The 115,343-nt window shown below is 35.7% G+C and carries 107 protein-coding genes and 1 pseudogene (1 of these 108 running past the window's edge); 27 read left to right on the top strand and 81 right to left on the bottom strand.

Annotated elements, in window-relative coordinates; all coding sequences use genetic code 11:
- Both QE109_RS11590 and QE109_RS11585 read left to right on the top strand, forming a co-directional pair.
- Positions 1–884, top strand: the 3' portion of a protein-coding gene (locus QE109_RS11590) for a helix-turn-helix domain-containing protein (protein WP_281094688.1). It extends 466 nt beyond the left edge of the window; 884 of the gene's 1,350 nt are visible here — the last part of the coding sequence; its start codon lies beyond the left edge, outside the window; its stop codon occupies positions 882–884.
- 91 nt (positions 885–975) lie between these two features.
- Positions 976–1,545 (top strand): hypothetical protein, encoded by a 570-nt coding sequence (locus tag QE109_RS11585; protein ID WP_281094687.1) that lies wholly within the window; start codon positions 976–978, stop codon positions 1,543–1,545.
- Here QE109_RS11585 and QE109_RS11580 read toward each other — a convergent pair.
- Positions 1,526–3,220, bottom strand: coding sequence for a M20/M25/M40 family metallo-hydrolase (locus QE109_RS11580; protein WP_281094686.1), 1,695 nt, complete (start codon positions 3,218–3,220; stop codon positions 1,526–1,528). The genes QE109_RS11585 and QE109_RS11580 overlap by 20 nt on opposite strands.
- Positions 3,221–3,320: 100 nt before the next feature.
- Between QE109_RS11580 and QE109_RS11575 the strand changes: the two genes are divergently transcribed.
- Positions 3,321–3,617 carry a hypothetical protein gene (locus QE109_RS11575; protein ID WP_281094685.1) on the top strand — a complete coding sequence of 99 codons (297 nt, stop codon included), beginning with the start codon at positions 3,321–3,323 and terminating at the stop codon, positions 3,615–3,617.
- 742 nt (positions 3,618–4,359) lie between these two features.
- Complete coding sequence (locus tag QE109_RS11570) at positions 4,360–5,349, top strand: arsenic resistance protein (protein ID WP_281094684.1); 990 nt, start codon at positions 4,360–4,362, stop codon at positions 5,347–5,349.
- Between the two features lie 60 nt (positions 5,350–5,409).
- Here QE109_RS11570 and QE109_RS11565 read toward each other — a convergent pair whose 3' ends face one another.
- The 11 genes from QE109_RS11565 to QE109_RS11515 form a co-directional block, all read right to left on the bottom strand.
- On the bottom strand, positions 5,410–6,045 hold the full coding sequence (locus QE109_RS11565; RefSeq protein WP_281094683.1) for a helix-turn-helix domain-containing protein: 636 nt from the start codon (positions 6,043–6,045) through the stop codon (positions 5,410–5,412).
- A gap of 24 nt (positions 6,046–6,069) precedes the next feature.
- Positions 6,070–6,984 carry a GGDEF domain-containing protein gene (locus QE109_RS11560; RefSeq protein ID WP_281094682.1) on the bottom strand — a complete coding sequence of 305 codons (915 nt, stop codon included), beginning with the start codon at positions 6,982–6,984 and terminating at the stop codon, positions 6,070–6,072.
- Positions 6,985–7,270: 286 nt separating this feature from the next.
- Positions 7,271–7,423 (bottom strand): hypothetical protein, encoded by a 153-nt coding sequence (locus QE109_RS11555; RefSeq protein ID WP_281094681.1) that lies wholly within the window; start codon positions 7,421–7,423, stop codon positions 7,271–7,273.
- Between the two features lie 35 nt (positions 7,424–7,458).
- Entirely contained in the window at positions 7,459–7,947 is a 489-nt protein-coding gene (locus QE109_RS11550) for a CD3072 family TudS-related putative desulfidase (protein WP_281094680.1), read from the bottom strand.
- Complete coding sequence (locus QE109_RS11545) at positions 7,931–8,503, bottom strand: CD3073 family putative ECF transporter S component (RefSeq protein WP_281094679.1); 573 nt, start codon at positions 8,501–8,503, stop codon at positions 7,931–7,933. Before QE109_RS11545 ends, QE109_RS11550 begins: the two co-directional genes overlap by 17 nt.
- 102 nt (positions 8,504–8,605) lie before the next feature.
- The gene (locus QE109_RS11540; protein WP_281094678.1) at positions 8,606–9,310 is read right to left on the bottom strand and encodes an ABC transporter ATP-binding protein; all 705 of its coding nucleotides are present in this window, start codon (positions 9,308–9,310) and stop codon (positions 8,606–8,608) included.
- A gap of 8 nt (positions 9,311–9,318) precedes the next feature.
- Positions 9,319–10,077, bottom strand: a complete 759-nt coding sequence (locus QE109_RS11535; protein WP_281094677.1) for an ABC transporter ATP-binding protein — start codon at positions 10,075–10,077, stop codon at positions 9,319–9,321.
- Positions 10,055–11,074 carry a branched-chain amino acid ABC transporter permease gene (locus QE109_RS11530; protein ID WP_281094676.1) on the bottom strand — a complete coding sequence of 340 codons (1,020 nt, stop codon included), beginning with the start codon at positions 11,072–11,074 and terminating at the stop codon, positions 10,055–10,057. Before QE109_RS11530 ends, QE109_RS11535 begins: the two co-directional genes overlap by 23 nt.
- 2 nt (positions 11,075–11,076) lie before the next feature.
- Positions 11,077–11,952 carry a branched-chain amino acid ABC transporter permease gene (locus tag QE109_RS11525; RefSeq protein WP_281094760.1) on the bottom strand — a complete coding sequence of 292 codons (876 nt, stop codon included), beginning with the start codon at positions 11,950–11,952 and terminating at the stop codon, positions 11,077–11,079.
- Between the two features lie 97 nt (positions 11,953–12,049).
- Positions 12,050–13,183 (bottom strand): ABC transporter substrate-binding protein, encoded by a 1,134-nt coding sequence (locus QE109_RS11520; RefSeq protein WP_281094675.1) that lies wholly within the window; start codon positions 13,181–13,183, stop codon positions 12,050–12,052.
- Positions 13,184–13,570: 387 nt separating this feature from the next.
- Entirely contained in the window at positions 13,571–14,191 is a 621-nt protein-coding gene (locus tag QE109_RS11515) for a DUF2628 domain-containing protein (protein WP_281094674.1), read from the bottom strand.
- Between the two features lie 169 nt (positions 14,192–14,360).
- On the opposite strand from QE109_RS11515, the gene QE109_RS11510 reads away from it, so the two are divergent.
- On the top strand, positions 14,361–15,092 hold the full coding sequence (locus tag QE109_RS11510) for an HAD family hydrolase (protein WP_281094673.1): 732 nt from the start codon (positions 14,361–14,363) through the stop codon (positions 15,090–15,092).
- A gap of 1 nt (position 15,093) precedes the next feature.
- On the opposite strand, the gene QE109_RS11505 is transcribed toward QE109_RS11510, so the two are convergent.
- The 5 genes from QE109_RS11505 to QE109_RS11485 all read right to left on the bottom strand — a co-directional run bounded on the left by QE109_RS11505 (position 15,094) and on the right by QE109_RS11485 (position 20,303).
- Positions 15,094–15,795: a pirin family protein gene (locus QE109_RS11505; protein ID WP_281094672.1), complete on the bottom strand. Its 702-nt coding sequence runs from the start codon at positions 15,793–15,795 to the stop codon at positions 15,094–15,096.
- Between the two features lie 117 nt (positions 15,796–15,912).
- The gene (locus tag QE109_RS11500; protein WP_281094671.1) at positions 15,913–16,521 is read right to left on the bottom strand and encodes a flavodoxin family protein; all 609 of its coding nucleotides are present in this window, start codon (positions 16,519–16,521) and stop codon (positions 15,913–15,915) included.
- Between the two features lie 29 nt (positions 16,522–16,550).
- Positions 16,551–17,438: a FecR domain-containing protein gene (locus QE109_RS11495; RefSeq protein ID WP_281094670.1), complete on the bottom strand. Its 888-nt coding sequence runs from the start codon at positions 17,436–17,438 to the stop codon at positions 16,551–16,553.
- 148 nt (positions 17,439–17,586) lie between these two features.
- A complete protein-coding gene (locus QE109_RS11490; RefSeq protein ID WP_281094669.1) occupies positions 17,587–18,780 on the bottom strand; it encodes a methyl-accepting chemotaxis protein in 1,194 nt (397 codons plus the stop codon).
- A 155-nt stretch (positions 18,781–18,935) separates the two neighbouring features.
- The gene (locus tag QE109_RS11485) at positions 18,936–20,303 is read right to left on the bottom strand and encodes an MATE family efflux transporter (protein WP_281094668.1); all 1,368 of its coding nucleotides are present in this window, start codon (positions 20,301–20,303) and stop codon (positions 18,936–18,938) included.
- Between the two features lie 198 nt (positions 20,304–20,501).
- On the opposite strand from QE109_RS11485, the gene QE109_RS11480 reads away from it, so the two are divergent.
- Together QE109_RS11480 and rpsD are read left to right on the top strand one after the other, a co-directional pair.
- Positions 20,502–21,239 carry an NADPH-dependent oxidoreductase gene (locus tag QE109_RS11480; protein ID WP_281094667.1) on the top strand — a complete coding sequence of 246 codons (738 nt, stop codon included), beginning with the start codon at positions 20,502–20,504 and terminating at the stop codon, positions 21,237–21,239.
- Positions 21,240–21,339: 100 nt separating this feature from the next.
- Positions 21,340–21,939, top strand: coding sequence for a 30S ribosomal protein S4 (gene rpsD, locus QE109_RS11475; RefSeq protein ID WP_281094666.1), 600 nt, complete (start codon positions 21,340–21,342; stop codon positions 21,937–21,939).
- A gap of 67 nt (positions 21,940–22,006) precedes the next feature.
- Here rpsD and QE109_RS11470 read toward each other — a convergent pair whose 3' ends face one another.
- The 14 genes from QE109_RS11470 to QE109_RS11405 all read right to left on the bottom strand — a co-directional run bounded on the left by QE109_RS11470 (position 22,007) and on the right by QE109_RS11405 (position 34,856).
- Positions 22,007–23,155 (bottom strand): baeRF3 domain-containing protein, encoded by a 1,149-nt coding sequence (locus QE109_RS11470; RefSeq protein ID WP_281094665.1) that lies wholly within the window; start codon positions 23,153–23,155, stop codon positions 22,007–22,009.
- Positions 23,156–23,235: 80 nt separating this feature from the next.
- A complete protein-coding gene (locus tag QE109_RS11465) occupies positions 23,236–24,345 on the bottom strand; it encodes a mechanosensitive ion channel family protein (RefSeq protein ID WP_281094664.1) in 1,110 nt (369 codons plus the stop codon).
- A 199-nt stretch (positions 24,346–24,544) separates the two neighbouring features.
- A complete protein-coding gene (locus QE109_RS11460) occupies positions 24,545–24,889 on the bottom strand; it encodes a DUF1292 domain-containing protein (RefSeq protein ID WP_281094663.1) in 345 nt (114 codons plus the stop codon).
- A gap of 134 nt (positions 24,890–25,023) precedes the next feature.
- On the bottom strand, positions 25,024–25,236 hold the full coding sequence (locus QE109_RS11455; protein WP_281094662.1) for a hypothetical protein: 213 nt from the start codon (positions 25,234–25,236) through the stop codon (positions 25,024–25,026).
- Positions 25,237–25,238: 2 nt separating this feature from the next.
- Positions 25,239–26,531 carry a hypothetical protein gene (locus tag QE109_RS11450; RefSeq protein WP_281094661.1) on the bottom strand — a complete coding sequence of 431 codons (1,293 nt, stop codon included), beginning with the start codon at positions 26,529–26,531 and terminating at the stop codon, positions 25,239–25,241.
- A gap of 15 nt (positions 26,532–26,546) precedes the next feature.
- Entirely contained in the window at positions 26,547–27,647 is a 1,101-nt protein-coding gene (locus QE109_RS11445) for a radical SAM protein (protein ID WP_281094660.1), read from the bottom strand.
- A 10-nt stretch (positions 27,648–27,657) separates the two neighbouring features.
- Positions 27,658–28,578 (bottom strand): hypothetical protein, encoded by a 921-nt coding sequence (locus QE109_RS11440; protein WP_281094659.1) that lies wholly within the window; start codon positions 28,576–28,578, stop codon positions 27,658–27,660.
- A gap of 147 nt (positions 28,579–28,725) precedes the next feature.
- On the bottom strand, positions 28,726–29,409 hold the full coding sequence (locus QE109_RS11435) for a hypothetical protein (protein WP_281094658.1): 684 nt from the start codon (positions 29,407–29,409) through the stop codon (positions 28,726–28,728).
- Complete coding sequence (locus QE109_RS11430) at positions 29,410–30,420, bottom strand: permease prefix domain 1-containing protein (protein ID WP_281094657.1); 1,011 nt, start codon at positions 30,418–30,420, stop codon at positions 29,410–29,412. It lies immediately after the preceding gene.
- Between the two features lie 13 nt (positions 30,421–30,433).
- Positions 30,434–30,748, bottom strand: a complete 315-nt coding sequence (locus QE109_RS11425) for a PadR family transcriptional regulator (protein WP_281094656.1) — start codon at positions 30,746–30,748, stop codon at positions 30,434–30,436.
- Positions 30,749–30,892: 144 nt separating this feature from the next.
- Positions 30,893–32,902 carry a diguanylate cyclase gene (locus tag QE109_RS11420; RefSeq protein WP_281094655.1) on the bottom strand — a complete coding sequence of 670 codons (2,010 nt, stop codon included), beginning with the start codon at positions 32,900–32,902 and terminating at the stop codon, positions 30,893–30,895.
- A gap of 199 nt (positions 32,903–33,101) precedes the next feature.
- Positions 33,102–33,413 (bottom strand): cupin domain-containing protein, encoded by a 312-nt coding sequence (locus QE109_RS11415; RefSeq protein ID WP_281094654.1) that lies wholly within the window; start codon positions 33,411–33,413, stop codon positions 33,102–33,104.
- Between the two features lie 157 nt (positions 33,414–33,570).
- A complete protein-coding gene (locus QE109_RS11410; RefSeq protein WP_281094653.1) occupies positions 33,571–34,434 on the bottom strand; it encodes an SDR family oxidoreductase in 864 nt (287 codons plus the stop codon).
- On the bottom strand, positions 34,431–34,856 hold the full coding sequence (locus QE109_RS11405) for a MarR family winged helix-turn-helix transcriptional regulator (protein WP_281094652.1): 426 nt from the start codon (positions 34,854–34,856) through the stop codon (positions 34,431–34,433). The genes QE109_RS11410 and QE109_RS11405 overlap by 4 nt, the downstream gene beginning before the upstream one ends.
- 179 nt (positions 34,857–35,035) lie before the next feature.
- Here QE109_RS11405 and QE109_RS11400 point away from each other — a divergent pair, with 179 nt between their 5' ends.
- Together QE109_RS11400 and QE109_RS11395 are read left to right on the top strand one after the other, a co-directional pair.
- On the top strand, positions 35,036–35,623 hold the full coding sequence (locus QE109_RS11400; RefSeq protein ID WP_281094651.1) for a TetR/AcrR family transcriptional regulator: 588 nt from the start codon (positions 35,036–35,038) through the stop codon (positions 35,621–35,623).
- Positions 35,624–35,647: 24 nt separating this feature from the next.
- Positions 35,648–36,535, top strand: a complete 888-nt coding sequence (locus QE109_RS11395; RefSeq protein WP_281094650.1) for a hypothetical protein — start codon at positions 35,648–35,650, stop codon at positions 36,533–36,535.
- 66 nt (positions 36,536–36,601) lie between these two features.
- On the opposite strand, the gene QE109_RS11390 is transcribed toward QE109_RS11395, so the two are convergent.
- The 8 genes from QE109_RS11390 to QE109_RS11355 form a co-directional block, all read right to left on the bottom strand.
- Positions 36,602–37,471, bottom strand: a complete 870-nt coding sequence (locus tag QE109_RS11390) for a radical SAM/SPASM domain-containing protein (RefSeq protein ID WP_281094649.1) — start codon at positions 37,469–37,471, stop codon at positions 36,602–36,604.
- A gap of 119 nt (positions 37,472–37,590) precedes the next feature.
- On the bottom strand, positions 37,591–37,782 hold the full coding sequence (locus tag QE109_RS11385; protein ID WP_281094648.1) for a hypothetical protein: 192 nt from the start codon (positions 37,780–37,782) through the stop codon (positions 37,591–37,593).
- Positions 37,783–37,854: 72 nt separating this feature from the next.
- Positions 37,855–38,286, bottom strand: coding sequence for a zinc ribbon domain-containing protein (locus QE109_RS11380; RefSeq protein ID WP_281094647.1), 432 nt, complete (start codon positions 38,284–38,286; stop codon positions 37,855–37,857).
- Positions 38,287–38,443: 157 nt separating this feature from the next.
- The gene (locus tag QE109_RS11375) at positions 38,444–38,812 is read right to left on the bottom strand and encodes a hypothetical protein (protein WP_281094646.1); all 369 of its coding nucleotides are present in this window, start codon (positions 38,810–38,812) and stop codon (positions 38,444–38,446) included.
- A 66-nt stretch (positions 38,813–38,878) separates the two neighbouring features.
- Positions 38,879–39,757 carry a DUF6597 domain-containing transcriptional factor gene (locus tag QE109_RS11370; protein ID WP_281094645.1) on the bottom strand — a complete coding sequence of 293 codons (879 nt, stop codon included), beginning with the start codon at positions 39,755–39,757 and terminating at the stop codon, positions 38,879–38,881.
- Entirely contained in the window at positions 39,754–40,320 is a 567-nt protein-coding gene (locus QE109_RS11365) for a carboxymuconolactone decarboxylase family protein (RefSeq protein ID WP_281094644.1), read from the bottom strand. Before QE109_RS11365 ends, QE109_RS11370 begins: the two co-directional genes overlap by 4 nt.
- Positions 40,321–40,481: 161 nt before the next feature.
- Positions 40,482–41,471, bottom strand: coding sequence for a tryptophan--tRNA ligase (trpS, locus tag QE109_RS11360; protein ID WP_281094643.1), 990 nt, complete (start codon positions 41,469–41,471; stop codon positions 40,482–40,484).
- Between the two features lie 296 nt (positions 41,472–41,767).
- Positions 41,768–44,632, bottom strand: a complete 2,865-nt coding sequence (locus QE109_RS11355) for an EAL domain-containing protein (protein ID WP_281094642.1) — start codon at positions 44,630–44,632, stop codon at positions 41,768–41,770.
- A gap of 252 nt (positions 44,633–44,884) precedes the next feature.
- Between QE109_RS11355 and QE109_RS11350 the strand changes: the two genes are divergently transcribed.
- Positions 44,885–45,163: a CD3324 family protein gene (locus QE109_RS11350; protein WP_281094641.1), complete on the top strand. Its 279-nt coding sequence runs from the start codon at positions 44,885–44,887 to the stop codon at positions 45,161–45,163.
- A gap of 221 nt (positions 45,164–45,384) precedes the next feature.
- Here QE109_RS11350 and QE109_RS11345 read toward each other — a convergent pair whose 3' ends face one another.
- Entirely contained in the window at positions 45,385–45,927 is a 543-nt protein-coding gene (locus QE109_RS11345; protein ID WP_281094640.1) for an exonuclease domain-containing protein, read from the bottom strand.
- A gap of 44 nt (positions 45,928–45,971) precedes the next feature.
- Positions 45,972–47,447 carry a methyl-accepting chemotaxis protein gene (locus QE109_RS11340; RefSeq protein ID WP_281094639.1) on the bottom strand — a complete coding sequence of 492 codons (1,476 nt, stop codon included), beginning with the start codon at positions 47,445–47,447 and terminating at the stop codon, positions 45,972–45,974.
- A gap of 175 nt (positions 47,448–47,622) precedes the next feature.
- On the opposite strand from QE109_RS11340, the gene QE109_RS11335 reads away from it, so the two are divergent.
- On the top strand, positions 47,623–47,778 hold the full coding sequence (locus QE109_RS11335) for a hypothetical protein (RefSeq protein ID WP_281094638.1): 156 nt from the start codon (positions 47,623–47,625) through the stop codon (positions 47,776–47,778).
- Between the two features lie 48 nt (positions 47,779–47,826).
- On the opposite strand, the gene QE109_RS11330 is transcribed toward QE109_RS11335, so the two are convergent.
- The 6 genes from QE109_RS11330 to QE109_RS11305 form a co-directional block, all read right to left on the bottom strand.
- The gene (locus tag QE109_RS11330; protein WP_281094759.1) at positions 47,827–48,723 is read right to left on the bottom strand and encodes an IS3 family transposase; all 897 of its coding nucleotides are present in this window, start codon (positions 48,721–48,723) and stop codon (positions 47,827–47,829) included.
- Positions 48,705–49,409 (bottom strand): transposase, encoded by a 705-nt coding sequence (locus QE109_RS11325; RefSeq protein WP_281094637.1) that lies wholly within the window; start codon positions 49,407–49,409, stop codon positions 48,705–48,707. The genes QE109_RS11330 and QE109_RS11325 overlap by 19 nt, the downstream gene beginning before the upstream one ends.
- Positions 49,410–49,500: 91 nt before the next feature.
- Positions 49,501–51,729 carry a beta-propeller domain-containing protein gene (locus QE109_RS11320; protein WP_281094636.1) on the bottom strand — a complete coding sequence of 743 codons (2,229 nt, stop codon included), beginning with the start codon at positions 51,727–51,729 and terminating at the stop codon, positions 49,501–49,503.
- A gap of 101 nt (positions 51,730–51,830) precedes the next feature.
- The gene (locus QE109_RS11315) at positions 51,831–52,355 is read right to left on the bottom strand and encodes a hypothetical protein (protein WP_281094635.1); all 525 of its coding nucleotides are present in this window, start codon (positions 52,353–52,355) and stop codon (positions 51,831–51,833) included.
- A gap of 106 nt (positions 52,356–52,461) precedes the next feature.
- Positions 52,462–52,968 (bottom strand): flavin reductase family protein, encoded by a 507-nt coding sequence (locus QE109_RS11310; RefSeq protein WP_281094634.1) that lies wholly within the window; start codon positions 52,966–52,968, stop codon positions 52,462–52,464.
- Positions 52,969–53,081: 113 nt separating this feature from the next.
- Entirely contained in the window at positions 53,082–53,750 is a 669-nt protein-coding gene (locus QE109_RS11305) for a DUF3159 domain-containing protein (RefSeq protein WP_281094633.1), read from the bottom strand.
- Positions 53,751–53,938: 188 nt separating this feature from the next.
- On the opposite strand from QE109_RS11305, the gene QE109_RS11300 reads away from it, so the two are divergent.
- Positions 53,939–54,412, top strand: a complete 474-nt coding sequence (locus QE109_RS11300; protein ID WP_281094632.1) for a DUF1801 domain-containing protein — start codon at positions 53,939–53,941, stop codon at positions 54,410–54,412.
- Positions 54,413–54,444: 32 nt separating this feature from the next.
- On the opposite strand, the gene recQ is transcribed toward QE109_RS11300, so the two are convergent.
- From recQ to QE109_RS11275, 5 genes are all read right to left on the bottom strand, one after another.
- Complete coding sequence (recQ, locus tag QE109_RS11295; protein ID WP_281094631.1) at positions 54,445–56,259, bottom strand: DNA helicase RecQ; 1,815 nt, start codon at positions 56,257–56,259, stop codon at positions 54,445–54,447.
- The gene (locus tag QE109_RS11290; protein WP_281094629.1) at positions 56,260–57,291 is read right to left on the bottom strand and encodes a threonine aldolase family protein; all 1,032 of its coding nucleotides are present in this window, start codon (positions 57,289–57,291) and stop codon (positions 56,260–56,262) included.
- 279 nt (positions 57,292–57,570) lie between these two features.
- Positions 57,571–58,977 (bottom strand): NAD(P)H-dependent oxidoreductase, encoded by a 1,407-nt coding sequence (locus tag QE109_RS11285; protein ID WP_281094627.1) that lies wholly within the window; start codon positions 58,975–58,977, stop codon positions 57,571–57,573.
- On the bottom strand, positions 58,974–59,516 hold the full coding sequence (locus QE109_RS11280) for a PadR family transcriptional regulator (protein WP_281094625.1): 543 nt from the start codon (positions 59,514–59,516) through the stop codon (positions 58,974–58,976). Before QE109_RS11280 ends, QE109_RS11285 begins: the two co-directional genes overlap by 4 nt.
- A gap of 245 nt (positions 59,517–59,761) precedes the next feature.
- Positions 59,762–60,550: a Uma2 family endonuclease gene (locus QE109_RS11275; RefSeq protein WP_281094624.1), complete on the bottom strand. Its 789-nt coding sequence runs from the start codon at positions 60,548–60,550 to the stop codon at positions 59,762–59,764.
- Between the two features lie 288 nt (positions 60,551–60,838).
- Here QE109_RS11275 and QE109_RS11270 point away from each other — a divergent pair, with 288 nt between their 5' ends.
- Positions 60,839–61,084 (top strand): hypothetical protein, encoded by a 246-nt coding sequence (locus QE109_RS11270; protein ID WP_281094623.1) that lies wholly within the window; start codon positions 60,839–60,841, stop codon positions 61,082–61,084.
- Between the two features lie 678 nt (positions 61,085–61,762).
- On the opposite strand, the pseudogene QE109_RS11265 reads toward QE109_RS11270, so the two are convergent.
- The 4 genes and pseudogenes from QE109_RS11265 to QE109_RS11250 all read right to left on the bottom strand — a co-directional run.
- Positions 61,763–61,864: pseudogene (locus QE109_RS11265) on the bottom strand (DEAD/DEAH box helicase family protein); the annotation flags it as partial.
- Between the two features lie 210 nt (positions 61,865–62,074).
- Positions 62,075–63,343 carry an ATP-binding protein gene (locus QE109_RS11260; protein WP_281094621.1) on the bottom strand — a complete coding sequence of 423 codons (1,269 nt, stop codon included), beginning with the start codon at positions 63,341–63,343 and terminating at the stop codon, positions 62,075–62,077.
- A gap of 156 nt (positions 63,344–63,499) precedes the next feature.
- The gene (locus QE109_RS17760; protein ID WP_425365120.1) at positions 63,500–64,000 is read right to left on the bottom strand and encodes a hypothetical protein; all 501 of its coding nucleotides are present in this window, start codon (positions 63,998–64,000) and stop codon (positions 63,500–63,502) included.
- Between the two features lie 144 nt (positions 64,001–64,144).
- Positions 64,145–65,431: an RNA-binding domain-containing protein gene (locus QE109_RS11250; RefSeq protein ID WP_281094620.1), complete on the bottom strand. Its 1,287-nt coding sequence runs from the start codon at positions 65,429–65,431 to the stop codon at positions 64,145–64,147.
- Between the two features lie 1,176 nt (positions 65,432–66,607).
- Here QE109_RS11250 and QE109_RS11245 point away from each other — a divergent pair.
- A complete protein-coding gene (locus QE109_RS11245) occupies positions 66,608–67,936 on the top strand; it encodes an S-layer homology domain-containing protein (RefSeq protein ID WP_281094618.1) in 1,329 nt (442 codons plus the stop codon).
- A gap of 197 nt (positions 67,937–68,133) precedes the next feature.
- Here the strand turns inward: QE109_RS11245 and QE109_RS11240 are convergent, their stop codons facing one another.
- The 11 genes from QE109_RS11240 to QE109_RS11190 all read right to left on the bottom strand — a co-directional run bounded on the left by QE109_RS11240 (position 68,134) and on the right by QE109_RS11190 (position 84,408).
- Complete coding sequence (locus QE109_RS11240) at positions 68,134–69,543, bottom strand: S-layer homology domain-containing protein (protein WP_281094616.1); 1,410 nt, start codon at positions 69,541–69,543, stop codon at positions 68,134–68,136.
- 99 nt (positions 69,544–69,642) lie between these two features.
- A complete protein-coding gene (locus QE109_RS11235; RefSeq protein WP_281094615.1) occupies positions 69,643–70,287 on the bottom strand; it encodes a hypothetical protein in 645 nt (214 codons plus the stop codon).
- Positions 70,288–70,364: 77 nt separating this feature from the next.
- Positions 70,365–70,970: a PIN domain-containing protein gene (locus QE109_RS11230; protein WP_281094613.1), complete on the bottom strand. Its 606-nt coding sequence runs from the start codon at positions 70,968–70,970 to the stop codon at positions 70,365–70,367.
- Positions 70,971–71,016: 46 nt separating this feature from the next.
- Complete coding sequence (locus QE109_RS11225; protein WP_281094611.1) at positions 71,017–74,136, bottom strand: DEAD/DEAH box helicase; 3,120 nt, start codon at positions 74,134–74,136, stop codon at positions 71,017–71,019.
- Positions 74,137–74,168: 32 nt separating this feature from the next.
- Positions 74,169–74,954, bottom strand: coding sequence for a DUF4359 domain-containing protein (locus QE109_RS11220; RefSeq protein ID WP_281094610.1), 786 nt, complete (start codon positions 74,952–74,954; stop codon positions 74,169–74,171).
- A 14-nt stretch (positions 74,955–74,968) separates the two neighbouring features.
- Positions 74,969–75,646 (bottom strand): nuclease-related domain-containing protein, encoded by a 678-nt coding sequence (locus tag QE109_RS11215; RefSeq protein ID WP_281094609.1) that lies wholly within the window; start codon positions 75,644–75,646, stop codon positions 74,969–74,971.
- A 136-nt stretch (positions 75,647–75,782) separates the two neighbouring features.
- Positions 75,783–76,205 carry a hypothetical protein gene (locus QE109_RS11210; protein ID WP_281094608.1) on the bottom strand — a complete coding sequence of 141 codons (423 nt, stop codon included), beginning with the start codon at positions 76,203–76,205 and terminating at the stop codon, positions 75,783–75,785.
- Positions 76,206–76,714: 509 nt separating this feature from the next.
- On the bottom strand, positions 76,715–80,611 hold the full coding sequence (locus QE109_RS11205) for a UvrD-helicase domain-containing protein (protein WP_281094607.1): 3,897 nt from the start codon (positions 80,609–80,611) through the stop codon (positions 76,715–76,717).
- 195 nt (positions 80,612–80,806) lie between these two features.
- Positions 80,807–81,256, bottom strand: a complete 450-nt coding sequence (locus QE109_RS11200; protein WP_281094606.1) for a hypothetical protein — start codon at positions 81,254–81,256, stop codon at positions 80,807–80,809.
- A 273-nt stretch (positions 81,257–81,529) separates the two neighbouring features.
- A complete protein-coding gene (locus QE109_RS11195) occupies positions 81,530–83,356 on the bottom strand; it encodes a DUF262 domain-containing protein (RefSeq protein WP_281094605.1) in 1,827 nt (608 codons plus the stop codon).
- A 185-nt stretch (positions 83,357–83,541) separates the two neighbouring features.
- The gene (locus QE109_RS11190; protein ID WP_281094603.1) at positions 83,542–84,408 is read right to left on the bottom strand and encodes a phosphorothioated DNA-binding restriction endonuclease; all 867 of its coding nucleotides are present in this window, start codon (positions 84,406–84,408) and stop codon (positions 83,542–83,544) included.
- A 503-nt stretch (positions 84,409–84,911) separates the two neighbouring features.
- On the opposite strand from QE109_RS11190, the gene QE109_RS11185 reads away from it, so the two are divergent.
- The 3 genes from QE109_RS11185 to QE109_RS11175 are packed head-to-tail and all read left to right on the top strand — an operon-like array spanning position 84,912 to position 87,786.
- Positions 84,912–85,517 (top strand): TetR/AcrR family transcriptional regulator, encoded by a 606-nt coding sequence (locus tag QE109_RS11185; protein WP_281094601.1) that lies wholly within the window; start codon positions 84,912–84,914, stop codon positions 85,515–85,517.
- A 5-nt stretch (positions 85,518–85,522) separates the two neighbouring features.
- A complete protein-coding gene (locus QE109_RS11180) occupies positions 85,523–86,449 on the top strand; it encodes an alpha/beta hydrolase (protein ID WP_281094599.1) in 927 nt (308 codons plus the stop codon).
- A 41-nt stretch (positions 86,450–86,490) separates the two neighbouring features.
- Entirely contained in the window at positions 86,491–87,786 is a 1,296-nt protein-coding gene (locus tag QE109_RS11175) for a YecA family protein (RefSeq protein WP_281094597.1), read from the top strand.
- 122 nt (positions 87,787–87,908) lie between these two features.
- Here the strand turns inward: QE109_RS11175 and QE109_RS11170 are convergent, their stop codons facing one another.
- A complete protein-coding gene (locus QE109_RS11170) occupies positions 87,909–88,136 on the bottom strand; it encodes a hypothetical protein (protein ID WP_281094595.1) in 228 nt (75 codons plus the stop codon).
- Between the two features lie 306 nt (positions 88,137–88,442).
- On the opposite strand from QE109_RS11170, the gene QE109_RS11165 reads away from it, so the two are divergent.
- Both QE109_RS11165 and QE109_RS11160 read left to right on the top strand, forming a co-directional pair.
- Complete coding sequence (locus tag QE109_RS11165) at positions 88,443–91,403, top strand: chemotaxis protein CheB (protein ID WP_281094594.1); 2,961 nt, start codon at positions 88,443–88,445, stop codon at positions 91,401–91,403.
- A 60-nt stretch (positions 91,404–91,463) separates the two neighbouring features.
- The gene (locus QE109_RS11160; RefSeq protein WP_281094593.1) at positions 91,464–93,407 is read left to right on the top strand and encodes a sensor domain-containing diguanylate cyclase/phosphohydrolase; all 1,944 of its coding nucleotides are present in this window, start codon (positions 91,464–91,466) and stop codon (positions 93,405–93,407) included.
- Positions 93,408–93,523: 116 nt separating this feature from the next.
- Here QE109_RS11160 and nagB read toward each other — a convergent pair whose 3' ends face one another.
- The 6 genes from nagB to QE109_RS11130 form a co-directional block, all read right to left on the bottom strand.
- Positions 93,524–94,294: a glucosamine-6-phosphate deaminase gene (gene nagB / locus QE109_RS11155; protein WP_281094591.1), complete on the bottom strand. Its 771-nt coding sequence runs from the start codon at positions 94,292–94,294 to the stop codon at positions 93,524–93,526.
- 9 nt (positions 94,295–94,303) lie between these two features.
- Entirely contained in the window at positions 94,304–95,470 is a 1,167-nt protein-coding gene (gene nagA / locus QE109_RS11150) for an N-acetylglucosamine-6-phosphate deacetylase (RefSeq protein WP_281094589.1), read from the bottom strand.
- Positions 95,471–95,497: 27 nt separating this feature from the next.
- Positions 95,498–95,947, bottom strand: a complete 450-nt coding sequence (locus tag QE109_RS11145) for a YhcH/YjgK/YiaL family protein (RefSeq protein WP_281094588.1) — start codon at positions 95,945–95,947, stop codon at positions 95,498–95,500.
- A 30-nt stretch (positions 95,948–95,977) separates the two neighbouring features.
- Positions 95,978–96,817, bottom strand: coding sequence for a MurR/RpiR family transcriptional regulator (locus QE109_RS11140; RefSeq protein ID WP_281094587.1), 840 nt, complete (start codon positions 96,815–96,817; stop codon positions 95,978–95,980).
- Positions 96,814–97,518 (bottom strand): N-acetylmannosamine-6-phosphate 2-epimerase, encoded by a 705-nt coding sequence (locus QE109_RS11135; RefSeq protein WP_281094586.1) that lies wholly within the window; start codon positions 97,516–97,518, stop codon positions 96,814–96,816. Before QE109_RS11135 ends, QE109_RS11140 begins: the two co-directional genes overlap by 4 nt.
- Positions 97,519–97,807: 289 nt before the next feature.
- A complete protein-coding gene (locus QE109_RS11130) occupies positions 97,808–98,293 on the bottom strand; it encodes a DUF1475 family protein (protein WP_281094584.1) in 486 nt (161 codons plus the stop codon).
- A gap of 252 nt (positions 98,294–98,545) precedes the next feature.
- On the opposite strand from QE109_RS11130, the gene QE109_RS11125 reads away from it, so the two are divergent.
- Positions 98,546–99,442, top strand: a complete 897-nt coding sequence (locus QE109_RS11125) for an OmpH family outer membrane protein (protein ID WP_281094582.1) — start codon at positions 98,546–98,548, stop codon at positions 99,440–99,442.
- Complete coding sequence (locus QE109_RS11120) at positions 99,435–100,082, top strand: response regulator transcription factor (protein ID WP_281094579.1); 648 nt, start codon at positions 99,435–99,437, stop codon at positions 100,080–100,082. Before QE109_RS11125 ends, QE109_RS11120 begins: the two co-directional genes overlap by 8 nt.
- Here QE109_RS11120 and QE109_RS11115 read toward each other — a convergent pair.
- The gene (locus QE109_RS11115; protein WP_281094578.1) at positions 100,079–101,785 is read right to left on the bottom strand and encodes a sensor histidine kinase; all 1,707 of its coding nucleotides are present in this window, start codon (positions 101,783–101,785) and stop codon (positions 100,079–100,081) included. The genes QE109_RS11120 and QE109_RS11115 overlap by 4 nt on opposite strands.
- Positions 101,786–101,927: 142 nt before the next feature.
- Between QE109_RS11115 and QE109_RS11110 the strand changes: the two genes are divergently transcribed.
- Positions 101,928–102,323 carry a hypothetical protein gene (locus QE109_RS11110; protein WP_281094577.1) on the top strand — a complete coding sequence of 132 codons (396 nt, stop codon included), beginning with the start codon at positions 101,928–101,930 and terminating at the stop codon, positions 102,321–102,323.
- Positions 102,324–102,553: 230 nt separating this feature from the next.
- Here QE109_RS11110 and QE109_RS11105 read toward each other — a convergent pair whose 3' ends face one another.
- Both QE109_RS11105 and QE109_RS11100 read right to left on the bottom strand, forming a co-directional pair.
- A complete protein-coding gene (locus QE109_RS11105) occupies positions 102,554–104,440 on the bottom strand; it encodes a methyl-accepting chemotaxis protein (RefSeq protein WP_281094576.1) in 1,887 nt (628 codons plus the stop codon).
- A gap of 303 nt (positions 104,441–104,743) precedes the next feature.
- Entirely contained in the window at positions 104,744–106,747 is a 2,004-nt protein-coding gene (locus QE109_RS11100) for a methyl-accepting chemotaxis protein (protein WP_281094575.1), read from the bottom strand.
- A 308-nt stretch (positions 106,748–107,055) separates the two neighbouring features.
- On the opposite strand from QE109_RS11100, the gene QE109_RS11095 reads away from it, so the two are divergent.
- Genes QE109_RS11095 through QE109_RS11085 form a run of 3 tightly spaced genes read left to right on the top strand, consistent with a single transcriptional unit; the run spans position 107,056 to position 109,608 of the window.
- Positions 107,056–108,024 carry an ABC transporter ATP-binding protein gene (locus QE109_RS11095; protein WP_281094574.1) on the top strand — a complete coding sequence of 323 codons (969 nt, stop codon included), beginning with the start codon at positions 107,056–107,058 and terminating at the stop codon, positions 108,022–108,024.
- Complete coding sequence (locus tag QE109_RS11090) at positions 108,021–108,824, top strand: ABC transporter permease (RefSeq protein ID WP_281094573.1); 804 nt, start codon at positions 108,021–108,023, stop codon at positions 108,822–108,824. Before QE109_RS11095 ends, QE109_RS11090 begins: the two co-directional genes overlap by 4 nt.
- A 1-nt stretch (position 108,825) precedes the next feature.
- Complete coding sequence (locus tag QE109_RS11085) at positions 108,826–109,608, top strand: ABC transporter permease (RefSeq protein WP_281094572.1); 783 nt, start codon at positions 108,826–108,828, stop codon at positions 109,606–109,608.
- Between the two features lie 20 nt (positions 109,609–109,628).
- On the opposite strand, the gene QE109_RS11080 is transcribed toward QE109_RS11085, so the two are convergent.
- Together QE109_RS11080 and QE109_RS11075 are read right to left on the bottom strand one after the other, a co-directional pair.
- On the bottom strand, positions 109,629–109,853 hold the full coding sequence (locus QE109_RS11080) for a helix-turn-helix domain-containing protein (RefSeq protein ID WP_281094571.1): 225 nt from the start codon (positions 109,851–109,853) through the stop codon (positions 109,629–109,631).
- Positions 109,854–109,861: 8 nt separating this feature from the next.
- Complete coding sequence (locus QE109_RS11075) at positions 109,862–110,338, bottom strand: DUF2975 domain-containing protein (RefSeq protein ID WP_281094570.1); 477 nt, start codon at positions 110,336–110,338, stop codon at positions 109,862–109,864.
- 266 nt (positions 110,339–110,604) lie between these two features.
- Here QE109_RS11075 and QE109_RS11070 point away from each other — a divergent pair, with 266 nt between their 5' ends.
- The gene (locus QE109_RS11070; RefSeq protein ID WP_281094569.1) at positions 110,605–111,765 is read left to right on the top strand and encodes an FAD-binding protein; all 1,161 of its coding nucleotides are present in this window, start codon (positions 110,605–110,607) and stop codon (positions 111,763–111,765) included.
- Position 111,766: 1 nt separating this feature from the next.
- On the opposite strand, the gene QE109_RS11065 is transcribed toward QE109_RS11070, so the two are convergent.
- Positions 111,767–113,005: a pyridoxal-phosphate dependent enzyme gene (locus tag QE109_RS11065; RefSeq protein ID WP_281094568.1), complete on the bottom strand. Its 1,239-nt coding sequence runs from the start codon at positions 113,003–113,005 to the stop codon at positions 111,767–111,769.
- 272 nt (positions 113,006–113,277) lie between these two features.
- Here QE109_RS11065 and QE109_RS11060 point away from each other — a divergent pair, with 272 nt between their 5' ends.
- Positions 113,278–114,372 (top strand): GGDEF domain-containing protein, encoded by a 1,095-nt coding sequence (locus QE109_RS11060; protein ID WP_281094567.1) that lies wholly within the window; start codon positions 113,278–113,280, stop codon positions 114,370–114,372.
- A 122-nt stretch (positions 114,373–114,494) separates the two neighbouring features.
- On the opposite strand, the gene nfsA is transcribed toward QE109_RS11060, so the two are convergent.
- On the bottom strand, positions 114,495–115,253 hold the full coding sequence (gene nfsA, locus QE109_RS11055; protein WP_281094566.1) for an oxygen-insensitive NADPH nitroreductase: 759 nt from the start codon (positions 115,251–115,253) through the stop codon (positions 114,495–114,497).
- Positions 115,254–115,343 lie beyond the last annotated feature (90 nt).

Genomic DNA, 115,343 nt, shown 5'->3' with positions numbered 1-115,343 from the left:
TTGAAGTTGCACACCAAGTCTTTGACACTTTAGGTTGCCAATTTTTAGCGGTTATCTCAGATGTAAACAAACTCCTAAACCTTTATAAACTCGGAGAATATCGCCGTGTCATTGAAGAGTCTGAGCGGGCTCAGCGTCGCACTTCAAAGTTCAATGTGCGTCAGGAAAAAGAAGATATACTTTCTGTGTATGATTTGCCCATTGGGATGGCAATGCTTGAACTTAAAAAATACGATCTTGCAATGACACACCTTGAAGTTTGCAAAAGTAGCATCGATTCACTTAAAATGTTCCATTTACATGGATTAATCGAATGGATGATTCTCAAAGTCTACTTGAACAAAAAATCCTTTGAGGCTTTAAATCAAGAAATAAAGCATGGAAGAACAACTTTCTCTTCTTTATCATCACCATTGATTGAAGGGATTTTTGACTACTACTCACTACTTTATGCATACGATGCTGGAGAAAAAATCGATCCTGTAATTATCGAAAGATTATCACTACTATTAGAACATCAAAAACACTCATTAAACTTCATCCTCGTTGAAATGATGTTACAACTTCAATATAGAGACATCGTCACTTTTTTCACGCGTAGAGAATTAGAACAACTCGAAAAAAACGTCATTTTGTATCAGTTTGAGCCTTTAAAACCTCTCATTTCACAGGTGTTTAACAAGCTCTCCTTAGAGCTTTCTGACCGTGAACTAGAGATACTTGAACTTGTTGCTTCTGGTAAAACAAATGATGAAATTGGTAAAATCTTATTTATAAGTACTGGGACTGTTAAATGGCATCTCAATAATATTTATTCAAAACTTGAAGTTAAAAATCGCATACAAGCACTTGAGAAGATAAAACTTCTTGGTACATTTTCTTAAAATACCTAACTTAAGTTAGGTGTTTTTTTTTTACAAAAAAGTTATCCTAACTTTAGTATTATGGTAACCTATCCACAAAAAGGAGTTTCAATTGAATTTAGCAATTATATGTTTTCTAGGGACTGACCTAGATTTAGAACTACGAAATTATACTACATTATTTATGCGAGGATTTGACATTGGTATCACTAATCACCCTATCGCCTTTATGCATGAGCAAACATTTCTTGCATGTCATAAGACAGAATATTATGACTTAGTCCATATGGTCTTTGAAGAAATTAGCATTTCTCGTGTAATATTACTAATCGAAGAATTAAAAAATAAACATGCAATTTATAATACAGTAAAATTTAGTTTTACTTGTCTCAGCAATAACGAAATCAACACTTCAATGTCACACAAAGAACTAATTGTTCAACTTACCAAAGCAGCTAAAAAACAATTCAATGGCTGCATCATACAGCACTGCATCACGAAAACCTTGACTTCTAGAAAACAATGTAACGCAGTTGAAGATGATGGCTTATATTTTGGAAGGCATTCTAAGCTCAAAAGGATTTTAAATCAAACAAAAACAAAAAAACAGGTGTACGCATTAGATACACCTGTTGGAATCAAAATATTAGATCATGTCAAATTTAATCCTGTAGACACTTAGTAATCAAAGCCTGAATAAGATGTGGCATACGTGTATAAACATCTTTTGTATATACCCTTTCAGTGATTTTATGCAAATCCTTTCCCCATGGGCCAATGTTCACCACAGGCATATTTAGCTCTGAAAGTGCTCTAAATGGAATTTTATAGATGACATCCCATCCTGGACTATTAGACTTAATCATTGAAATATCAGTATCATTACCAGACCATGTCGCATAAGATAAGTCTGATATCCCCATAAAGTATCCTTGAGATTCGAATGTCAAATTATAATCCCTTTCAGCAATCTCGTTGATAAATTGTTCAATTGAAAATGGTAATTTTTTTTCAATATTTTCATTATTGACGTGTGGATAATATGGACCTGAAAGTGCGATTACAATTGCTGGACCTTCTAAATCTATGGCATCTTGAACGTGTTCAATTAATCGCGTAGTTGCTTCTGGTAACGTAATAGCATTTGAGATCAAGAGTTCATTCACGTCCTCTTGAAAGGATAAATACTCCTTTAAAAAACCATCTCCCTTTTGATCAAGTGCCATTTGATAAAGCTTTTCAAAGGTATATACTTTGGGTTTAAATGTTATCTTGTCCGGTGTTACACCCGTTAATACACAGTAATTTTCATATGCATCTTCAAAATGAATCAAAGTGTCCCTTAATGATCGATTGGCAAGTGAAACTAACTTATCCACGATCATTTTAGGTGAGCGTGTAAATGTCAACCAGTTGAAATATCCGGTAGCTGCTTCAGGTATAGAAGCATCATACGCTTTTTTTCTATCTTTAAGGTTTACCCATACTGGAGGCGGTGTCGCTTCTTGACCTATCAAATCACAGAGTTCAATATTGAGTTCTGTCTTTTTTTGCAAATCAGATAGAACAAGTGAGGGACTAAAGCCATTAAAGGGATCACCAATATGACTCTTGACACCTTTTACAAAAAGTACAGGCATAATTTTTCCAACAGATCCTTCATAAAAAATAGCTTTTCCCTTAGTTTGATTAAAATATGGCTCACTATTAATGGTCAACATATACTCAAGTAGATGTTTTTCTCGCAATTCTTTCATCAATTTGACAGCACTTAACATGCCTCTTGATAACGTTTCTTCATCGGGAACGCTTAACAAAAGTATGTTGCCTTCAAAATCCTCTAGTTCAGAAAAATGTGCACTTAGTACCAGTTGAATTGCAGCACCGGACTTCATATCTGCAACACCTCTACCAAATATCCATTCTCCTGAGAGAAGGTCAACTCTCGCCTGTTCGGGAATCGCTCTATTGGCCAAAGCTTCTGCCAACTCATCAGGTCTTAATGCAACACCTTTTAGTTTTCCATATTCTTCTATATCTATCGCATCATGATGGTGCATCAACACGATGGTTTTATGACCAGACCCTTTTACCAAAGACCAAATGACGTTTCTGTGGTAGGGATCGTCATCTACAGGGTACGCACCACATAAATCACTATGTTCGTTAAAATATGGTTGCTCTTTGATCCAATTTAAAATTTGTTCTTCTATATAAGTTTCTCGCTCAGTGTTTGTGTCACTTTGAGTTGCAACTAGTCTTAAAAACAGTGTTCTGATGCTCTCTTCAAACATAACTTCTCCAATCTCATCTAAAGATTTTAGTTCTCTTATATTATCAGTATATAGTTGATTCACACGATTGTCTAATTAGTGTTTCAAAGTTCAATTAATTTTACTCTTACTTTATTTTTGTGTTAAAATATGAGTTGAATTAAACTTAAAGGAGAAATGACTTATGATGGACATGTTTATTAAATCAATTCAATTAGACGAATCAAACCGTATTGTTGTTACTATCCAAGACCACTTTGCTGAATATCTTTCAAAAGAAGAATCAAAGAAGATGCTTAAAGATATGGCACTAAAAGTACTTGAGGCAGATTTTGTTAAACTAGAAGTAGCTAAATCAAGCTTTAGAATCACAGTAATAGAAGGCGCTGAAGCTGCCGCTAAAGAGAAAGTAGAACAAGAAATCGTTAAAGGCATTGAAATGGCGATGTCGTTTATGTCGCAAATGAATAAACAAGAATAAATAAAAGAAATCCCAATCATTATAAAATGACTGGGATTTTTTTTAAAAGGATAAATATACCCTATCACTTCTTCTGCTTCTCGAACGGTTGTAACAGATACTACTGGTTCTTCAATTATTTTATTTGCTTCATCTAAACCAGTGGGGTGATTCTTTATCATTTTGAGCGTCGTGTTTACTGAATTTACAGTTGTCTTCTTGCTTACACCAACACTTGTTCTGCTTGAAACCTTATTGATAACTACTTCTGAACCGTTTTAAGAGCTATGCGGTAGTAACAAAAAAATCACAGGTATGAGTACCACAAAGCAATGTGCTGTATTTATCTTATATTGTGGTGCTTATAAGTTCAAGCAAGGTCTGTTTGTTTAATTTTTTCCTTCATATCACAACCCCAAATGATAAAAGAATATATACCACTAAAAAGCAGACTAAAGTTACAGCTAGAGCAAATTTCAAAACAAACTGCTTAGAGACACTTGAGGTAAGCATGATTACATTTTTTAGGTCCAGCATTGGTCTAAAGACTAAAAAACCCATAATTGCCCCTGAGGGAACCTAATCTTTGAAAATGCTTAAAGATATGGCTGAATAATTACCCGAAACATATTATGAAAACACGAATCTGACTTTTCTTTCACTTAGTTTGGTGACTAAAGCACACTTTTTATAATTGACATATGCCCGAAATGGTTTTATGATTACCCTACAGACATTATTCAATTATGAAAGGAATATTAACATGAAATCAATATTGTATTTGCCTGCTAAAAATCTGATTATAAGTATACCTGTCGTACTTATACTTGGTTTTTTTGTTGGATCAACTTTAGACACTATGTTTTTAAAGGATTATATCCTTTTCTTCACCTTCTTTATGATCTATCCAACGATGATTGGTTTTAAGATAAAAGAAGCTGTAGATTTATCACACTTAAATGTCGTTATAGGGTCTGCACTTTTAAATTTCATCATCATTCCCCTCTTCGCATTCTTTTTTGGTAAGATCTTTTTATCAAACAGTCCTCAACTCTTTGCTGGTATTATCATGATTTCTCTTTTCCCGACGAGTGGCATGACAATTTCATGGACATTACTAAATAAAGGGAACGTTGCAGCAGCTATAAAAATAACTGCGCTGAGTTTAATCATAGGATCATTTTTAGCACCACTCTATCTTTATATTGCAGTAGGCACAATGATTGAGGTTAATATTATTGATACCTTTGTCACTGTTTCTCAAATCGTGATTTTACCATTAGTATTAGGAAATATAACCTACCGGTTGCTCTTGAAAAAATTTACAACAACTTATTTCAACACGAATATTAAACCGATTTTCCCAGCAATAAGTGTCTGGTCCATGATGTTTATTATATTTTCAAGTATTAGCATGAAAGCAAAAAGTATCATCAACAATCCAGAATTATTAGTCAATTCAATCCTCATTTTAATTATCTTTTATCTGATTAATTTTGCGTTAAGTACGATGATTGGCAGATATTTCTATAATAAGGAAGATGGATACGCTTTGGTTTATGGAACTGTTATGAGAAACTTATCTATCGCACTAGGTCTAGCGATTGCCTCATTTGGAACAGACACAGCACTGATTATCACACTTGCTTTTATTTTACAAGTACAAGGTGCTGCATGGTATGGTAAACTTTCTTCAAAATACAATTGGCTTCAGCGTAAAGTAAATGTCACACAACTTGAACAAAATTCTTAAAAAAAGGCAATTACAGATCTAGAATTCTAGATTTGCAATTGCCTTTTTATATAAAACGCCTTATTTTTCAACGATAATGGAAAGCAGTTTAGGTTGATCACATAATGAAACAAGTTCACTCATCACAAATATATCTTTTGTCTGTCCTGTACTCAATTTATGGATAAATTCAAATGTGTGTTTTTCATTATTGCATACGCTATTCATGTTCTCCCTAATTTCAGCTTCCGATTGTATATTTAAATCAAATACCGTTTTGTTAAGTAAATGATGTTTACTATATCCATAAAAACTCAAAGCGGATTCATTTGCATCCATAATTTCAGCTGATTTTGGATCAATTAGTAGCATTGACTTTGAGCTGTTCTCAAAGTATCTTTGAAAAGAAATATATTCTTCTTGTTTATCTTTAGCATTGGCTTCAAGTATCATTTCTAAAGCATTAAACATCTTTGGTGAGCTCACTATTTCTTTAATCCATTTTTCAGGTATTCTTTTTGCCTTTAAAAAAACTGTTGCTGGCTTAAGTTTAAAAAGTTCAGCTATATCCAATAGCAAACGTTCACTTGGATTTTGCTCAATATTGGCTTCGAGTTTGCTAATATAAGGATGTCCTACATTTAAAATTTTCGCAAGTTCTCTCTGTGTATATTCTTTCGTTCGCATCCTTTTTAAAAAGTCGCCGAATGTTTCCATACTTTCCTCTTTTATTTCATTATTTCAGTTGATACCATCTAGTTTATAAAGTTCACATCTATTTCTACCGTTTTCTTTAGCAAGATATAGCGCTTCATCTGCAAAATGGATGAACTGTAACCCCTTATCCAAATCATCTTTCTTGATCTCACTATTGGTATAAATACCGAAACTTGCTGTAACTTTAATGGCATATTCATCACTACAAAATACATGACTTTCAACATTTTCTCGAATCTTCTCAATGCGCTTAATCAAATTTTCTTTGTCAATTGCAAACAAAAATATTAAAAATTCTTCTCCACCAAATCTTACAATCCAATCATCATAATCTCTAATGGCTAGCATCAATAAATCAGAAAATTCTTTTATAACTTGATCACCTACTACATGTCCATAATTATCATTTACATCTTTAAAGTGATCTATATCTCCCATTATAACACTAATCGAAAGTTTGTTAGCATAAGCTTTTGCAATTTCAAAAGGCATTCTCTCATCTAAAAATCGACGATTGTATAAGCCTGTTAATGGATCAGTGATAATTTCTTTATTAAGCTTTACAATTTTATCAATAATTAAATCTTCACTTAATCCGTCAATGTTATCTAGTAAATGGTCATTTGAAACATCTCGAATCAACTCCAATACCCGATTATTCTCCTTCTCCGGTACTGCTGTCACCATAAATAACTTTCCACATGAATATTCAAACTTCATGGTCACTTTGTTTTCGTTTAGTGCTCTCATAGAAATGCAATTTTTACATACTTCATTACTTTGCCAAAACGAATAACAATGCGTGTCAGATTCGTTTATTTTAAAATCCGTGATTTGATCATCATCACTTTTAACAATTGGATTAACATATCTGATTACATCATATATTTTTTCTATAAGCTCAACATTTAATTCACGACTGTCCTTATGTCTATCCATTTGCACACTCCAGTTTGTAGTTACTTCATAAAACCAATGCTTATATTGTACACTTTTAAGTTGTGTATGTACACAACATAAAAAATCCTATAGAACACGATCGAAGTGTGTTCCATAGGATTTTTGAGAATTTCTCTTTCTATTTCATTTTTTATGAAGCAATTAACTTATTTTTTCTAGTTCCTCTTTCACAACAATCATATTTCTTGAAATTTGTTCAAGTGAAGATTTTACATCAACGATCATATGATCAATATCTGACATGACATTATTAATTGCACCTTCACTAGAAGAAGTCTCTTCCTGCTTGACCAATCTGGGTAGAAGATTCAGTCAAACTTTCTGAAGCTTCTGAAGCGTCAGTCATGTTTTTAAAGATACTTAAAGTTGAATGCCTTATAAACGAAGCCGTTATCTTTGGTGCAGTTGCTACGTTCAATAAAATACTATCAATGGTTATAGATATAAAATTCTCTATAATTGTTCAAGCCAGTATTTCATATTCAAATGAAAGAGCTGGGTCTCTTCATCATTTTCACCATATAATTCTGGTATATCCAATTTGGGAATACATTCGAGTTCTGGAAAAATGTTAAGTGCCATCATGAAATGACCAACTTCTCCAAACTGGCTACATGTAGGACTTTGATCTATACCAATCATTCCTGCAATATTAACCTTACCCTCTTGTAATAGCTTTATATAGTCAATTTCTCTTGTAGCAAGTCTATCACAAAGTGCAATATACTCAGGTGTGGCATACTCTTCTTTTGACATTGGTAGGCGCTCGAGTCCTAAGAACAAAGTTTCTGGACAAGGTAATTGAACGATGCCATAGCCCCTATCAGTAATCAGCTTTACAATTTCATCAAAAGCACCTTTTGCTCTTGCTAATGGGTTAACTACTGAATTTTGATTGAGAATACAGTGACTAACTAAAATTACTTTATTCGCTCTTAACACGTGTCAAAGCTCCTTTGAGGTATTCTTTTGGTAAACGTGTGATGATTACATATGCAATGATACAGCTTGCTACTTTATCTACTAAATTACCCACTATCCTCGGTAAAAATGCAGAAGTGAATATTGATTCACCAGAAGCAAGAAGCCATGCTACAAAGAAATCTGTAGAACTTCCTGTTAACCCACCATAGATCCAGATCGCAATAGGTGTACCAATAAGTGGTGCTACTATTGCCAGTACTAAACCCGTGATGATAGAAGTGATTAGATTAAATCCAAACTTCATTGCAACAAGTCCAACAATGATACCTATGGTCATGTTCACAAGTGCAAAAGGAATATCTACGGGATTGGTTGTAATCCCAATGATTACATTTGTAAGTAGTCCTACTGCACCACCCCAAATCGGTCCAAAAACAGCTGCTGCAAGTATCGTACCCATCGTATCAAGAAATAGCAATGGAATTTTTAAGATACCCACTAACGTACCAAATACAATATTGATCACGATACATACTGTGGAAAACATCATAACTTTTGAATAATTATTTTTCATATAATTGCACCTCTTCTTAGAATATAATTATTATACTCTACTTTTTAACAAATAGATAATACAAAATACATGAAAAAACATAAGGGTCCAAATTCATCCCAATCAACCCCCTAAATAGGCTTTTTTTACACTATCATCTTCTAAGAGTTCAATAGCATTACCTGATTTGATAATTTTACCTGTTTCAAGAACATAAGCACGATCTGCCACTTGTAGTGCTTGGTTAGCATTTTGTTCTACAAGTAAAATGGTTGTACCTTGTTTTTTAATGGTCTGAACAATATTGAAAATCTCTTTTACGAGTAATGGTGCAAGTCCCATAGAAGGTTCGTCTAGTAATAGAAGCTTTGGCTTTGACATCAGAGCTCTTCCAATTGCAAGCATCTGCTGCTCACCACCACTAAGTGTACCAGAAGGCTGATTCATTCGCTCTTTTAATCTTGGAAAGTAAGTGAATATCTGATCATAATCAGCTTTCATAGATGATTTATCTTTTCTAATATAAGCCCCCATTTCAAGGTTTTCTTTAACCGTCATCTGAGCAAAAACACGTCTACCTTCAGGGACATGTGCCATCCCTAGATAAACAAGTTGATGAGGTAAAAGTTTGCTTAGTGGTTCACCTTCAAAGAGGACTACACCTCTAGTAGGTTCTAAAATTTTAGAAATAGTCTTTAAGATTGTTGTTTTACCAGCACCGTTAGCGCCTATCAAGGTAACAACCTCTCCTTGCTTTACAGTGAAGCTAACATCTTTTATGGCATGAATTTTATCATAGTATACATCTATATTTTCAACCTTTAACAAGCACTCACCTACTCTCCTAAATAGACGCGAATGACGTCTTTGTTATTTTTAGTTTCTTCAGCTGTACCTTCAGCTATGACACGTCCATAATCTAATACAACGATTTTCTCACAAATACCCATTACCAAACTCATATCGTGTTCAATAAGTAAGATCGCGATATTGAAGTTTTTTCTGATTAAACTGATCGTTTCCATCAGTTCTTGTGTTTCATGGGGATTCATACCAGCAGCAGGCTCATCGAGCATGAGGATTTTAGGTTTCGTTGCTAGAGCCCTTGCTATTTCAAGTTTTCTTTGTTTGCCATATGGTAGATTTTTAGCAAGTGTTTCTGCATAATCTCTCATATCAAATAAATCTAAAAACTCGAGACATGATTCTTGCGCAATTTTTTCATATTTCCAATAAGAAGGGAGCCGCAAGATACTCGAAAGGGTAGAATAATGCAGATCGTGATGATATGCGATTTTTATGTTGTCCAGAACGGTAAGTTCCTTAAACAAACGTATATTCTGAAAGGTTCTTGAAGCCCCCATCTTAACAATTTCATACGGTTTCTTACCCACAATACTTTTACCATCAAGCACAATATCCCCACCAGATGGTAGATAAACGCCTGTTAACATGTTAAATATTGTAGTCTTTCCAGCACCATTTGGTCCAATAAGTCCCACAAGCTCGTTGTCGTTAACTTGAAGGTTGAACTGATCAACAGCTTTTAAGCCACCAAACTGGATGCTTATGTTACTCGCCTCTAGTAGAGCCATCGACAGCCTCCTTCTTTTCCCTATTCATTAATGCTTTTCTTAACTTTAGAGTCCTATCATAGATACCTTGCCATTTAAACTCACCTGTTCCGAAAAGTCCTTGTGGTCTAAACAGCATCATCAAAATAAGCATAAAGGAGTAAAGAAGCATCCTAAATTCAGCAAATCCTCTTAGTGCTTCAGGTAAAATGGTCAGTATAGTTGCAGCAACTATGGTTCCAGTTAAACTACCCATGCCACCTAATACAACAATTACTAGAATCTCAACAGATCTCATAAAATTGAACGTATTTGGATCTAGAAAAGCGATATAATGTGCATATAGACCACCACCTACGCCAGCAAAAGCAGCTGCAATTGCAAATCCAAGTACCTTATAATATGTGGTTCTTACACCTACAGCTTCAGCTGCAACTTCATCTTCACGAATAGACTTTATTGCGCGTCCTTGTTTGGAGTGTGTTAATCTGTATAGCACTAATATAACCACCACTGCAATCCAATAGGCATATTTAAAGGATGCAATACGAGGTATACCGGTCAAACCTTGTGCGCCTCCTGTGATTTCTATGTTATTGATGATGACACGAATGACTTCGCCAAACCCCAAAGTGATGATCGCTAAATAATCACCTCGTAGTCTAAGCGCTGGAATTCCTATGATTATACCTACAACCCCCGCACTTACACCGCCTACAAAAAGGCTCACTAATAGTAATGGCAAATCGGAAATTATACTTTTCAGCACGATCGAAGTTAGTGCAGAAGCATAGGCACCAACTGCCATAAATCCTGCATGACCTAATGTCAATTGACCTAAAAACCCTGTGACCAAGTTTAGACTACTCGCCAAGATAATGTTAATCAAAATAAAAATAATAATCCCTTGATAGTATTTACTAAGGATGCCACCTGACATCATTAGAGATAAAATAACGAAAATGATCGATACAACTGCAAAGTTGACCATATAATTTTTAAACATCTTTTTAGTCATCTCTACACCTTCTCTTTCTGGTTCTTACCTAAAATTCCCGTTGGTTTGACAAGTAATACGATAATCAACAGTCCAAATACAATAGCATCTGACCACTGAGTCGATAGATATGCTTTGGTAAAAGTTTCTATCATCCCGATCACAAATCCCCCAAGTACAGCCCCAGGTATTAAACCAATTCCACCGAAAACAGCAGCTACAAACGCCTTCAATCCTGGCAAAACACCTAAAGTAGGAAAAACTTGTGTATACATAACTGCATACAGAACGCCTCCTAAAGCCCCAAGTGCCGATCCAATTGCAAAGGTCATAGAGATTGTTCTGTTTACATTGATGCCCATAAGAATCGAGGCTTCTTTGTCCTCTGAAACCGCGCGCATTGCTTTGCCAGGTTTTGTTCTCTTAACAAACAGATCTAATGCAATCATGAAAATAATCGATAAAAACAAAGTTGTAAGTGTTACCGTTCCCACTTGAAGAGGACCGATCGTTATAGGACTTTTGTTGATTAATTCAGGCATTATTTTAGGATCTGCCTTAAATAGCACTAGCGCTAGATTTTGTAAGAAAAAACTTACGCCAATTGCTGTTATTAAAACTGATATTCTTGGTGCCTTTCTAAGTGGTCTATAAGCAATAATCTCTACCACAACACCAATTACTGCTGAAAGTACCATAGCAATTACCAGTACAAATACAAACGGTAAATTGGTATTAACTGCAAGTAGAAAAGCAATGTATGCTCCAGCCATCATTATTTCACCATGTGCGAAATTTATAAGCTTTATAATCCCATATACCATCGTATAACCTAAAGCTATAAGTGCATATATACTGCCGACTGATAAACCATTTATTAGTTGTTGCAGGAATAAAATCAAACAGCTCCCCCCAATTCTCTCTATAGTATGAATAAGCATCCCTGTTATGCATAGATGAAAGATGATGGCCGTTATAGCCATCATCATAGTCCTTTTACTGTCCTGAAACTTTAGCTGCTAATTTGTGCTCTCCATTTACTATTTGAATAATTGAGATACTTTTTACTGGATCACCATTTGCATCAAATGTGATATGTCCAGTTACATAATCACTATTCGTTTTTGCAAGGGCGTCAATAATTTTTGTCGCATCATTACTACCAGCCGTTTTAATTGCTTGTGCCATGATATAAGTAGAATCGTAGCCAAGTGCTGCTAACGCACTTGGAGATTTACTGTATTCTGCTTCATAAGCTTTGATAAAGTCTTGAACAACTTTTGTTTCATCTGTTTTTGCGTAGTGATTCGCAAAATAATGCCCCTCAGCTACATCTTTATAATCAACTTCGATGCCATCCCAGCCATCACCACCGATAGCAACAACATCAATCCCAAGCTCTTTAATCTGTGAAAGAATGACACCAACTTTTGCTACATAATCAGGTAAAAAAATGACATCTGGATCTTTTGCTGCAATTTTAGTTAATACTGCTTTAAAATCTGCATCTTTCGTTGTATAACCTTCAAAGTCTGTTACTGTTCCTAGTGCTTTAAATTTTTCGTTAAATGCTACTGCCAACCCATCTGAGTATGCATCCTCAATATTATAAAGAACTGCCGCTGTTTTAGCACTTAGTTGTTCTGAAGCAAATACTGCTGCTGTAGCACCTTGGTAAGGGTCAGTATAGCATGCTCTGAAGACATTGGGTGCACTAAGAGTTACATCACTATGTGTCGCTGTTGGTGTAAGTACTGGCATATTATCTCCTATTGCAATTTCTTTAATCGCAAGTGTTTCGCCACTAAAAGTTCCACCTACAAGGCCAACGATACCATCTTGATCTCTCAATCTGTTATAAGCATTTACAGCTTCAGTCTTATCACCTTTACTGTCATAATCTACGATCTGTATGTCACTACCGTTGATACCGCCAGCTGCATTGATCTCTTTCGCGGCAAGTTTTGCACCTTCTGCAACTGCTGTTCCATACATACTGTAATCTCCAGTCATCGGTCCAATAACCCCTAACTTGATAATTCCGTCAGCCTCGGACTTCGAACAACCTGAAAGTGCCAAGGTCAATAACATTACAAGTGCCATAATTAATGCCATTCTTTTTTTCATCATAATAGTCCCCTCTCAATTTGATGTTCACGCCTATATCGCATCTTTAATCACACGCTGTCTTTCTATGGCGGACATCATTCTTTTTTTAAATATGTTTCTTATTGTATTTTATATTTTCAGAATAATCAATTAATTTTTTTCGTTTTTTGACAGATAAATTTATTTATATGTATTCATTTGAAAATAAACGCTTGTTTTACAACTTTTATGAGAGAGCGCCAAAATTATTTGATATCCATTATTTATATTAAAACAAATACAATAAAATATTTTATTTATTACATTTTTTTAACAAATGTATCGTTAGAGTTAAAAATCTCTAAAATAAAAAGAGAGCATGTCCGCATACGGCAGACAAACTCTCTGAATAATCATATTTATATAGATTTAATAGTAAATATTGAACAATATAGATGTTGTAAAATTGATGGCAATAAAAATAAGCACTGCCACTGTACTAGTTCCACCTTTTTTTTGATAAAAGCTTTGTCGTTCATCATAAGGTAGTTCTTTTACTTGTTCAACTTGGTCTTCAACATATCTTCTGTAATAGTAATTTCCACTAAAACCAATGTAGATTGATATACCGAGCCCTATCAGATCACCAACTCCACCCATAAAGTTAAGTAAAGTAAAAACAACAAACAAAACTGCAGCATGAACATAAAGTTTTCTGTATGCAAACCACATGGAGCTTACAAAGAAAGCGGGCCAGTTCCATGTATAATCTGATTCAGTAAAATTTTGAACTTCAAACTTTTTCAGATAAAAATCATAATTTGGACCAATAAACGCTGCCATTTCGCTCTCTTGATCGGATTGTCTTTGATGTCTTTTATAATCACCATAAATCAGGCTTGGTTTAAACTGTAGCCGCTCTCCACAATTTGGACAAAAAGTATCATTTTCTTTAACCTGATGCCCACAGTATTCACATGAGGGTGTAACTTCTTCACTATTTATGACTTCACTATGTACATCGTCGTTATTTTCATTATGTTCTAGCATCTATACCTCCGTAATTTTCATTATGTTTCAAAAAATACTATTATCTAAATAATATCATATTCACTATGCTCATAACATTAAAATAGTATTATATTCTCTATAATAATGGTTACTCGCTTTATATCAATGGTATAATAGTTAAAAATTATATTTACTATAGGAGTGTATTATGTATAAAGCAGTTATATTCGACTTATATGGCACGTTACTTGATATTCATACTGATGAGAAAGACATTTCTTTTTGGAGAAAACTTACTTATCAATTCGCCTCACATGGTGCAGTGTATTCCACAGAAGAAATACATACAAATTATGATCAGCTTGTTCATGAGGCTTTAGAAAAATCACGCAAGAAAGGAGTTGATTTCCCTGACTTTGATGTCCTAAAAGTTTTTAAAAAACTTTATAAAATAAAGGGCATTTCACCATCAACTCACATACTAAAAGAAACTGCTAGAATTTTTAGATTTTTATCACTTGATTATGTAACCCCTTATGATGGGGCTGTTGAGCTTTTAAAACTCATCCAATCACTAGATTTAAAAATTATATTGTTATCAAATGCACAAGCTTCATTTACAACATTTGAACTAAAAGCTACAGGATTATACCCTTATTTTGATGCAATTTATCTCTCTTCAGACTATCTACTTTCAAAACCTAGTGTGCATTTCTTTGATAAAATGTTACAAAAAGAGGAACTAAATGCTCATGAGTGCTTATTTATAGGAAATGATCATACCACTGATATTTTAGGTGCAACAGCAGTAGGCATGGATAGTATATATCTAAAGACCAACTGTTCTCCTCAAGAGGTTCCTGAAACACTCACAAGTAAATGGCGTATTGATTCAGGAAATTTAGCTGAAGTATATGATATTATCAACAACTTAATCTAACTTATTTTGACTTTTCCATCTCAATGTCTAAAATATGTGACTTTTGAACCGCTTTAATCGTTAAATTTTCTTCTATGCTTTCTAATGCATCTCTTGTTAAAAGATGATGTGAATTGACTAACGCATCTCCCTCAATTAAAACAAGGTATGCTTGTCGCTTATTTCCGACTTGAAAATCAACAATGTTTTCAGCACTAACTTCGATAGCATAGATGTTAGCATCTTGATTGATCTGAATTGGCGCATCTCCCTCTTTACTTGAAACAAATTTAAACCATTTGTCTACTCTAAGGTGCCAGTCAAACTGATAATCACCATATTGAGGAGCATAGCCTTTTTTATCGGGTACAATCCAGATCTGTAAAAAACGTGAAGTTGATTCACCAAGGTTATGTTCGCTATGCATGACTCCTGTCCCTGCGCTCATATACTGTACTGCACCTGGTGATAAGCTCCTCTTATTTTCCATGTTATCACCATGTGTCAAGTTTCCCTCTACAACATAAGATATAATTTCCATATCTCTATGAGGATGCATCTCAAAACCTGTCTTAGCATTGACTAGATCATCATTAATAACGCGTAGCACTCCAAAATTCATGTTGTCAGGGTTGTAATAATCCGCAAAAGAAAAATGAAATATACTTCTTAACCATCCAAGATTACTTTTTCCCATATTTTTATGTTCTATTTTTCTCGTCATTATCTTTATATCCTTTCAATATTTATAACACCACTTTATCACTAATTAGTGATAAAGTCAAACTTAAAAGTGCCTCGTATTTTATCTAAAAAAAGAGGACTGCTTCAGCAGTCCTCTTTAACAATTTACCGTTTGATTAAGTTTAATAGTTTTCGCTATTTTTTTACCCGCTTCAAAAGCTTCATCTATTGAATCTATTTGTTTTACAATTTCACCTTTTTTAAACACATGTAAAATCTTAAGACTTTTTACAATACGATATCCTACAGCTTGCAAAGATTTATCCATAACGAGTGATGTAACCCCCATGTCTTCGATATCATTTTGCTCACATACAGCGATGGTCACAGCATATTTTGTACCTGTCTTTTCAAATTTATTAATCCATACTGATCGATCTAATGCATCAAATGTATCATAACAATATAACCGTTCTATAAATTTCTTTGTAATTGATGTAATATTATAAAAATAAGTTGGTGATCCCAGTATGATACCATCAGCTTCTTCTAAACTATCATATAATTTTTGCATATCATCTTTTATCACACAGCGAAACGAGTTTTTACAACCTTCACACCCAGTACACCCTTGGAAATCAAGAGCTGATAGTTGAACTAACTCAACACTAGCACCTTCAAATTCAGCGCCATCTAAAGCTTTTTTTACAAGTATTGAAGTATTACCTTCTATTCTGGGACTTCCAACTAAACCAATAATTTTCATTAGCATCTCCAATCCTAAACAAAATATAATTACTTATTTCTTTTGCCAAGAATAATATATACGGTACCAACAGCAACGATAAGAACTGCAAAGAGTTTGAAAATAGAAATCATGTCATAGTTTGAATTTTTGTTTTCTTCAGCTGCAATAGTTGTGTTTTCTTGTATTTGATCTTCTGTTGACTTTGAGTATCTATTCTTTAGATCCGCATCAACCTTATTTCTAATCTCAGATGTCCATTCTAACAGTTCACTATCTACAGAAAATGATTGAATCGATTCACTACCAGATTCTTGAACCACAACCTCTTCACTGTGCTTTAACGAGACTTTACTTTTATTTGGATCTGTCACTTCTGCGTTTCCTGCTAAAACTAAAACACGGGAAGTTGTTTCTTTACTCTCGAAGATCACTATGGCATGATCAACGCTTACATTTGCTTGTGATAGAATAAACTCAAGGTTTGGTTGATCATAGTCCGCTTCAAAGTTCGCTAAAACCTTACCATAAATTACTTTTAGTTGATGTTTTTGCTCATTAAAATCAAAAAAAAGCTCAGTTTGAGATTGCATACGTATGGTTAATTGATTAGGTAAAGTAACTGTACACTCTGTATCTTTCCCAACAAATATAACGTCACCTTCATAAAGGGTATCACCTGACCAAGCATTCTCCCATGCTGTTGGTTGATCACCTCTTCGAATGAGAACTTTACCAACAGTATCACTTACTCTATACCCAGAATCAATATATTTCCCATCCGAATTGATCGTTACAGTAAATTTATCACTTGATGGCTCATAGTCGTTATTATTAACTACTTGTGCAAAGTTCAAAGTACTTAATCCTAAATTGCACTGAATTACTATAAGAAATATAAAACCAATTAATACTAATTTTTTAAATATACTTTTCAAAACTTTTCCTCCTAAAAACAATCTTAACTTATATTCAATCATTACTTAAATATAATCTTAACATAATTTGTCATAGTTTATTTGAGATTATGTAAAATAAAACCCTATATAATAGCATTATTCAGCGCTCTATTATATAGGGTACTTTTTATTTCAATAAAGATTCTGCTGAGACTTTAATTTCGGATTCAAAACGATCCAAATCGTTTGATTGTTGCTTTAACTTCATATTGATTACATTTCCAAAAGATGCCTTATCTTCAACTGAAGCTGTAATTGAATCAACTGCTAATCTAATTTCATTTGTATTAGACGCCTGTTTGTTGATTTCTGATTTGACACCTTGGATTTCTGAATTAACACCTTGAATGTCCGATAAAATACGCTCTATGTTTGTTGTTGCATTTTCTATGCCTTCTTTGTTTTTATCTGTCTTCTTTACAGTCTCGTTGACACGTTCTACGACACCTTTAATCTCGTTTTGGATGTTCTTCATCATATCAGCGATTTCAATAGAAGATACTTTAGATTGTACTGCAAGTTTTCCAACTTCATCTGCAACTACAGCAAAACCTCTTCCGTGTTCACCAGCTCTCGCAGCTTCAATACTCGCATTTAATGCAAGTAAATTTGTTTGTTCAGCTATGTTATTGATAAGAGAAACTGTTTTATTTGCATTTTCTATAGAGATAAATAGGTGCTCAATTTGTTCTTTTACCATTAAAATATCTTCAACAGTAGCTGCTAATGATGTGTTGATATTCTTAACCGAAGAAATTCCCTCTTTAGCCTCTACAATTACATTTTGACTTGAACTTGCTACCAAGTCTACTCTAGCGTTGATGTTTGATGACAACTCTGTTATTTCTAGTACAGATGCGTTAACTTCCTCCACCACACTTGATAGTTCTTGCATGTCTAAAGACATATGATTAATGTCATCGCTAATCAAAGATATTCCCTCATTTGAGACTGTAATTTTACCCATAATCTCATCTAAAGCATCTTTAATACGTTGTTCTTTTTCAAGGGTTTCAGCTACACCTACCGCACCGATACATTTACCATTTTTGTCTCTAATTGGGTAAGTAACAGCTCTGAAAGGTACGCCGTACACTTCTTTAGGCACAACAGCACTAATAATTTGATTGTTCGAGATTGTAGCTCTAAGTGGATCACCATCAGGGATTGGCATACCTTTTATCGCCTTAACATCGATTGCTTTACCAGGAACGTATGCTATAAATTTATCTAGATCTGTTACTGAAGCCATAATGTCTTTTTGCATAATTTCTTTCAAGTAAGGTAGAAATTCAACGAATAGTTTATGTTCTTTTTTCATCTAAACTTTTCCTCCAAAATAGACTAAGAATACTGATTCAATATTCCTAGTCTATTCTACATAGACTTTATACATAGTTCAACATATATTTGCAATATTACAACTTTTTTCACATTGTGCATAATCGTCTATCCATACAGCTGCATACTTGAAAACTATATTTTTTTGTGTTGCCACTTTCCCCTTCCAAACCATATGATAACAATCAAAGCCTCTACAACAACAGAGATCCCGATTGCTAACCAAACACCATTTGAATCCATATGGAATCCAGTCGTCAATAGATAGGCAAGTGGAATTTTCACACACCAATTACCCACTAGAGATGCAACCATCGGCGGGAAAGTATCCCCTGCTCCAGAAAATGCCGCCCCCATTACCGTGTTAAAAGTTGCAAAAAGAACTCCTGTATAAGTTATTCTTAGATAATTCACACCGATACGTACGACTTCTGGATCATCAACAAAGAAACGCATAAAAACGTCTGGGAAAAAATAAAAGGGAATGGCAAATACAACCATATTGATTGCTGCAAGCATAATGCCTTGTTTGATCAATGCTTTTGCATGATCCACATCACCTCGACCCAGACTTTGACCTACCATCACTGACATCGCTGTTCCAAGCCCTGCCAAGAATATAAACACAAAGTTAAACATCCTTCCACCGACACCAAAAGCAGCACCTGCAGCAACACCTTGTGCCAATACCAAACGGTACATAATCAATCCAGTGAAAGGCCTCGTAATCATTTGCATCACTGCAAATCCACCAATTTTGATAATTCGCATAGCGGTATCTAATTTTAACGATAAGTTACTGATCACTTCTTTAAAATCAGAATCAAATACATTTTTAAAGGTCAGCCTTGTCATCAATATAAACGCTAAGACTTCAGACATAACAGTTGCTATTGCAGCACCTTCTATCCCTTGATGAAGCAAATTGATAAAAACATAGTCGAGAAGTATATTGGTGATATTGGCTATCACAAAAATTTTAACAGGATTACGTGTATCTCCTGTCGCTTGAACAATTGAACGAGAAGTTGCATTATAAAAGAAAAAAGGCAGTCCAATCAACCCGATCCCTACATATGATTTCGCCATTTGAAGTACAGATACATCTGCATCACCAAAAATCCATAATAACTGATCTAAAGTTGTTAGGCTCACCACAGTTGCCACAGTTCCTATGATCAAAGAAAGCACTAGCCCATTTGAAGAAATCTTACGAATCGTTTCCTTGTCATTTGCTCCGGTATACCGAGCAACTAAAGCTACAACACCAGCTGAAACGAGTATAGGAAGTACTTGAATCACACCAAGTAATGAAGTTCCAGTTCCAGCGGCTGCAGCTTCCACACTCCCTAATCTGGCTATAAACCACATATCAGTTATCACAAGAACAGTGTGAAGTGCTTGTCCAATCATCACAGGCCATGCAAGCGTCCATATAAGTTTTATGACTTTTCCCTCAAAACCTAAAAAAAGTCCAACTTTTTTGCTTTGTTTCGGTTTCATATTTCTGCATCCTCTCAAGTGTTATTTATGCTTAAATTCGCTACTCAATAAAAAAACTCCTCTATTTGTATGCACTTCATTAGATTAAGTTATCTTAAGATTTAATCCATTCGTTCACAAATTGCATACAATTAATCTGATTTTTCTTCATATGAATCAGTTATAATCCTTTTATTAACTATTTTAAAGGAGATTGCTATGAATCAAACAATTGAAACTTACCTTAACCACCGCTCGATTAGAAATTATATGGATAAAGAGATTCCTACCGATATATTGGATGCTATTATCGCAAGTGCTCAGGCTGCACCAACTTCTATTAACGGTCAACAACTCAGTGTCATTGTTGTCAAAAACCCCGAAACAAAAAAAGCATTATCAGTTGAAGCCGGAGATCAAGTTTGGATTGATCAAGCACCTGTGTTTTTAGTTTTTGTTGCAGATTATCATAAAGCTAAACTTGCAGCTGACAAAAATTCATTACCATTAATCATCACACAAGATATCGAATCACTTATGGTAGCAAGTGTAGATGTTGGCATAGCTATGAGCAACGCAATTGGAGCTGCTGAAAGTTTAGGACTTGGAATCGTTCCAATTGGTGGCGTTAGAAGAAACCCTCAAGCAATAATTGATTTATTGGGACTACCTGAATATGTATTTCCTGTTGTTGGTTTAGTTGTTGGATACCCTGCTGAAACATCAGATAAAAAGCCGAGACTCCCACTTGATACTTTTGTACATCATGAAAAATATAATCCTGAGTTAAAGCCACAAATCGATGCTTATGACGATACTGTTTCTAAATATATGCTAGAAAGAACTAATGGTGAATCAGATAGAAACTGGTCTTCATCTGTTTCAGGATTATATCAAAGTGTTTACTATCCTAAAGTTAGCCCTGTTTCAAAATCACAAGGCTTTCAAGGGAAATAAATAACTATTCATCCTCTACTTGACAATCATTATCAACAGTGATATTATTTAATACTGTTATTGATAATAATTATCATTTGTAGAAATTGGAGGTGAAAATTTGGCAAGAATGCGTGAGCCAAGATTTAAACAATGTAGACGATTAAACTTAAATGTAACTGGCCATCCAAAAGCGATGAAAAGACAAGGTAATGGACAGGCGAGAGATGCGAAGAAACTATCACCTTACGGGGTTCAATTATTAGAAAAGCAACGCCTTAGAGGTTACTATGAAGTAATGGAAAAACAATTTAGACGTTATGTTAAGAATGCTAAAAGTAGCAACGAACTAACTGGCGAGAAACTCATTAAGGATTTAGAATGTAGACTAGATAATATGGTTTATCGTATGAACTTCGGTAGTTCAATTAGACAAGCAAGACAGATGGTCGTACATGGTCATATCTTAGTCAATGGTAAAAAAGTTGATATTCCATCATACGCAATTTCAGAAGGTGATGTGATTACGCTTAGGGAAAGATCAAGAGATGTCATCACCTTTAAAGAAAATCTATCAGAAGCCGCTAATCATACACTGCCTTATATAACTTATAGTCCTGATCTATTTTCTGCTTCACTTGCTCGTTATCCAAATCGCGATGAAATTCCTATTCAGATTGATGATCACTTAGTCGTAGAATTCTATGCAAAACAGATGTAAATAAGATATAAATTAAAAGGAGATGCTGCTAATCTAAATTCTTAGATTTGCAACATCTCCTTTATTCTTAATATCTTAATATTGCTGCGTACGGTTTTCCTTCTGGGATATCTTCTGCACCAACGATAAACACATCTCCACCAGTTAAAAATGTACAAGTTGCTGCAAAATCAATTAAGTCTATCGAGCTACTCGTATCTACATCGTGAAGCTCTACAGCATTTTTTTCAGATACAAATTCACCCCATTGCTGTATACCTGTAGAAATAATAAGCTGTTTTACCCTGCCATTGTATGCAGCTGGCACAATTTTTTCAATATCATTAGACGCTTGATCTGTACCTGAAAGTTCCATATAAAGCGCACTAGCCTGCTTTTGTTTTTCCTCAAAGTATGGCTCTACTATGTTCCAAACTTCATCACGTATTTCTTTTGTACTTAATTTCTCTGGGTTGCCAATAAGCCCTTCTTCAAGTAATCCTTGGTAGTCATTTGCTTCCTTGTATATTGAGAGCAAATAATCTACACCAGCTAAGATTAGTGGTGCTTTACATTCTTTTAGAAAATCTACAACGCTAGCGTTAATTTGTCTAAAATACCTAAGAATATCATTTTTATGGTCCACATCTTGTCCGTGGAACATCGCAGAACGTACATTACCACCAGTCCCTCCAGCTGTTCCTGTATGGAACTGAAGTTGTTTTTCCTGTTCGTCATATTTGAGTGCTTCTGATATGTTAGCTGGCATATCCTCTAGCTTAATCTCAGTTGCTCCGAACTGACTGCATTCTATCAAACGTACTTCATGTTGGCTTAGTGCGAGAACATAGAATTGACCATTGTTATTAAAGAGTGACAATAACGGTTTAACATGAAACCTTTTAGAGACAACTGTTAGTTTCTCAAATTTAATTGGCAATTGATAATAGTAGAATTCGCCTTTAGTAATAAACATAGCAAGTCCATCGTTTTGATAACTCCAGAACATATTGTCATCCAAAAGTTTTTCAATAGGTGCTAGTAACTTAGGAATTTCTTTTTCAAGCATAGACGTTTTCTTTAGTTTCTCTTCTGATTCTTTGATTAGATTCTTTAGCTGTATTTTGTTTTTCTCTATCTCAGTTCCAACCTTTTCTGTAGGGAGAAAGATTGAAACACAAGGTTGCTCATTAAATTGCATCAGATTTTTTAGCTCAGTCCTATTTAATATTTTCATGCAGATACCTCCTTTAATAGCATAATATTGCCTATATCTAAGTACCTACCCTATGAAATGAGAAATAAACGGTCTCTCAACTATTCACCTGGTTGATCCACTTTAGTGTTTTGATCCTCTGGTATATTTTTGTCTACTACTGTGGTTTTAGGTTCATTGTTTTCGATATATAATGTTCGTGTTGGAAATGCAAATTCAAGTTCCATCGCATCAAAACGCTCTCTTATGTCAAAATTGATGGCCTGATGTACATCCATGTACTTGTTATAATCACCTGATAAAACATAATAAACAATTTCATACTTCAAACTAGAATCTCCGTATGATAAGAAGTGTGCTCGGTCAAATCTTGTCATCTCTTTCGAATCTATGATTTCCTTTAGCACTTCTGGTATTTGCTTCAGTTTTTCGAGCGATGTATCATAGGTGACGCCTATTGAAAATACAACACGTCTTTCTTCCATCGTCTTATAATTTCGAATCCTAGCTGATGTGAGGTCTTTATTTGAAAACACCAACTCTTCACCACCAAGACTTTTCAGTCTAGTGGTTCTGATTCCAATATGTTTAACTTCTCCAAGGTAATCTCCTGTAGTTATAAAGTCTCCAATTTGAAATGGTCTGTCCAAAAATATAGTGAAGTAGCTAAAAATATCTTCGATAATGGCCTGTGCTGCAAAAGCCACTGCGATACCACCTACACCTAGTCCTGCTACTAATGCACTCACATCAGGAACAATATTGCTTATAATGATGAGAAAAGCAATAATCCAGATAACAGCCTTCACCATCTTAGAGAGCCAAGTCATGGCCATATTTTGACTTGAGTCAATATCAGTACGCTCACGATATCTGCTGAACATAAACTCTACAAATGCAATAACAAGCTTTGCCACAATATAGACAATGGCCGATAAAACACCAATCATTATGATCCGATGAACATACGGACTAATCATCAATGTATTGACGCTCATATAAAATGCCAACACATATAAAAATCTAGGCAAGTATTTTTTTACAATAGGTATAAGCTTTAGCTGTGCTGTTACCGATCTACTAGCAGCCCATTTAAAAATATGTTTAAAAATAACTGCTTTTAAAAATTGAATGATGAGAAAACTCATCAAAAAAATGCCTACAAACCACAGATAGTTTTCAATGGTATTGTTAAAGTATGATAGATTCATAAATTTTAAAATAAGTATCACTCCTTCCAGTTTGTACATATAGTATATCGTACTATTTCATTTTTTTTAGTTATAATCGTGCAAAATTAAAACTTTGTTTACACAATGCACGGAAAAAAGCCTCTAAAATGAACATATATGACATCTTAAAGGCCTTACTACTTCTAACAATATACAGTTTATTATTCGTGTTTATATTTTATGCTTCTTCTTCCTCATCGTCTTCTGCGCCAACTAAAGTGTTGAAAACTTCAGCGATTTTGTCATATTCATCATCATCTTTGATTTCAGTTAATTCTACTGAACCATCTTCATCATCAACAAATCCATAAAGCATTGCAATTTCTTCTTCTGGGTGTAATAAAGCAATATACTCTTTACCTTCCACTTCAAAGATCTCGATAATTGGACAAACTAACTCTTCGCCATTTTCAAGTTCAAGTGTTAGTGTATGCACGTGATGATCGTGATCGTGGTCATGATCGTGTCCACAGCCACATGCGTTATCTTCTACATTTACATCATTATTTTTTAAATCAGACATTTCGTCACCTCATTGAGTTATTTCCTTGATTATACATGGATATAAAAGAGGTGTCGATACAAAATTCGTTAATTAATCTTAAACTTTTTGTATCCTTGTGTCCTTTAATTATGAATAGCTATACAATTCTGTTATCAATCTTTAAACATATCAATTAGCGTCATTGCCATATTAAATTTTCTTTTAAGATTGCGATAATCTGTGTAAGCCTCAAGCGTCGTATCTTTTAGTTTTCCAATTGCTTCTATATTGCCAATGGACAACTTTTGTTTTTCTTCAATGGAAGCTTTTATTTGTAACGCTTGTAATATGCTTTCTTTGTGTGCTTCTGGGATAATTTTATTCATCGTTATTTTCCCCCTTTGAATGCATCATCTATGGCCGAGACATTCGCCTTTTGCTCAGCAACCATGTTGTCAATTTGGGCTTTCGTATAAGAAGTTTCATTTCCACTTGGATCCGTGATGGTCAATGTTGAGTCTTTCGTTATTTTAAGTTTACTGCCATCAGTTGCTGTATATTCTACATTACCTTCTTTATCAATTACACCTGTTACTTTCGGTCCATTTGCATCTCCACTTTCCCAAGTAGCCGAACCATCATCATTTGGAATGTAATTTTCGTAATTTCCTTCTTTATCAGTAGCTTCAACACGACCATCCTTGTCTATAGATAGAGTTCCCTGGTCATCAACAACCCTTGCGCTTCCTTTTCCAGTTGCATCAACGTCGATAAAATTCCCGTTTGAATCTTTGTACTTAAGTCCCTTATCTGGGTTGAAATCTAATGTATACGTAACACCAGTCTCGGGATTCTTGCCCTCACTCTTTATTGCACCATTTTCATCAATCTGAAGGTAGCCGTTTTCGTCTTTAACCATTGCACCTACTAGTCCACCATCTTCATCAATTTCTATCTTAGTGCCTTTATCATTTTGCATCACAAGTCCTGAGTTCAAGTTTCCCGTTACTTCTAACTTCTCGCCACTCGGACTAACATAAGTTCCCTTTACTTCATCATTTTCATCCACTTTTATATCTGTCCCACGTTCATCAGACATTCCAACAAATCGCCCCTCTGGGTTATAGACTTTCGAAGTTGTTTTTCCTGGTTCTCTTACCATGAAAGAACCATCGGGATTGACTTGAATCATCTCACCCTGTGGATTTAGCTCTTTAACAGTGCCATCAGGGTATTCCACACGAGATGTTCCATCTGGATATTCAGCATAAGAAGTTCCATCTGTATAGTGTTCAACTTTTGTGCCATCTGGCATCGTCAATATTTGATGCCCATCAGGTTCTATCACACCAGTTGTACCATCGGGGGCAGATACATATACCGTATCATCAGGCATCTTTGTTCCTTTGGTGCCATCAGGATGCGTCTTAGTTACTGACCCATCACGATTTTTTTGAATAATTGTACCGGATGGGTCACTTGGATCTGTCGATTCATACGGTTCATAGTCGTATTCATCACCACTTGTTTCTTCATTGTCACTATCTTTATTTAAGTCGCTATTCCCCATTGTTACAGCTATAAACGGAATCGCCAGCCCGATAGCTGCTATACTGTCAACAATTACAGTGCCAAATGATTCACTAGATGAGTTGGTAACATGATCTACACTTATCTTCATAACCATACCTCCAAATCAGAGTGCGTTTTTGTCTAAGACATCGCAAATAACAATTGATTTCATAATTGGGCATCCACCCAAACATAATTCTTTATCTACGCAGTTTCTACAACTATTTTCATCCGAATTTCCTGCATATGTTTTAAAACTATCTCTGAAGTTGTCAAAAGATGTACTATTAAATGCTTCTTCAACTGAATACTTATCTAAACGAATAGCAAATTTTTGGTCTCCATCAAAAGAACAAGGGAGTAATTTGAAATCTGGTGTAACATAAGCAGAGAACCTTCCGCCTTCGCAAGTATCATATGAATCTTTTAAAATTCTTGGTGCAAAATGTATTAAAGCAGGGGCTGTACAAGTATCAAACCCCGCGATATTACAATTTTCTTCTTTATTGAACAAATTATAAAAATACTTTACCTTCGGATCATAGATCGATAATACATTTTCTACAGATCCATTCCCAACTGGCTTATGAAGTAAAAATATGACGCGATTAATACCACTTGGTATCTTTTTATTTTCAATCCAATCGATTGCTTCATCAATCGTATCATTTGATAAAACATAATGGATGTTGGTCTTGATACCATGTGCCAGAAGAGCATGGATCGTCCGTGTCGTATAAAAGCTGCGATAATAGCTCACCGCTACCGCACCGCAGTATTTTTTTACCTCAGGTAAAATACTGAAATCTAGTCCATAGCCCGAAGTCGTAAAATTGGGTACTATATTATTTTCTCGTGCATACCGAATCATGTTTATAAAATCAGGGTGCTGGTCCGGATCACCTCTACCACCAAGTGCGATCTGAAATGTTTTTCCACTACTTTCATCTATTAACTTTTTAAAGTTATCATAACTCATATGAGGTTCTTTTATATGGCTTCCTGACTGATAACACTGTACCCCAGATTGTGCACATTTTCCGCTAATACCATGGAGACAATGCCCCATAATCCCTACGTCAAGTAGATGTGGGTAGCTACCACGAAATGCTTCAACTTCAGTTTGCAACTTATTATCGTCTAATACTGAAGTCCTAACATACACACCTGTAATTGGATTAAATGAAACCCTATATTTATACTGTTCATCTTCGTAATTAATCAAATTTCACCTCTTAGACTGTGGCTTTATTTACAGGTATAAATAACATTACTATTGCTACTAAGATTCCTAGCAACCCTAGAATATATCCGCCATACATAAATTTCAGAAAAATAAGTGGTGCATCTAATAAAAGTCCCAAGACAAAACCTGACAATATCAAATATACACCGTCATCTGATAAACCTTGTTTGATACCGATTAATTTACCTAAGTCATTAGAACCTAATTTAATAAACTTAAAAATTCCTGTTTTGTTTGCTTCACCAAGTAAATAGCTAATCGAAAAAGCGATTATCATCACGATAAAATATTTGTCGATTTTGTTCCGTGCACCAGAAAACCTTGAATAACTGGCAAAATTATTTGCTATGATTAATCCCATTCCAGCACCGGATAAAAGTATAGGATATGCCCGACTTCCTAAAGTAGACATTGCTTTGCTTAGTTGCGGCACAGTATTTTTCATACATGAAAAAGTTGATCTGAATCCTCGTTTTCTCATCTGCTTAAAAAGTTTTCTGCCAAAAGTAAACACAATCACCCAAAAAATCGTTTTAGGAACAATATCATTGTATGTTGCTGTTAAAAAAACCACCAAAGAAATGAGTTGCCTAAAGGGTTGAAGATAACTCGGCAGAAAATAAGGTTTCACAGTCCAAAAAATCAAATTTATGGCCAATATAACCCCCCCATAAATTGACAAAATTTTTGCTTTCTTTGGAATCATTTTTATACCATCCTTAAGTTCCCCTACAATCCAGTGGATTAAATGTTCGGGTTCTTTTTTTTGACTCTGATCAGCTACGTCCTTTGTCATGTTAACAGTTCCCCATTGTGCGTTAACATTTAGTATTTGTGCATAATCTGTTGAATTGATTTTAGCACCATTAAACACATCCTCGTTTAAGCCCCTTCTTCGCTCAATGTTCAAATGAATACCCCCTTCGGATTATCTAATAATTAAATTATAACAACCTTCAATTTATATGTACCCCAAATAAAACATTTGTCATTGACAGTTTATTTTTTTCATAAAAAAACTAGCCTAATCACCGTCAAGAAAACGATGTGGCTAGTTTTATAATTCTATTTGCTTTGTCAATTGAGTATGATTTATAAGCTTTTCAATGATATGGTGCTCCTTATCTGCTAAACTCAACCTGACAAAATGATCACCAGTATTGAGCTCAAGTACTGCACCACCTTTTACACATTCAATAAATTGATATTTTTTTATTTTTTCAAGTTCAATTTCATTTGAATGACTTAAAAACAATGTATCTTTTGTAAAAAAAACTGCAGTATCTAGCATCTTTATCAAAATAACCATTATGGGGATCGCCAGAGAAATATGGACTATACTAAGAATTGTTAAAACTAGTACACTGCTAATCCACTCAGTGTATAACATCACACATACATACAGTATAAGTGCAACATATATAGTCATAAGAACCAGATAACCATACTTGTCCTTGCGTACTAACCCTGAATAATTCTCTGCATAGCAAACTATTGTTTCATTGCCATATAGGGCTTCAACTTCATTTAGTCGAATTTTTTGTGCCCTCATAGCTTTATTCCAAAAGAATCTGGTAAGAGCTAGCCCGGCAATAAGGCATCCAACAACAATTAACCGACTTGTCAAAGTTTTTATCTCAAAGAGGATGACGCTGATAAAGAACAATATATTTATAAGTAAAAAAATCTTTATGGTTTTTTTGTTTTTCAAATATATTCCACGGTGCATAGAAAAATTCATTTACATACGCTCCTTAATAATTGCCTGCAATTGCCTATATTGATTGGCATTTACATCGATATTTTTTTTAATCGTGACACCACTTGTCATATACTTTTTGTTAACGTTTTTATTAGGCACCCTTGAGATATGTTCTATGATTAATTTATAGTGGTCCTCACTAGATGCCATATAATCTTTGGTCCAAGATATACGATCTATTGCTGTCCAAGAAATTAGCTTATTTTTTACTACGATGCCTTCTTCAAGGACAACATATTTGGGAATTCTATATTTTTCACTATGGAACATCAACCACACTGAAAAAGTGAGTACGGATAAAAAAACAAAAGCATAGACTGGATTATTTCCTTCGGAAGCAAATATCACTACAAAAATTAGAATCACAGGTATAAAAAATATCACTAAGAAAAAGTATTCCCAAGGGAATCTCTTCTTATAAGACCATAATATAAGTAGTGGTTCTTTGGATATCTTAAGTTTACTAAGTGGAATACCATTTAACCCAGCGCTAGCTGATAAGTTACCATTAATGATGATAAATGGCAAATAGAAAATGTAATAAATGATAAACCAATCTGGTCCACTTGAACTTGATGATGAACCAGATGTATCTGAAAATACAGCTTTAAACCCACCAGATAGTTCAACCGTAACAACTATTGTCAACAAGATAATCAAGACACCCAGCCATTTTAAACCAACTCTTAAAAATTTTCTTCTCTTCATTCCTTCATAGTCAGTAAAGCTATAGCCAATCTCAGAAGGATCACCCATTTGAAATAAAGCTTTCTTAATAGCAGTTTCTTTACTATGACCAGCATCCATATAATCTTCTGCTAAACTAAAGATATGATCAATTAGTTCATCTTTAATTGCATGTCCTTCTTCTTCAGTATAGACCTGATCCAGCACTTTTTGGATAAACATCGAAACATTTTCATGTGTAGTAATATCCTTAACGGTGAGTCGATCGTTTGCTAACTCTATATTCGCTGTACATTCCGACATATAACTCTCCTGTTTATTCCATGATTAATTTCATTGCTAAAGCAAACTCATCCCATTCACTTTTCTTTTCTTCAAGGTTCAGCTTGCCTTTTTCAGTGATCTTGTAGTATTTGCGCTTTCTGCCTTCAAGATCATCCCAATAAGATTCAATATGCTCTTTTTTTTCAAGTGCATGTAAAATCGGATACAAAGTGCCCTCTTTAAGTGTAAACGAACCATTTGACATTATTTCAAAATTTTTGATCATCCCATAACCATAGGTTGCTTGACGGTCTAACATCTTAAGGATCATCATCTCTGTTGTGCCTTTTATAAGTTCTTTGTTCATATTTACCTCCATTTTTAGATGGATAATGTTTCAATACCTTGTACATCGATGCCTTGTTATGCTATGCATCGTATATCTATGTATTATGTTAAACGATTATCATACTAAAATCAAGCAGTATTTTTTTATTAATTTATCGTTTTTTTAACTTCCAGAAACCACTTGCAAAAAGACAGTCACAATCTCAGGATCAAATTGTGTACCAGAGCATCTTTTAATTTCCTTAATAGTTTCCTCTTTAGACATGGGGGCTTTATACGGACTACCATTAAGCATAACCTCATAAGCATCTGCAATTGTTGTTATACGCGATAGAAAAGGAATTGATTCTCCCTTTAGATTTTGAGGGTAACCTTTACCATCCCATCTTTCATGGTGAGAAAGTATTTCATGAGCGACATGTGAAAAATCTTCAGTTGCTTGTGCAATTCTATAACCAATTTCAGAATGTTTTTTTATAATCTCCCATTCTTCTAAAGATAAAGCGTTCTCTTTTTTAAGTATTTCTGCAGGGATGTTGATTTTGCCTATATCATGAAGTTTAACCACTAATTCCAGTCTGGCTAAGTCATCTTCAGACAAACCCATGTGTAGCCCCATTTTTTTAGCAATCTCTTGCATATTTTTAGTGTGACTTTCAGGTTCAGAACTTTTTACCTGCATGGTTTTATTAAGTGCATTTAAAATTGCAATTTTTGCACTTCTACCTTCCGTTAACTTTTGTCTGTACATTTTTTCCTCAGCGAGCTTCAAAATATTATCAATTTCTTCATTGTGACTCACTTTACACGCTACACCTATTGCCATTGAAACAGGAACGCCTTCGCACAAAAACCGCGCACTGCTACTTGTAATTTCCTCAGCAATTTTTGTTGCTTCATCATAAGTGGTCCGTGGCATCAAGATGACAAATTCATCACCACCCCAGCGCACAACTAAATCTTCTGCACGACATACCTGCTTAAACACCTCGGCAGCATACATCAAAAAACGATCTCCAACAGCATGACCAAAAGTATCATTTAACAATTTTAAGCCATTGAGATCCGCCATAATTATACTTAAAGGGACTTGTTGTCGAAATTCAAAATTTCTAATTTCCTCTTCATACCAATAACGATTGTATAGTCCCGTTAAATGGTCATGAAAACTAATATATTGAGTCTGTACTTCAGCATTTTTACGCTTTGTAATGTCTTTACAAGTTACTACTGCACCTATCACTTCTCCACTTTCAAAAACTGAATCAGCTTGAATAAGAAGTATCTTTTTATCATCAGGTATTGAGTTGATAATTCGCTCACCATTCCACACACTTCCATGTAGAACCTCTAGGATAATGTCATCAAGTTGATGATAAAGCCCTAATCCAGTATCTTCATCTATCTCCATAATTTTTGAAAATGCATCGTTGAAATTGGTTAGTTTTCCCACTGGACTAAAGATTGCTATAGCGTCGCTCGTGGACTCAAATGCTTTTTCTATTTGTAACAATTCATTCCTTTGGCTGAGAACAAGAGCTTCAAGCTGTTTATTTTGGTTTTTAATTTCCTTTTCCTGCATAAACCTCAAACGCCCCATACGCTCTAGCTGATAATTACCTAAGGCACCAATTACATTTGCCCCTGCAAAAAATGAAGTCACTAAGATCGTATCAAAATTAAGTCTCCCATGGACAATTAAGGAACCGAAAATATAAAAATGAAAGATTATTAGATTGCCAATTACAGCATAACTACTATTTAACTTTAGCAAAAAGTATCCTGAAAAAATAACCATAAACAAACCGCCATAGTAACTAAAGTTACTTGGATAAACAATTAGCATATAAGCGATTCCCATGCCACCTACGACTAAACAAAATGTCAATAACCACTGTGATATGGTAAAAATAATCTGTCGATATGAAAGAGCTAAGAATACAATGAATAATGGAATTACAATCACATATCGAATGATAAAAAATTGCAAACTATAAACATGTGCTGTAAGAAAATCTAAATAACCGAATGCACCATAAAGAAGTGTAAAACAAATAAATAATATGCGCAGTTGAGGCAATGCTTCACGAATTTTCTCGTTAACGTATTGTTTTTCATCTGTATCTGACAATTTATGAGTTGTTTTCTTTGCGTTCTCCTTTGGTTCTTTCATGAAATCATCTCCAATCCATAATGCAAATAGTAGAAATATTTTATAAGAATTTAATTATATAGATATTAATTATAGATTTAGATTGTTTTTATTACTTATTTTTATATACCCAAAACAAAGCAAAAATTCCCAGTTCAAAATAAAAAAAGCCACATACAGTCATGCATGTGGTTTCGTACTTATCAATATTTCAACCTTACTATTTTGGTGCTGGTGTTTTAATCACAATTAGTTCAAGTACTTCTTGATGAAGATTTCTTATATTCATCTTGATATCAATTGGTATGTTTAAGATGCTACCCATTTCATATTCATGAACAAGCTGATCATCAAGTACTATTGATAATCTACCCCTTAAAACGGTCATGTACACATTGGCATTTGAAAAATGTTCTGGAAGTGCTTCACCTTTGTTCAAAATCATGTGGTTGTAATGAATGTGTTCATCCTGAATAATTCTCTCAATAGTCTTCTCATTACCTAATGTCATGTTATAAACTTTTTCAATCATAGTCATCATCCTTTCATGATATGTAATAATTAGATTATAATACATACCTAGAAGTAAAGATGTAACGATTGTTACGAATAAACATTCAATTTTACATAATAAAGTTGTTTCCTGCTTGCAGCTATAGTGAGTTTATATCTCTTCTCAAAATCCATATTTAGTTTTTTATAAATATTTCTTTGTGTTCCCTCGCAAAGGCTTCAAAAGTACGCGGCCTTTTACCTGTTAAAAGGTAAAACTCATCCGTTACAGCTTTTGCTGTCCCCATACGCGTCATAAAATATAGGGCTACAGTGACATTGACATAATTTTTATCCAGCTTTCTATTTTTTAGATAATAATTTCTGTATTTCAAATAACTTGGACGTGCATACGTTATTTTTCGCCCTGTTACTTTTGTAAGTACCTCTGCTACTTGATCATAGGTTAAAGCTTCTGGTCCCGTTATGGTAAAAGTACTATTTTTATGAGCTTTTGCATCATGTAATACCGTAGCAATGGCTAGTCCAATATCTGCAGCATCGATAAAACTCGTTTTGCTTTTACCCGCTGGTACAAAAATCTGATCAAGTTTTACGATCTCGACGCTATGAACACCCGAGATATTTTGCATAAAAAAGCCCGGTCTGATATGTGCAAATGGAATTCCACTTTTTTCGATGTAATTCTCTATTTTGTGATGCGGTGGTATAGGGTTATTCTCAACACCCATTAAAGATAGAAAAGACAAAAGCTTAACTTCATGCTTTTTTACTGCATCTATAAATGGATAGAGATCCTCAGGCTTTCCAAGATGAGGTGGACGCATGAGAAAAACCCGATCTACGCCCTTTAACGCTTCATCAAAAGTCTCAGGCTTAGTAAAGTCAAAATAAACGGGCTCAATCTTATCGCCAAATTTATCTTTAAGTTTGCTCACGTTTGTTCCAGCTGCAACTACATTTTCGTTAAGTGCTATCAGTTCATTTACTACATAACTTCCTACATTGCCCGAAGCGCCAGTTACCAAAATTTTCATCATGATCGCTCCTCACTTAGAATTGCATTTGCTTCACTGATAAGTTCAACAAACGCTTTAAATTTAGCTTCACCCATGCCCTCATATAAAGTTTCTATCACTTCAGTATAAGCTTCAAAGGTTGACTCAACTAAGGTTCTTCCTTCACTGGTGATTTCAAGTGTATAGCTTCTTTTGTCTATGGTTGATGCAGTTCTAATTAGGTAGCCTTTATTCACAAGGGCATTAACCATAGTCGTTACGGCAGGCTTTGTAATTTTAAAAAACTGACTGATCATCAGTGGCGTCACGGCATCCGTTTGTTTCGAAGTATAAATCAACACACCCATCTCACTTGATCGAATGGGCAACTCTTTTTTTGATTTCATGTGTAACCTGCAAAATAGACCAACAGCGTCAGCACTTTGAATTAAATCTATTTTCATGTAAACCTCTCAATATAGTTAATCTAGTTAACTATATTGTATCAGGGAATATTTCCTTGTCAATTATTATTTTGCTTTGACTTCATCCAAATGTTGTGTTATTTTAAAACTACCACTGGTAGTTATTGAGTCATCAACTTACCCAAATGAATATTATTGCGTTTATATAAAGGAGCGACATGCGTAAAAAAAAATTATCCAAAGAAATCATCATCTACACTACAATTGCACTTATCGAAGAAAAGGAGAGCATTCACAATGTGAATTTCAGAGAAATTGCAAGGCGACTCGCTTGCGCACACACAAGTCTTTATAACTTTTTTCCGAGTTTTGAAGCATTGATTCTCGAATCAGGTATGCAAATCATGCTTGATATGCGACAAACCCTCACCTTTGAAACTATGGAACGCGTAAGGACTGGGAATTTTAAGCGCTATACCTTAGCCTATATCCATTGTGTTCTCGAATTCGCCTTAGCCCATCCTGGTTGGTATCGGTTCTTATGGCTTGAACACATTGACATTGATTTTTCTGAACTTTTTCAAAATCACCAAAGACCTGAGATACTACTTCTTCCCTACTATATTTCGGATCTTGATCAACCCATGATTGAATCAGAGGCGGTTATTCGGTTAAAACTTGCACATGGGTTTGTACACGGTGAACTCTGTAAATATCTATCAGGTAAAAGCCAATCCATAGAAGCTAAAGATTTCATCGCATCTACACTTGATCATGTGACATGGTTATTAAACATAAGTGCATAATGTACTAAAATGGAGGTACTTTTTATGAAAAATAGAAAAGCAATTTTATCTCTCGTTGCTTTTATCGTTATTGCATCTACAGTGGTCTCTTTAGCTGGACTCCTAAGCAGTTCGCCAAGTGACTTAACTCATTTTACATCGATTTATGGCGACGAAGTTTCACTTTATGGCAAAGGCATCTATCAAAAAGACTCTATATCGGTTGCAGCACAAGGCCTCGCTTCTGACTTAGTCACACTTGTAATCGCGGTTCCACTTTTGATTGGTTCAGCCTATTTTGCGCTGCGTGGTTCTTTTCGTGGTCAACTTTTTTTAACAGGTACACTTGCCTATTTTCTATACACTTATGTATCTTACACATTTTTGTGGATGTACAACTCACTTTTCCTCATCTATGTGATGCTTATGACAGCGAGTTTTTATGCCTTTGTAATGATGATGCTATCTTTTGATTTGAAAGACATCCCAAATCACTATAGCAAGCAGGTTCCTGTTAGATTTTTAAGCGGCTTTCAATTTTTTATAGCTTTCGCGATAGGCATGTTATGGCTAGGTAAAATCGGGACATCGCTAACAAGTGGCGCTGCACCTGCTGGCCTTGAACACTATACAACGCTTGTGATTCAAGGGATGGATTTAGGTTTTATAGTGCCAACCGCCGTCTTTTCTGGGATTTCCCTATTAAAAAGAAAGCCTCTTGGCTACCTGCTTAGTAGCGTGATCATCATAAAAGCAATCACGATGCTAACAGCAATTTCAGCCATGATTCTAAATTCAATTAGACAGGGCATCTCAGTTAGTCTGGTTGAAGGAGCGTTATTCCCAATATTTAATCTTATTGCGATTTATGCATTTTATCTACTGATGCATCATATAAAGTCGCCTCATATGGACAGTGTTGAGACACGCTGATTCCACATTACAAAAAAATCCTAATCACTTCAAAAAACTTGAATTGATTAGGATTGATTATATTTATTAAAACTTCTGTGCATATCCACATTTCTTACATAGGTCTTCAACAACTTTACGATTGGTGAAACCCGTGTACATCTTTTTAGCCCGATCATAATCCACGATACTCTCAATCGAACTTTCATACACATTGCCTAGAGGTATATTGCCATCGCTATCAAGGCAGCAAGGTATAACCGTGCCATCGACAAGTATCCCTATATGGTCTCTCAGACCATAGCAGAAAACATCGTCTTTTGTATCTAAGCGTTCTATATCAGGCCACTCAAATTTTTGAGCGATGTTCACATAGATGTTATTGCTTAGCCTACCACCTCTATAAGTCGTGCATTTTTCCCTGATTTTAAAATCGAGTTTTAAATGATCTTCTAAATAGGTCATAATTTGGTCATTTTTTGAATTAGCACCTTTGATCATATCGTTGTCCAGATTCCAAAGTCTCAGTGAACTTACAATATTTGTCTTTTCTTGAGCTTCAAGTGCAAACTGTGTGATGCCACGGGTGTAGGTCTCAAGGCAAAGAGAATCAGAATTTGCTTCAAAACTTCCAAGTGAAAAATTCACTTGCTTAACAGCTGGGGCATTTAGAATAATATCCTTTGTATCAGTGATCAGGCCACCATTGGTCGTAATATTTACTTTTAAGCCATGTTTATCACAAAGTGCTAAAAATCCTGCAAGTTGAGGATGTAGCAAAGGCTCACCCATGACATGTAGATAGATTTGATCCGTTATATGCTTTACTTTATTCAGTATAATCTCGAAATTCTCTTCTGTCATAAACTGTGGTGCACGCTTGGTCATCGGACAGAAATCACACTTTAAGTTACAGATGTTTGTAATCTCGATGTATATTTTTTTAAATCTTTTCATTTGCTCATAATCTCCTAATGTATGCACCATTTAGCCAAAACTCATTATATATCTAAGTACAGCTCATACAGATTATACACGAATTGAGCAGAACAACATAGCATAAGATTTGGTTCTAACTAAAGAAAACTCAGCAGATCGAATCCAAGATCATTTGCTAGTGAAAACATCAACATCGCAATCGCCACTACGCTAGCTATGTAAAGTTTTGTTGCCATAAATTTATTTGTAGGGTTTTTTTCAAAATAATTTTTCATGACTCTAAATAAGACAACAGCCTCTATTACTACTAGAATTAAATATACAATCATTTTATAAATTGCAACAGTACTTGCCTTATGTTGCTTCTCCTTATTGTTTAGTATCGAATGTTACATTCACACTTAAAGCTTCTCACCACAATTTTTACAAAACTTCGCATCCTCTTCATTGAGCTCAGAACAATTCCTACATCTTACTTTGATAACTTCTTTCTTTGATCCAATACTCGTCTCTTCAAGTGCATCGTTGAGCATACCACCAGCCATAGAAGACCACGGACTAAGGTCTTCTCTTGCCTTTTCAGGATCAAGTACAAGTCCAGAGCCTGCTACCCCACGCGCAGCCACACTCCTCATAAACCCACCTACACCGATCATGATAATACCGATAAACGGCCCAGCTATAAAAGAGCCCATAGAGCCTGACATCAACATCGTCTCAGGATTCATAACCCCTAAAAAACCAGATAAAAAGAATAGAAAACCAACCACCATAACACCAAGACCAGCATAATAAAGCATTTTGCGTTCTTCAGAAATTTCTTTTTTTGCCATAACACACCTCCTAAAGTTATTTTATCAGAAATAGTATTTAATGTCATACAATTATCAATTAGAAATTATTCCTCTTAGGGTTGAAATAAAAAAATAACCGCTTCTGCGATTATTTTTATAATTATGTGTAGTTATCTAAGCTTTTAAATCAGATGAATTAAACAAACTCCGATAAAATAAAAGAATAGATTGCCAATGACAAATTGATAATTTCTAGTAACATCAATGCTTTTGACATTTTTGTCGGCGACTTAGGAAAAATCATAGCCAAATCGAGTGCATAAACCAAACCATACCCAACAGAGACGATCTTGATCATCATAGCAGCATAACTCAAATCTTTTAAAACGATATAACTCGTCCAAAAAGTTAAAATCCCAAGTGAAACCAAAAAAACATTAAATCCCCAAAACACGACACCTTTTAGTTTGGAAAAATCTCTGTTCTCAATTGGACCTCCAGGGACCAAAATTGCTAGAAGTGTAACATTTAGAAACAAAACTATACTTACAAATATGTGGTTCATCATTTTCTCCTTACTGTTTTTTTATTATTTTAGCAAACTTCAAAAAACAATAATTGTAAAAAATCATCAATCCTTTCTATTGAGGTGGCTAAAGATATAACCTAAGGTTAACTCTTTCTGGTCCTCATTTAGATGCTTTGGGGTTTTATTTGTATACTTACGTGTATCTTTTATAAGGTGCGCTTGATCATAGTAATAATCCAAAGTCTCTTCACCAGCCCACTGAATCTTATTCTGAATTAAAAATCGCTTGATATTGGCAAAAGACTTTGGCATTAATCCTACCTCTTTTTTAAATCGTCTTTCAAGTGTGTTCACACTTACATGAAAATACTGTGCCATCTGAGTTACTTTAAAAGAATCAAGATGTTCATCGATATATTGAACCATTTGAGATATATGCACTTTATCATGTACCCTCTCATCCTTTGTATCTTTTTTAATTAAAACTTCATCCATGGAATGTTCTAAATAGGTCCAAATAAGCTTCATGATTGCATCAAAATTTTCATCAAACTGATTTTCATCGATCTCAATACTACCTAATTTATCATATAGATCATAAAAGTTAGGGCTAACTTCATAAATTTTATGGCTTAGATCATAATCACTGAAAACTTTATTTGCGATGTTTTTCTCACTCCTAAAGATCAACGATGTAATCTCAGATGGTTTCAAAGCAATTCCGATCTGAAAAACAGATTCTCCATATTTAATCTTTACTGCTTGATCCAATACACCTACCCTTACCACTTCAGGCATTTTATATATCTTATTATTTTCCTCTAGAAAATAGTCGTCTTTTAAGTTAAAAACCAAATTAAAGTGGCAAAGTGGTACGACTATATCATTTCTAGCCGAATCAGATAAGTGTTCTTCATAAACAAGCCAAACATAATCTACCCATTCTTTCAAATTATCCTTTGGTTCAAACTTTTTAATCAAATATCTAACTCCCTATCCATAAACCCAGCCGAAGGAATACCAAGCGCTCTTATAAGCCTTGCCCAGTAGTTCACCTGAGCTGCTGTTGTGACTATGACAACTATCTCTTTTTCAGTGAAAGTCGCTTTTATACTTTTCATAAATCCTTCAGAGATTTCCACAGGTGTCTGCGTCATCAAACGCGTATACTGTATCGCCAACTTCTCACGTTCAGACAAAGAGGGAATCATATCTAGATCAAGTACACCGCTAAGTCCTTGTAATTCTTCTTCAGTGATGCCATTTTTTTCAAATTCATTTGCGTTCATATCTATACAAAAAGGACAAGATGTAAGGATAGAAACCTGTACCCTTATGAGCTGCAGAATTTTTGCATCTAGGTCTTTTTGGGGATTACCATGTGCCACTAGTGCTTCCATCACCCCTGAACTGATCGCCGCTTTTGGATACCATGCCAAAAGCCTTGGTGGTAACAAATCCTTTCCCGTTGCACGCTTTGCAAAGAAAAGTCCCAATTTGATGTAAAAAGGTATTTTTTTAGGTGGATCAATATAAGCGTTCATCGCACACCTCCAAAGTAAAATCCATAAAAACTAAACAATCTCTTATATAAAATCAGTGTATCAGATAAGTTGTTTTTTGTCTTAAATTGTCTTGAATAGTCTTGAGTTGGTTTAGATTTCCTTATATCCATCTGCAATTTCTAGCGAGTGATAAACTACCATCACAGCGATAGATGCATGGCGTTTTTCACTTTAGCGACTGTTTCATTGCCGATCTTATTTGCCTTACTTGACCCATCCAGTATAATCTCCTTCACTAAGTTAAGATGCGATTCATAGTATCTACGTTTTTCGCGCATAGGTGTTAGTAGTTCATCGATTGAAGTTATAAGTACATTTTTACAAGCTGAGCACCCTATTTGAGCGCTTCTGCACATCTCGCAGATATTATCATACTGATCCTGTGTAAATATCTTGTGATAAGTCGCAACGACACACTTTTCAGGATTCCCTTTATCGGCGATGCTAATCCTATTTGTATCTGTCACGGCTTTTCTGATCTTTCTTCGAACCTCATCTTCCGTATCAGATAGATAGATAGCATTGCCTAGACTTTTACCCATCTTACTATTGCCATCTAGCCCCATCAGTCTAGGTACATCACTAAGAAGTGCAACAGGTTCCTTTATCCCCATATGCTCATCCATATAAAGCGCATTAAACCGTCTTACAAGTTTACGAGCTTGCTCAAGATGCGGAAGCTGGTCCTCGCCAACAGGCACGAGGTCAGCGCCACAAAAAGTGATGTCAGCAGCTTGACTTACGGGATATCCTAAGAAGCCATAAGTCACATCTTTAAAGCCATATTGAAGCATCTCCGTTTTAATGGTTGGGTTGTGTCTTAAACTGTTCACAGTCGTTAACATCGAATAAAATACTGTCAGTTCAGCAATAGATGGAATCAAAGATTGCTGAACAAACGTCACTTTTTCAGGGTTTAATCCAACTGATAAATTGTCGATGGCAACATCGTAGATACTGGCATTGATCAACTTTGGGTTTTCAAAATGCGTGGTAAGCGCCTGGATATCAGCTAATAATATAAAAGTCTCATACTGATCTTGAAGCTTGACTCTGTTTTGTAAACTCCCTACATAATGTCCAATATGGAGTTTTCCTGTGGTGCGATCACCTGTTAAAATTCTTTTCATCATATCCTCCAAAAAAATAAAAACTCCTGTCCCATAAAGGAACAGAAGTTATCGTCTGATAGCCACCTAAATTAAGTCTTTTCACATACTAACATATGCTCTCATCATAACGGTTAGAGTTTCCGTCAACGCCTACTAAAATTCGGGTTGCCCTCTTAAGCCCATTCAACATCTCTTAAAATACTACATTCGCACCATCAGTAGCTCTCTTTGATTTCTTAAAATGCCTACTTCTCTTAATCATTGGTTTATCAATAAGCAAAGTATAATATATAGACCACGAAGTGTCAATAACCTTAACTTTTCTTCATAAGTGAAACGATTTCTCGCTCAATAATAGGTTTGCTATAATAGAACCCTTGGATGCTATCACATAAGAACTGAGAAAGAATTTGAGATTGCTCTTCAGTTTCTACACCCTCAGCAACGACTTTTAATCCTAGCTCATGCGCAAGTCCAATGACTTGTCTTACTAATTCTCTGTCTTTCTTGGAATCACTCAAATTATTGATAAATGATTTATCGATCTTTAAAGTGTTGATCGCTAACTGTCTTAAATAACTTAAAGACGAGTAACCCGTTCCAAAATCATCAAGTGCAACTTTAATACCATGAAATTTTAACTGATCTATAATATTTTCGTTAGCCATATCGATATCCAGTAATATACTTTCTGTAATTTCAAGTTCTATCTTATCTGGAGCGATACCCGTTTCATCGATAATTGATAGAATTTCCTCTATAAAATCGGATTGTTTCAGTTGTACCACAGAAACATTGACACTGACACTCTCAAAGGAAATGCCCATTTCTTGCCAAGCTTTATAAGTTTTACAAACATTTCTAAATGCCCAGTATCCAAGTTCTACAATTAATCCAGTTTCTTCAGCAATAGGTATAAACACAAGTGGTGAAATCAATTTTCCATTTTGATCTTCTAACCTCATAAGTGCTTCTGCCGATACAAAAGTTTCAGACTTTAAATCAAACTGTGGCTGATAGACCATTCTCACTCTATTTTCATGAATTGCAGTACGCAACAAATCTTCTATTTCAATCTTTCTTGTTGCATTTTCAGACATAACCGACTCATAAAATACATATGACGATCGATTTGTCTTTTTAGCTGCATACATTGCAGTATCAACATTTTGAACTAATCTTTCTACCGTTAATCCATCGTAAGGGTACTTCGTAATACCCATGCTAATGCTTATATAGAAAAATCTACCCTCAATTTCAAAAGGTGTCTCAAATAAGCCATAGATAGATTTTAAAGTTTGATTAATATCTTCTAGTTTTTCTAGTTCAAGTGCTACTAAAGCATACTCATCTGCTGATAAATGGTAGACTTTCACCAAATCTGAAGATAATGACTTTAGGCGCTCAGCAACTAAAATCAACAGTTGATCACCCAAAATATGACCCAAAGAATCATTTATTCTTGCAAAATGGTCTATATCAAACTGAAAAACACTAAATGATTTTGATGTTTGATCCATAATTACTTGTGTAATATCAGTTATAAAAGCCGTCCTATTTGCAAAGCCCGTCAAAGAATTTGTAAACGCAAGTTGATATATTTTTTGACTCATCTCTCTCTCTTTGGTAATGTCAATCAAAGTTCCAGAAACCTTGTAAGGTTTATCTTCTTCGTCATATAACGTTGTGGCAATCACATGAAAAGTTAGTTGTTCTCCCTTATTTGAGAGATAAGTCAGATCAAAAGTAATATTTTCGATTTTCTTTCTCCAGTTGAAGAAAAATTGGTTTTTTAAGCGCTCTTGTTCTTTGGCATCTATCAATTCTTCAAAAGCAACTAATTCAACTTTTGTGTTATACCCATCTCTACCTGTTAATTTATACCAAAGTTCTGAGGCAAAAAACAAACTTAAATTCAGATCCCATTCCCAAATCACAGCACTAGAGCCATCAAGTGCTAACTTATATTTGTTTTGAATCTCAGAAAGTTTAATTTTTTGCGCATATAACTGTTCATAGTTTTGTCTGAGTTCCTCTTCAGTAGCGATGAGTTCTTCATTTTTCGCTTCAACTTCTTCATATGCACCTGTTAACTCGTCTAGCATATGATTGAGGTCTTTAGCTAACTGCCCCACTTCATCATCACTTAAATGCTGAGAACGCACACTTAAATCTCCTGAAATTGTTTGTCGCATTACTTGACTCAAACTCACTATTGGTCCAGTAATGATCTTAGCAAATTTTGCAATTATCAAAGTAGCAATCACTAAAACAAGCAAAGTGATGAGTAACATGATACCAAGTGCACGATAAGCAGAGCTTAAAATTGCGCTCTCATTTTGCTCAATCACTATGCGCCAAGAGGTATTTTCAATTGTATGATAAGCCACATATAGATTTTGCTGCGTCGACTTAAACAATTTGGAATCAGAAATCTCTGGTGTACCTAGAAAATAAGTGGCAATTTCATTTTCGACGTGACGAGTACCAATCAAGTCCTTTGTCGTATGAAAAATTATCATGCCATCTTGATCGATCAAGTAAGCTTTTCCAAAACTAATATTTGTCAAATTTCGTAGCATTTCAGAAGCCTTTACACCATCAATTATGTTAGTCATTACACCAATAACTGTTGTATTCTGAATATCATTATCAGCATAAATAGGTGTTGCTACGAAAAGAACACTTTCACCATCAATTCGATCCACCAATAGGTTACTTATAGTCGTTTTACCACTCATTGCATCGATAAAATACTGTCTATCTGAAAGATCAATCCATAAACTACGAGGTTCACTACTCGCCATTACATATCCCTTAGGCGACAGTATAAAAGCATCACGAAGCGCTGAATTGTTAGCAACCAAATCTTCAAAATAAGCATTTAGCGCTATGTATTCTGTCTTATATGTAGCATCATTATTTGGATTTTCACTAAAATAGTTTATATAAGCATCATTTACCAACTTTGATTTCGCTAGGTATTTCACTTCAACTTCCCTAGTATGAAAAAAATTGGACAAAGCAATGCTTTGAATATCGAGCGTTTGTTCAATTTCATTTTTATTGTCATTTATCAAATTATTTGAAATATATAAATAATAAAAAGAATTCATCAATAATAGAACCATTGCTGTGAACAAAAGCACTACCAAAGAAAGTTTTCGTTTAATCGTCATATATCACCCCATGCAATTATATTTATTGCTAAATAGATACCACAACTTGACTAGGTTTAATCTAAAATTCATGTCTTATAAAAAGTATCGAATTTTCAGCATAAACTATCTTTTATGAAAATGCCTTTGAACTATGTTGACACCTAAGTAAATTCACGATATATTTCAATTAACAGTGATGACTTCATCACTGAAATTTATAAGGAGGTGAGCAATTGAATACCCAAACACTAAAAAAGGAGGCAATTGCCCGTGAGCTACAAAAATGCTGCGGAAATTTTGCCAACTCACCTACTCGAGGAACTGCAAAAGTATACTGAAGGTTCTGTGATTTATGTACCAAAATCCTCCTGTAGAACGGGTTGGGGAAATCAATCTGGTCTAAGAAAAGAACTTGATGCGCGAAATGAAGGAATTATAAAAGACTTTCATTCACTAAGGACGATCGCTGAACTTGCAAAAGACTATCACTTAAGTGAAGCCGCAATCAAAAAAATTGTCTATTCACGTTCTAAAAAAAGTGTTGAGTAGAAAAAACGATTTAAAAAAGTCTTTCTCTAGACCCTAGTTGTCTCATATGAGACAATGTACTTGACCGGTTAATACTTCAAAGAAAGGAGTGTGATTTAGTTGAAAAATAAGAGGTGGTTTAGACGCTAACACGTCTAATGCATGACAAAAGGTGCTTTTGCAAATCTAGAAATAGATAAGCAATTGCACCTTTTTTTATCATTAGTATGTTTTTAAAAAAGCTATAACATTCTTCCCTTAACCTTGCGCATCACTGCTTTTTTATCTGTGTTAAATAGTTTATATATCTCTTTTAGCATAAGCGTATCATTTCTAACATCATGGTGCTTTATTTCGAAATCATCCGTTAATATTTCATAAACCTTTTTCAGACCAGGTCTAAATGCAATCTCGCAGTACTGCATAAATTCATCTTGGAAGTCTACAATGTTAAATTCTAGTTCTCCTGCAATCTCGATACTCGCCTTATAAACAGCTTCAAGATCGACATTTCCCCATACATATAAGATATCTTCTTCGCTTGTGTTATTGATCATGTCTTCGTATAAATCAGAGAATAAAGGTTTTGATACTAAATCATCTTTTGATATTCCCGTGAGGTTTGTGCAATATTCTGACACTTCAAAGTCATCACCATAAGGTCTAACAAGGCTTGTAAGCTCATAACTTTCATCCTCTGCTAGTAGACAAATGGCAATAATCTCATCCTCATAAGCATAGTCTTCATCACACAGAAATTCTAAATCCATAAAATAAACATTCATGTCCACTCCTTTGTACATATATAGAAGCTATTTCAATTTTTCACTTAAATCGTAGAGATCACTTTGTCAATTGATTGACTACTCACCATAATTTCGTCCATATCTTTATCTACACTATCAGTTGTCGCTTTTACCTCTTCTATGATTGCTGTACTTTCTTCAAGTGCTGCACTGATGGTCTCAGTGTTTTCAGTTAATTTAGAGTTAGCATCCATTATTTTATTAACACCACTATCCATACTTAAAACTTTCTCTTTTAAAGTATCTGTTCCTTGGTCTAAAGATGCAATTCTATCAGATATCTTGTCTAATGATTGGCCTGTTTGCTCATTTGTTGTAACTAAACCAGTAAATCCTTCTTGAAGGTGTTCAAAAGAAACTGTGATGCCACCAATTTCAATATCTATTTTATCAGATAATTCATCTGTATCTTCAGCTAACTTACGGATTTCTTGTGCCACTACCGCAAATCCTTTTCCACTTTCACCTGCTCTTGCCGCTTCTATAGACGCATTTAACGCTAGCAAATTGGTTTGGTTTGCCACGGCTTTAACAAGTTGTAATATTCCTTTAATGTCATTTACCTTTTGCGCATTCACCTTTACCTCATCATCAAGTTGATTGATTGTCTGAGTATTATTTATCGCTAATTTAGCAATTTGATCATTTAGAAGCGACAGTTCATGACCAAGTTCTGAGATATGGTTAGAAAAATCATTTACTTCTGTGACTTCTTGCTTAAAAGATTCTATTAAACCTAAAATAAGTTTACTCTGATGCGTAATTGATTCAGTTGCTACCGTTTGATCATAAGACCCTTTTGCAATTTCCTCCATGGCATTTACCAGTGTATTCATAGCACTAGATGAATGTTCAATCTTTCGAAACATATCACCAAGATCATTTTTTACATTTTCTACAGATGCTTGTCTTTTTAGTAGATCAATACGCTCCAGTTCTGCTTTTGTAGATAAAGTTTCTGCAGCTTTTGTGGATCGATCAAGTTCTTTTGAAAATCCATTTGACGCAACTAAAACTGTTGCAAAAGCTTGAATACCAATCACCATAAGCATCGCTTTTTCAGTTGTTATTAGAAGACTGCTTGAAAGTGTCCAAAACACCAATGTCAGTAAGCCTAATAAACCAAAACCTAGCGTGTATTTTCTAGTCGTATTGAGTGCCAATGGTATTAAGAACATAAACAAAGTCAGAAATGAAAGTCGATTTGACTCAACCATAAATATACTAAAAAAAGCAAGTGGTAAATAACCTGAAAGTAAAGTCACTAAGTTAGAGTAACGGCTAAAATGTTTCCTTAAGTACATTGCATTGCCAATTGCAATCAAAGCAAAAAAAGTGATGGTACCAAGTGAAAACATATTTAGATCTCCAGAATATCCGGGTGCTAAAAAGACGCCATATGCGCCAAGTAAAGAAATTGCACCAATTATTGAATATGTAACTGCAATGATCTTCATAATTTGATGATTACGTGCCTTTGAATTTGATATCTCTTCCATTTCATTCTCCGTTTAATTATATTTTTCACACTGAATTAGTTTAGCACTGCCAAGTGGTCTTAGTCAACTGGAACCATTAGACACCAATAATCACCCGCAGTTATCAGTAAATTTTCAAAACTTACATGCTTGTGATATAATTCTCTTAACAAAACATAAACAGGGGAGGTCATTCATGGAGAAAATTCTCAAAAAAGCTAAGAAACAATTAGCTCATTCTGGTGGATTAAATATCGCTATCGGAGCAACTTTGTTAGCTGTTGCTATTCCTTTAGGCGTGTTAAGTATCATCAGTGGTTCAAAGTTAATCAGCATAAGAAAACAACTTTAGTGAAGTATGAACTGCCCCTTGTCAAGTAGACAAGTAATTTATTAAAGTTTATGCAGTAACAAGTGCTTGGTTTCGATATTCCATCGGAGCTAAGCACTTTAGTCTTTTTTGAAATCTTTTTTCATTATAGAAGGTGATGTATGCTTTAATCTTTGCGATCAGATTCTCCATAGATTGAAACTTTTTTCCATAAAACATTTCAGTCTTTAGAACGCCAAAGAAACCTTCCATTGGGCCATTATCAATGCACTTGCCAACTCGCGACATACTTTGAATCATACCAGCATCGTCAAGTTTACTTTTGAAATTATTGTTTGTGTATTGGAAACCTCGATCGCTATGGACAATTGGTTTTGCTTTTGGATTATTTTGTACTGCTCGATCAAACATCTTGAAGACCAAAATATTGTTATTGCTGAATGAAAGCTCATATTCCACAATGCTGTTATCATAAAGATCCATTATCGGACTCAAAAACAGCTTTCGGCTATCGCATGGAATTGAAAATTCAGTTACATCAGTCAACCATTTTTCGTTCGGCTTGTTCGCAGTGAAATCTCGAGACAAAACGTTGTCTTTCACATAATCAGGTTTGACTCTTTTGCGATTCACTTTTTTTCTTCTGATGCGTGCAGTGATTTTCATTTGCTTCATAAGGCGGTGAATATACTTTTCGCAGAAAGTGGTTTGATTTAACCGATTGATAAATAATGTCATGCGCCTGTAACCTAAAATACCATCAAAGGTTGCGTGATATTCATTGATTAAACAGCATAACAAATCATCTTGCGCTTCTTTTTCGGGTGGTATACGGACTTCATACTTATAATAAGCGCTTCTGGAAATATCAAGCTCATCGCAGAGCATTTTTACCGAATAACCTTGCCTTCTATAGTGATCAACAGTAAGGTACTCTGCTTCATTTCTTACTTTCGTGAATGTAATTTTTTCTCGAACTCCTCTTTTTTTTTAAGAAGTTCAAGTCTGAATTCCGCTTGTTTTCTAAGAATGCGTTCACGTTCCAGCTCCAATTTGAGCTTCCCAATATCATCAAGTTCCGACTCGTTTATTTTACTGCTTTCTTTTGGACCCCTTTTTTTGTATTCCAAAGAAGCCTCGTTATGTGTTAGATATTTTTTTACCCACTGGTAAATTGCCGCATACTTAATACCATATTTTTCAGCAGCATCCTTATAATTAAAGTTGTTTTCAATAACCCACTTTACAATTTCAAGTCGTTCTTCATAAGTTGTTTTTCGTGACTTCATGGTATAGACTTCTCCTTTGGGATCATAATCCTTAAGTTCTATACCTTTATTGTACTTTTTAATCCATTGTTTAACCATACTAAGTGAAAGATTATATTTTCCACTTAACTCCAACGCTGAGCATTCTCCAGATATAAACATCTCTACTAGTGACGTTTTGAATGGCTTAGAATATCCTTTATTACTGTGACTTGTATCAAAAGCTGAAGAGCCATGATAGTTATATCTGTAGTACCATTCCCTCACTGTTGTCGTAAACACGCCTATATCTTTAGCAATTGATTCATATGTTCCTTGACCAGTTTGATAGCACTTGCAAGCCTTGACTTTATCCTCTTTACTGACACTACTATTTCTTGACATAAAAAACCTCCAAAATAGATCATCTAATTTTAATTAATTAGTATGTCTACTTTGGAGGCATCATATCAGTACTTCACTAAAGTTGTTTTTTTTAATAAATCAAAAATTCAAGTTCCATCATATCATCCAAGTTATGTTTTTTTATACCATAATTAGATAATGTATATAGGTTAGTGCCAGACCAAATGACTCTGCTTACATTTTTAGATGTATCATACCATTTTAGCATACTATCATCTATTTCAGGCTGCGTTAAGTGTGTGGAAGTACCTCGTAGTACAAAGCCTGATGTTGGACTAATACTATAAACATATGCACCTTGGAACGTAAACTTAATATCATTATCCACTCTACTATATAATGTGACAGGAAGTGCAAACAGGTTTTTGTCTTTCGAAATAAGCAGTGCTTTATGATTATTAAGCACTTCTGACCAACTGTTGCTACTTCCGAGTACAATTTTACTTTTTTCGACTGGTTTTGTGACGTCGGTCACGTCAAACATTGCAATTTTGATCCCACCAAGGATTGGTCCATTTGCTGTATCTATCGTCTCTCTTCCAAATCCAATCACCGTGTTGGCATCATATGGATGAAGATAATCACTAAATCCAGGTATCTTGAGATAACCCAAAACCTCTGGTTTTGATGGCTCTTTAAGATCAATAACGAAGAACGGATCAACTTGTTTGAATGTGACAAGGTATGCACGATCTTCTGCAAATCTAGCAGAATAAATGCGTTCACCTGGTGCTAAACCTTCCAATTTTCCTTTGATCTTCATATCACTTCCTAGTACATATACGTTGTTTTGTGAGGTATCCGACCACGTCTCACCAGAAGTTGTGGCGATGCGATAATCGCCTTTATATGCGTCCATTGAAAATTGATTTAACACATGCCCAGGTACAGAACCTTTTGCACTAAAATTTATAGTGCCATCAACAAGATCAAATTTATAGAGTTCTGTGGTATTTCTAAATGATGGTGCAAAACTCTCCCCCATTGCTCTAACATCATAGTGATAGCGGTCCATAGCAATTATCATTGTATCCAAATTTGCATAGATATTTGTACTATTGCCAAGATAAGCTGCTAGATGTGGTGCATATGTGATGTGATCAAGGTTAAAACCAAGGGTAATCATCATATTACTCTCTACAGTATCTGGAAAATATCTCAATGTATCAAAGTTAATTGTCGAAGCCTTTACAACATCAGAACCGCTAAAAAACAGCTGATCTGTAAATTTAGGTAATATGTTTTCAGCGGTAAGATTATAGTTGTTTAACCATTTGTTCCAAACCATATAGAGTTTACCCCCAGTCAATCTGGAGGTCATATAAGTGCCATCACCTACATATTTTCTAATTAAAACAGGATTTTCTGGTTCACTAACATCATAGAAATAAATATATGTTTGAGGTGCGTATTGTGGCATAGGCATTATATCAAATCCAAAGTCTTCAAACATTGGATAATACATCTGACTACTACCTATAACGATAAGTTTACTATCATACAGATATAATTCAGAAGCATGTGTAAAATCTTCAAATTTTATAGTCGCTATATTCTTCATCTCGTCTGTGGATATGTCTGTGATTTTTAAATCTTGTGCACGCAATTGATAGATTAAGTTGCCGTCAGTCTTGATAATATCTGCTTCATCTACACCCTCTACCTGGACATTTGTTTCGCTATGTTCAGATTCAGCTGCAGGTGCCGACTCTGCTATTAAATCATCTGCTGCATTCCCTTTGTCTTCTAGTATGGGCGCCATGATAAAATCATCAAGAACTGGTGAGATGTAATTTGTATATTTACCTGCATATTCAAGAATCAATTTAAGTTTTTCAATAGAGTCTACAGTTGGTAATGTTTCTGTGTAAACATACGGTTTGAAACCACTTTTTATTAAAATTAATCGCTTCTCAGCATTCCAAGAAACTTCGTTTCCAAATGCTTCTGAGATAAACTTTAGTGGTACCAAAGTTCGTCCATCTACGACTTTAGCAGGTACATCAAGTCGAAAAAGCTCACCATTGATGTTACCATATGCGCCATCAATTTTAACCGATACGTTCATCTCTGAGTTATAAGCTGTCGCTATACGTTGTTCACCGAGCCAATCGATTTTAAGCCCAAGTGCTTCTAAAATCGCTTTAAAAGGAACTAAAGTACGCCCATTTTCAATCTGAGGCACTACATCTAAAACTAATGGCTCACCATCAATTTCAATCTGGATCTCATCAGCAGCAAAGCTTGGGATCCAGCATATTAACGCCAGAAATGTAAAAGTTACTAATTTTTTCAACATCATTACACACTCCTCTACATTTTTAAATAAAATAGACTGCCAACGAATGGCAGTCTGTCAGATTGTGTTGTTTGTCGCCATGGACTTTATATACCCACGGATTAATTCATACCTTCAAGTAAAATCGTAGCGATTACTTCACAGCCTAGATGATATGTTTCTCCATCTCCAATACGTGCTACGATAAAAACTGGATCTCCATAACTAGTAATAAAAACGTCTTCTCCATTTTCAAGCGAAATCGTCATAGTATAACCAGTAATCATCTCAATATATGCGGTGTCCATGATGAAACTTTCATTAAATGCAGTCTCAATTTCTTTCATCTCTTCATCTGTAAATGTTCTTTCAACTACATTGCCTTCAATATCTTTAAGTGTGATGCTCTTAATGCCCTCGATCATTCGCTCCAATTGCATCGCTTTAGCAGTTTCATCATCAAGTTTTGGACTAGTTCCTGCGGCAGGATCTACAGTTGTTTCTTCATCAGTAGTCTCACCAACAAAGGGTACTGGTTGCGTTAGATCTCCATTTACTGTTTCACCTTCATCTCCTTTTGAACACCCTGATAGAAATAAAATACCTACTAAAGCCAATACGCCTAATTTTCCGATTATAAATTTCATATCTATGTCTCCTTTTTTTCTGCTTAAGTTAAATAGTGTCTATAGTATTTAGACGCCATTATCAGAAAAAAGGTTCCCTTAATACCCAAAACAAGGAATTGGTAAATTATTTATAGTAAGCATTCATGATCTCACCATAATAAAGCACATGGTAATCATCATTTTTATACTGCGCTTCAACGATTTGATTACTTAGATGTTCCGATCCCATAGGTTGCTTATAAACAATTTTACATTCAATATGTAGCTCACATTCAGCTATGATTGGGGCATCAACACCTACAGACTGAGAGGCTTCTAAAGTTAGACCACAAGCCTTTATCTTATCAAGGTCACGACCTGATTTTGAGCCACAAAAAGCGAGTTCTTTTTTAAGATCCTTAGTTACAGGAAGGCTCACCGTAAATGAGGTCGCATTATCAATCAGCGTGTGGGTATACCTTGAATATCGGACTGGTACCATCAGAACTGGTCTATTCCACATGTACCCTACCGTTCCCCAACCTATCGTCATGGTGTTTACATATTCACCTTGCTGAACAGTTAAAAATGCCCCTTTAACCAATTGATTCAAAAAGTCCTGTGATAGCTCTTGAAAATTTACATATTTCATAATGATATCCTTTCTAGATTCTATTTTTTAAAGTGATGTAACACTTACTTTACCTACATCACTTAGCTTATCACTGTTGCCTACTATGTTTAAAACAATTTACCCGAAATGTATCAGAAACCTCTAGTTTGGCCTTTCCACGGTGGTTCTTTATCTATCTCGAACTCATCTATACCAGGTCCCTTAAGATGATGCAAGCGCCAAATGCCATAGATATAACTTACTGTAAGTACAAAGATATTAGCAGGCATCCCTAAAATACTGTTGATGAAAAAAAGCCCTGCTATATCCTCTTTGAGATATAAGGTTGTTACAAGAAACAATTTTAACCCCGCAAAGACAGTCCAAAAGAGTGTAACCTCCATGTAGGCAGGTCTAACATCTGCTCTCCAAAACCATTTGATATTCCACCCTCTGGTTAGATGACTCACCCATGCAGCCATTGGTTTTTTTATAAGGACGCTTCCAAGGGCTACAATTACAAAACTAAGACTTCCAATCATCTTAGGAATATAATAATTACTTACATTTCCACCAAGATAGGCAAATCCTCCTGCGATACTTACACCAACAAAACCACCAAAAGCATAACCCAAAGGCTGTTTAAGAATAGCTCTGATTAACCCAATCGCCAAAGATACACCTACTGATATAATAGCAGCTAGCTTTACCTCTAAATAACTTGAAGCGATTAAAAAAACAACGGGCGGTATCAGTGCATCTAAAGTTTTACCAGATATCACAGATCTTAGTTCTTCTAAAATCTCTTTTCCCTTATTCATCATACCTCCATTATGCGAAATATAACTTCAGCATACCTTAATTATACAGAATAGCTTAAGTTACGTATACCTCTTAATATATGTAACTGCTCTTTTTGTCACTAGCCTAGAATTAAAAAAATTGAAGATTGTTGTTTCCGGTTTAAGGGTATCTAATTGATAACGATTATCTAAAAGGAGGTCTCCTTATGCGTAGTGAAGCATCTACAGTAGACGATTATATTAAAGAGCTACCACAAGAACGACAAGAAGCAATCGCTAAACTTCGAACAATTTTCAAAAAAGAACTGGAAGCTTTGGGCTTTGAAGAAGGTATGGGATACGGCATGATCAGTTACTGGGTCCCTTATAGCCTATATCCAGAGGGATACCACTGCAAACCTCAACAACCCTTACCATTTTTATCAATTGCCTCACAAAAGAATTACATTGCAATCTACCATCTAGCAATTTATGCTGATGAGGCATTACTTTCATGGTTTACAGATGAATACCCTAAATACACCTCTGCCAAACTTGACATGGGAAAAAGCTGTATTCGTTTTAAGAACCCCTCATTAATTCCCTACGATTTGTTTGAAATATTAGCGAGAAAGATTACTGCAACCGATTGGATCAAACAATACGAAAAAAACAGAGCCATGGGACGACATGGTGCATAATATATGTAGCTCATCATAAAAAAACCTACAAATTAATGTAGGTTTTTTTCAGTCTTATAGGCTATAATTGCTGACATAAAAACTTCACCAAAGCTATCGTATTTTTTTTCACCAATACCCTTAATATCTAAAAACTCTTCTTTTGAAGTCGGTAGATAAGTCGCCATATCGGCCAACACATTGTTAGCAAAAACCACATATAAAGGTACATTTTTGGACTGTGCGATTTTGCCTCTGATTTTAGAAAGTTCATCGTATAATTCTGGATGTTTTGCGTTTGTGTTTGCTTTTTTCTTAGCTTTCTTTTTATCTTTGATATCTAATCGCGTTTGTTTCATAATGATTTTATCTGCTCCTTTTAACACACCACGCGAAGTAGGACTTAACCGAAGCACCGGAAACTCATCCGCTGACATGTTGATATAACCTTTTGCGATTAAAAACATGATTTGTTCTTTTACAACTGATGTGGATTCTTCTTTTAAAAGTCCATATGTCGATAAGGTATCAAATCTAAGTTCACGAACACGCTGGGTTTTCGCACCTCTTAAAACGTCTACAACTAAATTGATGCCAAATCTTTGATCCATTCGATAGATACAAGATAGGATTTTTTGAGCAGACTCAGTACAGTCAATCTCTTCAGATTCATCAAGACAGTTACTACATGTATTACACTCAAATGTATCTACATTTTCTCCAAAATAGTTTTGAATTTCACCTCTTAAACAGTTATTTGTGTTGCAGTAATCTACCAAGCTCTGTAAATTCTCCATCTGAATGGTATAACGTTCTCTATCGTTACTATTTTGGGTGATCAACATCTTTTGTTTCACAATATCCGATGAATCATACATGAGGATGCAGTCACTCTCAAGCCCATCTCGACCAGCACGCCCCGCTTCCTGATAATAAGCTTCCATGTTTTTAGGCATATTGTAGTGAATCACGAAACGCACGTCAGGTTTGTCGATTCCCATACCAAATGCGTTGGTTGAAACGATGATTTTCTTTTGATCAAGCATAAACTCATCTTGAACACGATTTCTAGTTTCTGTATCCAGTCCCCCATGATAAAATCCCGCATCAATCCCATCTTTCACAAGTTTAGTTGCCACTTGCTCAACGGTTTTCCGAGTTGCACAGTAGATGATGCCAGTATAGTCTGAAGGAATTTCTTTTAACCACTTTACCAAATAATCGTACTTTTTAGGAGGTTTTACCACCCTATAAATCAGATTTTCTCGATCTACTCCGGATATATAGCTTGTGGGCTGATGGAGATCAAGTAGTGTAATAATGTCTTTTTTCACTTCATGTGTAGCCGTCGCAGTAAAGGCTGCGATTACAGGGCGATCTGGAAGTGTTCTCACCCAAGTGGAAATTGACTGATAGCTCGGTCTGAAATCATGTCCCCATTGACTGATACAGTGTGCCTCGTCTACAGCAACAAAAGTAATATCCATATGCCTTGAAACCTCAAGAAAAGCCCCAGACATCAATCCCTCTGGTGCCACATAGATCAACTTATAGAGGCCATCACCAATTTCTCTCACTCTTTTATGCGTTTCACTTGCCGATAACGAACTGTTTAAAAAAGTTGCCGGTATCCCATTTTCATTTAACGATTCCACTTGATCTTTCATCAGTGCAATCAAAGGTGAAATCACCACGGTTACCCCTTCAAAAAGTAGAGCTGGAATCTGATAGCAGACGGACTTTCCTCCACCTGTAGGCATGATCACTAACGCGTCTTTTTGATCACAAATGGTTTTTATGATGTTTTCTTGTTGGTCTCTGAAGGTTTCGTACCCAAAGTGTTTCTTTAAAAGTTCAGTTATGGTCATTTAAATCTCCTTGAAATCCTTTAACAACTTAAGTAACTGCAGTACATCCTCTTTCGGCGTTGCCCATGAAGTTACGAACCGCGCTTCCATATTATTTTCATCATATGGCTGCTCTGCCTCATAGTGACAAAGTTCTTTAAGTTTTGCATGAACACTGTTTGGAAGTACCACAAAAATTAGGTTTGTCGATGGAGGCGTTACAAGTTTATAACCTAGCTCTAAAACGCCATTTTTGAGTAACATCGCCATCTCGTTGGTGTGTTTTGCTATTTTAAAATAGAGATCATCTTCAAATAGAGCCTTAAACTGAACACCTAATAGTCTGCCCTTTGCAAGGAGTGCTCCTCTTTGCTTGATTGAAAAGCGCATATGCTCTTTTAATGCGTTATTAGTTACCACTAATGCTTCACCAAAGAGGATGCCATTTTTAGTGCCTCCGATTGTAAAAGCATCTGTCAAATTAGCTACATCTTCTATCGTCATGTCATTATCTGCACAAGTAAGTGCATTGGCAAGTCTTGCGCCATCTAAGTATAGGTATAAACCATATTGATCACATGTTTTTCTAAGATCTTCTAACATCGTTTTTGTATATATAGTCCCCATCTCAGTTGCATTTGAGATATAGACAAGTCTTGGAAGAACCCAGTGTTCATCAGCATGTTTTAAGATTGCAGCATCAATCATCGCAGGCGTTAATATACCATCTTTAGATGTCATTTCTATGATTTTATGCCCTGTCGCTTCTATTGCGCCAGTTTCATGAACAGAGATATGACCAAGATCCGTTGCAATAACAGCTTCATAAGGTCTTAAGAAATGGGCTATTGCTATGGTATTTGTCTGTGTGCCAGCCACAGTTAGATGAACATCTGCATCGAGTCTATTTATACTTTTCTTGATTAGCATCTTTGCATCGCCTGTAATCTCATCCATGCCATAACCTACGTGCTGCTGCATATTTGTTTTTATAAGTGCATCCAGTACTTTCGCGTGTGCTCCTTCTGAGTAATCGTTCATGAAATATAACATAGTGGCTCTCCTAACGTTAATGTAATATGTCGATTAATGAATACAAATCAACTAATAGATACAAATCAATCATAAACTATTCATCCACATAATTCAAATTCAAAATCAAAATGGACAGATGCAACAAAAACGTCACTTTTAAGCACACAATCTTGTGGTATAATAAAACATAACATGAACGACCGAGGCCAGTATCCTAACGGATACTGGCCTCATGTTTTTTTAGGATTCATCTTTTTTTTAGTCGTAATTATCCTTTGATATAACTATTAATTTCACTTATACTTCTTCTTTTCGTTTCTCTTTCTCCCTCGCAATCACCCTATCATGTGATAGATGCATCATGTCTATCGTCCTATCTTGAACCTGTTTTTTAACCTTACTGATTCTCATAAGTGGTATCAGTAGATGTGACAATCGCGTGCTGATCTTCGACTGTGGAAAATCAATCATGCCATGTTTTTTATAATATTTATAGTCCGCCTGAAACACAAACCTTAAGCTGCCCCACATCTCGTCTCTGAAAATCTTGCCAGCCCCAACGCCTAAAAAGGTTTTAGGTCTTTTTTCGTGAATAGTTGCACATCTGATTAGCTTATGCGCAAAGTGCGTGATCGCAAGGTCTAGCTCAGTAGAACTTGAAAATTCATCCGTAATGATCTCCACGAGATTTGACTGATCCACTTCAGAAGAAGCGTTCAAAATCTGTCTCAAGTTTTGCTCATATGACAAAGGCCCTGAAATCAAATACCCCACTTGTTTGCCTGGTAGTCCAGGTTGATGTGTCTTATAAAACCTGCGATCCACAAATTGCTTCCACCTCGCTGAGAAGTAGCGATCTTTCATGGTAAGGGCAAATACAACGATATCCGCTTTTTTAAGCTTCTCTTCATACGTCGAACGCACATCATCTTTTCCATCATAGGTACATTCATTGTCCATCCCACATTTTAAACAACCAAGGCAACCGCCTGCAATTTTAATTTCAGCTAAATCTATCACTTCTGGCGCAGTAGCAAAACTCGAATTAAAACGATTAATCATGTGCTGAAGATTGTCAGACATACTCCCCGTATCAGTTAGAACGACGATCTTCAGATCACCTGAGTCCGCCACATCTACACCTGTTACTGGATCTGGATTATAGCATAATTGAGATGGTTGAAGTATTGGAAACACCTTGGCTTTAACTACTTTCTTTTGATAGCTGTCAATAACATCCCCTAAGAAAAATCTTAAATTATCACGCTCTTGCTCTATCATCAGATCGTTCATTTCAGCAGAAAAAGCACTTACAAAGTGCATCTCAAGGTCCTCACAAATCCCATGCATATAATTGTGTGCTGTGTGATCATAGAAGTGGATAGAGGTAGAAAGCGAAGCCGTATATTTCCCAGCAAAAGCGTCCTGCACACCTCTTTCAAAGATCAGTTCAATAAAGCGTTTATAGTTTGCATGGACAAGTAAGAAATAAAGCGGGAAAGCCCATAAAACGATATCACTCTCTCTTACTTCATTGATCACCGCCTCGAATACTTCAGGATCCTTTTCAAGTCTATGGATCGACTGTGCAATATGTTTCACAGTAAATTCATGTTCAGGGTATACAACTTCCAAATATTTGACAGATGCCATGGTCACACTATTGTCGCCCTTTGGACTCCCATTTAATACGATAATATTCATAAAAGTTCCTCCATTTTCAAAATCGTGTCCTCCGCCCAGCGTATACACATCTCGTAATAGTAGTAGCCGAAAGATGCAGTCATGCCCCAATAAATCGCCTTTTTATCTGCTTCACTCGCCTCTTCGCACTGCTTGATTGATTCTTTGATCTTTTCAAATGCATAGTGGCAACACTTCACAAATTGCTTCATCGTCTCAATATTTGTCGACGCATCAACTTCCCCTGAAAAAAAGAGTTTCACTAAGAAAGGATCTTTAACCCGAATATCTTCCTTTATACTATCATGCATCAACCAGCGGTTAAGTTCCTCTTTTCCGCTCTCAGTAAGCGAGAACAATTTCTTGTTCGGTTTATCCGACTGTATGATCATCTCAGATGTGACCCATCCCTGTTTTTCCATCGTGCTTAACTCTCTATAGATTTGACTGGTCTGTGCTTGCCAGAAAAAATTCAAAGTCCCCTTAAAGCTTTTATCTAGTTCATAACCCGTAGTAGGGCCGTAATTAAGTAATCCTAAAATTCCGTGTTTTAATGACATTTGTTCACCTCTTTTATATAATACAAGTTCAATATACAACAAGTGGAGTATAAAATCAAGTATGCGCAAAAACAAATCTTCATCTCATGAAAAAAGAAACCCTATAGGATTCCTTTTCAAACCATTTTATGTTAGATTTCCTTATATAACTGGTAAGAACTAAAAGTAGTGACATCTTCTTTTCACAATCTGTGACTTTAGCTCTCAAAACATTAAAATCATGGATACTCGCCTTTACTTAGTATCTATTCGAGCACTTTAAACGTCAATCCTTTATAAATCATGGATTCACATGCTACATCACCGCTAAAAACTTCAGTTTCAACAATAGCATACTCCGCAAATCTATAGATGATTGCATTTCCCTTGAGAGGGTCCACAAGCCAGTACTCTTCTACCCCTGAATCCCGATATAAGTCAAGTTTTGTAAACATCTCTTTTTGGGTGTTACCTGGAGAAAGCACTTCAACCAAAAGACGCGGAATGCCTTGGTATCGACCACTACTATCCGTATCCTCTTTCCAGTTACAAATCACAAGAAGATCTGGCTGTACGATGTTTGTGAACTTTTCATTTCCTCTTCGAAGTAGCGTCACATCAAAAGGCGATTCAAATACATCACAAGGTTTCCCCGTTAAATATTGGTCCATTGTGATATGCAGCCTCGAAACGAGACGTTGATGATAAACATTTGGAGAGGCAAGCATGTAAACTTCACCATCGATATACTCATACCTATGCTGTGATGATTCATTCATGCTTTTAAATTCATCATAAGTCATCTTCATTCTGCTCATATTATAGGCTTCTATCGCTTCGTTAACACGCTGAGGATCGTAAAGCTTGTTTAGCGTACCATCGACATCAAAAATTTGACGCAGGTTGCCAGAGTTTTCGATAATTTCGTCCTCTTCTGTATGGTTCATTAATTTTGCGATGACTTCTCCGTTTTTAGTGATGTAGATCGGTTCCATCGAACAAAGTCTCAAATACTTACCAAAAGAGTTCTTAATATCTGAAGATGTAACTTTCATATAAAGCCTCCTGTGTTTACTCTATTAACTCCCAAAAGATTCATAAGACACATTTGTAAAAATAATGGATTATAAATTTATTTTAGCCAATTTGGCTAATTCGGTCAAGTCACATATATATAAATAAAACTAAAAAAATGAATCCCAGACCACTCACTCTCGACCAATCAAATATCTATAATAGTTGTATTTAATCTTAATATGCTTTAACCTATATATGTAAGTGTAATAAAAAAACGACTCATTTCGTTATAAATGAGACCGGTAACCATAGGAGGTTAAAATTTTATGAGTACTAAAACATATCCAAATAAGCGATTGAGACGCTATCTACTTATTCCGATATTGATAGCTACAGTTATACTTCCGCTAACATCATTAATTAACCAAGTCTTATCATTAGCGATTCTATTGGTTTTTGTCGCGGATGCAGCATTTTTTACTAGGCCAAAATATGATAAAAAGACTAGATTCATGGCACTAAGCGAAGTACTTGCTGGCATATTGCTTGGTTTATGGATTATTTTTAATTAGAAACGCAATACATATTAACTAAGTTTGTAGGTGTTTATGAAAAAAATTAACCCCATCCTCACAAACCGATTCAACACTCGAATCACTCGTATTCAACCCTTAGCTTTTTTTACTTCCGAAAAACTGCCTGGGAGTATAGTTCAATAATAAATTACAAACACAGTATTTGTCTGATATAATAACTCTAATAGTTTAAGTCAAGCGAAAGCAGGTAATAGGATGATTAAAAAGTGTAAACAATGCGGGGTTGAACTAAAACCCAGTGAAAGTAATCAAGTATGTCAAAAATGCAGAGGAAAAAAGAAAGTCCAACAAGTTGAACAGCGAAAAGCGTTTATAGACAAAAAGCGAAACAGGTAAAAAATTAAATCTTTAAAATATAAAAAACGATACTTTAAATTCACCTATTTTGTGATAAAATGAATTACAACATAAACGACCGAGGCCAGTATCTTAACAGATGCTGGCCTCATGTTTTTTTAATTACTGAATTTATAGGATCCTTACCGATACTATATACTTCGAGATTATTCAACCATTTTTCATCCTATCTAAACGAAATAAATAAGGAATACATATCCTAAAAGTTTCCGTGATATTGTTGCTTGTCGCCCGAGTGTTACCCTTGGCAGTTCACTATACTTTGCCCAAAAGCCTCGTCTTTAGAATTTCCTTATATAACCGTAAAAAATCGAAAGCAGCGACCATGGTCTTTCCAGTGCCAGTAGCTGCCACGACTAAGTTCCTATAGACATGGTGAACACAGCGTTCAATCTCTAGTTGTTCCATGATATAAACAGCTCCACTTAATCGAACCTTTTAATTGAGTTTATTCTCATCTCCCCAAAATAGACTGAATATACCTAACACATTTTCGGTAGTGTAGAATTTTTATCTCTCAAGCACACTCGCATCACTCTTATTCAAACCACAGTTTCTTTGTACTTCCGATAAACTGCCTGGGCGTAAAGTTCAAGAATCCATCCAAATTTACCATTTTAAACATCCAATAGGCACAACATGGACGCCGTCTTCACGTGTATATCCAATATTTGTTGCTGTTAGAATCATAAGAAATGATGGTGACTTCATTTTATCTATATCAATTCTTTCTTTTAATTTAAATAAATTCTCAGAAGCCTTGTCAAACTCTTTTGGACCCATTTTTATTTCTATTGCACCCCAACGACCATCGCGAAGTACAACTATGGCATCACACTCTAAATTTGACTTATCTCTGTAGTGATATACTTTGCCATCTAAATAATCAGCATATACGCGTAAGTCCCGGATACACATGGATTCAAATAAATACCCAAAGGTGTTAAAATCCATTAAAAGTTTAGAGTCGTTAACACCTAAAGCTGCACAAGCTATTGATGGATCGACGAAATGTCGTTTAGAACTTGACCTCAATGGCGTTTTTGAACGAATTGAGGGATTCCACGCTTCTAAATCTTCAATAACAAAAATCCTTTGCAAGGCATTTAAGTAACTCAAAACAGTCGGTTGTGAAACAGAGTTTTGATCATTTCCTTCCATATCTCTCCTTAGCGTCTCTATTGACGCTTCTGTAGAAATATTTCTCGCTAGTGATTTCAAGAGCATCGCAACTTTCTGAGGATTTTTTTCAACCCCATCAACCCTTGAAATATCAATATTGATGATCGAATCCAGATAGTCTTGTACAGGCTTAGTGTAAACTTCATAATTATTGGAAACTGTTGCGGGCCAACCTCCTCTGACGATAGACTTAGCCAAATCTTCAATATTTAAGTCGGTCATTGATGCCAAATCTTGATTTTCATCAAAAAGCTTAATTAAACTTATGCTTCCATTTGATTCTCCCGATTCATATAAACTCATCGTTCTCATTTTTATCCTTGAGTATCTTCCTGTTCCTGTATGCGTGACTTTTTCATCTATAATAGGTACAGCAGACCCTGTTAATATGAACTGACCAAATACACCTCTCATATCAACTTCATGCCTAACCGAATCCCACAAAACAGGTGCAATCTGCCACTCATCAATCAATCTTGGTGTATCACCACGAAGCAAAAGTGAAGGCTTAGTATCTGCTATTTTCATGTAATTGGTTCGTTGATCTGGATCTTGCATGTATAAGTAACTTTTAGACAAATGGCGAGCAGTGCTTGTTTTTCCACACCATTTTGGACCTTCAACCAAAACAGCACCCGAAGACTTAAGTGCTCTTTCAATAAGCGTATCCGCGATTCTAGGAATATATTTTTTCACAATTCACCTCCACATCTTATATGTCTATTATATCAAATTTTGTGATTTGGCGCAATTGTGTTTAGTTGTTTGGCGCTGATACATTTTGTAATTTGGCGAGTGTTCGTTTTGTTATTTGTCGCAAAAAAACAATTGTCATTCACAATCATTCTCACTCTACCCCATCCCCACAAACCGATTAGAAACCCGCATCAGCTTCACAGGCATCTTCTCCCTAAGCTTATAGATGATACTGATCGGTGCACTCCCTTGATGGCTGGTATAATCAACAAGTCCTAGACAGGTATATACCTCTGTTTTCCCGTTTTCATCACTGCGCTCCTCACGTACAAAGAGCATCACTTTTGAGCCGTTGGACTGCTCGCAGTGGTACGGCTCTGAGACTGCCAGTGCAAGCCCCTCGAAAGGGTACATGAGCGGCGAAGGACAAAGCAAGTTCTGCTCTATGGCCTGGTTTAGCCTAATCTCATAAGCGATCCTATGGTCAAAATCCTCAAGGATGGATTTCCCGTCCATCCGCTCAGGTGTGGCTGTTAGCCCAAGTAAGATCTTCGGCGAGAAATGCGCGATGATGGGCCTCTTATGTGTAATTTCCTTATATAACCGTAAAAAATCAAAAGCAGCGACAATGGTCTTTCCAGTGCCCGTGTCTGCCACGACTAAGTTCCGATACACAAAATATGCCAGGTACATTTTCGGTAGTGTAGAATTTCAATCTCTCAAACGCACTCGAATTACTCGTTTTCAGAACTAAGTTTCTATTTACTTCCGAAAAACTGCCTGGGAATAAAGTTGGTGGCATTACTTCATCACATACCGCGTCAGTCTGCCACCACCTATTTTTTTAATAAGCCCTTTGGAAAGCATCTCTTTAAGCGTATTAACCGCATGAGTCGATCCTATGCCTATGGCTTCTTCAACATCACTACGCGTAATTTCCGTTTGCTTATCGAATAATTGGAGTATCGGTAAATACTTTTCATCCTCAACACTTAACACCTGAGCATGTGTGTTTGGTAGAATAACTCGAAACGCACCTTCTACATTTTCAAACTTAGGCTGAACGGCTAGTCCTTTGTAACAACTGATGATTTTACTAATGCCAGTACCATATGCCTCAATTAATTTCATTCTGTAAAACAAACTTGCAAGTTTTTCATTCCTAGGTTGCGAAGCACCCAGCATTGCAGCTTCCAAGGACATTCCAGAAACCAATCCACCAAGTGAAATGATTTCTAAACGGTCTGAATATAGATTTATAATCGTGCTCCCGCTAAAGGCATAGTCCCTGTGAACAATAGCATTGAGTAATGCCTCCCGTACAGCATCTTCTGGGTAATCTCTTTCGTCTGTGCGTAGCAAATCATGAAAGGTCGCCTTTGTACTATTATAAAAATCTATGGTTTTAAATGCATCTGTAAGCTGTTCAAATATTGAACCTGTCAATTCCTTTCGGTCTTTGAATACCAATTTATCAGTGCCTTGAAAAACAGCGAATTTAATTGAATGCTTACACTGATCTGAAACAAGTAATCCCATATTTGTATAAATATCATCCCCTGATAGTATTCCTAAGTTCCTCATCTGAACCTGTGAAATCTCTAATTGTCGTAGATTCATTTCTTTACTAAAGCTCGTAAAAGTTAAATCTTGAATGAGAGATCGATTGTTCTCAAAAGAATCCCCATCCGTCATTTTAATCATCATTCGAATTGCATCTTCAGATGCAGGTGCAGAGGTCGTGCCACTTCTTACATAGACACCGGAGGGTTTTAGCCCTTTGTCTGATAGATAATAAGGTTTCTTAGTCCCTTGCTGAACTGTTAGCTTAATAATATTCTTATCTTCTTTCTGCACCAGCTCAATATTTGTAAACATAGAAATTTCTGGTCGAATATTATCTCTTATCGCATTTGATATTTGCTGCATTACAAAATCGGCATTATCAAGACCCATTATATGGCCATTATCCTGAATACCAATATATATTGTACCACCGTTTGTGTTGGCGAATGCCACAACTTCTTTCTTTAAATCAGGCGTGTAAATTTCCTTCAATTCAACATTTTCACTTTCATATAACTTCATAATATCACCCTTTATATCAGTTTCTATCAATTCTACCACTATTCTATCACTGTCAGTGATAGAATACAATGCAATTTAACTCTGAGGCACTCTCCGTCAACACCGACATCAACCGTTCCCTACCCCATCCTCACAAACCGATTCAACACTCGAATCACTCATATTCAACCCCCCAGCTTTTTTTACTTTCGAAAAACTGTCTGGGCGTAAAGTTCAATAATAAATTACAAACACAGTATTAGTCTGATATAATAACTTTAATAGTTTAAGTCAAGCGAAAGCAGGTAATAGGATGATTAAAAAGTGTAAACAATGCGGTGTTGAACTAAAACCCAGTGAAAGTAATCAAGTATGTCAAAAATGCAGAGAAAAAAAGAAAGACCAACAAGTTGAACAGCGAAAAGCGCTTATAGACAAAAAGCGAAACAGGTAAAAAATTAAAGCTTTAAAATTAAAAAACGTTACTTTAAAATCACCTACTTTGTGATAAATTAATTACGACATAAACAACCGAGGCAGTCTCTTAACAGATGCTGGCCTCATGTTTTTTTAATTACTGAATTTATTTGATCCTTACCGATACTATATACTTCGAGATTATTCCCTCCATTTTTCATCCTATCTATACGAAATAAATAAGGAGTACACGCACTAAAACCAAAAGCAGGAACCCTAGTCTTTCCAGTGCCAGTGTCTGCCACGACCAAGTTCTTATAGACATGGTGAACAGAGCGTTCAATCTCTAGTTGTTCCAAGATATAAACAGTTCCACTTAATCGAACCTTTTAATTGAGCTTATTCACATCTCCCCAAAATAGACTGCATATACCATGAAGTCAACTTACCTGAACTTCCAACTTCCACGAAATATACCAGGCACATTTTCGGTAGTGTAGAATTTTTATCTCTCAAGCACACTCGCATCACTCTCAATCAAACCAGAGTTTCTTTGTACTTCGGAAAAACAACTTGAGATAAAGTTAGTATGGCTAATTTTGTCAAGTCGTGCATAAAATTTTCCACTTTAAAGTACCAAAAATCACAACGTGGATACCGTCTTCACGTCCATATCAATATTTTTGCGGATCAAAGTTAGTCCAATTTTTTTTGCCATTATTTTAGTTTTGTATTATAATTGTAAAAGATTTATAAATAAAAGTTGAAAGGATACATACTATGAAATTTAGTAAATTTATAGGTTTATTTTTAACTGTTATGATAATTGCTGGACTAAGCGTAGTAGGATTTGCAGAAAGTAAAACAATAAATGATTTTAAGGATATTCCTGAATCCCACTGGGGAAAATCTTTTATTGAGTGGGGGCTAACTAATAATATTATGAATGGTTATTCTGATGGTCGATTTGCACCAAATGATATAATTAAAGAATCAGAATTTGTTGCTATGCTTTCTAACTATGCGACAAATATTCCCAAAGTTTTCACTCCAATAAGTGGTAAGGATTGGTCTGAACCTTTTTATCTAGAGATGAATAAATTAGAAATGCCTTTCAGGGGGTATGATAATGTTTCTATCCGTAATGAATCTTTGAGTAGAGGTCAAGTAGCTATAATAATTGCCGCAAAATATGGATTTGCTTTAACATCAAAGCAAGCAGTATATTTTATGTATGAGAATGGACTAAGTAATGGTAATTCTAAGACAGAAAGAACGTATGATACATTTGGTGTGGGTGATGTATTAACAAGAACACAAGCACTTGCATTTTTACAGAATATGGACAATTTAGAGGACAAAGTAATGACCTTTAAAGGCGTAAAATCTACAAAAGGTGACGCAGATGCCACAACTATATTAGGGATGTCTGGATTATACGTAAATAATAAAATAACTGTAGACTTTGGGGATTTCAACAAATCTACTGTAGTGGTAGAAGGAGAAAAACCAGATTTAGCTAAAGTAACAAGTATATCAACAAAAATGGGTGCAGATGGTAAGGTAGTTGCAGTAATGACAAAGTTATTGACTCCAGTTGACTACTCAGCAGAAATAGGTAGAGGATTTACAAAAGCAAAAAATTATTTTCAGTTTTCTGAACTCGAAGCAATGTTTGCAGATAGATCACTTACAGTATACCATATAGAGAATTCTATCGTAGTTTATAAAGGTGTAGAGTTGCCTTATGGATGTGGATTTAGGGGATCTGACGGGATGTTAACACTAAACGAAGAAAAAATAGGAATTGTGCAGATAAGCTTAGACTATTCCGGTAATGATAACGGGTTTGCATTCAAGGATAAAGACGCATTCATTGCATTGATGGGGAACTTAAAATTTTTAGGGGCTACCCAAGGACAGATAAACAAGGCTATTGAGTATGTAAACAAATATCATGACGTCCGAGGTGCAGACAACTTGGCAATGGAGATAGTATCCAAATCAACTGGTAAGAGTATTGTGGTATCGTATGGAAAAGGTGATATAAAATTAGCACTATACAATAAGACATTCGGTTGGAAAGATTTCACTGATTATGTAGAATAGAGGAGAATAATCTAGAAGAATAAATCAAAAGATATAAAAATCACTGAGAGAAGAAAATCTATCAGTGATTTTTTATATTTTTAAAACATGATTTTATAAAGCAAGCAATACACCACTGAATTAAAAGGGCATTTAACCACGCTTATCAAAATTTTTCTCTTTGACTATGGAACTAAATTAATAATTATTTACCTTCACTACTCATTCACAAAAAACATACCTACCCCGAGTAAATCCAAATTGTCATCATAAAAACCTACTATTATATTACCATTATAGCGTACCAAAATAGGATCAACATCATTGTAAACAGATAGTCCAGCTCTAGTTGGTGATCCCAGCACTATAAACTCACTTTTTAATACAAGTTGATAATCAATTTCAGAGCCACCACTTGTAAACCCCAAAGTGATACCTGTGAACTTAGCTAATTCTGCAGGCATTTTATCCTTATTAAATGAGATATAATTATTGCCATCTTCTTTTTTAACTACATTGTACATTTCAGGTGTCATGATGACTAATGATTTCATCTTGCTAGTGTAGTAATTTTTATATTCTACCGTTAACTCTTTAAGCCTCTTATCAAGTTCCGGATTCGGTTTAATCATAGCGAGGTCATACGTGCCAGGTGATAAACCGGTCGGTATTTCAAAATAATAGGCCACTTCTAAATCTTTTCCCATAAATGAATTCAAAAAATAATTACTCTTACTATACCATCCAGAAGGGTTGAAAAGTCCATATTCTTTTGCTAATTCTTGATAATAAGTCTTCTCGAAATCTGAAATGAAAATTAGTTTCGCTAATTTCTCAGTAGTTGACATATCTAATTTCATATTTGAACCAATAGTGCTGTAAAAAACTAACTGATCTAAAATTTCTGGACTTATCCTTTCATGATGAATTTCAAATCTCAAACTTGAATTTTCACCTTTAGTTACCTCCATTGGAACAGTTGGATAATCATAATACTTCAAACTATTTGCAACATTTATCGATACCACTTTTGCATCTACAAGACGATCAATTAAGCGATCTTCACTTCCCTTAAAAGTAACATCTAAGGTATTATGTGCAAGGAGAACCATTTCATTACGTGTAAATGTAGACGTAGTTAATTTATTAAACTCATCTGTGGAGACAAGTCCTTTTTCCTTAGCAAAATTTAATACATCATTATAAGTAAAATCTCCATCCTTATAGCCTAGTGCTTTGAGCATAAAAGTAGAAAAGTCCTTTGCACTTGCATTGTTATTTGAACCAAACATCGTTGCACTTATACCTTTCGTTAGGCCCTTTTCATACATATATCCAACATAATCTGATGCCCATGCTGGTACGTCTTTAAATGGATGGGCATACTTCTTCGCTAGTGCTTCGCTTTCCCCTCCTAAAAGTTTTACTAGCATCGCTGCTGCTTGAACGCGGGTAGGTACTTTTTCAAGTTCAAAACCTTTATCTGTGCCATTAAATAACCCAAGTTCCTTTAAATCAGTTGCAAGACCTTCATTGTCACCAGTTGTAGCATGTGATATTGAGGTTAATGCAAATAGCATTACAAGCACACAAATCATCACCGCTACGCGTCCAAATTTACTTCTCATTAGTATTTCTCCCTTTGTCGTTTAATTTTATATATTTTATAATAAACATGCTCTAAACATATTATTATTTTTCTTGAAATTTCGATTAATTCAAGAAATTTATTTATATCTTTTCTTTTTTTTAGTTTCTAGACTAAGATGTACATGTGGTAACTCTCCAATAAATTTTGCAAGAGAAATTATGGTTAAAACCATCCAACAAATTACTTCTACAAAGAACAATAACTGTAATCCACTATCATTGTTTGAAACTTTTTCATAATTAAAAGTAAAAATTCTTATAGTATTGTCCATTATGTTATATAGTAGTCGATTGCCATTGGGCTCAACGAATTCAGTCAAACTTGTAAACCAAAATATAACTTCTATAAAATTGTGTCCCAAAAGAACTACACTTCTGTAGGGATTTTTCAATATATAAGCTTTTCTTTTTTCTATAATAAGCGCTTTGTATGGATGAAATAGCAATACATTGATCTGATAGATTACAATTTCTAAAACGCGTATTGCTGCATATCCAAGTATTATGTTACCCCATAATCCAATGTCAAAGTAATGCACCGTTATTAAAGTGCTCAAACTAAATAGCGTATGAAATACTACCCATTTATCGGCGAAAGCATCAGTCTTTTTAAAAACAAACTTTCGTAAAATACTAAAAGGTAAGATCGTTTCAATCCTTAAAAAGACATTACACCAAAATTTATAAACAAAACCTACTCCATCAAAGTTGACTATACTCATTAAATTCACCCATATTTCCCTTTTGTTTGATTTAAAAATGAATTCATTTATTGTGAGAATTATTTTTATTTTTTAATCTATTTTGAAAGCGGTACATTGTCAATATTGTACTTGATAATGCCATTTGCTTCACTTATGAATTTCCCAACATATAAACCTTCAATAATTTCGTTAAGTTCTTCTGTTGATTTGTGATTTGCAAAAACAGACATCGCAAATCCGCTCAATGTACTTCTCTTTTTAGGTCGTTTATTACCTTGAATCTTTCTAAGTTGATCTATCAGTTTCTTCATCTCCGGAGTAATGGACTTTTCCATCAGTTTATGATGAACCTGAGTTATATTGGTAACACGCTTAACAATTTTCGATTTTGCAGCTTCATTAATATGCTCAATTAAAGGGTCATATCCAGTATCTTTTGAAACAATCACAAAAGCACTATATTTATTAGCTTCAATATATTTCCCTATATAATATGCTATGTAAAAATCGAGTGCATTTTTACCTTGACCATTTACTTTAAGCCATTCTAAAGACTTACCTAGTTGCTGCGTTTGCAATACTAAATCAATAGGCACTTTGGTTTGATTCTTCCCAACAAGTATCTTAATCTCATAATCACTAATCTTATCAATACCATCTAGATTTTGAATGTTCTCATAATCCACTAAAACTAATTTCATGTTCATCCCCCCTATTTTCTCAAAATAATACTTTTTATATCACCTCCTACCCCATCCCCACAAACCGATTAGAAACCCGCATCAATTTCACAGGCATCTTCTCCCTAAGCTTATAGATGATACTGATCGGTGCACTCCCTCGATGACTGGTATAATCAGCAAGTCCAAGACAGGTATAAACCTCAGTTTTACCGTTTTCATCACTGCGCTCTTCACGTACGAAGAGCATCACTTTTGAACCGTTGGTCCTTTGACCTATATACCGTTGACCTGTAGGACTCTCTAAAGTAGTACGGCTCTGAGACTGCCAGTGAAAGAGCTGTGAGTCGATGGCATAGTCTTCATATAAAGTCGTCTCTGAGAAATGCTTCTCAGACTTTTTAAGGGTGATGAAAAACACATCTACACCGTAATCGGCTATATATTTGACCCCTTCTCTAAAAGGCATGAGCTTGTCTAGCGTATTGATCCCAAATGCAGAAAGTACCTGCGAAGTGCTATAGTTTGCATGAAGTTCAAGGGGGATATCAGGCAGTCCCATTGTCTTAGGGATATGATCTACTGCCTCAAGGCAGAGCTCAAGTAACTGGATCATCTCCATCATGACGGGTGACGCCTCTGTGTTTAAACGGTTAAAATAGTCCTCTAGTGGTAATGAACTTTCCACATCCGAAAGCGTATAAAAGAGCATGAGTCCCCTTCGCTGATCTTCAAGAGCAAGCCCCTCGAAAGGGTACATAAGCGGGGCGCGTAGGTATTTAAGGGCAAACTGTATAAAGCCAGCATCGTCGATCTGGCTAATCTTATAAAACACACCTTTCAAATTCACTTTCTCTAGCAAATCACACGAGAGCGTTGCTTGGTAGTGCGCATCTGCAAGTTCAAAGAGACAAGTGGTTTTGTATAGCTCATTTGGCGAGAGGTCATAATACGCTAAAAAGTTCTGTAAAGTCAGTGGGAGCTGCGCATCTGTTTGGAAGGCAATCATCATCTGTCTTAGCTTTCTGATATTGGTCTGCCCCTGGGCTAAGTTTCTCAGGACGTATTCCTTCGCCAGTTTTTCAAGCTGTACAAAGCAGTTCCTAGGCACAGAAGGAAAATCGAGGGCGACCTCATCACTTACGGCGTGACGTGTCTTGCCTACGAGCTTTTGAAACTTCATGCGATAATCGTATTTTTGATGGGCTTGTCCGATAAAGTCTAGGACAGTGAGCACCTCTTTGTCCTCATATAGTCTAAGTCCTCTCCCAAGCTGCTGGATAAACACAGTCGCCGATTCTGTAGGGCGAAGAAAAAGCACCGTGTTCACATAGGGTAAGTCCACCCCTTCGTTATAAAGGTCAACCACGAAGATAAACTTAATCTCGCCATTTTTGAGTCTTCCCTGTATGCTGTGACGGTCTTGCTTTGAAGAATTCGCATCCAACGATTCACTAGCGATCCCCGCCCTGCGAAACACCTCCGACATATGCTTTGCATGTTCTTGATCTACACAAAACCCCAGTCCCTTAACCGTCTGCATATCACTGATATACCGCACCACCGCCGAGATGATCGCTCTATCTCTGGCATGATCGCCGATATAAGTGGCACTGAGGTCTCTTGTGACGTATTTGCCTGATTGCCACTTCATGTTTGAAAGGTCCGTGTCATCACTGACCCCAAAATAGTGAAAAGGACAAAGCAAGTTCTGCTCTATCGCCTGGTTAAGCCTAATCTCATAAGCGATCCTATGGTCAAAATCCTCAAGGATGGATTTCCCGTCCATCCGCTCTGGTGTGGCCGTTAGCCCAAGTAAGATCTTCGGCGAGAAATGTGCGATGATTCTCTGGTAACTATCAGAAGCACTATGATGCGTCTCATCCAGTACGATCACATCAAAATGATCCCTTGGCAGTTCACGATACTTCGCCCCAGCATTTAAGGTCTGAATCGATGCAAATACATGCTCATACCGACTTGGCGCTTGACCCGCCACCCAGTATTCCCCAAAGTTATGGTCTTTCAGCACCGCCCGGTACGTCTTACAGCTCTGTTTCAAAATCTCTTCCCGATGCGCTAAAAACAAAAGCCTCGTATGTGGGATTTCCTTATATAACCGTAAAAAATCGAAAGCAGCGACCATGGTCTTTCCAGTACCAGTGGCTGCCACGACTAAATTCCGATAGACATGGTGAACAGAGCGTTCAATCTCTAGTTGTTCTAGAATCTCCTGTTGATAGGCAAAGGGCTTAAGGTCAAAAAACATCATCTGATCGTTGTCCATTTGCTTTTCAGCTTTAAGTGCATTTTGAAGCTTCTCTTGATCTTCTAAAGAGCCATCACGATAGGGCTCAAACTCGTTCATATGCCAGTACGTTTCAAACGTGATCTTGAACTTGGCGATAATCTCTGGTGAGGTGTACTCTGATACTTTCATGTTCCACTCCGTGCCTTCACTTAACGCAGCTTTGGACATGTTTGAAGAACCTATGTAAGCAGTGCTAAATCCCGTACTGCGCTGAAAATAATAGGCTTTGGCATGAAGTCTCGTCCTTTTTGTATCATAAGAGATACGCACCTCAGTGTTGGGAAGCTTTGCAAGCATCTCTATGGCTTTGGCATCAGTCGCCCCCATATAACTGGTAGTGATTACTCTAAGAGGCTTGGTTTTCGTATGCTCCACAAGGTCATCATAGATCAGTCTGAGACCACTGAACTTGATAAAAGACACTAGTAAATCTACCTGATCAGCGGAGGCGATCTCGCGTTTTAGCTCTCTGTATACTTGTGGTTCGCTTTGACTCCCAGTAAAAAGACTACTTTTCGACAGCGATGTCTGTGGAATCTTCTCTAAAAGCAATTTCTTATCCACAGGTTTACTGGCAATGACCTTTAAAACCCTAGATTCAGTCAACAGCCAATCCTCTAAACCCTCATCTTCAGTGAGACGACTGACCTCACCCAGCAAAAGATTAGTGATATCCACCTGTGTCTGTAACTCACTCTGTTTACTATAGTGTCTCAGTCCATATTCAAGCGCTCTCTTCAAATACAATGACAAAATGGACGCAGCTTCAGCCCCGTCCATATCCTCTTTTATAATCTCATGATCCATGAGCATTTTTTCAAGCTTTGCTTCAAGTGCTTTGTTTATTGGGGATTCGTAGAAGTTTTGAGTTGGCATAGGGGCTCCGATCTGGTGATTAATTTTGAAATTTAGTCTTTTATGATTATTTCTATTTTCACTTTTGCTACATCATTCAATAAATTTACCGGCGGTGCTACTTGTCCAATGTCACCATTTTCAATTAAAATGTAATATTCTCCAGCATCTAAAGTAGCAGTAATTATTTTTAGTGCATTCAATTCAAGTTTACCTTGTTCAATTACAAACACATCATTATCAAGACCAAATTCAATCTTATTCTTAAAACTTTCAAAGTTATCTTTATCCATTAAGATATAATCTAATGCTGGACCATCTACAACCATACAATTTATTGATAATTTACCCTTCTGTTTTAAAGTTATCGCTCTACTAGTAAACTCATCTTCATTTAATTCTATTGTTTCTGAAGTGCTATTATTAACGTCAGTATTCTTTGGTTCAATATTTTCAGAATTTTCATTACTAATATTACTTGTTTTTTTAGCATGAAAATAACTATTAATTACGTTGGGCTCTTCTCGTGTAAATGCATGATAAAAATTCTTTGATATCCCCAAATATTCATATCTAAAGCCAATACCTTCAATTTTGTAATAGCTAAAGAAAATATAATCAGTCCTTTCATATATCACATCAGCCACTTGGGATACGACTTTACCAGTAATGACTGAAATTATTTCATCTAAATAAGAGTTGGATTCTATAACCGAATTAGAAATTTTAGTGCTGATTTCACTATCAATAAATTCCTTAAAATCATTTTTATTTGGATTTGTAGCATACAAAAACATTCCCAATATTATCATAAACCATAAAAATGATTTTAGTTTCATAATGCCCCCTACTACTATTTTCTTCGTTTTATGTTAGTGATATGTTGAAGTTTCTCTTCTTCACTTACACCAGAATATTGAACCAATTTATCATAAATTAAATCAACTTTTGAATCACTTAATACTTGATTCCTTTTCGCTATTGCTCTACTCATACGCCTTTTTAAAAATGGTCTTCTCATTAACAAAATATCTTTTGAATTCATCTTAATCTTTTTTAGTTCACACCTTTGACTAAAAACGATCACTGAGTAATACTCACCACTATAATCTTCACTTAAAAATTCCTTTAAATGTTTTATATGTCCTTCATTTTGCATAATTGGATTGAAAAATCTATTTTTCATGCCACCTTTTAGAGATTGAGTCCAATATTGAGACTTTTCATCCCCAAAAATCCATCCACTATAGTTTTTTGACTCTATACAATAAATGCCAGTTTCATGGACGCAGATCAGATCAATTTCAGTTGTCTCGCCATTCTTTTTAGGTATATATGTATTTACAGTTATTTTCTTATACCCAGACAAACTTTCCAAAATTCGGTAGGTCAAATACTCACCAAATAAACCTTTGTTAAGCCTCACTTTCACATATTTGTTGTTTGTTTCAATCTTATATTTACATTTGTTGTATTTGTAAATATCAAAGCAAAAATAAGAAATAATAAGTATCATCACAAAATATAACATTAGTTGTCTCCTTTCAGATTAGTTTTACAAAACATAATAGAAACACAATATTATCTTTTCAATATAGAATTATTAACTAAGTAAAATATTGCAATAATAGTTAGGCGATGTAATAATTTTTATAATTTAAATTTATTTAATAATCTATCCATTCATTAATTTCATCGTTACCAATTTTCCTTTTTTTAATTTCATTAGGATCATTTTCAACTATTTGTTTTTCAATTGATTTTATAAAATTCGCTAAAATTTCCTTGTTATTAATAACTCTATAGATTGACGCAAAGAATAAAAAGCTAATTACAACTAATAACACAGAATCATAATTTATCCAAAAATAAATCCCACCAAAGAATACTGCAACACCACCAATGTAAGTAATTCCATCTATTACTGTAAAATTGATAATTTTATCAATTGATACCTTTTTCCTTCTATATGATTTTACTGCAACTTCTTCATTCCATTTTTTTGTATCTTCATATTGTTTTTTAGTTATCATGCTAGCCTCAACTTCATTAAATATTTTTAGATTTTTTTTGAATTCATTTATAATCATATTATCAGTAACTAAAACTTAAAAAGTGAAACATGCAAACTATGTCAAAATTTGTTATTTTTTCTCCAACATACTCTTAACCTTAGTTGCGAGGACTGCGTTTTAGATGAAGTTCTTTCTATTACTTCAAAAGAATACTTAAAAGTCACTGATAATATGGTTCACTGTAACAAATCAAAACCAAACAATTTTGATATTCTCATTACGATTTAATATTACAAGTAACGTGCAATAAAAGATGAACAATACAAGTATTTAAAACTGCTTTCGGATAATCAGAAATTCTCAGTTTCGAAATAGTGATAGTTGAGACTATCTATAAGACATAATTTAAACTAGTGTCACCCGACTAAGTTCAAAAGGAGTATTCTACTATGTTAGGATAGTTGTATCTTTTTAATTTGGGTAATATTGTTTATTGCTCTCCCTATATGCTGTATTGTGTTATATGATATGCCTTGTAAGTTATAGTCAAGTCCGGTGTCTTCATAATAATAAATAATCATTGCTTATACTTGACAATCAAATTGCTCATTTAACTTACTGAAACTGTTGAATTCATCCAAGTAATTCTCATGCACAGTTTTTAACAATTTTACTAAGTAAGATAAATTATCTAAAGCCTCGTTATTCTTGGGATCGATTGCTAAAATATCTTTGTAGGTTGCAATAGCCTCCTCAAACTGGCCAATCGTCTTATAAGCTTTTGCTAATCTAAGATAATATTTAGTTGAAGTCTTTGTAATTTGATTTAAACTCATAATTACTTTCACATTTATTTCAATTGCTCTTTTGCTATAATCATTATTTTTGAACATTTTGTCAGATTCAGAAATCAATAATTCAACATCTGATTTTTTCATCTGATTCCTTTCCCTTATGCTTAAAATATTATCACTAATCACTGAATCGTATGAGAAACTAAGAGTAGAATTATCATCAAAAATTACGCGAATTATTTTACCATCATTTTGTATTACAACTCCATTTCCAAAACTTGTATGTGTAACTTCAGAACCATATTTATATTTAGCCCCAATACTTTCAACAGAAAGAATATCCTTTTTCATGTTCATAATTTTCTTTTGAACAACTGGTTTAATTATAGACTCTTTTTTTAAATTATTATCAGATTTTTTCTTGCTTTTTTCGGTATTATCGTTATTAGTTAATGTACTTTTTTTTTTACAATTATCTGATATGGTTGGAATGTTATGGTTTATTTGAATAATTTCACTTTTTTGAACATTTTCCACTAATGGTGTCAATTTTCTTTCTAAAACAATTTCAGTTTTTGATGAAATTTCAAGTTCAAAATAACTATCTACTTTTGTGGGTCTTTTTACTTCTTCTTTTCTTTTATAAATAGCCTTATTATTACAATATGGATAATTTGAACATCCGTAAAATTTCCCATAAATACCATTTCTCAGAACCATGTAATCGCCACAAGCAGAACATTTTATATTATCAATTGCTACTTGAACGTTAGAAATTTTATAATCGCAGTATGGATAATTCTTACATGATAAATAATCACCGAACTGGCTTTTCCTTTTAATTAAACTTTCCGAGCCACATAAAGGGCACGTTCTATTTAGAAATTCATATCCATCTTGTGCGTTTGTAAAATCATATTTTTCAATTTTTTTATCTTTGATTAATTCATTTACAAAAATAGATTCATTTTCTTTTTCACAAAATAAATAAACTTCATTTTTGCTTCTAGTAAGAGCAACATAGAACAACCTTCGTTCCTCTTCAAAAGGATATTCATCAAAATCATTAATAACGAATCGTAATATGGGATCATTTTCAATTTTATTCGGAAAACCGTTAATTTTATTATTTAGATTTAAAATAATGACAAGGTCAGCCTCTAACCCCTTAGATTTATGAACCGTTAAGAAATCAATTTTCATTGACGGTTTACTTTTGTATACTACTTTTCCTTCCTCCAACAATTCAAAAAAACCAGAAGAAATTATTGAATTAATACATGAATTTGTTCTACCAAGTAATAAAATCTTTGAATTATTAGCAACATAATTGTCTAGAACATTAATGAGTGCTTCTGCTTGACAGCCATTACTATGAACAATTAATTTTATGGGGTCATTAAGTTTTTTTATTGAAACAACTTTTTTATCGATTTGACGAGTATTTTTTAATATAAATTTTCTTGCGACATCTGCTAGTTCTTGGGAATTTCTGTAAGTATTTGGAATTTTAATAACTTCAGTTTTTCCAAAAAGAGTTTCAAAGTTATGCAATAGACTCACTTCTGATCCAGCAAACCTATAGATACTCTGCCAGTCATCACCGACTGCAATGATTTTACAATTTGATTTATCTTTTATTGCTTTTAGCAACTTGTAACGATTCATCGAAATATCTTGATATTCATCAATAATAATGTATTTATAATTAAGCTTTACTAAATCACATTGTACTGCTTTTATAGCATTATTTATTAAATCATTAAAATCATACTGATGCCTAGATGATAGCTGTGCACAATACTCATCGTAAACTGTTTCAATAATTGCCATTAATAATAATTCTCTTCTGTATGTGTAAATATTTGACTTACCCATATTTATTGCATTATTTAAATATCCAAAATAATTCGAATCATAATCATTTGATTTAAAAAGTTGGATAAAAGTTGTAATTGTTTTTGCTAAATTACTGATAAAGTTTGATTTTATTAATTCAGAAGCTATTTTAACCATTCTTTCATTATTATATTCTTGTACAATAATACCTTGGCTTTTTAATATTTCGTCGAGCTTTTCATATAAAATACCGTCACGATGATAAAAGCTATATGTTTCAATTAATTTTGTTCCATATTTTTTATGAATATTTCGCTTCCATGTTATTCCATCAATATAATTTTTTCGCTCAATTTCATTTTTGAGATGATTCGCTTTCATATCTTTATCAACGCCAAAATGTTCCAAATAAATATTGAAATCAGACAAATAAAAATCAGGTTTGTATTGGCGATGAGAAAGACTGGAAGTATCATATTCATAAGGTTTCTCGTACTCGTAATTTATGCCATGGAGAAATAAATAATTTGCAATTAATAGTTCTTCAAAGCTTTTAACACGTTCGCTCAAGTAAGTTGTCAAATTATTATTACTTAAATTACTCTTTATACAGTCATTAATGGACATAGCTCCTTTACTTTTGAGATCAGAATAAAGATCATTTTGGCACTCAAAATCAAGAGAATTAATACTGGGGTAATAGTATAATCCAATATATTTACTCAAATTTAATGAAAAATATTTATTGGTTTCCGATAATTTTCCTATTATTTTTTTAACGCTTAAAAAAAGTTCTTGATCATCAATATCTATTTTTCTACCAAGTGATTTGATTAGTATCTCACGTCCAAGTTTGTGAAATGTTGCTACTTTAATCTCTTGCCCAGTACTTTTAATTAATCGCTCACTTAGCTCATCCACAGCTTTATTTGTAAATGAAATTGCTAATATTTCATTTGAATAAATGCCTCTAAGCTCCATTAAATATTTTATTTTTCCAACTAATGTTAAAGTCTTTCCAGAACCAGCACCGCTGATTATCATATTGTTTTCTTCATCCGTAATAATTGCAATTCGTTGCATTTCATCTAAGCGATAACCATTAATATCATCGAAAAATTTTTTATTCATATTCAATTCATATTCAATAAATGCTTTATTATACATCATAATAAAATTGTCAAATTCAATTTGAAAATTTATAAATGATTTAATCTCATTCAGATCAAAATACTTTGAGTATAGATGCAAATTATTTTGTAAATCTGATAATACATTTGGGTTTCTATATTTATTAGCTTTAGATTCAGATAAATATTCTATTGGGGAATTATTAATCACTTTTAAAGCTTCTCTGATTTTAGTTACTGTATTTTCAATTTTTTCAAAGTTAATTTGTGCTAATTTACTCATTAGTTGATTAAATTTTTTAATACTCTTAATTGTTTCAACTGATTTTGAATATTTTATCGTTTTATCATATGTATCTTCAAATAACACTATAAATTGTAATCTTCTTTTTTTAGTCCAACGATATTTCCATTTGTATAAACTATTTGCTTTTCTAGATTCTTGCGTTAAGAGTAATATTAGCTCATTATGTTCATTTAATTTTGCTTCAATAAGTTCAGGCGACATTAAAACATTGCCTTTAAAGCCCTTCATTTCGTTGTATATATTTCTATATCGATAGACCATTTGATTTTTATTTTTATAAGTTCTACCTATATCAAAGATTGCATCAAACTCATTTTTCCATAATTCATACTTATCAGCCATCGTTGTTTTATCTTTATTTGACCAAATAATAAACGATGCAATCAGTAAAACAATAACTACAAATTCCATATAAAACATCTCCGATCCTCAACTGTAACTCCATATTTGGAAATTCATCTATCAAATTATAAAATATTTTTAATAATACTTAACCCAATATACCATAAATTGAAGTTACCACTATAGAATGTATTTTGATTATAAGCTGTTAGACGACGTTTATTTTTTTTCAAAAAATCATAAATTGAGATGGATTTTGATACTTTACAAAATCTCAATAGTTAATATATTATATAGAATTTTACCCATTTCGACTTTTTCATTTTCGCTAAAATTGTAAAAATCTGCATCATATTTACCTTTTGTCTCTTGTAAATGTACTCGATTTCTTAAATCACGTAATTTCTTTAGCATTGGATAATTTGAATGGTTAATTGAGAGTAATTTTTTTGATTCTATCTTTTTAATCATTGAATCTAAATCCATTCTCATTTCAAATTTAGGTACTTTTTTTAACACTTCAGTCGAAATTTTTATTTTCTCTCCGTCGACTAAGTATTTATTTGTCGTGAAAATTTTCTTACTCTCCCATTCTGACGATTTCCATTTTCCTTCTGATTTTATAAGATTGACAAATAGCCCTTCAACAATTCCCATTCCAGTAATGACATATGTTTTTCGTAACATACCATACATAACACTTGATAATTTCATTTCTTCTAATTGTTTATCAATATAATCAAGATATTGTAAGTTATTTGCAATGTTACATTCTAATTGATTGGCATTATTAATAGAGTGATCTAATATGATATATTCTTAATATCTATCCACGGATGTTGGATACCACCTATTTTTTACAATTATTCTTTTTTATTAATGTATTCATTTATTTACCTTTTATCTTATATTACTTTACTATTGTTGCCTTACGTTCAGCCGTTACCGTCACCTCAGAGACGGGAATGGCGTGATAGACGATGAAAATTAATGTTTATTATAAAGTGCAGTAATAAAATCCTTAATTAACTTGTTTTTTCTTTCTTCAATAAAATTTATATATTCTGTATGTTTGAAGGTTATTTGATTATGCATAAAACTTAACTCCGTTGAAGTAGGATAATTAAACTTTGCCAATTCTTCAATACTGTATGTCTTTTTAACACCACTATTGGAATCACTTGAGTATTCGTAATATGTTTTTTCTTTCTTAGCTCTATTATCATATTCTGGGATTAGTGTTATATTACATGGTGAAGAAATTAATAATTTACTACTGGAATTTACAACATTCTGAAATCGCTTTTTTGGTACAATATGATCAAAATCAAGTTTGTAATTGTCAAGTTTCGATAATCTACTACTTATAATACAATGATGAAATAGTTTAATCTCACTTGAAATAGGCGTTTTATTTCGCTCATGTTCATCACTAATCCAAGTATATAGAACAGTCTTTAAATCTTCTCTTCTAATTTCAGATAAATACTTTGAGTTAGCAACTTTTGAATTTAAATCTGTTCCATTCTCATCTATTACCATCGAATCAAGTAATGTATCACCTGAACCACTCCAAATACCTCTATAAATATCATTGAAATAGTGATATGGTAAATAAGACTTAAATTGCTTAATCTCTTTTCTAAATTTGTCGTTTTTTATAATCCCATTTTCTGTAACAGAATAGGATAGCCTAAATAGTGTAATAATATAAGAAGCTAACTGAAGTTCAGAATGCGCTCCCAAATCTTTTCCCTTAAAACTTATAAAATTAGATAATGAACTTTCTATTTCCTTAGAGATTGCAATGATCCCTTTCATTAATTCGTTGTAATCAATATTAGTATTTGTCATTTTGGACTGTAAAATATGCATGTTCTTGTTGCTTATATTAAAAATTCCAGCTAAAACAGTAAACCCAAGTGAGTCAACTTTTGAGTCATCTTTGGGATTGAACAAAAACTTAGTTTTATCTCCAATTAATTTTCCTAAAGCATAAGCATACTCAAATATGTTCACTTGCTTATTTTTTTTGAAACTTTCAATTGAAAAATCATTTATTTCAACTCCAGTTTCTTCCATAGAATTTTCATATTTTTTAATAACACATTCAATGATATCGCTATCCATATTGTTTAATAGGGTTGTGTGCCATTGAGCTGCAAAAACATCGTATTTCGATAATTTTGTACCTTTAGAATTCAACAAAGTAAAGACATCAGCTATTTCAGAATCATCTCCTGTATATACTATCGCTGGAATTTCAAAATTATCAATATTTAAAATATCCTCGACCTTTTTCAATAACTTGTATGTAAATCCGTGAATACTCGATTCCATATCTTCGCTTAAAAAAGATATATTTTTTATGAGTATCTTTGAAATTGCTGTTGATTTTTCATAAATTTCTAGATTACCTAGCTCTTTAATATTATCAACTATTAATTTGTTTGTTCTATTTATAAGATCAGTTCTTTGATGATCATTAAACATATTATAAGTTGTTTTTGCATCATTCGTAGCTGTCAGAATTGAAATCAAATCCTTTTCTGTTACTTCATCTGTTGTTAAATATTTAAATGGATTCATTTTGAAGTCTTTTAGTGTTGTAATGCGTTGTAAACCATCAATAATTTGATATTTATTTTTTGACTTTGTAAGCAATATGGCTCCTATTGGTAAGCCTCTTTTAATTGTATTTATAAGAGAATTTTTTTTTTCAGTTGACCATACTAAGCTTCTTTGAAATTTTGGAACGTTTACTCTATTATCAATTTCACTAAATTTTAAAACCTCTACTGTAAATTTATTCATTTTTATTGTCCTCCTCAAATTTTTTTAGTCTAACGGCAGGCGATAGCCGACGATTCCACGGTGCGCTTTAGAGCGCAAGTGGGATTGTTGGAAAGGCGTTGTTAAGTGATGTGGCACTTGTCCACATTGCTTCACAACGTCTTTAATGTGAAATGAAGCGAAGCACAATTTCACTTTATCTATATTCACCCCTTAAAAACCTCCCTAACATGCCAGTCCAGATACTGCCCCTGAGGAAGATAAATCCCTTCCCTTGGCTTCGCAATAACATTCTGATCATATCTCAATAGCCATTCTTCAAGCCCATGTGATCCATGTGCATGTTGTGAAGTAAGTAGCTTATGTTCCCCAGTGATGGTAAAAGCACCGAGATCAAAGAGTTTATGGTGCATGGCACAAAGGGCGATGCCGTTTGTCTCTATATCTGGTCCACCTGCTTGATGCCACTTGATATGCGCAGCTTCTATGCCAATGAGTTTATGCCCAAGTCTTACATTGAACCCACATACTGCACAGCTATAACCGTAAGCGATCAGGATTTTCTCGCGAAACTCTGGGTCTCGTTTCTTCACTTTTTTATAGGTATAACTTAGATCAAGTCCAACTGCGTCTAAGATTTCATCATGGATGGATTCTGGAAAATGTGTATCAAGAACCATCTGTGCGATCTTGATGATGAGGTTAGGATCATTCTTGAGTAAACGGTATACCTCATCACTAAACCCACCTGCAACTTGGTTATTTTTAAGCCATTTATCTTTGATATTGTTTCTATCTATCGACTCTGAAGGTATACTTAGTTGCCATATGTGATCACTGGTTAGCCTTACAAAAGGTTGCTCTGGATATTGACTTTTACGAAGTGGTCCGAAGTCGATAAGTAGCTTTCTTAGGTCTTCACCTGCTACGTTATAGTTCAACCATTGCTGATCTCTGTTTTGTAGCTTCGCGAGTGCATAAAGAATCAAAAGTGGTTTATGTGGTGCACGTTGATCGCCTTGTTTCCAGATATTCAGATGATTTATCGCATCTATAAGCTTCCGTTCGTTCATCTTTCCCCCATATATCAAACAAAAATCTTTGGGCATCGAGCCCTCAGATTCTGTCACAAGCAAGTTGTGACTTCAAAAAAAACCAACAACCCTTATCCATCCTACAGGACAAAGGTTATTGGTCTTTATAAAATTGTCTATGTATTGATACTCTCTGCTGATCTACGTGGATGAGTTCACCACATATCGCCATCTGTGTGTGTCCCATAACTTTCCCTCTATTTCTTTAAGTACTCTCTATTAATGTTTTCCAGTTCCACCAAATTTTCCAGTTCTACTTCGCTAAGTATACCATATTTGGAGGCTTTACGAAATGCTATTGCGTTATTTTTTAACAATTATATGGTTATCACATCTCCCTCTTGACAACTCCCCACAAAAATCCTAATATAATATCAAAAGATTCATTGAATGATTATTCAATCAATTAGATAATCAATTTACAAACTATCCAATTTAAACCTAATCAACCAACCACCTCACTCAACCAACAGGAGTACCCTATGGCAAGAAACACCACCAAAAACAACGAGATGCGAGACGCACGTCTCAAATCCATCAAAAAAGCAGCACTGACCCTGTTCGCCTCTAAAGGCGTCGCTGCAACGAAGATACAAGATATCGCAAAGGCGGCGGACATGTCGCAAGGGCTCATCTATCACTACTATCCCTCTAAAGAGGCGATCTACCTAGAGATGATGCACGAGTCACTTGATAAGATCATCGGTGCCGTGATGTCGCTTAAAGCCATGCCCTTATCTGCATCTGAGAAGATCAAGTTCGGCATCAGTGGACTGCTGGACATCATCGCAGATAATGAGGACTTTAGTCAGACCTCTCACCTCATCATGCAGACGGTTTTCATGGACATGCTCCCAGAGGATGAAAAATCAAAGATCAACCAAAAAAGAGATATCCCATACAGAGAGATAGAGGCTATACTCACCCAGGGACAACTAGATGGCACCATCTACGAAGGCGATGCCAAAGAGCTGGCGATCCTATTCTGGGTCACCATCAACGGGCTCTCGCTAGTAAAAGCCACTACCCTTGATTATTATGTCCAGCCTCAGGCTGAAACACTCTATCGACTATTTATAAAGGAGTAACCCATATGGCAAGTTTTAAAGGCAAATTCTTCGCACTAGTGATGCGCAACAGGCATCTATTAAAAGGAAAGCTTAAACCTGAAGTCATCACTCAAGAATCCTCCATCATCGAGATGCGGGCGAACATCCATAAGTCTGCCATGAAGATGGCGCGTAAAACGTCAGGGGTCAACGTGACGCCTGCTAACTATACTGGTCTTTATGCCGAATGGCTCACCCCTGACGGCGCACCTGATGACAAAATGATCCTTTATTTCCACGGCGGTGGTTTCGTCTCAGGGAACGCCGAAGACCACCGTAACATCGTCTCAAAGTTTGTGAGACGCATAAGTGTCAAAGCACTTGTGTTTGACTATCGCCTTGCACCGGAGCATCCCTTCCCTGCAGCGATGAACGACAGTGTCGAGATCTACAAGTGGCTACTAGAAAAAGGCTATGCGCCAGAGCATATCTTCTTCGCAGGAGACTCTGCTGGTGCGGGGCTTCAGTTTAGCTGTCTGCTCAAATTAAAGGAACTGGGCATCGCCCTACCAAAAGCAGTGATCGCCATGTCCCCATGTGTGGATATGACCATCTCAGGCGAGTCGCATGCCACAAGGCTTGAAGAGGACCCTTGTACCCCTATCGGGTCTACTGAAACATGGCTCGGTTACTATGTCGGTGATGGCGATCCTAAAGATCCATTGATGTCACCTGTGTTCGCTGACTTAAGCGGCTTACCCCCTATGATGATCCAGGTCGGTGATCACGAGACACTCCTCAGTGATTCACTCACTCTAGCTAAAAACGCTGAAAAAGCTGGCGTAGACGTGACGCTCCACGTATGGGATGAGATGTTCCACTGTTTCCCGCTTTTATCCCCTATGTTTAAAGAAGCGCTCCTCGCCATGGATGAAATCAACGACTTTATCTGGAAACACATAAAAGCCTAGTTAACCACAGCTGATCAAATGATAGATTAAAGGAGCCGTTTATGAAACTTTCTGACGCACAAATAGAACAAGAACTTACCGATTTATTGTCTCGCCACTGCCTTGAGGACATCGCACGTTACGTCATCTCAGCTAACCCCTCTCAAAAACTTTCAGTTTGTCTTGGTAAAGTTGGAAAACCAGCATTAGTAGAGCGTGCGATGCTACTTGAAATTGCAAATTATGATACGCTGAAAAAGGCAGAACTCGTCAAGGTACTACTCACACACTATCAAGAGCCTAAAGTGATCATGGAGATCGTCACTTGGTCGACACCTGATGAAAAGCGTATCCTTAAAGAGCTAATGACAGGTATTTCTTTATATCTCTCTAAAACGGAAATCGTATCTGTCTATATCGATCTCAAGTTCTTACTCAGTACTGGGCTTGTTCATGTCTTTGAAGTTGAAGGTGAATATGTGCTTAAGCTTCAAGAGGAGATCAGAGACAAACTACTTGCACTGAACTGGAAAACGGTAGAAAGAGCTAGTGCACAGGCAGTTGAAGTGGTAAAATATGGCGCTGCATCAACATCTCTTTACGGTGCCCTTCCCATAGCAAAGCTGTATGAGCTTTACGCTGACTACCATCAAGGCGAAGCCCTTATACCCAAAACGAAGTTTAAGAAATTACTATCCGGGGCCATGATTAGACCACAAACCTACTGGACCGATGGGCAGTACCTTTATGCGGATTATTTTGATGTAGAAGAGCTCGATGCGTTAGTCACACTTTATGCGTTAAATGATGGTGAAGACCTAGAGGGGTCTATTCTTCTAGAGATCCTGAGAAGCAATAAACCCTATTATCGTCCTGACCTAGATACTTTTCTTAAGTATGCTGAGCCTGACTATGAACCTGAAAACCTTAAGCTTGATGATCTGATGAAGTTCCTTAAAAAGTTTGGCACATTAAAACCAGATATTTGGGATGATCTGCGCGACGAAATCTTATATACCGTAGAGTTTGGCAATTTACAAGAGACCCTAGCCGCACTAGAGTCTTTTGGCATCCGCTTTAAATCACGAGGGGACATCGATAAATTTATCAAGTTTTATACCGAAGTGGTCAACCATACCCGCATATGGGTGAACCGTGGTTATACGCCAGTTGAACTTCGAAAACTTACCACACCGTCAGCTACACCATCAGCTACATCAACTACTATACCAATGCGTAACGGTTATGATGGCGGCTCGGTGAATGCTTCTGACCTTCCCACTAAAAAAGTCGGTCGCAATGAACCCTGTCCATGTGGCAGTGGGAAAAAGTACAAAAGATGTTGTGGTGCAAACTAGTGCATGATCAGATGCACCGTAACTGAAAAAAAAAAAAAATAGAACCTTAGAGTAGAATCACTACTTCAAAGGTTCTATTTTTATCTATTATGTCTTTTGCCCCAAATATGTAAATCCTTTTTCTACTTGTTAAGCTCACGCAGGGACTTGATCTCTGCCTTTACTTCTTCCTCAATTTGATCCATGCGCTTTAAGGAAATGTTCGTTTTAACAATGGTATAGATCAGTATCCCCATAAATCCCAATACCATCATAACGGCTATCACTGGGAACCATGATTCTAGCCACAGTGTATCCGTTCTCCCACTAGAGAGCATGTCAAAGTTAATCAACCTCGCTATTATTTCCATCCCCCAATTCCCCCTATTGCCTTAAGCATACTATAACGCACCTAGCACCTCAATAAAATAAATTATCACAAATCTTACTTTTTCAAAAGCTAGTTGCTTTATATGCGTGTAACTATTGGAATTGTAATGACTACAAAGCCTTCAGACTGATACACTTAGTATCTTTATTCTCAAAAAGGTATATAATTAAAGATAATAACATTTACTTTTCTAAAAATTTGTGAAATAAAATATGAGTACCATTACAAGTATGAAATTAATATGTCACTTAACTTAACACTTAATAGATCCTAAATAGGAGAAACTATGGAAGTCCCAAATGAAATGACTACAGTAAAGGGCAACAATGAAAACTTCCCCATCGTAGGGATAGGCGCTTCAGCAGGTGGCCTTGCTGCATTTGAAGCGTTCTTTACAGGCATGCCCCAGGACAAAGACCCTAACATGGCTTTTATATTGGTTCAGCACCTTGCGCCAGATCATAAGAGTATCTTAACTGAAATTATCAAACGGTTTACAAAGATGCAAGTCTTTGAAGTAGAAGATGGGATGACGGTTAAACCCAATTGTGCTTACATCATCCCACCCAATAGAGATATGGCATTTTTAAATGGGTCACTTCAACTTTTTGAGCAATCTACACCTAGAGGGCAACAAATGCCTATCGATCTTTTCTTTCGTTCACTTGCATCAGACTTACATGAACGGGCGATCTGTATCATCCTGTCGGGAACTGGTAGTGACGGCACTTTAGGTCTACGTGCTATTAAAGCTGAAGGTGGCATGGCCATCGCTCAGAGTCCAGATACTACAGAATACGATGGTATGCCAATGAGCGCTATCTCTACTGGACTAGTGGATTATCAGTTGCCTCCAATCGATATGGCAAAACAACTGATTACTTATGTAGCACATGCCTATAGACATCCAATGCATCATGAAGCAGATCTTCAGCCCAAAGAAGAAAACTTCCTCAAAAAAGTATTTATTCTTCTGCGTACACAAACCGGTCATGATTTTTCGAAGTATAAACCGAGTACCATTAACAGACGTATCGAGAGAAGACTTGCTGTTCATCAGATAGAAAACATAGAGTTATACGTGAAATTTTTACAGCAAACGCCTGATGAAGTTGACGCACTTTTTCGTGATCTACTGATTGGCGTAACTGCTTTTTTTAGAGACAAAGACGCCTATAAAAAGTTAGAAGAAGATGTGATTCCTAAAATTCTTGAAGGAAAAGCAACTGGCTCTAATATCAGGGTCTGGTGTACTGGCTGCTCCACTGGAGAAGAAGCATATTCTATAGCGATCTTGCTTTATGAAAGCATGGAAAAACTTAAGAAAAACTTTAACGTCCAAATCTTTGCCACCGACATCGATGGTCATGCAATTTCCATCGCAAGAGCTGGGCTATATCCTCATAGTATAGATCAGGACCTCACGCCAGATCGGCTCTCAAGATTTTTCACAAAAGAACCTGGCTCAAATGATTTTCGCATCAACAAAACCATAAGAAGTATGCTCATCTTTTCTGAGCAAAGTGTCATCAAGGATCCACCATTTTCAAAACTAGACTTAATCTCATGTAGAAACCTTCTGATTTATCTGAGCAGTACGCTCCAAAAAAAGGTTATCCCTCTATTTCACTATGCGCTTAATCCCAAAGGGGTACTCTTCTTGGGGAGTTCTGAAACCATAGGTGATTTTGACACTTTATTTGATGCTTTGGATCGTAAGCTCAAAATTTACCAACGTAAAACCGACTATAAAGGGAACCAAACAGCAGCGCTCAATCAGATACTGACACAAAAAGAGGAACTAGATACTGCATCGCAGCCAAAAACTACAAAAACAACTGCCTTAGTAAAAACACCTCTTAAGGATTTGACTGAACAAGCCATTTTAAGAGAGAGTACCATGGCTGGTATCTTGATCAATGATCATGGTGACATATTGTACCTTCACGGCAGAACAGGTATGTACTTAGAGCCTAGTCAAGGGATTAGTGGTATCAATAACATCATAAAGATGGCACGTGAAGGATTAAAGCGAGACCTTACTCTAGCACTTCATAAAATCAAAGTAAAAAAAGAGACAGTTCGTATCACTGACATCAACGTTAAAACCAATGGTCACTTTACCAAGGTCAATATGACCATGAAACATGTCGCTGCTGGACTTATAGATGCAGATGACAAACCAAATTTCATCGTATTACTTGAAGAATCAAAAGTACAAACCACTACAGAAGAGTTAAAAAGCGATACCGGAGAGCCTGGTGCTGATTTATATACAAATATAGAAGAACTCAAAGCTGAATTACTGATAAAAGAAGAGTACCTTCAAACTGCTAATGAGGAGCTTGAGACTTCTAACGAAGAACTCAAATCCTCAAATGAAGAGATGCAGTCTGTTAACGAAGAACTCCAATCTACCAACGAGGAACTTGAAACTTCAAAAGAAGAACTTCAATCCATCAACGAAGAACTATCCACTGTTAACACAGAGCTACAAACTAAAGTTCACGACTTGCTACAAGTTAACAACGACATGAACAACCTGCTTGCAGGAACCAATATCGCAACGATTTTCCTTGACTATCAACAGAACATCTTACGCTTCACACCAAAATCTAACGAGATCATCAACCTGATCTTAAGTGATGTGGGGCGCCCAATAGCACACATTGTTTCTAATTTAATCGATTATAAACAGTTAAGTTCTGATGTTAAGGCAGTACTTGATACCCTTGTCCCTAAGAAAATTCAAGTTCAATCATCTGATGGGAAATGGTATGAGATGCTTATTCAGCCATACCGCACTAGTGAAAATGTGATAGAAGGAACAGTGCTAACTTTTATAGACATTACCGATACTAAAACTGCTAAAGACTTACTGGCGATTTCTGAGATGAACTATCGCAGCTTATTTGAAAACGCTAAGGAAGGCATCCTTGTCTTAGATGGCGATACTGGCAAAATCAAAAACGTAAATCCATTTCTAATTGATTTACTTGGTTTTTCCGAAAAAGAAATGCTTGAAAAAGAAATTTGGGATATTGGATTTTTTAAAGATATCATATCAAGTAAAGAAACCTTTTCAAAACTTAAAGATACAGCCTATATCCGATATGATGACTTACCTCTTGAAACTGCTTCTGGGGAAAAGATTGAGGTAGAGTTTATAAGCAATGCTTACGATATCGGTCGCAACAAAATCATACAGTGCTTTATCAGAGATATTGCTAGCCGAAATAAAGATTAATTTGCTTAAAAACAAATAGTGATGTGAAGCAAAAACGATGTTTGGAAATTGAGGTGTACCATGAGTAAAAAAGACCTGCGCTTGATGGCGGAGAATAAGCTAATCTCTAATGATGCCCTAAACAACGAAAATATCGATGAACTTTCTCTAAAAGCAGTTGAATTAATCATACACGATCTAAAAGTCCATCAAATAGAACTTGAAATGCAAAACGAGGAATTAAAACGAATACAAGATGAACTAGACGATGCCAAAATTCATTATTTTGATCTTTATGATCTAGCACCTGTTGGCTATCTTATTGTTGCTAAAAACGGATTGATCCTAGATTCAAATCTTACTGCAGCGGATATGCTCGGTCATGATAGAAGCGATCTCATTAACCACAAATTCTCACAGTACATCTATAGAGAAGATCAAGATACTTATTATTTACTTAGAAATAAGCTGTTTTCATCACTCGAATCTCAAGAATGTGAGCTGCATATGACTAGAAATGATGGTACTAAATTTTGGGTAAATATCAAAGTAACACTGTCAACTGTCCAAGGTCAATCAACATGTAGACTCATTTTCAGCGATATTTCTCGACGCAAAGAAATTGAACAGACATTGTTTGATAGTAAAGAAAAGTACAAATCTTTAGTGATGTCCATGGATCAAGGCTTGGCACTTCTTGATATCGTACTTGATGAAGAGGGTAATCCTGAAGACTATATATTTGTGGATATAAACGATAGTTTTACAAGGCTGCTTGGGCTTACACCCGAGATGTGTATTGGCAAAAAAATCAAAGAAGTTATGCCAACTAATAGAGAATTTTGGATGAATATCTTTGGAAAAGTCGCACTCAAGGGTAAACCAAATTATTATGAAAATCATCTAGAGACCACTGGGAAGTACTACTCCACTTATTCGTATTCGCCTAATAAATATCAAGTGGCAGTGTTAATATCAGACATAGATGATCGCATCAAGCGAGAAGAACAAATTAATTACTTGAGTTATCATGATCAATTAACAGGACTTTATAACCGACGTTTTTATGAAGAAGAATTAAAAAGGCTCAATACAGATCGAAACTTACCTCTCACCATCGTTATGGGAGATCTCAACGGCCTGAAACTGATCAATGATTCCTTTGGTCATATCGTTGGAGATGAAATCCTTAAAAGAGCCGCTGAATCAATCAATCAAGGCTGTCGAATAGATGATATCATCGCAAGAATAGGCGGTGATGAATTTATCATCATACTGCCTAATACTGATGAAATAGATGCTGAACACGTCATTGCACGTATCAATGAATTTTCGTCAAAGTGTAAAGTACAGGAACTAGCCCTCTCTATCTCATTTGGATTTAGCACCAAGATATCAATGGAACAAACAATAGAGGATATCTTTAGAATTGCTGAGGATAACATGTATAGACACAAACTCTATGAAAGTGCTAGCATCAAAAACAAGATGGTTTCTCTTATTATGAACACACTATATGAGAAGAACCCTAGAGAACAACTTCACTCCAAAAGAGTCAGTGCCATCTGTGAAACAATAGCACATAGTATGAACTTTAGCAGTGATAATATAGCACTTATCAAAATTGCAGGTTTGATGCACGATATTGGCAAGATAGGGATCAATGAAAAGGTCCTCAATAGTACTGAAAAACTCAGCGATGATGAATGGAAAGAAATTCAAAGGCACCCAGAAGTCAGTTATCGAATCCTAAATTCATGCAATGAATTTTCAGAGATCGCGAACTTTGCACTAGAACATCATGAAAGATGGGATGGACGAGGCTATCCAAAAGGACTTAAGGGAGAAAAAATATCAGTTCAAGCAAGAATTATCGCCATCGCAGATTCCTTTGATGCCATGACAAGTGAACGAACATACAAAGATGTACTAAGCTACAAAGATGCCATACAAGAAATCAAAGATAACGCAGGAACCCAGTTTGACCCAACCATAGCATTGCTCTTCGTAAGCCAGTTCACATAAGAAAAACAGCTCCCTTCATAAAAATTTTCGAGCAAATCCGCAGGGTTTACCCCGAGGACTTCTTTGCAGAGAAAATTCTTTATGAAGGGAGCTGTTTGTATGTCAAACGCATAAATTTAAGAAGGCATAGAAATCTGATACAAATCCTTAAGCGCCTCTATATCTAGCATCGAAGCCGCCGCCAAGTCTATAATCGCCGTCACACTTGGATGTAACTGTAAAACTGAAGCAGGAAGCTCAGGTGTGATGTTGCCACTAAGCATCTTCTTGATGGCTTCGCCCTTTTCTTTACCTGAAGCAAGTAAGATGATGCTTCTTGATTGCATGATGGTTTTAACGCCCATACTGATCGCAAGGGTCGGTACCATAGAGATATCATCAAAGAAACGTGCGTTATCTTCGATGGTTTGTTCATCTAGTTTTACCACGTGTGTACGTGCTTCAAACTTGAGATCTGGTTCGTTAAAACCTATATGTCCATTACGACCGATCCCTAGAACTTGTAGATCGATACCACCTTTTGAGGTGATGTTCTTATCATAGTTATATGACTCAGCAGCGATATCCTCAGCGACACCTGAAGGGATAAATTGACGCTCTACTGGTAAATCTACTTTAGTAAAGAAATTCTCTTGCATAAAGCGCCAATAGCTCTGTGGATGTTCCTTTTCTAGGCCCACATATTCATCTAAATTAAAAGCGGTAGCAGATTGAAAAGAAATCATTCCTTCATTGAAAAAGCGAATCAATTCTTTGTAAAGTCCCATGGGTGTAGAACCAGTTGCAAGTCCAAGTACGCTGTTTGGTTTGTTTAAAATTTGCGCCACAAAAAGGTGTGCCGCCTTTCGGCTCATCTCTTCGTAATCTTTTACTATTATAATATTCATTGGTGCCTCCTAATTTAATATGCCATGCACATAGACTTTTTTGACTTCCATCTCACCATCTAAAAGAACGATATTTGCAAGTTTTCCAACTTCCAGACTTCCCATTGACTCACCTAGTCCTATAAGTTTCGCAGGGTTACCACTTAACATTTTCACAATTTCTACTAATTCTAAATCTGAAAATTTCAAAAGATTTTTTAGCGCTTGCCCCGTACTGAGCACACTCCCAGCAAGTGTACCATCTTCTAGACGACAGCTATTGTCTTTCATGATCACCTTCTGACCGCCGAGGTCATAGTCCCCCTCAGGCATCAGTGCAGCACGCATCGCATCAGTGATAAGCACTGTTTGATCTGTCCCTTTAAGTTTGATAAATGGTCCTACAAATCCCGGATGAATATGGATCCCATCTGCAATGAGGTCCATCGTAAAAGGTTTAGCTAAAACTGCTCCTACCACGCCTGGTTTACGGTGATGTAGCCCTGTCATCGCGTTAAAGCAATGTGTAACATGATGTACACCTTCATCATATGCTGCTATTGCAGTTTCATAATCACTTCCCGTATGTCCCATAGAAAGTACGACACCTGTATTCTTCATCTCCTTGATAAAAGCAAAATTCTCATCCATCTCTGGTGCTAGCGTGATCATCTTGACGATATCAAGATGTGGCGCAATCCAAGTCTTAGTCGGTTTTTGTATATGTTCTATCGCCTGAGCACCTTTAAAGATAGGATTGATAAAAGGCCCTTCTAGGTGAACACCTACAACCATTGCACCTGCAGGTTTTTCGGCTAAAGTACACGCTGTCTGATGCGCAATATAACCTCTCGTCTCATCAAGCGACTTTTCAATCAAAGATTGTGCCATGGTCATAGTCGTCGCTAAAAAAGCTGTAGTGCCTGTTTTGACGATACCCTTTGCGATACCGTCTATCGCTTCAAAAGAACCATCCATCACATCGTGTCCACAGGCACCATGTATATGGATATCTACAAAACCAGGAACCAGTGTACCTTCGCACGTGATCACTTCAATTTCCTCATCACCGATAGTCAAACGCTTTGCGAAGTTTTCACTAGATTCTATGGCCTTGATATTCTCATCAAAAACCAATACATGGTCCTCTAAAATTTTATTTCCTATGACGATTTTTGCACCTTTTATTGCTTTCATTTACTCACCTCTTTATCTCTGATAGCTCTAGTACGCTATTTTAAAAACTGCTTTTTTCACTTTTGCAGGTTCACTTACCTTGACACATGGCTTATGCCCTTCATTTGGAAAAAAGATCGCAAACATATCTTGCTTCATATGAAGCGGCGCATATGCACCATTAAAAAACTGGATGTCTTTTTCACTGCTATACTCTGTTGTCGGTTCAAGGTCACTTTTAACTGCATAACCCATAATCTCTTCTCCACTAATCACCCATTGAAGGTCCATATAGCGTTCATGTGTTTCCATCAGTGCTTCTTCAGCATCTTTTGTCATATACTCTTGGATCAAGTAAAAAAGAGCCCCCTCTTCAACTTCGTATTTCCCCACTTCTTTATCTACCACGTTCCCGTTAGTGATCAATGCTATGGCCTTATCAAGTCCTGGATATAAGCCCATATACTTTCCTAAATTCTCAATTTTATCAAAAATCATAATTTATGCTCCCTATTTGACTCTATTTACTTAATACATCTTCATCGTCACTGCTTCAGCTGCTTCTTTCTTAATACGCTGTGCCTTGTCCATATCTTTCATGATATAACCGGTACAAAGTAGATCTATGACAAAAAGTTGTGATACTTTCCCCACCATAGAACCACCATCTAAGGGGTTTTCTTTACCAGATGTCAGAAGTACTATATCTGAAAGTTTTGTAAGTGGTGAACGTACATAGCTAGTAATGGCAATTACTTTAGCTTTATTTTCCTTTGCTTTCTCCACAGAATCTACGATATCTTTGGTACTGCCAGTGATACTGATCGCGATGATAAGCGTCCTCTCACTAGCTGAACACGATCGCATGATCTGAAAATGTGGATCGATGACGACCTGGACATTTTTGCCGACTCGCATGAGTTTACTTTGTAAATCCAGTGCAGTCAACCCAGAATGCCCTACGCCATATACTATGATTTCATCATAGCTGTCTATCCAGTCTATCGCCTTTTTAAGTAGTCCTTCATCAACTGCATCAAAAGTATCTTCAATCGCTTTTAATGTGTTGTTCTTTATCCTATTGATAAGATGATCTTCGTCTTGCTGTGTAGCCTTGACTACTGAAAGCTCTTGAGCAATTGCAAGTTTAAAATCTTGATAGCCGTTAAAGCCAATCTTTCTACAAAACCTCAAGATGGTTGCTTCTCCAACTGCGCATCGCTCAGAGAGTTCTGTGAGCGAGTTATACATCACAGTTTCTAGATGCTCTTTTATATAGTCATAGAGTTTTAGCTCTGATTTTGTATAATTCGGTTTGAACTGATCCATGTTGAAGGATACTTTTATGTTATTGAGCTTATTGGTCATTTTATTGGTCCTTCCTTTGCTCCTATCGGCACTTCTATTGCATCGACAAATTTCTTTGTAATCAGTTGCGGTCTTGTAATTGCACTACCAACCACTACTGCATATGCGCCAAGTTCAAGAGCGTGTTTGGCTTTTTCAGGCGTATCAAAATTGCCTTCTGCTATGATTTTAGTTTTTATAACTTTGGTGAGTGATTTTAATGTATCAAATGGATGAGCACCGAGTGAAGACGCAGTATATCCTACCAAGGTTGTAGCTATAAGATCAAACCCAAGTTCTTCGGCTAACTTTGCCTCATCTATTGTAGATATATCAGCCATAAAAAGTTGGTCCGGGTATCGTTTTTTGACTTCTAAAAACAGTTGTCTTAACGATACACCGTTTGGTCTAACACGATCCGTCGCATCAAGGGCAATGATATCCACACCGACATCTATAAGTGCTTCGATTTCTTTAATCGTAGGGCTAATCACTACTTTAGAATCGGGATAATCTGATTTGATGATACCGATGATTGGCAGGTTGACTTGAGCTTTTATCGCAATAATATCAGCTATAGTATTTGCTCTTATAGCACTTGCACCACCTATTTCAGCAGCTCTCGCCATCTTCGCCATGATTTCTGAACCATAAAGGGGTTCATCTTCAAGTGCTTGACAAGAAACAATTAGTTTATGTTTAATTTCTTCGAAAACTGTCAAACGCTTCACCTCTTTCGTCCATGATTACACGCTACTCACAAGCGAGATTATCTATATCTTCATCTTAACCAACGATGAATATGAAGTCAATAACTTTTTGGAGTTATTATTCTTAATTTCGATGTTTTTTGGAGTGTATCTCCATATAGAACGCATTCGATTTTAATCATGATTAATTCCATAATCGCACGACTCAGTTACACGCTTATGCTTATGCTTCAATGATTACCTAGTTATGACTAAAAAAAGTTGTTTCTATATTAAATATAAAAACAACCTTTGACATTTCTTATTCGTTTTCTTCTTTCCCTGGCAACGCCTCTTCAAGGTTCTCATTTGAGTTAACAGGGATTTCAGGGATTTCAGGGATTTCAGGGATTTCAGGAATTTCAGGTTTTTCCACTACTTCTGGTTTTACTCTCTTAGCTAGCTCCCCCTCAATCAAGGCTTCTTTTTGATAGCCAAGGAAAAACTTGAGCCAATCCCCTTTACTGGTATAGAGTCCCAATAGTACATAGACACATGCTGTGAAAAAGCCAAGTACCATCATACCGATGATCCAAGCAACTGCTATAGGGATAAAGCGTTCTCTATAGGCAATCCACATTGAGAATAGTGTAAATCCAACATATAGATCAATAAGAGACATTACCCCCCAAGGGTTTTGAAACAATTCGCCACCATCTTTAAAGAAATCTCCGTTTAAAAATCCATTCATCAAGCCTACGGTCATCGCAACAAATCCGACCCATGCTATAATTTTCGATGCTTTCATAACTTATTTCCTCCCTATTACACTCTGTTTTCTGTAGTCTTCTTATATACACTTTACCCTTTTTATCTATGTTGCAATCAATATAATTTGTGCCTTATCTCTAGCCCATGGTCACTTATGAAGTGACTAGTGAAAACCATATGATGCAGATAGGGATAGAAATACCCTTCATTTGTGATATCACTTGATGTTCACTTGATAAATTGCTAAACTATTAACAAAAGTGTCATTTTATTTCTAACGAGGAGGCAAATGATGCGTATGTTGTCATCCGTTCAATTCATATGGGTCTTTTCGATATTAACTTTCACACTTGTCTTACTCATCTTAAACCTAAGGTTATTTATTCGAAGAGGTCGTACACCAGTTACTTTTATCGTTCATGCACTTTCCATCTTCACTGTACTTTTCTTAAGTACAATTTTGATGCGGCATGTAAGTTTTGACATGACTTTTTTTCCACACTATAAACTGCTTGGTGATCTCTTTCTCGCCATGATCATAGCGTTACTTCTAGGCTTTATATATGTCTATTTCCAAACGAAAGCTTTTCATCTCCCCCCTGATCTACATGAGGTTTTTACCCAACTAGAAGACCTGATCCTCGTGTATGATTATAGTGGAAAGTTACACCTCAACAACCATCCCGATCTCTGCAACCGCTACTTCATAAACTTAGTCCCCACACTTGACGAACTTCGCCATAATGGTAAGAACCCCTACGAATGGGAACTCGAAGGCAAAGACAAAACCTATACACTGTGGACTGTGATTACACCCATTTTTTCTAACCTTGAACCTATTGGTACTGCAGTGGTATTCTATGATGTCAGTGTCGAAAAAGCACTCTATCAAGAAATCGAACAAAAAAATAAAGAAATCGAAGTTCATAACGAAAAACTCCGATCCAATCTCTATGTATATGCACAGTATGAAGCTGAAAAGATGAGGCTAGAAGTAATCAGTGAATTACAAGAAAACCTCATCCATAGACTTGAATCTGTAATCTTGAGGATTCAGCGTCTAGAATCCGTCGCAACATCTGATACCATTTCTGACATCGCAGATGAACTTAGAGACGTCTATCAATTGGTTAGACAATCCGTACAAGACATCGCCAATCGCAAAGGGGGATACGATTATGATTAAGATCTTGATCGCTGATGATCAAACACTTTTCCGAAATATGTTAGAAGATGTTTTAAGCCGTGAGGCAACTTTCGACGTGGTAGGTACTGCTTCAAACGGCAATGAGGTAATCACACTTGCTAAGCAGCTCCGCCCCGATATCATACTGATGGATATCAAGATGCCTGAGAAGTCTGGTATACATGCACTTCAAGCCATTAACGCACTTTCCATGCAAACAAAAGTGATCATGCTTACCACTTTCGAAGATGCCCAGAGCATCAGCGATTCTTGTATGATCGGTGCTAAAGGCTACCTCGTTAAAGATATCAAGCCCGAAGTATTGGTCATGTCTATTAAATGCGTTCATAACGACATCGTCACGTTTCACAAAAGTGCCTATGACATCATCTGTACGCAAAGCAACTTATATCATAATACAACCAAAGAACGTTTTACTTTTGGGAGCTTTGAGTTTGATGGCATCGATATCCGCATCATGAGATGCATCACTGAGGGAATGACCAATAGAGAGATCGGTGCACTTTTAAACTACAGTGAAGGGACTATCAAAAACAGAGTTTCTAAAATCCTTGCAACTACTAGTATGTCTGATAGAACTCAAATCTCTGTTTTTGCGATTAAAAACAACATCGTTTAATTTATTATTGGCAGGATCACATGGGTATGAAATCCCATTTGACCATCTGATCTAAATATGGCTTTACCACCAAGGGATTCGGCACGTTGCTGGATCCCTTGTAATCCGTAGTGAAGCTTTATCACTTCACAACCTTTACCATCATCTATTGCAAAAATCTCGATTTGCTTTGCTTGGAATCGAAGGACTATGGTGATATGGGCCGCACTTCCGTGTCTGATGGCGTTGGTTATAGATTCCTGACATAGTCGATATATCGTCTCATTTATCTCGCTTGAAAGTTCTATGGGCTGTCCTTGATACGAAAAATCCAATACTATACTGTCATTTGAAAGTGCCTCTATCGCTTTAATTAAAGACGTCTCTTTTAGCATAGGCATTTCATTTGACAGGGCATTTCTAAGATCTGCAAGGCTATTGATCAACATCTCTTTAATAGATACCAGTTTGGATGTGATATCTCCTTTCTCAGCATCCATAGCTGCAAGCTCTGTCGTCCCGATCACTACTGTCAAACTATGTCCCAATATGTCATGTACGTTTTGTGCAATTCCCGTTTGCAACTTGATCACCGCAAGGTCTCTTTGCTTTGCAGTGATTTCTTCTAGTTGTTCCCTAGCTGCACTGAGTTTATCATTTTGTAGTTTTACTTTTTCACTCAGTTGAATTACTTGAGTAAGCTCAGAAAAGCTCACCATTTTCACGCCATATTTTAAAGGTTTTACCACCACCTTAAAGTGTCTACCACTTGAGGATCTTACTTGAACATGTGTATAGAGGGCATCTCCTTTTATGGCCTGGTACAAGTTTGTTTTGTCTTCTTTAGTGTCAAGCTCCATTACATCCAGTATACCAGTAAGCGTCTTCGTCAGCTGACACTGAGGGAAAAACCTATAAAATGCCGTGTTTCCCCTATAGATACTTTCATCTTCATAAACATAAAAAACACCTTTGCTGATAAATGAAAACGACTTTCTAATCGAAATCGGCGATATATCTAAGAAGCGCTGCCGATAAGCAGTCGCCATAAAAAGTAAAAGCGCAAGCGCAAGTGCAATTGGTGTAATGTCAAATACCGTAAAGGGAAAGAGCCACTCTAGGAAGTCCAACTTAAACGCAATATAGTAGACGTTTAAAAGCATTGCAAGTAAGCTAAGCAGGGCTAAAGCTCTACCTACAAAGGCTTTTCGAGGCTCTTGCCTATACCCTATAACAAGGAGAACGACACCAGCAAAAAGGTAAAGATACTGTAGTGACTGGACCGGAAGAAACCAGGGACCAAATCTATCTCTATAAAAGTCAAAATAACTGTAAAAATTCATATGCAAAGGATTGGTTAAGACAATGATAAAACTGGTTGTTGGTATAATCAATAATAAAAGAATCTTCCACTTTGAAGGTAGTTTTCCAGTCTTATAGCAAAGGGCAAAGATCAGGAAAGCAGCTCCTAGAAATTCCACTGCAAAATACTGAACCACGATAAAAAACCACCGCATATGAATATTGGGTGATACCGTTTTTAAAATTTTTGCAACGAGCCAAAGCGAGATCAACCCCACTACTAAAATATAGGTATTCTTAAGCACTGATTTTTTACCTTTAATGATCAGTACTGCTGCAAATCCAAAAAGCAAAAGAATAGCAACCCAGTGGAATAATACGATGGTATAAATTTCATGAGCTAGTTTATCGGAAACTTCCATTGCATTCACCTCGCGTCTTGTGAAGCCGTCACTGAGAATGACCGCTTTTTATTAAAATGTGTCCTAGATTAACCTCTTGGGCACTTTTAGAGTGCATACTATATGTTCTAAAATTATAGGGTAAACCGATTTCATCAAACATATGTCAGATTCACCTTACAAGGATGGTGCCAAAATGTTAAAATCACACATTGAGATCAAGAAAAACCCCACTGGAAACTACTATTTTATATTTAAAAACAGGCACCATTTTGTTGCTGTTTCAAAAAGTTTTGAAACGCGTATACATTTAGATGAACATCTTAGTTTTTTTAAACAACATGCCAAGGCGGCACATGTCTATGAGGGCGATAGTAATGGTGATTTTCCCGTCTTTCAAGTCATCAGTATCGGTGCTAACAACTACCGCTTTCAGTTTCTATCAGATAAAACGCTTCCAATTCTACAAAGTGACCTGTTTACAAACCGTAAGCAGTGTCTCAAATTCTTAAACGAACTGAAAGAACAGATTGAAGAGGCGCATATCTTGGATCTATAACTATTCTATCACCAAGTTCTCTACTTTGTCAGCTTAACCACTATTAGGATACACCTATTTTAAGTCATTATGGAAGTGCCTTTAGTCCAATAAAGTGTTTCGACCTATAAAAAAGAGCAACCTGATCTGACGTTCGATTCGTCACAGGTTGCTCTTTTATAGGTTGACACTGTATCCTAGTTGCTTTATATTACGTTTTTATATTACTGTTTTATACTCATTATGCTTGATTAGACTGTGAATTTTGACACCATCTCTTGAAGACGTTTTGATGCATCGTCAATAATCTTAGCTTGATCCGAAACTGACCTAGATTGCGATGCAATGGTTTCGTTTTTATCCGCGATGTTCATTGTACCTTGTGCAGATTCACTACTTGCGATGCTAATTTCATGAATTGCTTTAGCAATCGTTTCAACTGAAGCTAATAGTTCTTCTGAAGTTGCACTTAAATCAGATGAGATATCATTAAATACTTTAGCATCAACTTCGTACTGTGTACTTGTGTCTACCAAGATATCATAGTCACCAATCACTTTTGATTCAATAAAAGAAACGATCCCTTTTGAATTATTAGCAAGTTCATCTACTATTGCTAGAATTTGCACTGCTACGGTTTGAATTTGTGTCACAGAATTTTTAGATTGCTCTGCGAGCTTTCTAATCTCATCGGCAACTACTGCAAAACCTCTGCCCGCTTCTCCTGCTCTAGCAGCTTCTATCGCTGCGTTTAATGCCAAAAGGTTAGTCTGTTCTGATATTTGTAAAATTGTGTTGGAAAGTACATTGATTTTTTCAACTTCTTTTGTCTTTTCAAGGGCGATATCAAGGTGTGTTTTTGAGTTTTGATAGATATCAATCGCTGTTTGCTTCGAGGTTACTGCGCTCTCGTGAAGTGCTTTTGCTCTCGCATTGATCTGTGTTGATGTCACAGCACCTTCTTGTGCTTTTTCTGCAACACTATTAACTGCATTTTCGATTTCCTTAGTTGTCGCATTGATTTCTTCACTAGATGCAGCCGATTCTTCCATACTAGCAGATAGTTCTTGTGTAGCAGCTGATACATCTTGGATATTATCATTTAGATAAAGTACATTTTGATTGACTGCTTCTACAGATTCACCCATATGACCTGCTTCAGATACAACACCTGAGATGATCTCTTGTAAATTTGCAAGAAACTGATTAACAGAGTCTGTCATTCTCCCGATTTCATCTTTAGAAGTCACTTCAAAACGCTGTGTCAAGTCTCCACCACTTGTTGCAAGCATCTGTAAATTATCATTGAGTTTTTTCACAGGTTTTAGGATCATCACTGAAATGATGAGGCCAAATAAAAATGATATTGCTGCACCTACGATAACCGCTATAGCCGTTGTATTTTGAGTTGTTTTACTTGTATTAACAATATTAGAGATTTCCTCATCTGCTAAAGTGCTGTTTAAATTAACGAGCTTTACCAGTACATCTGCAGCATCGTTATACGATGCTAAATTTGTGATTACTCCTTGCCTAACCAATGCTTGATAGCTAGCTTGTGTCACTTTATCTCTGTATGCTGCTTCTTTCTTTATAAATTCCTGATGATCTCCTAGCCATTTTTGCCATTTTGGCAAAAACTCACTCCAAAGCGCTTCTTCTTCAGCATCTCTAGGCAACTCCTTATAAGTTGTTATATTTGCTTGTGCTCTAAGGTAAGCTACATTCATCGTATTAAGAGCAGCGGATCTTTGATCTCTACTTAGATCTTGAATAAGTAGCACGTTTTCAGCACCATTTATAGCGGTTAGGGCAACATTGATATTGAGAATTGACTTTACACTCGGTAAAATATCAGTCCCTATTTTATTGGATTTTGTATTTAATTGGTTGATACCAATTAAAGCTGTTCCACCTACAAATACAGTGATCAACGCGACAATTATAAAACCACCGAGTATTTTTTTTCTAAGACCAAGGTTACTAATTACTTTAAAATTAATACTTCTCTTTTTTGATTTATCTGATTTCATTTTACTTGCTTTTGGTTTCTGTGATTTTGCTTTTTTAATTCTCGATCTCTTCATTTGTAGGGACTCAGTATTTTTAGTACTCTTCTTACCCAATTTCAATTTCATCCACACGCCTCCTAAGACTAAAGCTTATGCCAACACAATTTGTTTTAAAATTACAGCTATTTGCTTTATCAACTGTTGATTATATATGCTGTATATACACTTAGCAACTCTATTTCGTTATTTTTGTATATAATCTACTATTAATATTATGTAACAATTGAATAGAAATCAAGCAGTGATTTAAAAAAGTCCAAATGAAACATATGCCGTCTCATTTGGACTCAATTTTTAGATCAATTTTTTACCTGTTTGTACTGAAACATTTTTTTATCTGTCGGTTTAACGGCTAACATATATTGCTAATTAAACTTTGAATCTAGCAATCATGCTCTGAAGTTGTTGCGCCATCTCGGATAAATCTTCACTTGCATTTGCAATCTCCAAAGCAGATGCTGATTGTTCTTCTACCGAAGCTGAAGCTTCTTCTGTTGAAGCAGCATTTTCTTCTGCAATAGCAGAAAGTGCTTCTACACGTTCGAGAACCATAAGCTTAGAATTCTCCATACGCTCACTACCTTCTCCTACCACGATCACCATTTGTTCCGTACTATGGATGGCTTCAGAGATACTACTAAAAGTAGATTTTGAAAGAACAACACTTTTTTCTTGTTCTTTTGTAAGTTCTCCCGCTTCTCTCATCTTATCAACTGCCGTTTGAGCATCCATATTTAAGTTGCGTAACATCTCGTCTATGGTTGACGTTGTATTTCTTGATTGTTCAGCAAGTTTTCTGATCTCTTCAGCTACAACAGCAAAACCTCTTCCATGCTCTCCTGCTCTAGCTGCTTCTATAGAAGCATTAAGTGCCAAAAGATTTGTTTGCTCAGAGATTGAAGTGATCATCTGGCTAGCCTCAGCAATTTTTGAAGAACTTTCATTGGTTCTTAAGATACTTTGGTAAACCACTTCTGATGCCTTGCTGTTTTGTTCCGTTTTATCTGTAAGCGATTCCATTACATCTATACCATTGTAGATCAGTTGTCTAATCTCTTGCGTATTAGCTGCAAGTAATTCAACTTGGGTCATATTGTTTTGGATATCACTACTTAAGCGATTGAGTTCATTTGCAGCTTCCATAGTGTTTTCAGCTTGATCTCCTGCACCTTTTGCGATTTCGCCAATCGTTTGTGCAACTTCGCCTGAAGCCGTTGCAGACTGATGCGATGTCGCTGTGAGTTCCTCAGAAGTAGCTGAAACTTGCTCAGCAGTGCTCGAGACATTTACAAGTAGTTCTCTAATGTTTGTCCCCATTGCTGCTAGAGAGCGTGTCATCTCACCGATTTCATCGTTTCTCTTTTGAAGGAAGAGTAACATTTTATCCTCAACAGGTCTAAAATCAAGTGCGGCCTGTCGATCCACGATCGCAGTCATATGGACGATTGGTCTAGCAATCGAAAGTGCTAAAAGTGTCGCTATTATAATAGAAGCAACAATTACACCCACGAGTAAAAAGATAAGTGCAGACATCAATTTACTTGCACCAGCAAAAACTTCTTTCTCAGATGCTGTGTTTACCAAATACCAGTTTGTACCTTCTATAGGTGCAAATGCAACTAAAAGTGCCTTATTATTAAATGTATAGTCTCCATAGCCCGTTTTTTCATCTAAAACTTTTTGGAAGACTTTTGCAACGGGTGCCATCGTTTTATCATTTTTAGCAGCTTCTATTGGTTGAAACTGATCCATAACTCGAGTTCGGTCTGGATGTGCAACAGTGATTCCTTTATCATTAATGATATAGGCATATCCTTCTTCTCCATAACCCATTTCATCAGTGATTTCTGCAAGCGCATTGCCATCACGTCTTGCAATTAGAGCACCTACAACTTTTCCATTTTTCTCAATTGGCACTGCATACATCAGCACAGCAGATTCAGTTACTTTACTGATCAATACATCAGAGACACATGCTTCTCCAGCTAATGCTTTCTGAACATAATCTCGGTCAGATAAGTCCGCAGTTTTACTTTCTAGTATATACTTTGCCTCACCCTTTGTTGAGACGATGGCCATATCCAGATACCCAAGTCTTTCGATATCGCCTTTTATCGAATCTTTTTGTGTTGTAAAATCCATCGTCAAGGTTCGCGCACGATTGGCAATCTCTTGGAGCACCAAAAGTCGGTCATCCACTATGATCTTGATTTTCTCTGCGCCTTGTTCTGTGATCATAAGTAGCGATTTATTGGCTTCTGTGGTCATGGCATTCTTGCTCATGAATAAAGAAACCCCTCCAGTAACTAGTGAAACAATCACAGCAAAAATCGCAATAAATGCAGTGATTTTTCTCGTCAACCCTTTTTTCATCTCTTCTCTCCATTTCAAATAGATTCCTCATATTTTGAATAAAGACTTATGTAATATAGGAAACTGGACGTTATTGGATTTCGTTTTATGGGCACATAAACGTTCACAATAATCAAAGCAACACGTACAATGGTCTATTATATTATTATAATAGGTTAACTATCAAGTTGTCTACAACTCAAAGCAATTATTTGTGATAAAATAATCAATCTTGTCAATTTAGCCTATTTTCTCAAATCAATGTTGCTTCTCATCTATACTTTTGATATAATATCTTTCCCTTACAAATAAATATTCTAGGAGGCACAATGATTGAAATTGAAAATCTTTCAAAAGCATTTCAAGTTGCCAAACGCAAGAAAGGCATGTTTTCTTCCTTTATAAGCAGGGAGCATGAAACTGTCTATGCGTTATCTGATCTCTCTTTCCGCATGAAAAAAGGTGAGATTGTTGGGTATATTGGTCCCAATGGCGCGGGAAAGTCTACCACTATCAAGATCATGAGTGGCATACTTGTTCCCAGTTCTGGCTCTTGTGAAATTATGGGCCTAACCCCATGGCAATCTCGCATTGAACATGTTAGAAACATAGGTGTCGTCTTTGGTCAGAGAACTCAACTTTGGTGGGATGTACCCGTTATAGATTCCTTTGAACTCTTAAAGGATATCTACAAACTCTCTGATCATCAGTACAAACGTTCTCTTGATCAACTAGTTACCTACCTTGATCTTTCACCGTTACTCCATAAACCCGTTAGACAACTCAGCCTAGGGCAAAGGATGCGCTGCGAAATTGCTGCTGCATTACTTCACGAACCGAGTATCTTATTTTTAGATGAACCTACTATAGGACTAGATGCAGTTTCTAAAATCGCTGTACGTAAGTTTATCAAAAAAATCAATGAAGAACGCGGTGTAACAGTGATCCTTACGACTCACGATATGAGCGATATTGAAGCTCTTGCCAATCGATTGATCCTCATCGGTAAAGGAAAAAAACTTTATGATGGAGATCTAAAAAACCTAAAAGAATCCTATGTTAAAAGTAAACGTGTCATCGTCGATTACGAAACTTCTAGCCAAGATTTTTCCCTAAATGGGTGTCAAATCATCTCACAAACATCTGAACGTGCTGTTATAGATGTCAATCTTTCTGAAAACTCTGTTCCCGTTTTGATCCAGCACCTAACTTCATCTTTTAATATCTTAGATATAGCCGTGGAAACACAACCTATCGAAGAAGTGATCGTCAATATGTATAAGGAGTTCTCAATATGAAATGGTATTTTACACTATTAAAGTTGAGACTTACTCAAGGTCTTCAGTACAGAGCAGCAGCTATCGCTGGTGTCGCTACACAGTTCTTTTGGGGCGCAATCTCTATTATGATCTTTGCAACTTTTTATGGTGATGCCTCTGAAGTTAATGGCTTTACAAAGGAACAAATGATCACCTATATATGGCTTCAACAAGCTTTTCTCGTTTTTATTGTCCTTTGGCTAAGAGATAAAGAACTCTTTGAACTCATCCGGACAGGCAATATAGCTTATGAGTTATGTCGTCCATTGAACACCTATGGTTTTTGGTATGTTAAGCTAATTTCATCTAGGCTGTCTTCAGCTATATTAAGGTGCATCCCCATACTATTAATAGCCGTCTTTATGCCGGGACCTTATGCACTGGCACTTCCAAACTCAGCTATCTCTGCACTACTGTTTTTTCTCTCACTGATACTGGGTTTAATTATCAATGTAGCAATCTCTATGTTTATCTATATTTCAGTTTTTATTACACTTTCACCCACAGGTTCCCTGCTTCTTTTTAGTGTCATCGGCGAATTTTTTTCAGGGCTCATTTTACCCATTCCATTGATGCCAACTTGGCTAAGGAATTTTGTGATGATCCTCCCTTTTAGGTATACCGGGGATCTCCCTTTTAGAATTTATTCGGGAAACATCGTTTATTCAGATGCCCTGTTTGGAATCGCTATTCAGGTCATTTGGATAGGTGTTTTGTTGACTTTAGGGCAGGCTGCGATGAAAAAATCGCTCAAGCACCTAACAGTACAAGGGGGTTAAGATGAAACTCTTTCTTAAATATGCAAAGATGTGGTTGAAGTCTCAACTGGAATATCGAACGTCGTTCATTTTGCTTTCAATTGGACAGTTTTTTGTTCCATTTTTTGTCTTTATAGGTATGTATCTATTGTTTGAAAGATTTGATAATCTTGCAGGATGGCGATTTCAAGAGGTTGCTCTTCTCTATGGTAGCATCCATATGGCTTTCTCCATTAGTGAAGCGCTCGTCCGTGGCTTTGATTCCTTTTCAAGCTTGGTAGTCACAGGCGACTTTGATCGCATACTGGTTAGGCCCGTCTCCACTGCACTTCAAGTGCTAGGATCAAAATTTGAATTCACGCGTATTGGCAGACTCATACAAGGTTCGATCATTTTTACCTGGGCAATCATCAACCTTTCAATCACATGGACGTTTTTAAAAATTCTCTGTGTTTTCTTGATGGTTATAGGTGGGATCTTTATTATGTCCGGTTTATTTATCATCTTTGCTACCATGTCGTTTTGGACCATTCAAGGACTGGAAATTGCCAACATATTCACCGATGGTGGACGTGAGATGTCTCAGTATCCACTTTCAATTTATGCTAAAAGTATACAAAAGTTCTTTACCTATGTTGTGCCATTTGCGGTGGTGAACATATTGCCACTGAACTATCTTTTAGATAAACCTGGCTATACTTCTTGGACATATGCGTTTATTCCGCTTGTCGGTGTACTGTTTATCATCCCTTCACTTCTTTTTTGGAATTTCGGTGTAAAGCATTATAAATCTACTGGTTCATAAAAAGAAGGCACTACAATACGCTATGTTATTGTAGTGCTTTTTTTAGGATCATATTCTAGGATATCACCTGGCTGACAATCCAGGACTTCACATATCTTTTCAAGTGTTGAAAAGCGAACTGCTTTAGCTTTTCCTGTCTTTAAGATTGATAAATTCGCCATGGTGACGCCTACCTTTTCAGACAACTCCGTTACACTCATCTTTCTCTTTGCTAGCATCACATCGAGGTTAATCACTATTGCCATATTTCACCTCACACTGTCAAATCAACTTCAGCTTTATACTCAAGTGCTTCCTCAAGTAATAGCTTCAGCAGATTTGCAAAGAACGCTATAATAGATGACATAAAAATAAGTGCTCCAAATGCAAGTACAATCCCAGGATGATTTGCATTTAAAAATGCTAAGATGATCCCAAGCACAAAATAGCTCGCCGCTATTGTCAATCCACAATAACTTATATTTTTAAGTCTCATCACTGATTTTTGACTAAACGCTTCTTGATGATCAATTAGCCTTAGCAAATCAAAGGCTTGAATAAGTGCAAAGTAAAATGGAAGCGTCGTCGCAATCATCCAGATCAACACAGGATACCTTAGGTATGCAAATTCAGGAAAGTTCTCTGCAGTGATCTTGGCCTGTGACGGCAACCAAAGTATGCATAGCCCCGCTATGATACTCCCTATAAGTATAATAAAGCTTCTTAATAATATTTGTTGTACGCGTTTCATAATTCTCTCCTTGAATAGAGCTAAGCCATATGATTGATTCAACTCATAGCTCAACTATCATCATCAATTATCTCATCATCAATTATTCTATCGCCTTAAACTTATCATAAGTATAACCACTTTGTCAACTAAAATGATTGTTTATCAACTAAAATACATTGTTTTAAAATATATTTTTATTGTTTTACGATAAAAAGTGTGGTATTGTATTTTCAAAGATGAGCTTGAGCGGTGAAATTTGAGTGATTTTATTTTAAGGAGGAATTATGTTTGATTTACTAATTATTGGTGCTGGTCCTGCAGGTGCTAATCTAGCAAGGTTGATTGGGGATGATCCCAACGCTTCATACAAAACAGCAATCATTGATAAACGGGCTCTCAATCAGCCTTCTGACCATCGACGTATCAAATCATGTGGAGGTCTCTTGTCACCAGATGCACAGCACATGTTGGCAAAACTCGGTCTTTCTCTTCCTTCTGACATTTTGGATTCACCTCAATTTTTTAAAGTGAGAACCATTGATTTTGACAATCATGTTGAAAGAGATTACAAGCGATTATACTACAATTTTGACAGAGAGAAATTCGATCGGTATCTGTTTAACTCAATTTCAAATCGCGTAGAAAAAATTACTGATGCTGTGGTAAAAAACATTTATGCCATGGATGGTTACTGGGAAGTTGAGTATTTTCAAAATGATGTGATACATCATCTTCAGTCCAAGTGTCTCGTTGCTGCTGATGGTGCAAATTCCTTTACACGCAGAAAAATCGTTGATCCTACAAAAAAAGCAAACTATTTTAGCATTCAGAAAAGTTATGAATCGTCACAAAGACTACCCTATTTTGTTGGAATATTTGATTCTGATGTAAGTGATTATTATTCATGGATGATTCAAAAGAAGAATACTATTTTACTTGGTACTGCTTTACCATGCACTGAAGAAAATCCCCACTTGAAGTTTGAGCTGCTCAAACAAAAAATGAGTACCTATCTAGGCGTTGACTTAGCAGATGAACATTCAGTTGAAGGCGCTTTTATCGAACGAACGATGAGACCTAATGACTTATACTTCACGCACCTTCACAAAACACCTAATGGAAAGCAACTCCCATTAGTGTTAATAGGTGAAGCAGCTGGCGCTACAAGTCCAACTTCCGCTGAAGGCATCAGTTATGCACTAAAAACTTCCTTATTCTTATGCAATGCTCTTGCAACAAGTAAGCTTCACAATTATAGTAAAGTTTTAAGTAGATATGATCATTACTGTGATTCCATTCGTCATAATATTCTATTTAAGAATTTAAAAAGTCCAGGGATGTACGACAAAAGAATCCGTGGTCTTGTGATGAAATCCGGAATTACAGCTATTAAACATGAAAAAGGACCTTCCTTAAGTAAAAGAAAAGTCCTTTATAAAACATGAGTTATCCTTTATATAACATCCTGTCATAGGTGTGGACAAATCCCATCTTTTCGTAGAGTTTCTTCGCTCTACCATTTGGGATGTCTACATGTAGTGATAGGTTTCCACCCGTTTTTTCAATCGCTTGATTGATTAATTCCGTTGCTACGCCTCTTCCAGAGTTACCTTTTTTCACGCCTATATATGCCAGGTGATAGGATGGAATAAACGTTTCAAACCCCATGTGTACGATGATACAGATTCCTTGTATTTCTCCATTTCGAGTTGCTTTAAAGATAAAGCCTTTATCAATGGCTTTTTGTACAGCGTCTTCTGTTTCGCCAATACTGTCATTATAAGGTTCTAGCAGTTTTCTAGTTATCGCTACAACCTCTTCTTTGTCGAGGCCTTTGTTATTAGAAATTTCGTCTAATTCAATCTCATTTCTTCCATCGTTCAGGAACACCAAGTGATTTCCTTTTAGATTATCATGTTTTTGAATCATTGCAGCAATTGAATATGCCTCTGAAGGCTTGATCTTGATATGCTCTAACTTACGAAGAAGCTTTACTGCCTCTTTCAGTTCGTCTTGAGTAATCGCTATAGTATTTGCTTTTGTGGTGGTAACAATCTCATGAATTGATTCAGACTCTTCAAGAACACTTAACTTTGAGCTTGATAATCCACAATGAAATTTGGGCATATGTTCCATTGTACCATCTACCCATTTCCTCATCGCTTCATGGTAGATACTTCTTAATGTATATCCACCATTGATTTGCGTCCATACATTCCCAACAGTTCCAATCTTATCAATGGATTCTTCCATCATCTTCTGGATTGCTAATCCTCTTATAAAAGGTTTCTTTTCCCATTCTGACAGATAGATGTACCCTTGTTCTTGCGCATACTGTTCAAAAACATCATTTGATGAATCATTTTTCTTCACTGGTATGGTAAGCCAGTTGATATCAGGATATTTTTTATAATAAGGCGTCGTTTCTTTTGTTTTAGGCGCATAAATATCAAATTCCTTCGCAGACGCAAAATAATATATAGACTTCAGATATTGTTCTGTACCATATACGAAAATGGATTTCACTTCAACTTCTTCTGCATATTTTACAAGCGCTTCAGCTATCCTATCATTCTTATGTCCTGTTGGATTGCTTCCTTCAAGTTTAAGATAGATTGCGTCTAACCCCAAATACTTCTCAAGATTTTTTGCTCTAAACAATGGTGTCTGACCACTTAAATGCATCTCATACCTCCCAATTTTTTATCTATTCTTATAATAATTATAACGCAACTTGCATATTGCTGCAAATTCCGTACAAAAACGCTGCCTTTTTTCTCGCCATTTTATCAAGAAAATAAACTATTTATTAATTTTTACTATATAAAAATCTTTTTACAAAAAAGCAACATAAATATGTGCTATAATTGAATGATTCAATCTATAACGTTCTATTTTCAACACTTACACCGGCTCTTTTGATGTTGTATATATAAATTTAGTTTGGAGATTTTTCTATGCATATACCTTTTCACAGTAATCAAAATATGGAACTCACTGCTAGAGATAAGTTATACTCTGCCTATTTGCATGTATCTATGATCGTTATCTTACTGTTTTCCACTCTCTTTTTTTTACTAGGCTATTACTTTGCAGCTCTTATACAGTTTCTAATATTTTTTCCATTTATCGCAGCCGCACGCCTTTCGGTTTACAACTTCAACTTTCTATCCAAAATTATCGCAGTTATGGCCTCAATCTTTATCGTTATTCTCCAGACCAATTACTTTTTTACGCCTGCTTCCGGGTTTCAATATATGCTCTTACCCTTGGTAGTTGTACTTTTTCTCATCAATGATTTAAGTCAAACATCCCAGAAAATCTTCTCAATATCATTTTCTTTAGTAATTACTGTTAGCTTTTTTTTAAGTACCAATGTTCAGATTGCTGGTCCTATCGTAGTGATACCAGAGAATCGTCAACTATTGTTTTATAATATGAGTTTGTTGACTGCCTTTATTTCGCTGAGTTTCATGCTATATCTGTATGCATTACAATTGTCTAATAAAGAAAAGGCCTTATCATTCTTAGCAGAATATGATGCGTTGACACTTATCCATAATAGAGGGTACTTTACCAATAAAGGGGAGAATTTGTTTTCAACCTATAAAGAGAAAAAACTCCCCTTATCAGCTATTATTTTTGATATTGATAACTTTAAAGTGATCAATGACACATATGGTCATCACGTAGGTGATCTCGTACTAAAACAACTCTCCCAAACTGTAAAACGACAACTGAATGAAGGCGCAATATTTGCCCGGTATGGTGGTGAGGAATTTTCAATTTTACTAGAAAACACTACTCTTGACGTGAGTTATATCCTCGCTGAACGAATTAGACTCGATGTAGAAAACATGTGTGTCTTACATGGAGATACTTGCATAAAATTTACAGTTAGTCTTGGGATAGCAACGCTATCTGATGCACATCATAAATTCGAAGACATTATGAAAGATGCTGATCGAGCGCTCTACGTCTCAAAGTATAAAGGAAAGAATAAAACTTGGGTCATCAATAATCAGGATGTTCTTCCAATTTTTCCGAACTAAGGTAAGCGTAACATTTAAAGGTATCGCTATCAATAAAATAGGGGTATTATGAAATGATTCTATGATCATTTGCATAATACCCCTTATTTGTTGCTTTAAATTATATATTATTTTTACACCATTTATCTCTTAATGAAGCCTCTGTCTTGTAAAAACTTTAGCATATGTTCGCGTTTTTCCTGTACAAACTTTTTGCTAACTGCTTCAGACCATGAATCTTTAATTTTCCCCTTAGTTCTTTTTACATAATAGTCACTTATCTTAGTATCATACGCTTCAAGAGTGGCTTCATCCATCTCTGAATACTGGTCGACATGATAGACGATCTGTTTAGGCAAGCGCTGCTTAACCTCAGGGTCTTGAGCGGGATAACCCAGACACATGCCGAAGACAGGGTACACTTCCTCCGGGAGTTTAAGCAGTTTTGAAGCCTCTTGCGCGTGGTTGCGTATGCCTCCGATATAGACGCCACCTAGGCCAAGTGACTCTGCCGCAAGCATCGCATTTTGCCCTGCTATAGCAGCATCCACAGTCGCAATTATAAACGTTTCCGTCCAGCCAGATTCATAAGATGAATCCCCTTGATCGCTTTGCAAGACTTTTTCAGATTCACAGACAGTTTTGATGCGGTGAGTATCTCCACAGAACACGAGGAAAATGGGTGATTTTTCAACGTATTCTTGATCGCCACACAGCGTTTTTAGCTGTGCTCTAATCTCTGGATCTTTAACATCAATAATACTATAAGCCTGCAAAAAACTTGACGTTGCAGCAGCTTGCGCTGCGCGTATGATGATATCTAATTCACGCTCATCCACCTTTTGATCAGTGAATTTTCTAATAGAGCGATGTGATAGCATAAGTTCTAAGGTTTGATTCACAATGACACCTCACTAAAATCCTGAAAACAATGAAAGTAACACACCTGCAGATACTGCTGAACCGATTACACCAGCAACGTTAGGTCCCAT

The sequence above is a fragment of the Fusibacter bizertensis genome, from assembly GCF_029914245.1.
GTDB classification, from domain to species: domain Bacteria; phylum Bacillota; class Clostridia; order Peptostreptococcales; family Acidaminobacteraceae; genus Fusibacter_C; species Fusibacter_C bizertensis.
The sequence above is the reverse complement of the archived record's forward strand: the minus strand, read 5'-3'. Positions and strand labels throughout refer to the sequence as shown.

Bases quoted from the DNA above. Each gene is read 5' to 3' on its own strand.
- QE109_RS11415 (WP_281094654.1), bottom strand. From the start codon at position 33,413: ATGATTGAAAAAGTTTATAACATGACATTAGGTAATGAGAAGACTATT.
- QE109_RS11385 (WP_281094648.1), bottom strand. From the start codon at position 37,782: ATGATTGTATATTTAATTCTAGTAGTAATAGAGGCTGTTGTCTTATTT.
- QE109_RS11575 (WP_281094685.1), top strand. From the start codon at position 3,321: ATGATGGACATGTTTATTAAATCAATTCAATTAGACGAATCAAACCGT.
- QE109_RS11190 (WP_281094603.1), bottom strand. From the start codon at position 84,408: ATGAACGAACGGAAGCTTATAGATGCGATAAATCATCTGAATATCTGG.
- QE109_RS11205 (WP_281094607.1), bottom strand. From the start codon at position 80,611: ATGGAATTTGTAGTTATTGTTTTACTGATTGCATCGTTTATTATTTGG.
- QE109_RS11310 (WP_281094634.1), bottom strand. From the start codon at position 52,968: ATGAAATATGTAAATTTTCAAGAGCTATCACAGGACTTTTTGAATCAA.
- QE109_RS11315 (WP_281094635.1), bottom strand. From the start codon at position 52,355: ATGAAATTTATAATCGGAAAATTAGGCGTATTGGCTTTAGTAGGTATT.
- QE109_RS11430 (WP_281094657.1), bottom strand. From the start codon at position 30,420: ATGTCGGAATGTACAGCGAATATAGAGTTAGCAAACGATCGACTCACC.
- QE109_RS11480 (WP_281094667.1), top strand. From the start codon at position 20,502: ATGAATCAAACAATTGAAACTTACCTTAACCACCGCTCGATTAGAAAT.
- nagB (WP_281094591.1), bottom strand. From the start codon at position 94,294: ATGAATATTATAATAGTAAAAGATTACGAAGAGATGAGCCGAAAGGCG.
- QE109_RS11065 (WP_281094568.1), bottom strand. From the start codon at position 113,005: ATGCATTTAAGTGGTCAGACACCATTGTTTAGAGCAAAAAATCTTGAG.
- QE109_RS11425 (WP_281094656.1), bottom strand. From the start codon at position 30,748: ATGAACAAAGAACTTATAAAAGGCACAACAGAGATGATGATCCTTAAG.
- QE109_RS11245 (WP_281094618.1), top strand. From the start codon at position 66,608: ATGAAATTTAGTAAATTTATAGGTTTATTTTTAACTGTTATGATAATT.
- QE109_RS11375 (WP_281094646.1), bottom strand. From the start codon at position 38,812: ATGAACCACATATTTGTAAGTATAGTTTTGTTTCTAAATGTTACACTT.
- QE109_RS11165 (WP_281094594.1), top strand. From the start codon at position 88,443: ATGGAAGTCCCAAATGAAATGACTACAGTAAAGGGCAACAATGAAAAC.
- QE109_RS11435 (WP_281094658.1), bottom strand. From the start codon at position 29,409: ATGAATTTTTCTATGCACCGTGGAATATATTTGAAAAACAAAAAAACC.
- QE109_RS11305 (WP_281094633.1), bottom strand. From the start codon at position 53,750: ATGAATAAGGGAAAAGAGATTTTAGAAGAACTAAGATCTGTGATATCT.
- QE109_RS11075 (WP_281094570.1), bottom strand. From the start codon at position 110,338: ATGAAACGCGTACAACAAATATTATTAAGAAGCTTTATTATACTTATA.
- QE109_RS11160 (WP_281094593.1), top strand. From the start codon at position 91,464: ATGAGTAAAAAAGACCTGCGCTTGATGGCGGAGAATAAGCTAATCTCT.
- QE109_RS11140 (WP_281094587.1), bottom strand. From the start codon at position 96,817: ATGACCAATAAGCTCAATAACATAAAAGTATCCTTCAACATGGATCAG.
- QE109_RS11405 (WP_281094652.1), bottom strand. From the start codon at position 34,856: ATGAAAATAGATTTAATTCAAAGTGCTGACGCTGTTGGTCTATTTTGC.
- QE109_RS11390 (WP_281094649.1), bottom strand. From the start codon at position 37,471: ATGAAAAGATTTAAAAAAATATACATCGAGATTACAAACATCTGTAAC.
- QE109_RS11400 (WP_281094651.1), top strand. From the start codon at position 35,036: ATGCGTAAAAAAAAATTATCCAAAGAAATCATCATCTACACTACAATT.
- QE109_RS11530 (WP_281094676.1), bottom strand. From the start codon at position 11,074: ATGACTAAAAAGATGTTTAAAAATTATATGGTCAACTTTGCAGTTGTA.
- QE109_RS11185 (WP_281094601.1), top strand. From the start codon at position 84,912: ATGGCAAGAAACACCACCAAAAACAACGAGATGCGAGACGCACGTCTC.
- QE109_RS11280 (WP_281094625.1), bottom strand. From the start codon at position 59,516: ATGTCATTAAAACACGGAATTTTAGGATTACTTAATTACGGCCCTACT.
- QE109_RS11240 (WP_281094616.1), bottom strand. From the start codon at position 69,543: ATGAGAAGTAAATTTGGACGCGTAGCGGTGATGATTTGTGTGCTTGTA.
- QE109_RS11170 (WP_281094595.1), bottom strand. From the start codon at position 88,136: ATGGAAATAATAGCGAGGTTGATTAACTTTGACATGCTCTCTAGTGGG.
- QE109_RS11180 (WP_281094599.1), top strand. From the start codon at position 85,523: ATGGCAAGTTTTAAAGGCAAATTCTTCGCACTAGTGATGCGCAACAGG.
- QE109_RS11215 (WP_281094609.1), bottom strand. From the start codon at position 75,646: ATGTTATATTTTGTGATGATACTTATTATTTCTTATTTTTGCTTTGAT.
- QE109_RS11355 (WP_281094642.1), bottom strand. From the start codon at position 44,632: ATGACGATTAAACGAAAACTTTCTTTGGTAGTGCTTTTGTTCACAGCA.
- QE109_RS11515 (WP_281094674.1), bottom strand. From the start codon at position 14,191: ATGCTAGAACATAATGAAAATAACGACGATGTACATAGTGAAGTCATA.
- QE109_RS11510 (WP_281094673.1), top strand. From the start codon at position 14,361: ATGTATAAAGCAGTTATATTCGACTTATATGGCACGTTACTTGATATT.
- QE109_RS11395 (WP_281094650.1), top strand. From the start codon at position 35,648: ATGAAAAATAGAAAAGCAATTTTATCTCTCGTTGCTTTTATCGTTATT.
- QE109_RS11450 (WP_281094661.1), bottom strand. From the start codon at position 26,531: ATGAAGATAAGTGTAGATCATGTTACCAACTCATCTAGTGAATCATTT.
- QE109_RS11335 (WP_281094638.1), top strand. From the start codon at position 47,623: ATGGAGAAAATTCTCAAAAAAGCTAAGAAACAATTAGCTCATTCTGGT.
- QE109_RS11085 (WP_281094572.1), top strand. From the start codon at position 108,826: ATGAAACTCTTTCTTAAATATGCAAAGATGTGGTTGAAGTCTCAACTG.
- QE109_RS11225 (WP_281094611.1), bottom strand. From the start codon at position 74,136: ATGCCAACTCAAAACTTCTACGAATCCCCAATAAACAAAGCACTTGAA.
- QE109_RS11455 (WP_281094662.1), bottom strand. From the start codon at position 25,236: ATGAATAAAATTATCCCAGAAGCACACAAAGAAAGCATATTACAAGCG.
- QE109_RS11130 (WP_281094584.1), bottom strand. From the start codon at position 98,293: ATGAAAGCATCGAAAATTATAGCATGGGTCGGATTTGTTGCGATGACC.
- QE109_RS11145 (WP_281094588.1), bottom strand. From the start codon at position 95,947: ATGATTTTTGATAAAATTGAGAATTTAGGAAAGTATATGGGCTTATAT.
- QE109_RS11250 (WP_281094620.1), bottom strand. From the start codon at position 65,431: ATGAAGTTATATGAAAGTGAAAATGTTGAATTGAAGGAAATTTACACG.
- QE109_RS11210 (WP_281094608.1), bottom strand. From the start codon at position 76,205: ATGATTATAAATGAATTCAAAAAAAATCTAAAAATATTTAATGAAGTT.
- QE109_RS11570 (WP_281094684.1), top strand. From the start codon at position 4,360: ATGAAATCAATATTGTATTTGCCTGCTAAAAATCTGATTATAAGTATA.
- QE109_RS11520 (WP_281094675.1), bottom strand. From the start codon at position 13,183: ATGATGAAAAAAAGAATGGCATTAATTATGGCACTTGTAATGTTATTG.
- QE109_RS11060 (WP_281094567.1), top strand. From the start codon at position 113,278: ATGCATATACCTTTTCACAGTAATCAAAATATGGAACTCACTGCTAGA.
- QE109_RS11100 (WP_281094575.1), bottom strand. From the start codon at position 106,747: ATGAAAAAAGGGTTGACGAGAAAAATCACTGCATTTATTGCGATTTTT.
- QE109_RS11110 (WP_281094577.1), top strand. From the start codon at position 101,928: ATGTCAGATTCACCTTACAAGGATGGTGCCAAAATGTTAAAATCACAC.
- QE109_RS11195 (WP_281094605.1), bottom strand. From the start codon at position 83,356: ATGAATAAATTTACAGTAGAGGTTTTAAAATTTAGTGAAATTGATAAT.
- QE109_RS11275 (WP_281094624.1), bottom strand. From the start codon at position 60,550: ATGAAAGTTACATCTTCAGATATTAAGAACTCTTTTGGTAAGTATTTG.
- QE109_RS11115 (WP_281094578.1), bottom strand. From the start codon at position 101,785: ATGGAAGTTTCCGATAAACTAGCTCATGAAATTTATACCATCGTATTA.
- QE109_RS11095 (WP_281094574.1), top strand. From the start codon at position 107,056: ATGATTGAAATTGAAAATCTTTCAAAAGCATTTCAAGTTGCCAAACGC.
- QE109_RS11565 (WP_281094683.1), bottom strand. From the start codon at position 6,045: ATGGAAACATTCGGCGACTTTTTAAAAAGGATGCGAACGAAAGAATAT.
- QE109_RS11200 (WP_281094606.1), bottom strand. From the start codon at position 81,256: ATGAAATTATCAAGTGTTATGTATGGTATGTTACGAAAAACATATGTC.
- QE109_RS11340 (WP_281094639.1), bottom strand. From the start codon at position 47,447: ATGGAAGAGATATCAAATTCAAAGGCACGTAATCATCAAATTATGAAG.
- QE109_RS11320 (WP_281094636.1), bottom strand. From the start codon at position 51,729: ATGTTGAAAAAATTAGTAACTTTTACATTTCTGGCGTTAATATGCTGG.
- QE109_RS11235 (WP_281094615.1), bottom strand. From the start codon at position 70,287: ATGAGTATAGTCAACTTTGATGGAGTAGGTTTTGTTTATAAATTTTGG.
- QE109_RS11365 (WP_281094644.1), bottom strand. From the start codon at position 40,320: ATGAACGCTTATATTGATCCACCTAAAAAAATACCTTTTTACATCAAA.
- QE109_RS11290 (WP_281094629.1), bottom strand. From the start codon at position 57,291: ATGTTATATTTCATGAACGATTACTCAGAAGGAGCACACGCGAAAGTA.
- QE109_RS11535 (WP_281094677.1), bottom strand. From the start codon at position 10,077: ATGGCTCTACTAGAGGCGAGTAACATAAGCATCCAGTTTGGTGGCTTA.
- nagA (WP_281094589.1), bottom strand. From the start codon at position 95,470: ATGAAAGCAATAAAAGGTGCAAAAATCGTCATAGGAAATAAAATTTTA.
- QE109_RS11545 (WP_281094679.1), bottom strand. From the start codon at position 8,503: ATGAAAAATAATTATTCAAAAGTTATGATGTTTTCCACAGTATGTATC.
- recQ (WP_281094631.1), bottom strand. From the start codon at position 56,259: ATGACCATAACTGAACTTTTAAAGAAACACTTTGGGTACGAAACCTTC.
- QE109_RS11300 (WP_281094632.1), top strand. From the start codon at position 53,939: ATGCGTAGTGAAGCATCTACAGTAGACGATTATATTAAAGAGCTACCA.
- QE109_RS11470 (WP_281094665.1), bottom strand. From the start codon at position 23,155: ATGAAAATATTAAATAGGACTGAGCTAAAAAATCTGATGCAATTTAAT.
- QE109_RS11285 (WP_281094627.1), bottom strand. From the start codon at position 58,977: ATGAATATTATCGTATTAAATGGGAGTCCAAAGGGCGACAATAGTGTG.
- QE109_RS11380 (WP_281094647.1), bottom strand. From the start codon at position 38,286: ATGGCAAAAAAAGAAATTTCTGAAGAACGCAAAATGCTTTATTATGCT.
- QE109_RS11070 (WP_281094569.1), top strand. From the start codon at position 110,605: ATGTTTGATTTACTAATTATTGGTGCTGGTCCTGCAGGTGCTAATCTA.
- QE109_RS11270 (WP_281094623.1), top strand. From the start codon at position 60,839: ATGAGTACTAAAACATATCCAAATAAGCGATTGAGACGCTATCTACTT.
- trpS (WP_281094643.1), bottom strand. From the start codon at position 41,471: ATGAAAAGAATTTTAACAGGTGATCGCACCACAGGAAAACTCCATATT.
- QE109_RS11420 (WP_281094655.1), bottom strand. From the start codon at position 32,902: ATGAAAGAACCAAAGGAGAACGCAAAGAAAACAACTCATAAATTGTCA.
- QE109_RS11080 (WP_281094571.1), bottom strand. From the start codon at position 109,853: ATGGCAATAGTGATTAACCTCGATGTGATGCTAGCAAAGAGAAAGATG.
- QE109_RS11410 (WP_281094653.1), bottom strand. From the start codon at position 34,434: ATGATGAAAATTTTGGTAACTGGCGCTTCGGGCAATGTAGGAAGTTAT.
- QE109_RS11120 (WP_281094579.1), top strand. From the start codon at position 99,435: ATGATTAAGATCTTGATCGCTGATGATCAAACACTTTTCCGAAATATG.
- QE109_RS11465 (WP_281094664.1), bottom strand. From the start codon at position 24,345: ATGAATCTATCATACTTTAACAATACCATTGAAAACTATCTGTGGTTT.
- QE109_RS11490 (WP_281094669.1), bottom strand. From the start codon at position 18,780: ATGAAAAAAGAACATAAACTATTCGTTGAATTTCTACCTTACTTGAAA.
- QE109_RS11105 (WP_281094576.1), bottom strand. From the start codon at position 104,440: ATGAAATTGAAATTGGGTAAGAAGAGTACTAAAAATACTGAGTCCCTA.
- QE109_RS11500 (WP_281094671.1), bottom strand. From the start codon at position 16,521: ATGAAAATTATTGGTTTAGTTGGAAGTCCCAGAATAGAAGGTAATACT.
- QE109_RS11220 (WP_281094610.1), bottom strand. From the start codon at position 74,954: ATGAAACTAAAATCATTTTTATGGTTTATGATAATATTGGGAATGTTT.
- QE109_RS11460 (WP_281094663.1), bottom strand. From the start codon at position 24,889: ATGTCTGATTTAAAAAATAATGATGTAAATGTAGAAGATAACGCATGT.
- QE109_RS11230 (WP_281094613.1), bottom strand. From the start codon at position 70,970: ATGAAATTAGTTTTAGTGGATTATGAGAACATTCAAAATCTAGATGGT.
- QE109_RS11560 (WP_281094682.1), bottom strand. From the start codon at position 6,984: ATGGATAGACATAAGGACAGTCGTGAATTAAATGTTGAGCTTATAGAA.
- QE109_RS11345 (WP_281094640.1), bottom strand. From the start codon at position 45,927: ATGAATGTTTATTTTATGGATTTAGAATTTCTGTGTGATGAAGACTAT.
- QE109_RS11125 (WP_281094582.1), top strand. From the start codon at position 98,546: ATGATGCGTATGTTGTCATCCGTTCAATTCATATGGGTCTTTTCGATA.
- QE109_RS11175 (WP_281094597.1), top strand. From the start codon at position 86,491: ATGAAACTTTCTGACGCACAAATAGAACAAGAACTTACCGATTTATTG.
- QE109_RS11090 (WP_281094573.1), top strand. From the start codon at position 108,021: ATGAAATGGTATTTTACACTATTAAAGTTGAGACTTACTCAAGGTCTT.
- QE109_RS11325 (WP_281094637.1), bottom strand. From the start codon at position 49,409: ATGTCAAGAAATAGTAGTGTCAGTAAAGAGGATAAAGTCAAGGCTTGC.
- QE109_RS11505 (WP_281094672.1), bottom strand. From the start codon at position 15,795: ATGACGAGAAAAATAGAACATAAAAATATGGGAAAAAGTAATCTTGGA.
- QE109_RS11485 (WP_281094668.1), bottom strand. From the start codon at position 20,303: ATGAAACCGAAACAAAGCAAAAAAGTTGGACTTTTTTTAGGTTTTGAG.